Consider the following 113,123-nt stretch of genomic DNA (forward strand, 5'->3'; position numbering starts at 1 on the left):
GGGGAGACCGTGCGTGCCAGGGTCCGCCCGATCGTCATCATCACGTCCAACAACGAAAAAGAGCTCCCGGACGCCTTCCTGCGCCGCTGCTTCTTCCACTACATCAAGTTTCCCGATCCGGAGACGATGGCGCAGATCGTCAACGTGCACTTTCCGAAGTTGAAGGACCGTCTGGTTTCGGAAGCGATGCGCGTCTTCTACGACTTGCGCGACATGCCGGGCCTCAAGAAGAAGCCCTCGACGTCGGAGCTGCTTGACTGGCTCAAGCTGCTGCTCAACGAGGATATCGATCCCGCGGTGCTGCGGGAAACCGACAGCAGAAAAATCATCCCGCCCCTCGCCGGCGCGCTGATCAAGAACGAGCAGGACATCCACCTGTTCGAGCGGCTGGCTTTCATGAGCCGCCGGAAGGGCGATTAACAGTTGCTCAACCCTAACTTTAGGCATTTGGCCGGACGCCTGACATCTTAAGAGATGTGACAGGGCACGTATGCAAGGCTGACCAATGTTGCATTCGTCAGTGAGGATACGCGCCATGCCCCAGATCACCGCCAAGCGCATTTTTGCGGTCGCGTTGGTGCCGCTCCTGCTTCTGGGTTCGCTCCGTCCCTCCGCTGAAGCGGAAGTTGGCGCTCGTGCCGCGAACGCCGAAACGTCGCATCTTCAGCTGGCGTCGCTCAAGGCTGAAGCGCGTTCGCTCGCCGTTCATATCGACGGCCCCTGATCCGCACGCCTTCCCGAGAGTTCCCACAAATTTGAAAGGCCGGAGCGGATCGCCGCTCCGGCCTTTTCCGTTCTTAGGCGGGGTTAGCAGCGATCAGGCCGCAGCCACTCCCGAGAGGAAGCTTTCAATTCGGGCGCTCAGCGCTTTCGTCCGGGCGCTGACGCGGGCGCTTGTCTCGAGCACTTGCCGGGCCGAGTTGAACGTCGCCGTCGCGGCCTCGGTGACCCCGGCTATCGTCTCGCTGACGTGACGCGTGTCGCCTGCCGCGTGATGAACGCTCGCATTGATTTCCGACGTTGCCGCGCCCTGCTCCGTTACGGCGGCGGCAATCTGGGTCGTGATCCCGTTGACGTGACCCATGCGTTCGGCGATGTCGCCGATGGCGCGCACGGCCTGATCGGTCGCGGCTTGAATGGAGCTCACTTGCTCGGAGATGCTTTCGGTTGCCTGAGCGGTGCGTGTTGCCAGCGTCTTGACCTCCGTCGCAACCACGGCGAAGCCCCGGCCGGCCTCACCGGCGCGCGCCGCTTCGATGGTGGCGTTCAGTGCAAGAAGATTGGTCTGGCCTGCGATTTCGCGGATGAGTGTCACCACCTCTCCAATCTGCTGCGCCGATGCCAACAGCTCGGACATACGCTGATTGGTCGACATCGCCACGGAGCTTGTGGAGCTGACGTTGTTCAAGGCTTCCGAGATCTGATTGCCGATTTCAGCAATCGATGCCGTCAGCTCTTCTGCTGCAGCGGCGACGGTGCCGACGTTTGCGGATGCCTGATCGGAGGCGGTTGCGACCAGCTGAGCCTTGTCATTGGTTCCAGATGCGATGCCCTGAAGCGAACCCGCGGTCTGCTCAAGATCTGCGGCCATGACGGCGAGTGCGGCGATCGTCTGCTCAGCGTCCGATTTGAAGCCTTCGATGAGGGCTTCCAGCGCCTTCTGACGTGCTTCCCGCCGCGCTGCTTCGCGCGTGCGCTCACTTTCGAGCTTCGTTCGTTCAAGGGTGTTGTCGCGGAAGATTGCCACGGCGCGCGCCATCTCACCGATTTCGTTGGCTTGGTCGGTGTAGGGGATCGCACCGTCCGCATCATTGCGCGCCAGCCGGGCCATTACTTCGGCGAGCACCGGAATCGGGCGTGTCAGCATGCGCGACACGATGTGACCGGCGATGGCCATGACGAGGAGAAGTGCGGCTGATGCTAAGAGAATTTTCTTCTCCAATGCCGCCGCCAACTCGAACACAACCGACTGCTTCGTACCAGCGAACAAAATTCCGATTACATTCGATGAACGATCAACGATGGGAAAATAGATGGTGAAGTAAGGCGTGCCGAGAATGTCAGCCGCACCGTTGTAAGGTTCGCTCTTTTTAATTGCGGCGTAGGCCGGGCTATTTTTTCCGAGCCAGGTGCCGACGGCGCGGGTTCCATCGGCCGACTTTACCGTCGTCGAAACACGCTGGAAATCTTCTGCGGCGGCATCATAACGAAAGAGAGTGAAAGGCTCTCCCGTCATACGGGTCATGGAATCGACCAGCTCATAACCCTTGTCTTCGGGGAGGGCGTCGATAACGATTTTCTCGACCGCGTTGTCCGGCGACCTTACGATTTGGCTCTCCGGATGTACGACGCTCAAAAGCTCGGCGCCGATGCGCAGCGAGAGCTGCTGGTTCTCGATTGCCTTGCGCTCGGCATCTGCCGTGAGCTGCAAGTGCATGACGAGCATCAGACAAGCGGTCGACACGACAACGGCCGCGATTGTGAGTAGAGAAATGAGTTTCTCGAGCTTGACGCGCCCAGCGAGCGTTTCAAAAAGTTTCATGTGCGACCTTAATGCCCGTAAATACTCTCACGCTTTTCCGGCAATAGAATAAATTTATTGCATGAACGAAGCGTTTAATCCTATCTGGTTCGTTTTTGTTTACTCGCGATTAATTTGTGTTTCTGCGCTTTTACGTTTCACGCCGCACTGTTATATTTTTTGAAAACTTTCTGCCTCATTCTTCCCATTGTTCATTTTAAGCCGGCGATTGTTTCCCATGAGCCTGCTCGAAAAATTCCTTGCAGCCCTCGGCGCTGCTGCAAAGCGCCGGAATGAACGATCCGAGCCTGTCGAAGGCGAGGCGTCCAAGCGCGCGCTCACGCGAAAAAAACAGCGCCTTCACGACGGTTTCATCGTGTCCGAAGGGATGCTGCAACCGCGCGCCTGTACACTCAGGGATATGACGGCCCTCGGGGGTTGCGTCGACATCTGGGACACCAGCGTCAAGGCAGCTCTCCTGCGAGGGCCTGTCACACTCTATATTCCCGGCGACCGCAAAGAGGTCGATTGCGCTGTAGTATGGCGGCGGGAAAACTCGCTCGGCTTGAAATTTACGTCGTCATTCCGGTCGCCAACCCGCTCGTACGGATAGGCCCGAGCCGCGCGTAGCCTCACGCTATTGGCATCGCTAGCTACTCGCAGTAGCCAGGCCCGCGCCGTCCGATGAGATCGAGATGGAAATGGTTGCGGTGGGGATCGTTGGCCTCAGGCCCGAGCACCGTTCCGAACTCGCGGCAGGCACCATTGTGAATGTCACGCAGGAACTGCGCATCACGGGCAGACTTGGCCGGAGCTGCGCCCTTGGCGCCTGGCAGTCCCACCTGAACTGCCTTTTTGTCGGACGATGAAACCTTGGGCGCGGGGATCATCGACGCCTGCTTGAGTTGCCCCGCCACCTTGGCGTTTTCGGCCGTCTTTGTTGCCGGCGTGTCGCCGTCTTGCTTACGGCCGGCCTTCTTGGCCGCGGCCTGTGCTTTGGCTTGCGCGATGAGATCGCGCTCCGTCGGCCCCCACCCCTTGAGCACGCCGACGGTTTTGCCGTTGGCGAGAACGAATCCGCCGATGTCGATGGCGTTGGCCAGCGCATGCTGGCTCAAGCGTGCGTTCGGAAGGTTGTAGATGTTCCGGCAGGAGTAGCCCGACGCGCCAATAACGGTCACTACGGAAGACTTGAAATGATCGCGCGCTTCCGGCTGGAGCGTCGACTTCGCCCATTTTCCGAGGGCGGATGCCATCCGGCAATTGACGTCGACGGGCGGATCGAAAACGATTTTCGAGGTCGATCCCACACTTTTCAGGCGTATGGGTGCTGGAAGTCCGCATTCCCCTTTCTTGATGGGCTCCAGAATCTCGAAATCCATGGGCTGCGCCGAGAGCAGATGCATGCATTGCTCCCTTGCGCGTACCACATCCTCTTGCGGCCACTCGTCCTTCACCTCCGAGACCGCCGATTGGTCGCCGGACGGAGCTTCTTGCTCAACCACAGTCGAACTTGCAGGGGCAGCCTTGGCCTTGCCAAGGGCAGCCTGCTTCGAACTTTGCACTGTGGGGCTAAGCTGTGATTGGCGCGCAGGCCCAAGCGGATACGCGGCGAGGAGAATTACGCCGGTCATCACGAGATGGGACAAGCCAGTGGACAGGCCCGAGATTGGTTCTTCTCTTCGTTTCATGGCCTTCCATTGCCATAGCCGAAAAGATTGCCGCCGCTTGGGCGCCCCGCACAACCGAACTATACGCGAAAAGGATCTAATGATCTCTTAGATCATGCGAAAAAAGTCATAGGTATGTCGCCCCGCTCCGGCTGCTTATGCTCACCCAGTACTCTTGGATGAGCCTATGTGCGGCCTGTGGGTCCGGATGCCGATGCGTTGCGGATGTGAGACGGGCGAAGGGAATATTCCGTCAACAGCGCCAGCGGAGGCTGCTCAGCCGTAAAGCTGCCTCAGTGCTGGGTTGCGGTGCACGCGGCCCCAAGCTTTCGGGGGTCATCCTCGCGGGAGGGGACACCTGCGAGCAAATTTCGTGCGGGTTTCATGTCGGGGTTTCAATCAGCGCCGTCGAACGACGGCTCAGATCAGAACGTTGCCGAGATCGGCGGACGGGGCGGCCGCATCGCATCTGTGCTGTCGGCGCTTGCACTCGCCTTCTCGGGCCTCTCGTTCTACGAGAGCGTGCTCAAGACGGCGGCGCTTGAGGTGTATGTTCCGCCGGTCATTCACTACGCGCGCGATCAGGGCGGCGACGTCGAACTGTTCGCGATCCCGATCACAATCGTCAACTCGGGCGCTCGGACGGGAACCGCGCTCACCATGGAGCTAACGGTTGAGAACCTGCGCGCGGATGCACCGGTAAAGACGAAACGCTACTACAGCGCTTTTATTGGCGAGCATTCGCCCAAGGACGACGAGGTCAACAGGGCCTTCGCGCCTCTCAGCCTTGCAGGGCGGGCGACGTTCTCGGACACGGTGCGTTTCTACCCAGAAGGCAATCCGCTGCCCGTGCTCGTCGACGATGCTGGCGACTACCGCTTCACCTTGAAACTCACGACGGCCGTTCCGGCCTACCCGGGGATTCTTGACGGTCTTCTGAGACGCGAGATTCCTCCGATCGCTTTCGAACGGACGCTTCCGTGGATCTCGGAGCAACAGCTCGGGATGCGGCGGGCGACCATCCCAATGCACGACAAGAACTGGCAGCCGACGACGACGCCGGCAACCGCCGAGGCTGCGCGCTAAGCGGGCCCAATGGCGAAGCGGCCCTTACCGAGGGCGCGCCCAAGATGAACGGCAGATGAAGACGAGCTTCAGCGCAGGTTCATTGGCTGAACCGTAAGTATTTACGCGTACCCTGCGGGTGTTCGTCCCGTGCGGGGACGATGGAGTAGAGAATGTCTGAATTCCTGAGAAGCGCGGCGATCGTGCTCATGGGATTGACCGTAATCGGGGCGGGCGTGATCGTCGTCTTTTACGGTTAGAGCTAGCACGACCACTGCCTTGCACCCTGCCCTGGCGGCCCCTAATTAGGGAGACCTAACGAGGTTTCCCTTGCGCGCCAGCGACCTTTCCCTGACCGTGACCGACACGTTTACCCAGGCCGGACAGCGCATCGCCGGCCTGTTTACCCCTTCCCTGCGCCTCGGGGTGACGGGCCTCGCCCGCTCGGGCAAGACGGTTTTCATCACCGCACTCATCCGCAACATCACGCAGGGCGGACGTTTGCCGTTCTTCACACCGTATGCCGAAGGGCGGCTGATCTCTGCCGATCTCGAGCCGCAGCCGGACGACGACATTCCGCGCTTCGACTACGAACGTCACGTGCAGGCGCTTGCCGGCGATCCGCCGGAATGGCCGGAAAGCACTCGTCGCGTTTCGGAAGTGCGGGTTGCCCTCTCTTTCACATCCGAGCATCCCTTGCGCCAATTGCTCGGCGTGCGGCGCTTGAACCTGGATATTGTCGACTATCCAGGAGAATGGATCCTCGATCTCGCCATGCTGGGGGAAAGCTATGCCTCCTGGTCGCGCGAAGCGCTCGATCAGGCGCGACGTCCCTCGCGGAACGGCACCGCTGCGCACTGGCTCCAGTTCATCTCGGAGCTCGATCCCTTTGCGGCTGAAGACGAGCGGATCGCCCTCGAAGGCGCGCGCCGCTATACAGATTATCTCCGCGCGACACGCGACAGCTCCGCCGTGGCGACACTAGGCCCCGGCCGCTTTCTCATGCCCGGCGATCTAGAGGGCTCGCCCCTGCTGACATTCTTCCCGCTCGACATCGATCCTGACAAAGCGCCGGTGCGGGGCAGCCTCGCCGCCATGATGGCGCGTCGCTACGACAGCTATGTTCAGCACGTCGTGCGCCCCTTTTTTCGCGATCATTTCAGCCGGCTCGACAGGCAAATCGTGCTCGTCGACGTTCTGGGGGCTCTCAACGGCGGCGCGGAGACAATCGGCGAACTCGAGCGCGCGCTGACGGCCGTGTTGAAGGCTTTTCGGCCCGGTGCGGCGAGCTGGCTTGAAAGCCTGATCGGCGGGCGGCGGATCGACCGACTGCTGTTTGCCGCCACCAAGGCCGATCACATCCACCATACGAGTCACGACCGGCTGGAAGCGATCCTGCGCCTTCTCACGCAGCGGGCCGCAGAGCGCGCGGGCGATGCCGGCGCTGAAACACACGTCATGGCGCTGGCCGCACTACGCGCAACACGAGAGGCGCAAGTCCGTGACGGCGGCGCGATGCTGCCCTGCATCGTCGGCGTTCCGCTGCCCGGAGAAAAGGTCGGGCACGAGCGCTTCGACGGCAAGCGCGAGGCTGCGATCTTTCCAGGAGATCTCGCGGACGATGCAGCCGCGGTGTTGTCCGGCGCTGTGCCTTTTACGGCGACATTCCCGCGCTTCCGGCCGCCGAGACTGATGCCCGTGCTTCCATCCGGCGAGGTTCCTTCGCCCCCACATATCCGCCTCGACCGCGCGCTCGACTTTCTGATCGGGGACTGGCTCTCATGACCGAACCCAACGTTCCGCGCGGCCCCCGCGTGTTTTCTGCCGACGACCCCAAGATCATCGCCGAAACGTCATCGGCCGACGAAAACTTCAGCGTGTCTGATGGCGTGCCCGAGCCTGCACCAACAAAGGGTGCGAGCATCGGCGGGATCTTCCTTTCTGCGGTGACGGCACTCGCGGGCCTGGCTCTGACCGTGAGCTTTGCGAACTTCGTGTCGTCGGCCCTCGCCCGCGACGACTGGGTCGGCTGGACGGCGGCGAGCCTGCTCATCGTCCTGATTGCGTCCGGGGGCATCATCATCTTGCGCGAGTTGATCGGCCTCATCCGGCTCAGACGCCTCAAGCGTCTCAAGGCCGATGCAGAAGCCGCGTTGCGCACTCAGGACGCATCGCTCGAACGCAAAGTGGTGAGCGCACTTGCGGCCACATTCCGCGGACGGCGCGAGCTTGGATGGAACCTTGCGCGGCTTCGCGATCACGTGGGCGATGTGCGCGATCCGGGAGACCTTTTGCGGCTTGCCGACCGGGAATTAATGGTGCCGCTCGACGCAGCCGCGCGCCGGCTGATCCTGCTTTCTGCAAAGCGCGTCTCGGTCGTCACGGCCATGAGCCCGATGGTGTGGGTCGCGATGCTCTACGTTGCCGTTGAGAACCTGCGTCTGTTGCGCGGTCTCGCGACGCTCTACGGCGGGCGGCCTGGCGGCCTGGGTGCGCTTCGGCTCGCGCGCATGGTGGTCACGCATATCGTGGCAACGGGCGGCGTTGCCATGACGGACGACCTGATCGGCCAATTTCTCGGTCAGGATTTGCTGAGGCGGCTATCGCGCCGGCTCGGCGAGGGCGTATTCAACGGTGCGCTGACGGCGCGGATTGGAACGGCGGCAATCGAGGTCACGCGGCCGATCCCGTTCCTTGACGCCGAGCCCATTCGCGTGCGCGATCTCATACCGGAACTCCTCCGGCGTTCGAAAACGGACACCGGTGCAGGCCGCTAGGCTGCCGTCGCCAGCTCGCGCTGCGGCTCGACAGGGGATGCCGGAGGCGAAAGCCGTTCACGCCAGTTCTGGGTATGCCGGCGTGCGCGGATCTCGATTGAGGACGGCGAGCGGTCCACCGGCGTCGACAGGATCACGGACATTGCCGGTCCTGCGTTCTGAGAAGTCAGCCAGTTGATGGGACCGGAAAGAACGAGGCCCAGGACCACGGGGGCCATCCAGACCAGAAGCCCCGGCGATGTTTCCCAGCACACGATCGTGACGATGACGCCGACGAGCATGTGCTGCCAATGGAACTGCATGGCGTCACGCAGTTCCATGCCTGCGCCGTCACGGCGCTGCGCCTTCCAGCCGGAGTCGAGACCAAGGAAAACCTGCATAACCGACGCCGTCTGGGTCATCATCATGATCGGTGCGAACAGCATCGAGTAGAACGTCTCGGTCACGACACCCGCTACAGCGCGCGGCATGCCAAAAAGCTCACGCGCCTGTTGCGCACGCTTCAACTCGAGCGCCAGACCCAGCGCCTTGGGCAAAAGCACGACAGCCATCGTCGCGAGGAACAGCCGCATGGCGGCGCCTGGATCAATCACCGGCCAGATCGGAAACAGGGTCTTGGCATCCGTGAAGTAGCTCGGCAGCAACTGCTGGCCTTGCAGCGCGAGGACGAGGCCGACGACCAGAGATGCGGCCCATATGGCCGACACGATATAAGCAAGCGCGCCCATAAAGAGATGAACGCGTCCCATCGCGGGCACACCGCGCCGTCCCATCAAGCCGAGATGCTGAAGGTTGCCTTGTGACCACCGGCGGTCGCGAACGATGAGATCGGTGAGCGCCGGCGGCATGCTTTCGTAAGAGCCTTCGATGGAGGGCGCCATGTGGACGCCCCAACCGACACGCTGCAAAAGCATCGCCTCGACGAAATCGTGGCTGAGAATGTGGCCACCGAACGGTGGCGGCCCGGGAAGATGTGGGAGCCCCGCAGCGCTCGCGAAGGCGTGCGTGCGAATGATCGCGTTATGGCCCCAGTAATTGCCCTGGTCCTTGCTCCAGAACGCCATGCCGGCGGCTGCCGCCGGCCCGTACACGTTGGCAGCAAACTGCATGAGCTTCTGCAGCAACGTCCTGCCGCCGATCAGCTTGGGCACCGTCTGGATGAGACCCGCCGACGGGTCCGCTTCCATGGCGCGCGCCAAGCGAACCAGCGCCACGCCTGACATGACGCTGTCGCCATCGAGAATGACGAAGGTTTCGTATGCGCCGCCGAAGCGCTCGACCCAATCCTTGATGTTGCCCGCCTTGCGGCCCGTGTTCTCTATCCGGCGACGATAGTAGATCTTGCAAAGGCTCACCTGGGCCTTGGCGAGCTCCGCGTAGGCAGCCTCTTCGGCGATGCCCGCTTCTGCTCCACGCGTGTCTGACAGAATATAGATGTCGAAGCTGTCGGCCTTGCCGAGCGAGACGAGCTCCTCGACTATCGCGGAGATCGTGCCGGAGATGGACGCAGGATCCTCGTGATAGACTGGAAAGAGAAGAGCCGTGCGCCCTTCAAGCGGCCCGTCAGCGTCCGGGATTGCGATGGTGTCGGCATTCTCTCCGGCGAAGAGCGGAAGAAAGCCGAGCGCCGCCGACAGTGTGCCGACCGAAATCCAGGCGAACGTCAGGGTCGAAAGCACGAGAAAGAGGAACTGGATCGGCGTCATCTGCACGAATGCCAGCACGCCATAAAGCTCGTGTGCGAATGCGGCCGTCATCAACGCGGCGCCGAGAAATACGGCCGTGCGCGGAATGCTCGAGCCGCGGCGCTTGGCCCATTCCCGCGCGGGACGCGCGGAAAAGTCCTGGTCCGGCATTTCGAGGGAAGAGCTTTCGGGAAGGAGCGTGGGATTGCTCGCGTCGAGATACGGCCGCGGCGAACGAGGCGCAGCAGGCGATCCACTCGCCCCGGCCGCACCGGTCACGATGTCGTCGGCGATCATGCTCTTGTCCATCGATAGAGCCAGTTCTCGGAGATCAACTGGCCAGCCAGCTTCAGGCCTAAACGCAGTTCGATCAGCTCAGTTCCCGCCGTATTCAGTGCAAACTTCACGCGAATCCCCGGCAGCGTGGGATGCTGCTGCACGGTGAGATTCGATGTCGCGCCAGCACTCGCCATAAGATCGGCGACCGGCAACTCGCGGGCATCGCGCGCTGCCGGGCCAGCGAAGTCGACGACGAACTGCACTGTATCGGGATTGTTGCCCGCGCCGATCTGGGTCTTGGCGACCCAGGCGCCAGACCAAACGACCGGAATGTCCTCACCCCACGTCATGCGATAGGCGTAGCGGAAGCGTTTGCCTTGCTCGAGCGGTTTTGCCGGCTTCCAATAGGCTACGATGTTGTCGTGGATCTCTTCAGCGACGGGGATCTCGATCAGCTCGACGTAACCGTCACCCCAGTTGCCTATGGGCTCGATCCAGGCCGACGGGCGGCGGTCGAAGCGTGCCTCAAGATCCTCGAATGCGCCGAACGAGCGATCACGCTGAAGCAGACCGAAGCCCAAAAGGTTCTTGTCCACAAACGCGCTGGTCTGCAGCGTCTTCGGATTGGTAAGCGGACGCCACAAGCGTTCGCCATGGCCGTTCACGACTGCCAGGCCTTCGCTGTTATGGACGGCTGGCCGGAAGTCGCCGACGAAGCGGCGCTGTCCCGGGCCGTAGAAGTACATGCTTGTCAACGGCCCCAAACCGACATGTGTCAACTCGCGACGCGGAAAGAGCTCGGCCACGACGGTCATCTCGGTTTCGCGGCCCGGACGGATCGTAAAACGGTACGCACCCGTCACGCTCACGCTATCAAGCAGAGCCTGGACGACGATTTCCGGTGCTGCCGGATCTGGCTTTTCGATCCAGAACGCCCGAAAGAGCGGAAACTCTTCGCCGCCGGGACGTGCCGTGTTGATCGCGAGACCGCGCGCTGCAAGACCGTACTGCTGGTTGCGGCCGACAGATTTGAAGTAGCTTGCACCTTGGAACTGAACGACGTCGTCCAAGGCATCAGCGCGATTGAGCGTGCTTGCGACGCGGAACCCGGAAAAGCCGAAGGGAGCAGCTTCCGGCGCTTTCTCAATCGATCGTCCGATGGAAAAGCTCGCCGTGTCTGCGCGCAGGCTGCGAGCCTGGCCGCCCTCGACAATCCAGATTTCGACGGGCGCGTCGTAGAGCCAGCCCATCGGCAAGAGCTGGACTTCGTAACCGAGATTCTGTCCGCGCCAGATCGCGGCTTCAGGCCGGAAGCGAATGTCGCGATACTGCTCAGCGGAGAGCGCGTTGAACGGCTCAGGTGTCTCCATGCGTGGCTTCACGAACTCGCTCTTCGCAAGTTCCTCAGCCAGCTTCTTTACATGATCTGCCGCGAAAGTTTCACCCGGCGGCGGCGACGGCTCCGCAGTGCCACCTGCGATGGCTTCGGATAGCAGGATCGCGTTTTCGGCGAGTGCAGCGATTGCCGCAAACGCTCCAGCGCCCATAAGAACCCGACGGCGATTTGGGCCAGTGCCCATGCCAGGATCATCACTCATCTTCAATGACACGTTTCCGGAGAATTCCCGCACCGACTTGCCGCGCTCTCGCCGTCCAATCAGGTTGGAGCGCCGGCTCCAACACCGATCTTCCGGCGGATGCTCCCCACGGGACAAACCGGACCAAAGTGGCTCGGACTCGATGGTCCCAAACCACTCCATGCTGATAACCGCCGATTGTGGCAACAATTACTGGCAAACCACGCCTCCGCGAGACGTCTCGATTGCCACGCGCACTGGACGGTCGAATAACGTTTTTGCGTTGCAATAATGTATCCGAGCGGACGACTCGTCGCAAGGCACCGTGAATCATATTTCTAAATACTCTGCGCACGCTGAAGAAGGCGTCAGCTATTAATAGAGTGTGCAGTTAACGGGGCGTGCGCGAGAGGGGCTTGCGGACGGACTCGGAAGCGCCAATTTTCGAACGCCGAGCTAGAGGGGATTTTTCCCGACCTGCAGCTGCAGGACCTGTGGGTGAGCCCGGCGGAGGAAAAGGCAGCACACGGACACGTTGAACGCGAAACATATTCTGCGGTTCAAATTTTGCGCGCGTTCTCAGTATGTTATGGCCGCCACAGGGCTCGTTGCAATCCCGCCACATGCGCCTTGGAATCCTCTGGAAAGAGCATCTTCGTCATTCCCTGAGCGAGGGAGATCTGCGTACTATCCTGGCCTGAGCGGTGATTCGGATGATCGTGCTGCCGCTGGTCGAGTTTGTTGAGCGCGTGGCGTTTTGAGTAGCGTCAAGCGCCCGTTTCGAAGTTAGTAGACGGGAGAAGGTAAATGAAAAAGCAAAGCCTAAGCGCCCTGGCAGCGGCCGGCCTCCTTGCAGGTGGCATGTCCGTTACCAGTGCGTCCGCAGCCGACCTTGGGGGGAACTGCTGCGCCGACCTCGAGGAGCGCATCGCCGAACTCGAGGCAACGACTGCCCGCAAGGGCAACCGCAAGGTATCGCTCACGGTTTCTGGCTGGGTTGGCCAGCAGATCATGGCGTGGGATGACGGCTTCGAGAGCAACACCTACGTTGGCGATCTCGGCACCACGCTCGCTTCGCACGTGAAGTTCACCGGTCAGGCGACGATCGTCCCCGGCTGGACCGCTGGCTACGTGCTCCACCTCGAAATGTCGAACAACGACAGCCTCGCCCTGAACCAGAACTATCAGGAAGCTGGTCTGGTTGGCGGCTGGACGAAGGTGACGCCGCTCCAGTCTTACTGGTTCATCAAGAGCGAAAGCCTCGGCAAGATCGGCGTCGGCCGTCAGTCGCAGGCTTCGGACAACACCGCCATCCTCGTTGACGGTTCGGGCTCGCTCGTTCCCGCCAACTGGGTCGCGTTCGACGTCGCATCGTTCCAGATGCGTGAGGCCGGTACGGGCCTGAACGCTGGCTCTTGGGGTGCTGTCGGTCTCTGCACCGGTGGCGGCGCCTGGGGCGACTGCAACGGCAACACGCAGAACGTTGTCCGTTACGACACTCCGACCTTCGCCGGCTTCTCGGCCAGCGCTTCTTGGGGTGAAGACGATATGTGGGACGTCGCTCTGCGTTACGCAGGCGAATTCTCTGGCTTCAAGTTCGCTGCTGCTGCTGCCTATAACGAGATCACCGGCGGCGGCTTCCCGAACTGGCACGGCGCTGGCGCTGCTGTCGCACCTCAGACGCAGTACTTCCAGGTCGGCGCTTACTTGCAGCACGTTCCGACCGGCCTGTTCGTCTACGGCGCCTACGGCAACAACCAGCTCGACTTCGGTCCGGATACGGCCGTTCCTGGCGCCAGCTACGAAGCTGACCAGTACTACATCAAGGCTGGTGTCCGTCAGCGTTGGACCCCGCTCGGCCACACCGTGCTGTACGGCGAGTACAACAACGTCCAGGGCGACGGTGGCACGGCTGTCAGCGCTCCGACGGGAGTCAACGACCTGAACACCGCCGTGTCGGTCGGTGCTGGTCTCAGCGACGAGCTCGAAGTTTGGGGCGTGGGTGTTGTCCAGGAGATCGACAATGCAGCGATGTCGCTGTGGCTCTCCTATCGCCACCTCTCGTATGACCACAACAACGCCGCTGTCGGTCAGATCGAAGACTTCGACTACATCAAGGCTGGCGCTCTCATCAACTTCTAATCGAAGTCGAAAGAGCTGAGCTAAACAGGAAGCCGCCCTTCGGGGCGGCTTCTTTGTTTTTGGGCTTGATGTTTGCGGCAAAACTCAATGAGCGAACCGCTGCTGAGCGTATCGGCGCAGCTTTCGCAATTGAGCTCTCTTAATGAGAACGTCTGGTTCTCTGCAGGTTGCCGTGCAAGGGCACCTCATGCACATCGGTTTATTGTTGAAGACAACGCTTCCCGACATATGCCCGTCGCCGAATCGGGACACCAAATCGACCGCGCGCGATCATGCGATTGCGCAGCGCAACCTGGTTATCCCCACGCTGTCCCCTGCTTCCCACACTCGGGACAAGTCTTGAAACCCCAACAAATTGCCCGAAAATCCGCACCCTGCATAAAGTTTCGTGGCTCATGCGCAACAGTTGCAGACCAGTCGGGGTGGAAATGTGATTGCTCGATTGTTGCGCAAGGGAGAATCGCAGAGTTTCTGGCCTAGCGGCGGTTCCGAGGGAATCTTCGCGCCGTCACAATATCGCAGAGCGCGGCCTAGTAGGCGTTTTGAATTCTGAGTAACGGGCGTCCGCCATCTCGATTACCAACGCAGATTGGGAGAAGGTCTATGAATAAATATAGCCTAGGCGCCCTGGCGGCGGCCGGCCTGCTCGCAGGTGGTCTCGCTACGAGCGCAAATGCAGCTGACCTTGGGGGCAATTGCTGCGCCGACCTCGAGGAGCGCGTCGCCGAGCTCGAGGCAACGACTGCCCGCAAGGGCAACCGCAAGGTTTCGCTCACGGTTTCTGGCTGGGTTGGCCAGCAGATCATGGCGTGGGACGATGGATTCGAGAGCAACCAGTACGTTGGCGATTTGGGCACGACGCTCGCTTCGCACGTGAAGTTCACCGGTCAGGCGACGATCGTCCCCGGCTGGACCGCTGGCTACGTTCTGCATCTCGAAATGTCGAACAACGACAGCCTCGCCCTGAACCAGAACTATCAGCAGGCTGGCCTCGTCGGTTCGTGGACGAAGGTAACGCCGCTCCAGTCCTACTGGTTCATCAAGAGCGACAGCTACGGCAAGATCGGCGTTGGCCGTCAGTCGCAGGCTTCGGACAACACCGCTATCCTCGTCGACGGTTCGGGCTCGCTCGTTCCTGCCAACTGGGTCGCATTCGACGTCGCATCGTTCCAGATGCGTGAGTCGGGCACGGGCCTGAACGCTGGCTCTTGGGGTGCTGTCGGTCTCTGCACCGGTGGCGGCGCCTGGGGTGACTGCAACGGCAACACGCAGAACGTTGTCCGTTACGACTCGCCCACGTTCGCCGGCTTCTCGGCCAGCGCTTCTTGGGGTGAAGACGATATGTGGGACGTCGCTCTGCGTTACGCAGGCGAGCACCACGGCTTCAAGTTCGCTGCAGCAGCTGCCTATAACGAGATCACCGGTGGTGGTTTCCCGAACTGGCACGGCGGCGGCGTTCTGGCACCTGAGACGCAGTACTTCCAGGTCGGCGCTTACTTGCAGCACGTTCGTACGGGCCTCTTCCTGTACGGTGCCTACGGTCATAACGAACTCGACTTCACGGATCGCTCTGTCGCTCCGGGCAACGAATTCGAAGCTGACCAGTACTACATCAAGGCTGGTATCCGCGGTAAGTGGCACCCGCTCGGCGCTACCGTTCTCTACGGCGAATACAACAACGTCCAGGGTGATGGTGGTACGGCTGTGAGCTCGCCGGTTGGCGTGAACGACCTCAACACCACGGTGTCGGTCGGCGCAGGCCTCAGCGATGAGCTCGAAGTTTGGGGTCTGGGCGTTGTCCAGGAAATCGACGCAGCCGCTATGTCGCTGTGGATCTCCTACCGCCACCTCTCGTATGACCACAACAACGCTGCTGTCGGTCAGATCGAAGACTTCGACTACGTCAAGGCTGGCGCTCTCATCAACTTCTAATCGAAGTCGAAAGAGCTGAGCTAAACAGGAAGCCGCCCCTCGGGGCGGCTTCTTTGTTTTGCGTATTGTGACATCAACGCCGCGCTCCCAGGCATATCTCCACCAGCGGCATAAGACGGATTGTTCCAGTGCTGAGAATCGCGGACCTCTAGAGGACTGTCGTATTCAGAAGAAGCCTCGCTCCATCAAATATTTGTTCCGAACTAACGCACCCTTCGAGGTCTTCGTTCATTTGGCGCGAGGCGGATTGGGAGGAATGCATGAATAAACATACTTTGAGCGCGCTGGCGGTGGCCGGCCTATTCGCGGGTGGTCTCGCTACGAGCGCTAATGCAGCCGACCTTGGTGGCAATTGCTGCGCCGACCTGGAGGAGCGCATTGCCGAACTCGAGGCAACGACTGCCCGCAAGGGCAACCGCAAGGTTTCGCTCACGGTTTCTGGCTGGGTTGGCCAACAGATCATGGCGTGGGATGACGGCTTCGAGAGCAACACCTACGTGGGTGATCTCGGCACCACGCTCGCTTCGCACGTGAAGTTCACCGGTCAGGCGACGATCGCCCCGGGCTGGACCGCTGGTTATGTGCTGCATCTTGAAATGTCGAACAATGACAGCCTCGCCCTGAACCAGAACTATCAGCAGCCTGGCCTCGTTGGCGCTTGGACGAAGGTAACGCCGCTGCAGTCCTACTGGTTCATCAAGAGCGACAGCTACGGCAAGATCGGCGTCGGCCGTCAGTCGCAGGCTTCAGACAACACCGCTATCCTCGTCGACGGTTCGGGCTCGCTCGTTCCCGCCAACTGGGTGGCCTTCGATGTCGCATCGTTCCAGATGCGCGAAAAAGGCACGGGTGATTTCCTCGGCCCATGGGGTGCTGTCGGTCTCTGCACCGGTGGCGGCGCCTGGGGTGACTGCAACGGCAACACGCAGAACGTTGTCCGTTACGACACTCCGACCTTCGCCGGCTTCTCGGCCAGCGCTTCTTGGGGTGAAGACGATATGTGGGACGTCGCTCTGCGTTACGCAGGCGAGCACCACGGCTTCAAGTTCGCTGCTGCTGCTGCCTATAACGAGATCACCGGCGGCGGCTTCCCGAACTGGCACGGCGGCGGCGTTCTCGCACCTGAGACGCAGTACTTCCAGGCCGGCGCTTACTTGCAACACATCGCAACAGGTCTCTTCCTGTACGGTGCCTACGGCCACAACGAGCTCGACTTTAACGATCGTTCTTTCCTGCCCGGCGTCAACTTCGAAGCTGACCAGTACTACGTGAAGGCGGGCGTGCGCGGCAAATGGAACCCGCTTGGCGCAACTGTTCTCTACGGCGAGTACAACAACGTTGAGAGCGAAGCTACATTGGCAGGTCTTCCGACGTCGCGTACGGAACTGGACGTCTGGGGCGTCGGTGTCGTTCAGGAAATCGATGCGGCAGCAATGTCTCTGTGGCTCTCCTACCGCAACTTGTCTGCTGACACTAACGCGGCGGGTTTCGCAGTTGAGGACTTCAACTATGTAAAGGCTGGCGCTCTCATCAACTTCTAATCGAAATCGAAAGAGCTGAGCTAAAACAAGAAGCTGCCCCTCGGGGCGGCTTCTTTGTTTTGACGCATCCTGCCCCGCGCGCTATTCGCTTGAGGCATCACAGCTGAGTTGCGTGGGCTTCATGTTTGCGACCTTCTTCAAAGAGCTGCGGGATGCAAAGGTCCCAGTCACGCTCAAGGAGTATTTGACCCTGCTCGAAGCGCTCGAGGCGAATGTCGCCGGGCAGCGGGTCGAGGATTTTTACTATCTCTCCCGAGCCGCGCTCGTGAAGGACGAGCGCTTCGTCGATCGTTTCGACCAGGTCTTCGGGCATGTCTTCAAAGGCCTCGACCTCATGAGCGAGGCCACCACTGCCGAAATCCCCGAAGAATGGTTGCGCGCCGTTTCGGCGCTCTATCTCACCGACGAAGAGAAAGCCAAGATCGAGGAGCTTGGCGGGTGGGAGAAGATCATGGAGACGCTTCGCCAGCGTCTCGCCGAGCAGAAGGAGCGGCATCAGGGCGGCAACAAATGGATCGGCACTGGCGGCACCTCGCCTTTCGGCGCTTATGGCTACAATCCAGCAGGTGTGCGCATCGGTCAGAAGGAAAGCCGGCATCGGCGCGCGATCAAGGTGTGGGATAAGCGCGAGTTCCAGGATCTCGCGGGCGACGTGGAGCTGGGCGTTCGTAACATCAAGCTGGCGTTGCGGCGTCTCAGGCGCTTTGCTCGCGAAGGCGCTGCGGAAGAGCTCGATCTCGACCAGACGGTCCGCGGCACCGCGCGCAAAGGCTATCTCGATCTCACCCTGCGGCCGGTTCGCCGCAACACGGTCAAGGTGCTGATGTTCTTCGACGTCGGCGGCTCAATGGACTGGCATGTGCAAACGGCCGAGGAGTTGTTTTCCGCCGCGCGCAGCGAGTTCAAGCATCTCGAATACTATTACTTCCACAACTGCCTCTATGAGAGCGTCTGGCGCAACAACGCGCGACGCTGGAGCGAAACGATCCCGACATGGCAGATGCTGCACACGTACCCTGCCGACTACAAGGTTATCTTTGTCGGCGATGCTTCGATGAGCCCCTATGAGATCACGCACATCGGCGGGGCCGTCGAGCACATGAACGAAGAAGCGGGCGCGACGTGGCTGCAACGCGTCATGGATATCTATCCGCATGCGGTTTGGCTCAACCCGGTGCCGGAGGCGCATTGGAACTACACGCCCTCCATCGGGCTCGTCCGCCGCCTGATGGCCGGGCGGATGTATCCCATGACCCTTTCCGGGCTCGACTCGGCCGTGCGCGAATTGATGCGGTAGCCAGGGTTTGCGACCGGGTGTCACCAAGAATTGCGCATCAGCGCCTAAGTATAGCAACTTGCTCACAGAGTTGCCGGTCCCTCGCATTGACCTCACCTCAAAAAGGGCGCAAATCTGCGTTGAATTTGGGCAGCTTGAGGGTTCGCCATGCACCGTCCCGTCCTTGCCGTCATGATGCTTGCTGCTGCCGGGCTCGCCGGCTGCTCGTCCAATGGCGTTTCGACGGCATCGATCTTGGGGACGGCCCCCACGCCTCCGCCGGTTGCGGGCGCAGCGCCTGCGGCCGGTCAGCCTGGCGTTACACCGGTGGCGGCTCCCGTCCCGCAGTCCTCACCGACGGATCGCGCGTTTCAGGTCGGCACGGTTTCTGCCCGGGCCGTGAAGTGCGGTTACAATTTCGATGCGGCGAAAGTCAAAACTGCCTTTTTGGCGCAGGAAACTCAGCGTGGAACACCGCCCGATCAGCTCGTAAACGTCGAGAAGGTTTATGCGGTGGCCTACGGCGGCGTGACAAAGGCAGCTGCGGCAGACGACAACTATTGCTCCGATCGCAAGACCGAAACGATCAAAGCCGATCTTGCACGCCTGCTAGCCGGTGACTTCGAGCCTCCGCAGAAGGCAATCGTCGCTCAAAAGAAGGACGATGATGACGGCTTCTTCGGCGGGCTGTTCGATGGCAGCTCCAGCGAAAGCGGCCCCGGCTTCGGTTCCGGCGACTGGTGGGAAAAGCAGGCAGAGAAAGCCGGCAACTAACCATGCGTGCGCTCGATGCTCGTTCGCGGCCTTTCTTCAGATTGACGTGATCGCTCCGTGCATCAACTCCTCTGGTTCGAAACACTCCTCAAGCTCGTAAGCGGCCTTGCATTGCTGCTGGCCCCTCTAAGTGTCATTAGGCTCTTCGGATTACCGGCTGCTGACTCCGGCTTCTGGCCCCGGGTGCTCGGCGCGGTTTTGATTGGCCTTGCGGGCGCAACGTTCATCGAAGGCGCATGGAGCGGGTCACGCGGCCTTGGCCTCGCCGGGTTGATCGTCATCAACCTCGCGAGCGCGGCGGTCATTGCTATCGTCACCCTGTTTGGCGGCGGAGCGCAGACGCGGCGCGGCTCGCTCCTGCTTTGGGTTGCCGTGACAGTGCTTTTCGTTCTTTCGCTGATCGAAATCGCGCACGCTTAGGCCCTCGCTCCGGCCCGATTATCCAAAGCGTTATCCTTTCTGTGGCATCGTCGTTGCGAATAAGTCCCGGAATCCCAATTCGGGACGTCGATCAGTTATGCGTAAAGGACCGTCCATGTCAGCATCAGCGCTTCCGCTCGCGCGCGAATGCACGGACCAGCCACAGGCCTGGGGCACGCTTCATGTCCTGCCCGGTGCGTCTCTCTCAGGTGCGCATGCGGCGCTCGACCTCGTGACAACGCGTGACGAATTCAACGCGCTTGAGAGATCCTGGAATGCGCTGTTCGAGCGCGCGAGCCGTGATACGCAGCTTTTCCAATCCTTCAATTGGCTTTGGCACTGGGCCAATCATTTCCTGCCGAAGCAAGGCTCGTCCGGCCCGCAGCTCGCGATCGTAACCGCGCACATCGACGACCGCCTCGTCATGGTTTGGCCGCTCGTCTCGGAGCGGGTCGGGCCAGTGACAAAGCTCACATGGATGGGCGACCCCGTCAGCCAATATGGCGACGTCTTGATTGACGATCTGCCCGATGCTTCCGATCTTCTGCGTGAAGCCTGGACATTCGTTACGCGGCGCACAGGGGCCAACGTCGTTCAGCTTCGGAAGGTCCGCGAAGACTCGGTCATCGCCCCTCTGCTGCCGGCGCTAGGAGCCCGAATTACCACTGAGCTCAAGGCGCCCTATCTGGATCTGACATCTGCACCGGACTTTGCCGAGTACGAAAAGCGCTACTCGAGCGGCGCCCGGCGGAACCGTAAGCGTCAGCGCCGCCGCCTCGAAGAGCGCGGCACAATCGCTCTCGAATGGCATACGAACGGTGCAAGGGCCGAGGCGCTCACTGCCAATGCATTCACATTCAAGCACGCGTGGCTTCGTCAGCGTGGTATCGTCTCTCCTGCGTTGGCAGATCCCCGAACAGTGCGCTTCTTCGGCGACGTGACCCGCTCCGACACGCGGCCCGCCGGTTGCCACGTTTTTGCGCTCACATGCGACGGCCGCCCAGTCGCGCTCGAGATCGGCCTGCGCTGCAAGGGCCGCACGGCCATCCACATCATCACCTACGATCTCGACTATGAGAAGACCGCCGCCGGCTCACTGCTGATGGAAGACAGCATCCACCGCGCGAAAGATGACGGGATTGCCGTTTTCGACCTCTTGGCGCCGGGCGACGGCTACAAGCTCGAGTGGGCGGACGATGCCATCGTGGTGCGCGACTGGGCCGTGCCGACCTCGCTCCTCGGTCGCGCCTATGCCGTCGTTTATCTGGGTCTCGCGAAGACTGCCGTGAAGCGGACGCTGGATGCGATGCCGGTCGGTGCTCGCCGCAAGCTTACCGAGGCCCTCAACAGGATGAGCAAATCCAAGGGTTGATCTTCGTTCAACCGGTTGAGCGCGACAAACGCAGCGTAGCCAGCCCAAACGCGATCTCATGGCCCGTATCGGACAGCGTGACTGTACGCTTGCCGATGTCCTCACCATCGAGACGCGTGCCGTTCATGGAGCCCATGTCCCGCAACATCAGGGGCTCACCGGGATTGTACATGAGCTGAGCGTGGAGCGACGACACGCTGCCGTCTTCGATGACAAAGTTGGCGCGTATGGGGTCACGTCCGAACGTCCAGGTTGCCGGAAGCGCACGGTCGGAAGTCGGATCGGTGACCGGACGCAACTCAATTTGAAGCGCACGCCCGGAGGGGTCGAAACCGGAGAGCATCCAGCCGCTGTTGGCGCTCATTCGTTCCGCCTTTGCGGAGTGGCTCTCGCGTACAACGGCGTATTCCACCGTGCCAAACCGAAGCAACGCACCAGGAGACGCGGCAGCTTCAGCGATGCGCGCGCCGTTCAGGTACGTGCCGTTCGATGAGTTGAGATCTGTGATGCGAACGCGGTCGGACGTGCGATCGTAGGCCAATCGGGCGTGAACTTTCGATACCGTGTCGGCCGTCACGACAATGTCCGCACCCGGCCCTCGCCCAATCGTGCGCGCCTTGCCGCTTTCGTCGAGGCGAACAATCGCGCCGCCATCGACGGCGCGCAGGCCGAGGATGCCCGAAGCGTCCGGAGAGGGACGCAGCAGATTGCGCAGCCCCTTATTCTTGTCCGATCCCTTCGGAGACGTCAGGCGCGCGAGGGCCTTCGGAAGAGCGTCTACCAGTTCGGGCATGCGGCGGGTCCGCAGAGCGAAAGCAAAGGCCGCCAGCGCGAGAGTCGCCCCTAGCCCGATGATCAGCGGAATGAGGCCGCTTCCGAGCCCGGTCGAACAGGGCCGTGTCGTTGATGAAAACGGAATTTGTCCTTCGCGCAGGAAGCGGCCGACCTCGTTGGCGTGGATCGAAAAGAAGAGCCCCTGCGAGTTGAGCCCCTGCAGCGTGTTCACGCCGACGACAAGACCGCACGCGTCGAACAAGGGGCCGCCGCTGTTACCGGGATTGATCGCCGAATTGTGCTGAACCGTTCGTGCGCTCAGGACCTGCGTGTCACTGACTTTGAGGTTCGTGAAAGTCATGCGCGACACGGTGCCAGTGGTGACGGTTGAATCGAGATCCGTCAGGGGCACGCCGCGCGCGTCTGGGCCCGGTACCAACTCCTTGTTGAGGTTGGCCGCACCTGGAAATCCAATCGCCACCACCTCGGCCAGTTTCTCGGGTTCGTATTCGCCGAGCCGCAGCGGCTCTCCGGGCAGGTCCTCGCGCGTTTCGAGAAGCGCCAAGTCGACGTTCGGACGGGTGTTCGCGCGCCTGGCTTCAACGAGTTTGGCTTCGCGTCCGTCGCGGTATGCGACGAAAAACTGCGTGCCGCCTTCGACAACGTGAAAATTGGTCACCACATGGCGATGACCCGAGACCAGGAAACCCGATCCCGATGAGATCGTGTACTGGTTGTTCTTGTCGGGGATGAATGTGTAGATCTTGTAGACGCTCGGCTCGACGCGCCGCGTGTCAAAGGCCCGGGATGCCGGAGGCGCGAGGCTCGCCGCCACCAGTATTCCGGCCAATAGGACAAGGGAGCGCCAGAACCCGCCGGACGTCCCTCTTTTCTGAAACGGCATTAGTGCCCCAGTGACACTGTCCCACTTCGCGTAACTCCTAGCGCAACCTCCCCCGCCCATCCACCTGATATTCCTTCCCATGCACGGCTTGGCGATGGGTGCGCACGGCGGTCCTGAGCCTGGAAACCCGTGCCCCGTAAACCGCGATCGGAACTTCTGCGGGTTTCCACTCCCTGAATAGGCGTAGTTCGGATATTCTCCGCCGGCTCCTTAGGCTCTTTCGCCATAAGCTGGCCTGTTCGTGGAGCTACATTTTTCAAAACCTCCTTCCGGGAGACACCATATGTTCGCGCGCCTGCTTTGCGTCTTTCTCGCGGCTTCCGTCGCTGTTACGAGCCTCCCTCCTCCTGCCGACGCTCAGTTCGGAATCCGTCGCACCTTCAAGAACGTGGTTAGGGCTCCTGCCCGCATCCTGCCCCGCGCCGCCATTCCACTTGCGGGAGGAGTCATCCTGTTCGGCGGGCCGTTTCGCACAGCGTTCGGCGTGGTGGCCGCTGTCGCAGTCGGTGCGGTGATCTTCGAGGCACTGACGAGAAACGAGCGGCGCGAGGTGGCGCGACGCGCGAAAGTCGTAGTCGCCAAGGATCCCGAGCAGCGCGTCTCCGACACCTACACGTCGAAGGACGGCAAGAAGCAGGTGACCATCGTCGCCGAGCCGATGCAGAAGGCGTCTGATCTGAAGAATGATCCGGCGATCCTGGTGGCTGCAGACAAAGTGGTTGCACCCGGCGGAAACGGCACGGCGACACCTGGCTCCGGCGATACCAATCTCGCGTCTGATACGTCAAAGGCGACCGATGCCGCTCCTGCTCCAGTTTCTCCGACGTCGGATCAGAAGACCGCACAGCCCGCTAAGCCCGTCGTCGACGAGGAGGTCGTCAAGATCGCCGAAATCCCGCCGGACACCCAGTGCCGCAAGGTGACCACCGAGCTCCAGCTGAGGAAGAAGAAGGGCCAGGAGGCCGCCGACGAGACAAATTCGAACACGGCGATTTTCTGCCAGACGGCGCCAGGCCAATGGAAGCCGGCGGCGGCCTGACACTCGTCACGCAGTCTGGCTCTGAGTTGTATGCCCCAGCGCCAGAAATGCCCGCTCCTCAAGGATCCGTCGGTGATGTTTGTGCTCGGGCCCCGTGTTGCCCCGTGTAATGGCCAGCGCTAAAATTGCTGCCATTCTATTCTTACGGGGCTAGCCGATGAGACGAACCACCGTCCGGGTGCTTGCGGCGGCAGCCCTCTGGCTGGCTCCGGCTCCGTTTTTCGACGTTCTCTTCGCCGCAGAAGACGACGATCGCGACATCATCCGTCTTCTGCCGCCCGGAACCGGCAGTGCGCCCTACGCGCCGCCGTCAACGCCTGACTTTCCGTTTCCGTCCGCTGGCGGGAGTGTACCGGGCCAAGGCTTGAAACTGTCAGGCCACTCGATCCAAGTGCCGATCACCTTTCAGCCGTGGCCGGGACGGGAAAACATTGCCTACGCGGGCGTCAATCTCGACGGGGTGAACGATCCGGCGCTGGCCGCTGCCCTCGGTCTCAACCAGGAGGCCGGTGTGTTCGTCGTCGGCACGACACCCGGCGCACCCGCAGCACAAGCGGGTCTGCGCTTTGGCGACTTCGTCATGGCGATCGATGGAACGCCGGTGCTCGAGACAAACGCGTTCGTCGAGCAGATCAAGGCACGGACTCCGGGATCGACCGGCATGCTCACCGTGTGGCGCGTCGCTGACGACGGCCCAGGCTATTTGCAGGCCCTCCGCCAACTGGCCGATCGCGGGAGCACCCCGGCGATGATGTTTCTGGCGCGTCTTTATACGAACGGGACCGGTGTTGCGGCCGATGCGGCCGAGGCCGTTTCCTGGTTCAAGAAGGCGGCACTCGCGGGCAGCACAAACGGCATGCTTCTTTACGGCGACGCGCTCGCAACCGGCCGCGGCACGATCAAGGACACGGCCGAAGCTCAGCGCTGGATCCGCAAATCGGCGGATGCGGGCAATGTTGCAGCGCTGTTCCGTCTTGGGCGCATGTATCGCGATGGCGAAGGCGTATCGCGCGATCCGCTCGAAGCCGTCAACATGTTCAAGAAGGCCGCCGAGACCAACTACTCGCCGGCAATGGTTGCCGTCGGGCTCTTGTTCGAAGGCGGCGGCGGGCTCGAAGCCGACAACTTCCAGGCCGTGCAGTGGTACAAGCGCGCCGCGGATGCAGGAGACGCGGACGGCATGGCCGCGCTCGGAACGATGTATTCGACTGGGCGTGGCGTCGAGAAGAACTACGCCACAGCGGCTACCTGGTACGGAGAGGCCGCCAAGCGCGGGCAGCTGCTGGCGATTCACAACCTTGCCTACCAGTATGACAAAGGGCTCGGCGTCAATCGCGACGCTCAGTTGGCCGCAGCCTACGTCTACAACGCGCTCGAACGGCGGTATCAGTTCACGTACCAGCAGATGATGCAAAACAACCGCGCGTGGAGCCGGGAGTTTCGCAAGGCCCTCCAGCAGCGCCTCGCGGACGGGGGCTACTATACCGGCTCGTTCGACGGCAGCTTCGGACGTACGACCACCGACGCCATTACAATGATGGTGCAGGCCAAATAGCCGCCGCAGTCGCACCCGCAAAGGCCTGGAATATCAGGCCATGAACCTTGTATAGACGCGCAATCGATGTGCGCTCGGCGCGCGCTTTCTTGTTCCGGATCCCTTATGGCCCCTCCCCTTATCCAACTCACCGATATCGCACTCACGTTCGGCGGCGCGAGCCTGCTCGATGGGGTCGATCTGGCGGTCGGCGCGGGCGAGCGCATCTGCCTCGTTGGGCGCAACGGGTCGGGCAAGTCGACACTTCTGCGGATCGCTGCCGGTCTTATCGAGCCTGATCGCGGAAGCATCTTTGTGCAGCCGGGCGCGCTGGTCCGCTATCTGCCGCAGGAGCCGGATCTGTCGCGTTACGCCACGACGCTCGACTATGTGGAAGCCGGATTGGCCGCAAGCGATGACCCGCATCAGGCGCGCTATCTCCTCGAACAGCTTGGCCTCAACGGCAGCGAGGATCCGGCTCATCTTTCCGGCGGCGAAGCACGGCGCGCCGCGCTCGCGCACGTGCTCGCGTCCGATCCGCAAATCTTGTTGCTCGACGAACCGACCAACCATCTCGATCTTCCGACCATCGAATGGCTCGAAGGACGGTTGCAGCAATCCAGCGCAGCCATCGTCATCATCAGCCATGACCGGCGTTTCCTCGAAAAGCTATCGCGCACGACCGTATGGCTCGACCGCGGGCGAGCACGGCGCGTGGAGTTGCCGTTCAGTGGGTTCGAAGACTGGCGCGATCAGCAGCTCGCCGACGAAGAGATGCAGCAGCACAAGATCGATCGCAAGATCGTGGCAGAGAACCATTGGGTGCATGGCGGCGTGACCGGCCGCCGCAAACGCAACGTCCGGCGTATGGCGGAGCTTGCCAAGCTTCGGCAATCGCGCCGGGACTATCGCGCGGTGCAGGGCAAGGCGACGCTCTCAGTCGCGGAAGCGGAAACGTCCAGCAGCCTCGTGATCGAAGCCAAGGGTCTTTCGAAGTCGTTCGGCGACACCGCCATCGTGCGTGACCTGTCGCTGCGTCTCATGCGCGGCGACAGGCTTGGCATTGTCGGACCGAACGGTGCCGGCAAGACCACGCTCGTCTCGCTGCTCACGGGGGCGCTTCCGCCCGATTCCGGCGAGGTGCGTCTTGGGGTGAGCCTCGAAATAGCGACACTCGATCAAGGGCGCGAGAGCCTCGACCCGACTTGGACGCTTTCGGAAGCGCTCACACGCGGGCGCGGAGACGTCGTGACCATCGGCGGCGAGAAAAAGCACGTCATCGCCTACATGAAGGACTTCCTGTTCGCGCCCGAGCAGCGGCGCACTCCGATCAGCGCTCTGTCGGGCGGCGAGCGCGGACGGCTGATGCTGGCGCGTGCGTTGGCCAAGCCGTCCAATCTTCTGGTACTCGACGAGCCCACGAACGATCTCGACCTCGAGACGTTGGACGTGCTGGAGGAGGTCCTCGCCCAGTACAAGGGGACCGTTCTCTTGATCAGTCACGACCGCGATTTTCTCGACCGAGCGGTGACGAGCGTCATCGTGCCTGAAGGGGATGGGCGATGGACGGAATACGCGGGTGGCTACCAAGACATGCTCACCCAGCGCGGAACGGATCTGAAACGTCGCGAGACGCGTGCGAAGGAGGCCGTGTCCGCTCCGGTTGCGGCCGAGACAAAGCCGTCGGACGCTCCGCAGCCGTCTGCCAAGCGTCGTTTGTCTTTCAAGGATAAGCACGCCCTCGAGACGCTGCCGGGCGAGATCGCGGCGCTGGAGAGCAAACAGGCGCAACTCGCGCGCAAGCTTGAGGAGCCGGATCTTTACACGCGCGACCGAAAGACATTCGAGGACGCCTCGCAGGCCTTGTCTGACGTTCAAAGCAAGCTCGCGGCCGCTGAAGAACGGTGGCTGGAACTGGAACTTTTGCGCAGCGAGATCGAGGGTTGAACGGCGACAGGCGTCAGGTGCTGGGGCGTTCTGCAAGGTATGCGAGTGCGCCGTGTGCCGCCGCACGGCCTGTCGCGAAGCAAGCTTGCAGCAGGTAACCGCCAGTCGGAGCTTCCCAGTCGATCATCTCACCGGCGACGAACGTGCCTGGCCGCGCGCGCAGCATGAACGTCTCGTCGAGATTGTCGAACATCACGCCGCCGGCCGTGGAGATCGCGCGATCGATCGGCGCCGTCGCAGTTGCGCGTAGCGGGATTGCTTTCGTCAGCCGAGCGATCTCATCGGCGCTCCTGCTGTTCAAGGGTCTGCCCTCGGCGTGTGCGGCCTCCTGCAACAGACCGATTGCGGGCGGATCGAGATTCAGCGCCTTACGCAGGAACGTCGCGAGCGATTGCTTTCCACGTGGCTTTTCGAGGCGTTTGGCGAGATCTTCGAGCCCCTCGTCCGGGCGGAGATCGATCCTGAGCTTTGCTTCACCCTCAACGGTAAGCTCATTCCGGATGGGAGCCGACAAGGCATAGACCGCCCCGCCTTCGAGGCCATCCGCGGTGATCATCGCCTCGCCACGTGCGATGTCGCTGCCGACTGTGAGAGCAATGCGCTTCAAAGGCGCCCCTGCGAAACGCGTGCGGAAGACCTCCGACCAGGCGATGCGGATTCCGCTGTTGGCAGCTTCGAGCGGGGCGACCCGCACATCTCCCTGCAAGGGCTGGACCCAGCTCCCGTCGGATCCCAAATGCGGCCAGCTCGCGCCGCCCAGCGCGAGTATCGTTCCATCCGCGTCGGCACGCACCTGCCCGTCGGGCGTTTCAAACAGCAGGCCGCCGTCGCTGTCCCAACCAATCCACCGATGGCGGAGCTTGAACTCGACGCCGAGTGCGTCGAGGCGTTGCAGCCATGCGCGCAGGAGCGGCGAAGTTTTCATGACGCGCGGAAAAACGCGGCCGCTCGTGCCGACAAACGTCTCCTGTCCGAGGTCTTCGCACCATGCGCGCAGCGCCGATGGTGGAAATGCCTCGATGGCCGCGCGCAGGTTGGGCTCTGCCTCGCGGTAGCGTGAAAGAAAGCTTTCAAGCGGTTCGCTATGCGTGAGGTTGAGGCCGCCCCTGCCCGCCAAGAGAAGCTTCCGCCCCACACGCGGCATGCGCTCGTACACCGTTACTTGCACGCCCGCGCGCGCCAGCGTTTCGGCGGCCATGAGGCCTGCGGGTCCGCCCCCGATTACGGCCGCGCCATGTTGTGACTGTTCCACGAATTCCTGACGCTCATTGTTCGAACTGTCTCGGCGCATTTGCCCGATTATCACCCGAATCTAAGGCGAACAATCGGGCGTTAATTGCTCCGCATGCGATCTAATCAACCCGCGGAGCCATGACTTCTACTGCCGGCTCGCTGCGTGACACCACGTGGCATTTTCCGAGCCGGACAATCAAGGGAGACGATGATGACTAAGCTATTCGCCGCACTCGCTGGCGCAATTTGCATCGGGCTCATGGCCCCCGTGGCTCAGGCCGCCCCGCTCGCTGGCGCCGCTAGTGCCTCCTCCTCGACGGGAACGAGCGAAATCATCCGCGTCCATGGCCTTCACTCGTCGTGCAAGCTGGACCGGGGCGGCTGGCACCGGTCCCATATTTGGGGCCGCGAGCGCTGTGCTCCTCCGCGCTGGCACAAGCATCACCACCACCATCATCACGGCAAGAAGCACTGGAAGAAGCACTGAGCGCTGAACTCTCCCCGTTCACGCGTCATACTTTTCGGGTCCGGCCCTTCATGGGCTGGACCTTTTTCGTTTGGCTGGCAGCAACGTGCCGCATTGGGCGATAAAGACCGGGGACTCCGAATATTCAATCCCGATACCGGCCGGGCGCTGTTGCGCCGACGGGTGATCGGTTATTGCTCATGGGCTGACCTAAGGGGGCTCCTATGCGCATTCTCCGTTTTCTGCTGCCGCTCGCCGCGTGTTTGTCTCTAAGCGCGTCCGCTCTTGCCGACGATCCTATCGACTGTACCGATCCCAGCACGACCTACGAGATGAATTTCTGCTCGGACAAATCTTTCAATGAGGCCGACGCTAAGCTCAACGCCACCTACAAGAAGGTGCTGGCGCACATCGCCGCGAGCGACCTCGAGCCGCCGTACGATCCTGCGAGTTGGGAAAAGGCCATGCGCGAGAGCCAGCGAGCCTGGGTCGCATTCCGCGATGCGGACTGCAAAGGCGCTGTACCCATGGAATGGTCAGGCGGAACCGGCACCGGCTCGGCCGTCGCCGGCTGTATGACGGAAAAGACAAACGCTCGGATCAAGGAGCTGGAAGAGCGGTACGGGGAAAAGTGAGATACGGTGTCGACCTGCCGAAGCGCCTTAGCTGGGAAGCCCTGTTCCTCAAAAAGCTGGGAGTTCGGATGTACAGGTATTCTAGGCGGGCTCTATCCTTGTTATCCTCTACCGATCCTTACGGTTACGGCTGGAACTGACCTGCCGTCTGACTTTCGACACGGTTCTCCCGTTACTCGCCGGGAGATGCCCATGAAAGAGCTGAAGCTATATCTGATCATGCTCACGGCGCCGCTGGTGCTGCTGTTCGCTCTGGCGCAGCTCCGGGCCGACTACGCGCTCTATCGGCAAGTTCGCGACTATGGCCTTCCGGCTACCGCGATCGTGCGGAGCATCGACCTCGCATCCTACATCGGCCGCACCGAGGGCGGCCGCAAGGTCAACTACGTGCTCGACCTTCCGGGACCTGCCATGGTCAACGGCTCGGCGCACATGTCGAAACGAGCGGCGGATCGCTACAGCCCCGGGCAGGAAATCGAGATCGTCTACGCCGAGACAAATCCCAGCCTGAATGCGCTTTCGGTCGCGCACGCCTGGGGCGCGCTCGTGAGCGATGCAATCGTCATTTTTGCTTATGGCGCGGTTCTTGCGCTCGTCATTGCGCTGATCCGGACCGCACCCCGCAGGGCGTGGCGCGGACGGACGCTCTCGATAAAATAAACGCCCGTTCAGCTACATTTTCCCAAACTCTTTGTAGTCCGAGAGTACGGCGGCGGCAGCTCTAACGGTTTTGGCCGAAAGCCAGCCCGGATCGCGTCCCTTCAGGTCCTTTTCGATGGCGTTGCGGGCGTCGTCTATTCCGAGATGGATGTTCGCGAGTTCGAAGCCCATCGCCCACAACATGCGCTGCCCGTGAAGGCGTCCGGAAATCGTGTTCGACTCGATCTTGCGATTGTTCGGCGAGAGCCGGCGGACGACGAGGCCGTTCGCGATCCGGTACCAGGGATCTGGCGAGCGGTAGCGTCCCGCCGCGATCTTTGCCATTTCTATCGGCGCATTCGGCTGGCCGTGTACGAAATTCCAAGCGGAGGGCAGGACAGCCTTCGCCTCTCTCACAATCGGCGCGCCCCGCCATTCGGCGACAGCGATCCAGCGCGGCCGACCGAGGCTGCCTGTGCCCGCAACCCGTCGCGCCGTATCGAACTCCACCTCAGGATCCGGCATTGCGTCGCGCAGGGCTTGGCGGAACCGCGGCGGCGCTGTCTCCGTTTGGCGTGCCCTGACCTTCTTCCAGAATTTCTGCCGCACATCTTCCGGCACGATCACACGATCGCGCAACCACGACCAATCGCGGTCGAGAACAACCGGGCTCGGATCAGCAAGCCCGTTGCGATAGCCACTCAGGATCGCATCGCATAGCTCCGGAATCTCAGAACTACGCGCGTTCGCCCCGAGCGCCGCGCTGGCACCGAGGCGAACCAGATCCAGCGCATACGGCATCCGGGCCGCTTCGTCGAAATCGTTGACGCCCCAAACGAGACGCCCATCCACGTCGCGCCAGGTGCCGAAATTCTCGAGATGGATATCGCCTACGGCGAGCACGACAGGCGCATTCGCGAGATCCGGAAACAGTTCCAGAGACTGCTCGGCCCATCGCCAATATGTGCCGCGTAGGAAAACGAACGCGCTCTGCTTCATCACGCGGTTCTTTTCGGCGAGGTCCCCCGGAACAAAGTCCTTGCCCAATTGCTCGCGCATCCAGGTTTCGTAGTGCTTCTTGGATTGTGCGAATGGGACCAGAGATTGAGTGAGTGGCATCATGGGGCGCCTCTCTTCCGGTAACTCAAATGATCAGCGTTGCCGATGACCGACCGCTCATGAGTTAGGTGTGCGGCGTGGCGCCATCAATCTCGACGCCCCTGTACCTACGTAATTGTAAGGTAGCAGCTGAAATTCCATGTCACTTTTGTGGCAGCTTCTTGTGACGGTGGGCCGCTCCTTGGCTGTCAGGCAGCTTTCAGGATTTGACGACAGGGTGACTCCGCGGTGCGCCTTATGCACCGCGCAGCGTCGGTGATGCGTACCCATGATCCTGGTGCCGATTCTGACCAGCCCCTCGTGTTCCGCATGTGCGAACGGGCTCTGGACGCTTGGAAAAAGCGGCTATGGCATAGCCATAGCCTTTAACACGCTTGTCGCGTTCGTCCTCTATCTATGCGGAGTTTGACGTCGGCATCCGCCGGTCGTGGCATCAACTGGTAGGCAACCTATGCAGTCTCCGGAAATCGTCTTGGCAGCGCTGGTGGTCATGCTCGTTGGCGCAGCCGTGCTCTATTACCAGTACACGGGAACACGGAAGTTCGAGTCCGTGATCGCGTTCTGCGGCGTAGCGCTTGTCGCCGGTGGATTTGCCATGGCGCAGGATGGGGTGTTGGGCACGAGAAAGTTTCTTTGGATGCTGCCGAGCGCATCGTCGTCCATCCTAGCTCAGCCTCTCGGCAACAGCGTTGTTGCCAACTCGCCGCCGGCTACGGTCGCCATTTCGGATTGATCCCGCACCAAACAAGAACCCCTCCGCATCGAAACCGACGCGAAGGGGTTGAGCGCAATCGTGCTCGGTGCGACCAGCCCGGGCCGACTACATGCAGGCGTAGTAGCGGTCGAGGTAGTAGGGATTTCCGGTGCGCTTGTAGCGGTACTTCCACTTCTTGCAGTCTTGCTTGACGACGGCCACGACGGCGGTTGCAGCAGCGGCGCCATAGAGGAAGTTGCGCGCATCCCGTTTCTTCACATGCGCATTGGCTGCGGTGAAGCTCGCGCCGAGCGTGGTTGCGGCGACAAGGGTTGCGACAAGGGCGGTTTTCGCGAACGTCATACTGGCGTCTCCTGGACTCGCGATCGAGATCGGCTCGATCTATTTTTTTTGAAGCGCAGGCACAGCTGGCCTCTGTCGGGAACCATGGCAGACGCGACTTAAGATCGACGTTACAGGGTACGGATAATTTGACACGAATCCGGCGCGTCGGTCCATCCGCCCACGTTCTTTTGAGCTACCAGCGGACGCGGTTGAGCCCGAAGTAATAGCCGAAGATCTTGCGCATCACGCTTGTCGGCACCTTGCCGCGCGCGACGTGCAGCATGCGCGCCGTCGGACCGATTGCCGTGCGAAAGCGTGGCTTGGTGGCTTCGAGCGCGTTGGCGATGACTTTGGCAACGTCTTCCGGCTCGCGCGCGGTTTTCGCCACGTGCATGTCGACGGCGGCATCGAGGTGCCGCAGCAGTGGCCGATATGGGCTGTCCTGCGGAATGATGCGCGGTGAGGCCTCCCAGATGTTCGTTTTTACGGCACCCGGCTCGACGAGCACGACCTGGACGTTGAACGGTTCGACCTCATGGGCAAGCGATTCCGCCCATCCTTCGACGGCCCATTTCGACGCCGTGTAGGCCGAGATGGTCGGATTTCCCGCAAACGCCGCTTCGCTCGAAACGATGAGGATGCGGCCACGCCGTTGCGCGCGGAACTTGGGCAGGAGACGTCGCGTCAACGCGAGGACGCCGAAGAAGTTTACTTCCATCACTCGGCGAACCTGCGCGTCGCTCAGATCCTCGAACGCGCCCCCGATGGCGATACCGGCATTGTTGACGACCGCATCGAGCGGGCGGTGGGCGAGATCGAGTGTCGCAATCGCCGTGTCGATGGAGGCCTCGTCTGTGACGTCCAGCCGTTCTATCCGCACGAGGTCCGTAACGCCCGCCGCCCGCAACGCCTGTTCGAGCGCTCCGCGCTTTTCGCGATCGCGCATCGTCGCGACAACATTCCAGCCGCGCTTGGCCAACTCGACCGATGTCGCGAGACCGATGCCGGAGTTCGCACCTGTGACAAGAACGGTGGGCATAACAGAGGGCTCCTGGTGAACACGCCGTTCGCATCTATGTGGCGTAACATCCAGCAACCCTCAAGGCGCAACACCCTCAAGCGAAAGGGCTGGCGAGGAAACGCCGCGCCTGGGCTTCGCCAGGCCGAAAGCAGGCTTCCCGCGCGCCGAACCAGTCAATACGATTGCGCTGCACCCAGTCGTAGATCCTGTCGCCTATCAAGCTCGGCACGATGCGGCCGATCTGGCCGAGCCAGCGCCACGGCGCGGGCATCGTGCGCGCGGCTGCAAGCGCGCCGGCCCATCGCGTGTAGGGGACACCGTTCCATAGCACCATGAACGTGTCGAACGTCTCCGGGTCGAGGCCGTAGTGGCGATAGACCGCCTGCGGGACCGGATCCTGAATGACGGCGAAGCGGCTCGTGCCATTCGGATCGCGCGTGAGCATCCATTCGATGCCCGACGCACAGAGCATGCAGTGCCCGTCGAAAATGATCAGCGGCGCGCTGTCGTCGAAGTTGGGGACGGACGGGTCGGAGCGGTAGGACCGAGGCGTGTAGTTCAACTTCATCCCCCATCGACGGGCGCAAGCATCTGCGTCCCTTCAGGACGTGGTATATCGGCAGCTCAACAACAAGACATAGGCGGCCCATCTTGCCTCGGTTGCCATGGCCCAAAGACAACGATCATCTTCGCAAGCGGACAGGAGTGTTGAGCTGTGCGACAGCTTTTTTCCGGGAGCTTTGCTTTCATCTTGCTCCTCATAACCTATCCCGTTTTTGCAGCGGAGCGGTCCGTGAACGAAACCATGCTGCACAGGGCGGCTTCTGACGACGATGTTGCGACCATCCGGGATCTGCTGTCCAAGGGTGTCGATGTTGACGCCAGGGACGGAGACAGGCGTACGGCGCTCTTGCTCGCGACGCAAGGCAACAAGATCAAGGCGGCTACGGCGTTGATCGATGCCGGGGCTGACGTCAACGCCAAGGACGCGATCAACGATAGTCCCTATCTCTACGCCGGGGCTCGCGGTCATATCGAAATTCTCCGGATGACACTCGCGCACGGCGCCGATCTCAAGAGCACCAATCGATATGGGGGCACCGCGCTTATTCCGGCGGCGGAGCGGGGGCATGTCGAAACGGTGCGTACGCTCATTGCGGCCGGTGTCGACGTCGACCACGTCAACAACCTCGGGTGGACCGCACTGATCGAGGCCATCATTCTCGGCGATGGCGGCGAGCGGCATCAGCAGATCGTCCGGGCTTTGGTCGATGCGAAGGTCAATGTGAACTTGCAGATCGCGATGGTGCATCGCCGCTTCAGCTCGCCCGCGACCGCGGGTACAAGGAGATCGAGCACATCCTCGTGAAGGCCGGCGCCAAGTAAGGGAGCAGCGATATGGGCGATGACCAGAGTTTCCTTCGCGAAGCGCTCGAGCTTGCGCGTGCCAATATCGAGACAGGCGGTCGGCCATTCGGTGCGGTCGTTGTGAGAGACGGCGAGATTGTCGGCAGGGGCGTCAATGAAATTCTTGCGACCCATGACCCGACCGCCCATGCCGAGTTGATGGCCATTCGTGACTCCAGCCGAAAGTTGGGAACGGCCAATCTCTCGGGGTGCGCGGTCTACGCCAGCGGCCACCCCTGCCCGATGTGCCTGGCTGCGATGCGCCTCGCGGGCGTGAGAGAGGTCACCTACGCCTATACCAACGAAGATGGCGCGCCATTCGGTTTGTCGACCGCCGAAGTGTATGCGGATCTTGCCAAGCCATTTTCAGAGCAGTCGATGAAGATCCGGCACGTGCCAATCCGCTTGGATTCGGCTCCGGATCTTTATGGTGTGTGGAAGCGCGGTCAGCTCCCCAGCACGTGATCGACGGTAGTGAAAGACGGCAACCTGCGTAGCGGCCCGTTCCTTGCGGCCGTTCCTGAGGCCCGCCCGATACTCATCCCGATTGACGCGGCGGCCTTACCCTTTCGAAGCGACGTAGGCTCCGACGAGCTTGTCGTGCAGGGCCTGCTTTCGCTTCGTCCAGCCGGCCATCATGAAGCCGATCAGCGCGGGCATCGCCGAGAGGATCTTCAGAAGATTGCGTCCCGCGGCGTCGGCGAGCATCAGGCGTTCGCCCTGGCCATCGACTACGCTCAGGCCGAGCACGCGCTTGCCAAGGCTGCCCCGATAGCGGCTGGCATCGGCCAAAATCCAATAGAGCATCAGGACGACAAGCGCGATGCTGTCGACGTTCGTTGTCTCGATCTCCTGCCCAGTCGCGGGATCGAGCTGCTGTGACCCGTAGGTGCGGAGCTTGGCGGAGTAGTAGTCGTTGTCAGTTTCGCGGCCCGTCCCAACGATGTGATAGCGGTACACCCAGCGATCGAGCACGGTGCGCTCGATGAGCTTGTCGGTCGTCGTATGCTTGGTTCCGTCCGCGGCGGGCGTCTCGGTACTCTTGTCTTCGATCGTCCGTTCGACGGTGCCGATTCCGAATGGCGTATCCAGCGTGATCACTTTGCCGAGTCCGGGGATTGCCAGTGCGAGCCCCAGAAACACGAGCGAAACGACGGTGTTGATGAGGCACACGTCGATCAGCAGCGCCAGCGCACGTTTCCAGAAGCCGGCGTAGATCGTCGTCGTGCTGTCGGCCGGGGCTTCAATCGTTGCCATGCTGTCCACTCGGGCTGTCGCGTTTCGGGGCACATATTTCCTGCCGCAGTGTGGGCCATTTCGCGTGTTGCCCATGTTCCCCAAGGGACAGGCCGGCGCGCACGCCCGCTGCGCTATCGACGCCGTTCCCTTTTAAAGCGCCGACAAACGCGCGCCGCGTGGATGCACTTGGTTAATTCGTTTTACGAGTAACGGGACTCGCGTGCACCTTGTAGAAAGTGGGAGAAAGTGCAACTTTTCTTGTCGTCTACAACTTGATTTGAGGTGCCACGCGAGAAAATAGAACGGTAGGAGACGTCCATGAAAACAACTTTGATAGTTGCCTTTCTTATTGCAAGCGCGACGCTTGCTGCCGCCGCTCCATTGAGCGAAGCCGATTGCCAAGCCGTGTGGAAGCTGGCCGATGTCGACAAAAAGGGATCGATAGACGCTGTACAGGCGAAGGCCTATATCGCGAATTTCGCGCAGGCCGACGTGGACAAGAACGGCGCGATCGACGCAGGCGAGTTCAAGGCGGCCTGCAAGGCTGGCTTGGTGAAGAAGTAGCACCGTCAGAAAAGCGGCCGAAACGAGCCGAACGCTATCCGGATCTATTTCGACCGCTTGATTTTTTTCATTTCAATTATTTGGCCTTCGCCATTCTTGGCTACTTGGCCCTTGCCCCGGTCCAATTCTCGACCATTGTTCCTCTCATGACTGCGTCTGCGCAGGCGAACGTGGCGTTTGCCGCTTCAATGGCTCGCAATCGTGGGCCTAGCTGAGGTTGAGCAAGCTTGCCAAAGTCACAAGGCGTGTCGCGCAATCGGGAGACGGAAAAATGCTTGAGCTCAGGCCCACGTGCGAGAACTGCAACACGGCGTTGTCACCCGACGCGACGGAGGCGCGTATCTGCTCGTACGAGTGCACCTTCTGTGCGGACTGCGTCGACGGTGTGCTCGGCAACGTGTGCCCGAACTGCGGCGGCGGCTTCACGCAGCGGCCGATCCGTCCGGTGACGAACTGGAAGGGCGACAACTATCTTGGCAAGGATCCCGCGAGCACGACCGTACGGCATCGTCCGCTCGATGCGGCAGCTCATGCGGTATTCGCGGAGAAGATCCGGAAGATCGCGCCGGAGCGACGGTGAATGCGACGATGCTTGTTCTGCCCGATGTGCCGGCCGCGATGTGGCTCGCTGGCGTGAGAGAAGTCACCTAGTAGCACCGTCCGAAAAAGGCGGCCGAATCGGGCCGAGTGCTGTTCGGACCGCTTTCGGCCGCTTGATTTTGCTCATTTCATTTTTCGGGCTCTGCCATTTTTCGCTCCTTGGGCTTCGCTCCGGTCCAGTTCCCGGCCCGGATTTGGCTGCATGAGGATCGCATCCATGACGGTGCTGCCGGCCGGAACGCTGGCTATTTGTCCCGCCAACAATCGGTGGACCGCTTTTGCCAACCACTCTTCCGCGTATCGCCAGTTCAAGCTAATTCTGTGGACGCTAGAGGGAGGTCCTGCAGCATGGCGAAGCTGGTCTTCGGAATGAACCAATCCCTGGACGGCTACGTCGACCACGACGCGTTTGCGCCCCCCGATGCCGTGCTCTTCCGTCACTTCATCGACCAAGTGGGAGGCGTAACGGGCGCTGTGTACGGCCGCCGAATCTACGAGCTGATGCGCTATTGGGACGAAGACGATCCCACGTGGACGCCGGAGCGTCGCGAGTTCGCGGAGGCGTGGCGGCAACAAGCAAAGTGGGTCGCGTCGCGCTCGCTGAAGTCGGTCGGCCCCAATGCCACGCTTATCGCGGATGATGTCGAGACGGCCGTGCGTAAGCTCAAGTCCGATCTCGATGGGGAGATCCGCGTTTGCGGAACGGAGCTAGCGGGAAGCCTCACTCAGGCCGGTCTTATCGACGCGTATCAACTCTACTTGCACCCGGTCGTGCTGGGTCGCGGAAAGCCCTTCTTCGCTGGTCCCCGGCCGCCGCTGCGCCTTGTGGCCAGCGAATTGATTGGCGGGGACGCGATCCGGTTGACGTACGTTCCCGCCTAGTCGCGCAGCATAAGTCCAGCTGCCGCAAAGGACGCGCATGACAAAGCACCGGATCTATACGACGAGCTTCGCAAGCGTCTATCCGCACTACGTCGCGAAAGCCGAGAAGAAGGGGCGCACCAAGGCCGAGGTCGATGAGATCATCGCCTGGTTGACGGGCTATGGTGAGAACGCCCTCGCAGCACACCTGGCCAAGAAGACGGACTTCGAAACCTTTTTCGCCAAGGCCAAGCTCAATCCTTCGCGCAGCTTGATCAAAGGCGTGGTCTGCGGTGTCCGCGTAGAGGACATCGAGGAGCCATTGATGCAGGAAATTCGCTACCTGGATAAGCTCATCGATGAATTGGCCAAGGGCAAAGCGATCGACAAGATTTTGCGAAAGGCGTGACCGCCGTTACTGAGCCCCGGTAGCGCTGCCTGCCGACGAGACGGGCGGACACTCCAATCCACTCTGACCTTCGGCACAGCTCTTTTCTTGTGCCGCCTGCTCAGCTGCCGGCCCCTCGACCAGAACGATGTAGAGAGACATCGCCGCCATGGACGCGAAAAGGGCGACGCCCAGTCCGGCGAAAACCTTGGCGGCGCGCGGCCATTGGCCCGGGGCGTAGATGCCGAAGAGGCTCGCGATACAAACGAGCGGCCAAATGAGAAGGAGATCGACGCGGATGTTGCAGTTCGCGTCGCACAGAGTGCCGTTCGCAATGAAGTGCTCGTAGACCGCGTACAAGAGCCACGCGGCGGCCGCTACGAACACGCCCAGACGAGGTTGCCGCCATGCCGCAACCGCGAAGTACAAAGCCGCAGCGGCGGCCACGAACACGAAAAAGTACATCGTCCCTCCAATCGGGCCGGGAGAGCTAGTCGCCGGCCGCGATGATCTTCAGTCAAGCACCCGACGACCTTGCAGGCCTCCAGCAACTCCGTGTTGCCCTCATTATCATTGTCGAGCGATGCGACTCGTTCAATGCCGGTTTTGGGCGGAAGCGGATGTAGAAAAGGCCGTTAGTGCGATGCGCTTCGAGAGAACGCATTAACCTTTTCGCCTCTGGGACGGTTGAGCTTCACGACTGTGAAGCAAAAGTCTACGATCTATCGCTTCTGGGTAATGGCATCCACGGAGGATCCTATGAAGTCGCTTAGCTTCATCCTTCCCTCGAATGTGCATCGCAAGGTTGCGACCATCGCCATGGTGGCGGTCGCGCTAGTTTCTCCCGTGCTCGCTGCAGACCGTGTTGTGAACGTCTATAACTGGTCCGACTACATCGACAAGTCGATACTCGAGGATTTCACCCAGGAGACGGGTATCAAGGTCGTTTACGACGTATTCGACAGTAACGAAGTACTCGAGACCAAGCTCCTCGCCGGAAAAACTGGCTACGATGTCGTTGTGCCGACGGGCCCGTTCCTCGCGCGCCAGATCGATGCCAGCGTTTTCCAGAAGCTTGACAAGTCGAAGCTCCCCAACCTCGCGAACATGTGGCCCGAGATCGAGAAACGCGTTGCAGCTTATGATCCTGGCAACAGCTATTCGATCAACTACATGTGGGGGACAACGGCGATAGGCTTCAACGAAGCGAAGATCAAGAAGCGGATGCCCGACGCTCCCGTGGACTCCTGGGATCTGGTGTTCAAGCCGGAGATCATTTCGAAGTTTAAGGATTGCGGGATTCATTTCCTGGATGCAGCGGACGATGTCATTCCTGCCGCGCTCAATTATCTCGGTCTCGATCCCAATAGCGCCTCCGCCGAGGACATCGCAAAGGCGTCGGCGCTCCTAGAGAAGGTGCGCCCCTACGTCCAGAAATTCCATTCGTCCGAGTACATCAACGCCCTCGCCAATGGCGACATCTGCCTAGCGATCGGATACTCGGGCGACATCTTGCAAGCCCGCAGCCGAGCTGAGGAAGTCAAGAACGGCCACAACATCGTGCTCTCGTTGCCCAAAGAAGGGGCGCAGATGTGGTTTGACCAGATGGCAATTCCGGCCGACGCCAAGAACGTCGAAGAGGCACATGCCTTCCTCAACTACATCATGAAGCCTGAAGTGATCGCGAAAGCATCGAACTATCTCAGCTACGCGAACGGCAACCTCGCCTCCCAGTCGCTGTTGGATGATACGGTCAAGGACGACAAGTCGATCTATCCCGACGCCGAGACGATGGCGCACCTCTACGTCAAGACGCCTTATGACGCTAAGAGCCAGCGCGCCATTACTCGGGCGTGGACGAAAGTCGTCACCGGCCAATAACGTCCGCTCCGGGTCATCGCACCCGACTTCCCTGTTGCGTGGGAGCCGATGGTGAAGGCTTGGCCTCATGGGGATTTCGCAGTGTTCGCCGCCGGCTCTTTGCAGAGCTGACTGCGAATGGCCTCGACGGACCTTTGTCTCGACAGCATTCAATCGTAGAAGCTGGCGCGGACGGACGCCATCGATAGCCGAACCTCGGCTATCGACGAAGCGTCCCTCAAGCGGATCGGAGCTCGTCCGATACCGCGCTATTCTTCAATCGACGCGGCGAGTCAGAAGCACAACCAAGCGCCCAGGCAGGCTTTAGGCTCCGATACTTTGCACGCCATCTGAGAGGCGCGGCACGTCGTTGTGCCTGAGCTGTCTTGGCACTTCAGGCTGACGGGGCCTTTGCCCTCGCGGCCCTGCCCGTAGATAATGTTTTTGAGGCCGTTGGTCGCAAAGAGCGCGGCGACATCGTGGCTCGCGAACTCGCCGACCGATCCGACTTTGACGCAGTCGGCGTGAGCCGTCGCCGAAAGTGCGAAGATCACCGCCGTGGCAGCCAAGCCGAGTTTCAAAGATCGCATTCGCCCCTCCGAAAAGGATCCACCTCGGTAGCGATACTTAGTTGATGGCATCACTCTCGACAACAGAAACGGCCTGTTGCAAGCGCGGATAACTCGCAAGGAACCGGAAGGCGTGCTGCTTTTGCCACGCATCGTGCGCCCCGTGGCGACCGGCAAGGGGTGAAGCCGAGCTCGGAACAGCCGACATTATCCGGCGAGAAAGCGCTTAACCTACTGCGCATCGGGCCTGAAGCAGTCGTGGAGTAGCGACCGCTCTCACCCCGTTGCCGTATTTGCTCCACTGTCATCCTAGGGCTCGTCCCTAGGATCCACCGCACTACTGGCGCACGCCCTCGCGCTGGAGTTGGATCCTCGGCATAAAGCCGAGGATGACACTGGGGCGGTCGCACTCTCGAAGCGCAGAAGCTTGCGTTGATGGCTGCATCTGCGGCCATGACGTTTTTGGTTGGTGCAGGAGAACCCGCGGTGCCCGTCATAGATGATCAGTGGTTCGCTGTCGTCGAACGTCGGGACAGATGGGTCGGAGCGATAGGAGGTCGGAGCGATAGGAGTGTGAACCATCTCTCTCTTTTTTGTCGCGATGTGACCCAGCGTTGCCGAGTTCGGCGAGCGTTGTTAGGCTAGACTATGATCGCTAACGCGCTATCCCTAAGAGCACTGCGAAAGAACCACCGGCATGGCCGTTCAATACCTGTTCAACTCGTCCGGCGGCTGGATAGCCTTTCGAAAAGGCAAGTATGTATTTTCGCCAAGAGGAAAATGGATCGGATGGCTTCCTTGGGATGAGACAGATGTTGTAACGCCCAATGGCGAATATTTGGGCACGATATATAGATCAAATCGTTTTTATAAGTTTAGTTCACGCCGATATCGCGGATATCCCGGATATCCCGGATATCCTGGTTATCCCGGCTATCCGGGTTATCCCGGTTACGCTGGCTTCGCTCATCGCCCACTCGGCGCCGAAGACATCGAGGGTTTAGATGAGCAATAACAGGATAAAGTTGCGTCGTTCACCACTTGAACCGCAGCATGAGGCTTGCCTTCCCGGCTACCGAGTACTGCTATCCGCCCACAATACGTGTGATTCATTCATTCAACTGTTCGACGCTGCGAGGAGCACAAGGCGTCGATCGACAGATCGCGACCAAGATCTGTTGAGGGCGATGCTGGTGTTCGCATCGTCAGGACTTGATGCCACTATCAAGGAGCTCATTGCCAATGCACTTCCAGTTGTAATCAACGCAAAGGAAGGAAACAATGGTGCAGCATTGAACTTCGCCACGTATGTCGAGAGGTACTTGTTGCGCGATCCAAAGCTTGCGGCGCAGATCATATCGCGGAGCTTAACGTCTCCTATCTCGCGACAGTTCGTGATCTCTTGGTTCCAAGAGCAACTATCGAAGGATAGCCTGCAATCAAAAGAGCAAATCTTCCAGGTCGCGTCTTACTTTGACATCCCATCGCGAGAGCTATGTACCGACTCTGACTCTCTCCACAGCGCTTTCAAGATACGGAACAAAATAATCCACGAAATGGACGTGGATTTCAATCATAGCAGCCGCAGCCGAAACCCGCGTAACCGAGATGACATCGTCAACGCTGCCAATCTGATTTTGGACACGTCGGAGAAATTTCTCCGCGAGGTCGACAAACGCTGCGGGTGACTCGCTACCTCAAATCAGGCGGCGTGGCCTCGGCCTTGAGTGACGCAAGCGCTTCGTCCAGCGTCACCACCGTCTGATCCTGAGACCCCAGGCGGCGGATGGAGACTTTGCGTTCTTCGGCTTCGCGCTTGCCGACGACGAGGATGACCGGGACCTTGGCGAGTGAGTGCTCGCGGACCTTGAGGTTGATCTTCTCGTTGCGGAGGTCGCTCTCGACGCGCAGGCCTGCGGCGCGCGCCAGCTCCACCACCTCAAGCGCGTAGTCGTTCGCATCCGAGACGATGGGCGCGACGACAACCTGCAGCGGCGCGAGCCAGAGCGGGAAGTGTCCGGCGTAGTTCTCGATCAGGATGCCCGTGAAGCGCTCCAGCGAGCCGAACATGGCGCGGTGGATCATCACCGGCGTCTTCTTCTGCGAGTGCTCGTCGATGTAGAAGGCGCCGAGGCGGCCCGCGAGGTTGAAGTCGACCTGCGTCGTGCCGCACTGCCATTCGCGGCCGATGGCGTCCTTCAGCACGTATTCGAGCTTCGGTCCGTAGAACGCGCCTTCGCCCGGCTGCAGCGCGGTCCTGACGCGGCCGTTCGAACGCTTCGTCACCTCATCGAGCACATCGCCCAGCGCCTTCTCGGCCTTGTCCCATAGCTCGTCAGCGCCGACGCGCTTCTCGGGGCGCGTGGAGAGCTTGATGAAAATGTCCTCGAAGCCGAAGTCGTGATAGATCGACAGCATCAGATCGTTGATCTTGAGGCATTCCTCCATGATCTGATCTTCGGTGATGAAGATGTGCGCGTCGTCCTGCGTGAAGTGGCGCACGCGCAGCATGCCGTGCAGCGCGCCCGAGGGCTCGTAGCGATGCACCTTGCCGAATTCGGCGATCTTGAGCGGCAGGTCGCGGTAGCTCTTCAAGCCGTGCTTGTAGATCTGCACGTGGCCGGGGCAGTTCATGGGCTTGCAGCAGAACACGCGCTCGTCCGGAAGGACGGTCGTGAACATGTTCTCGCCGTAGTTCTCCCAGTGGCCGGATAGCTCCCAGAAGTGCTTCTCCATCATGTCGGGAGAGTTCACTTCCTGGTAGCCCTCGCGGTCGAGGCGGCGGCGCATGTAGCCGATCAGCGTCTGGAACAGCGTCCAGCCCTTCGGATGCCAGAAGACGGAGCCCGGCGCTTCCTCCTGGAAATGGAACAGGTCCATTTCGCGGCCGAGCTTCCGATGATCGCGCTTCTCGGCTTCCTCGAGCTGCGTGAGGTAGGCCTTGAGCTCGTCCTCGCTCGCGAACGCCGTGCCGTAGATGCGCTGGAGCTGCGGGTTGTTGCTGTCGCCGCGCCAATAGGCGCCCGCGAACTTCATCAGCTTGAACGCCTTGCCGATCTGGCCCGTGGACGTCATGTGCGGGCCGCGGCAGAGATCGAACCAGTCGCCCTGCTTGTAGATCTTCAGATCTTCACCGGCGGGAATGGCATCGACCAGCTCGATCTTGAACGTCTCGCCCTTGTCGCGGAAGACCTGCTTCGCCTTTTCGCGCGTCCAGAACTCCTTCGTAAAGGGCGCGTTCTTGGCGATGATCTCGCCCATCTTCTTTTCGATTTTCGCAATGTCGTCGGGATGGAACGGCTCCGCCTTAGCGAAATCGTAGAAGAAGCCGTTCTCGATCACCGGGCCGATCGTCACCTGCGTGCCGGGCCAGAGCGATTGCACGGCTTCGGCCATGACGTGCGCGGCGTCGTGCCGGATCAGCTCAAGGGCTTCCGGATCCGTGCGCGCGACGAACTTGATCTCGGCGTCTTTGGTGATGGGGTCGGCAAGGTCGGACAGCGCCCCGTTGAGGGTCATCGCTACCGTGCGTTTGGCGAGGGATGGGGAGATCGACTTGGCGATCTCTAGACCCGAGGTTCCCGAGGCGACCTTGCGGCTCTTGCCATCAGGGAACGTGATCGTGACTTCGGAAGCGTCCGACATGTGCAGCTCCTCTCACTCGCGGCATACCGATCCGCGTAAGACTGGGAGGCCCTAAATCGGGGGAGTTGCAGGTAATGTCAAGCACAAGACGGTTGAGGATCGGCCACAGCGGCCCGGAGAATCACCGTCGCCGGGTTGACTCAATGCCGACTCTTCAATTTTCTGAATGCAGAGGATTCATGGGCATTATCGGCAGCCATCTTCAGCCTTTCGTTGCTCGCGCCAGGGGGAAATTTGTCCTTACCGCTGCGGCCGCGATGCTGTGTGTCCCGGCGGTCGCTGTCGCCCAGACCGCATCCGTCTCGCCGGGCTTTTACGTCGAGGCCGAAGGGCAAAGAGTATTCGGCGCTTCGGATTTCGAGGCCGGCTTCGTCCCGACGTCGTTGATGGGGCTTACCGGTCCGCAGGCCAAGCTCGACGAAGGCGATGGCTGGGGTGGCGCGGCCGCCCTGGGATACACCTGGAGCAGTGGATGGAGTGCGGCGGTGCGCTATCGCCGGCTCGAGGCCGACGATAGAGGTGGCCCGTACGATCCCGGCATCATGGCGTTTGCGCCGAGCATCCCATTCGTTCCGGGCGGCATTCCCTTCGGCGTCTTGGATGCGACGACGGAGGTCGACTCCCAAGCCTTATTCGTTGACGTCGAAGTCGGCAAAGACCTGTCGGTGTCGGGCGGTCGTCTCCAGCTCTTCGGCGGTGTCAGCTACGCGTCGATCGAGCGAGATGTCGCGATCAAAAGTGACGACTGTGGGTGCATCCCGTTCGCGCTGCGGATGGGGAACGATTTTCACGGAGTCGGGCCCAAGATCGGATTCCGCGGTGGCCTCCCTCTGAACGGCACGATCAGCGTCGTGGGCGGCGGATCCGTTGCGGCGTTGTTCGGGACTTCCAAGTTCACAAGCCGTCTCGATGACCCGCTGTTTCCGCCGAATTCGTTCAAGGATTCTAACGATCGTACCGTTGCAGCGCTCGATGCACACGCGGGCCTCGCCATCGGCGTCGGCTTCGGAACATTGACGCTCGGATATCGCATCGATGCGGTGATCGGTGCGCTCGACACTGACCAGCGCGTCTCCGCTTTGGTGGCCAGCACGGGCTATCCTCAAATCGGCGACCGGCACGACGATTTCGTCGAGCACGGACCTTTCGCGCGCTTCACGTTGCCGATTGCGTCCGGGAACGACTAGCGGCGGTGTGCGCCTAACTTCAGTCGAAAATCGACGAAAAGAAATCGGCGATAGCGCCGATGATGCCGAGCACGATGTTCGCAATCGTGTCGAATATGCTCTCTAACACATCAGAGACCGAAGCGCCTGCGAGCAGCACGACCGTTCCGCCGGATGCGACCAGTGCGGCGGTGACGGCATTGAAAACTGTGTACCAGAGCAGGCCGAAAGCCAGCACGCCGATGACAAAGCCTGCGGCTATGCGGCGGAGGATACCGCCCTTGGGTGCGGGCGGCGGGGCGATGCGGGGCTCAGTCATTGCAAACCTCGGTTATCCGGAAGGCGATGCGACCAAGTTTATCGAGCGGCGCCCTCGCCAAATGTTCCGTCCGGAACAGGTTACCCCAAGCCGACCGCTTCAGTGGCCGTGCCCGGCGCAATCGGTGCGCCAGCGTCCGTAGCGCCAGGGCGCAAGCGGATGGCGCTCGTGGCGGATATCCGGTGGCGGATCATAACCAGCACTTCCCCAGGGATGGCACCGGGACAGGCGCGCGAGCGTCAGCCAAAACCCACGCCAGGCTCCATTGGTCTCGATGGCATCCAACGCGTATTCCGAACACGTCGGAAGGTGGCGGCATTCCAACCCCATCAGGGGCTTCAGCGTCCACCGGTAGGCGTGAACCGGAGCTTTGACGATTGCCTTCGTCCACGTCATCCCGCGACGCCCTCGTTACACGCCAGCTGCCGCGCTCGCCTTCGGACTTGCAAGCGCCTGATCAAGCGCGCGCTCGATGGCGTCGAACACGAGCAAGGTCGAGGCGTGGCGGTGTGGATAGTCCTTCACGGGCTGCAAGAGGCCCAGGTCTGCCCAGCGCCCCTCGGGTCGCGGACCGCCCTCCTTCAACATGCGGCGCATGGTGGCGGCGACGTCTCGGAATTCATCGGCAGGGGTGCCGACGACCTCCCGTCCGACAATGGCAGCTGACGCCTGGCCGAGCAGGCAGGCCTTCACTTTCTGCGCGAAGTCCGAAATCCGATCGCCGTCGAGTTTCAACTCGACCTCGATGGTCGACCCGCAGAGTTTGGAGTGGGCACTTGCCGTGGCATCGGGATGCTCAAGGTGTCCGGCATGCGGAATGGCCGCTGCCAGCTCGAAAATCCTTTGGTTGTAGATGTCGTCGAGATCCGCCATGGGCCTCCATCAACCCCTTCTCCGGCATCCGATCCTTCCGGCTTGCCGTATTCGCTTTTATATAGGGCGTTCGCTTATATAGGTCGTTTGGGGCGCCCGTTCGAGTTGTGCAACCACCGTGCCGCAGCCCCTCGCCCATGCCCCTGGTGTCATCATGAGCAATACGTCGTCCCCCACTCTTGGATCGCCGGCCGACATCGAGCAAGGAACTTTGTTTCAGCCCAAGCTCGATGCCGACGGGCTCATCGGCGCGATTGTGACCGACGAAGCCGGCACCCCGTTGATGTTTGCTTGGATGAACGAAGAGGCCCTTAGGCTCTCTTTCGAGACCGGTATCGCCCATTTTTGGAGCCGCTCCCGCAAACGCCTTTGGCGGAAGGGTGAGGAAAGCGGAAATACCCTGGCCATTCGAGAAGCCCGGGTCGACTGCGATCAGGATGCGATCTGGCTCAAGGTTGCTGTCAATGGCGCGGGCGTCGCTTGCCACACAGGGGCCCGCTCCTGCTTCTACCGGATCGTCGAGGGCGGGGCCGGCAAGCCCCTCCGTCTCGAGCGCTCCGACCTTTAGCGGCAGTTCTGCTCGGCGCGGGGTTTACGTAACTGTAGTGTCCTGATCGCGTGCGCTGGAAACCTTTGTTACGCTTCGCGAGTTGGAGACCCGCCCAGGCCGCAGTGCAGCAACGATTCATCGTGTTGCATCACATCCTTGGTAGTGGGGCTTTAATCGGAATCTGATAGCCTCCAATTAAGGATTGAGGGGGATCCGACTGCTCCGCGTTCGGTTCCACTCGATATAGGGCCGGCATCTAGTTCCTTCCAAAGGGAACGCCGGAAGAGTGGAGACCGTCATGCTCAATGCCGGCGCTAGCAAGATCAAGATTGGTCTGGCTCTTGGAGGAGGGGCTGCGCGTGGATGGGCGCACATCGGCGTCCTCAGAGCCCTTCGCCAAGCAGGAATTCAGCCGGACATCATTGCGGGCACCTCGATCGGTGCCGTCGTAGGCGCGTGCGAAGTGGCCGGCCATCTCGACTCTCTCGAGGATTTCGCGCGTGAACTGACCCGGCGGCGCGTGCTTGGCTATCTCGATTTCAATCTGTCCGGAACCGGCCTGATCACGGGCCATCGCCTCGGCGATCGTCTCGCCAAGCATCTGGGCGATACCAAGATCGAAGACCTACAGCGCCGCTTCACTGCGGTGGCGACTGAAATCGGCACGGGTCATGAAGTTTGGCTCTCCCGCGGACGCCTAGTCGACGCTGTGCGTGCCTCTTATGCGCTGCCCGGCGTTTTTCGGCCGGTCAAGGTCGACGGGCGGTGGCTGTTCGATGGGGCGCTCGTCAATCCCATTCCGGTGTCGGTGTGCCGTGCCCTCGGGGCGCGCTACGTCATTGCCGTGAACCTCAACATCGACATCTCGAACCGCGGCACGATCTCAAATATCAATTCCATGCCGGGCTCCGATAGCGACCTGGAGGAAGCGCCGCCCGTGACCGGCAACAACGGCGTCGGCATGCGCCGTCTGCTGCAACGCCAGATCCTCGGCAAAGGTGATGACATGCCGGGCATCACCACAGTGATGGTCGACGCCTTCAACATCGTGCAGGATCGCATCGCGCGCGCGCGGCTGGCCGGCGACCCGCCCGATTCCATGATCAGCCCGCGTCTGCACGGGATTGGTTTGTTCGATTTCCACCGCGCTGAAGAACTCATTCAGCGTGGCGAAGCTGCAGCGAAGCGCGAGATCGAGGATCTTTCGCGCGAACTCACGTCGCGGCACGTCGTGAAGGAAAACCCGCAGCTCCCGCGCTTATAGTCGCGCATTCCTTCTCCCCAAACCAATACGGCGCACCCGATGGATGCGCCGTTTCGATTTGTGGTCTCAAGGGTGCTATCAACCGGTCGCGAGATAGCTGCGCATGGCCGAGACCTCCATCTCGACTTCGGCGACGTGGTATTTCACTACGTCGCCAATCGAAATGATGCCGACAAGCGCGTCGTCCTCGATGACGGGCAAATGACGGAAGCGGCCTTTCGTCATCGTTTCCATGAGTTCGTCGAGCTCACTCGTCTCCTGGCACGACACCACGTTGCGGGTCATGACTTCGGAAACCATCAGGCTCAGCGCCGGTGCACCACGTTCCGAGATGGCACGAATGATATCGCGCTCGGAAATGATACCCACCACATGGCCGTTCTCGCCCACGACAACGATTGCACCAATCTTCTTGGTACCAAGCTTTTTCGTAACGTCGAGCAGAGTGGCGTTCGGCCGTACAGTCGAAACCGCCCTTCCCTTCGACTTCAGTATCGATGCGACGTTCATGAACGTATCCTCCCGCTCGCCGCCGACCGTATACACATTCGACAGGTTGCTTCCTCCTGCCGCTTGGTACTGCGCCGACCCGAAGCGAGCGTCCGTTGTGTGTTCGGGTCTTTGTCTTGGTCGAGCCTCCACTGAAACCCGACACGTCAAGAGTGATGCAAACTCTCTTCTCGCGCAAGAGTTTCAATCATCAATTGCTTGCAGTTCTTCTTTAGCAGCGGAAACGTTATCGAAAAGACCATAAGTAAAAAGCCCTAGTGCATAGCCTCCCAAATGGGCTTCCCAAGCAATTCCGGCTGAGTTTTGTGCAGCGCCAAAACCGATAATGGTTAGCGCATTCAAGACAACCAGAATTGCACTTGTGACGAGGATGCGACGGTCCGTCAAAGCTTCCTGAAGCGACATCAAACGTATGGAGCGCGGCGCTTCACGCAGACGTCGAAAACCGCCAGAATCCAAGGCGGGAAATAGAAATCTCAAGGTGCCGCCCATGAGCCCGGAGATAGCCCCCGAGGCGCCGATCATGGGCTGCATGAGATCCATATTCGCGAGATAGAAGGCGAATGCGCCCGCCAGTCCGCAAACCAGAAAAAAGAGCAGGAAGCGCAGCGTTCCGGTGCGCTCCGCTACCGCACCGCCGAAGGCGAGCAGCCATGCCGAGTTGAGCGACAGATGCATCCAGTCGCCATGCACAAGCATGTGCGTAACTGGGGATGTGAACAGTGCAGTTTCGCCGCCGGGCAGTTCGAATCCCATCGGTCCGTAGCGCGCGGGAATAAATGCCGTCGCGAGGACAAACCACAGATCTTCTTCTTCGGGGAGCAGCTCCCGCCCAATCTGAACGAGCACCAGTACCGCCAGAACGGCGACGACACATCTCGGAACGTTGAAAATCGGGTCATGAGACGGGGCCGTCGGGATCACGCAGGTCTCCAGGGTTGAACGGCCAGATCCGGCCTGGCTGCCGTCTTAACGCTACCGAGGCCCGCTCGTCCCAAGTCCGGCGGCTCGCCTACCGTGCATATGGCACGGAAGCTGCTTTTGTCGACAGCAAGGCTCGTTTCCGACCCCTTTTGAGACCCGCAAAGAGCCTGAATTTTCGAGAGCCCCGCTCTTGAACCCGGCGCCGCAGAGCCCTGCAGCGCCGCAGGACCAACTCGTGCCGCGCAGGACCCGCTATGCAACATCAGGCCACCCAGTCTCTCTATGCTTACTGGAACGAAGTGAGACGCGGCCGACTTGCCCCCCGCCGTCTCGAAATCCAGCCTGCTCGCATCGGCGGCTTCCTTATCGACACTTTCATTCTGGAACGCGCGGATCGGGTCTCCTTCCGCTTTCGGCTCGCCGGTACGCGCGTATCGTCCCGTTTCGGAATGGACCTGAGGGCACAGGACTTTCTTTCCTGCTGGAGCGAAGCTGACCGGTCGCTACTGGAGCATCATCTGGCTGCGATCACGGAACTCGGCCGCGTCGGCCTCTTCACAGGCGAAGCGCTGTCGACGACGAACAAAAGCGGAGAGCGCGACCTTCAATCGGTCCCGTTCGAGTTGCTCATACTGCCCCTAATGCATACTGGACATTCGATCGACCGCCTCCTTTGCATGCTCGTGCCGCTGGAGGAGTCCTTGCCGGCGACGGCTCCGATCGGTGGCCTCAAGCTCCTCGCGGCGGAAGCGATCTGGCCGAACGGTGCGCCGAAGGACCCGCTTCTCTTTTCTGACCGGCAGAGCCCGCTGACCCCTCACGTCCGCATGGCTCGCATCGTACGCCAGGGGCGGCGTCAGTTCCGCGTCTATGAAGGCGGACTTGTTGAAGCTGCACACGACAAGGCAGACAGGATCTAGCTTCCTTCCGTCCTTCGCGCCGTGCGTTGGCCCCAACTGGAAACCCAGTGGGGCCTGACGCGTTTCATCGTGCAGACGGGATCAACTGCTTTGCCTCCCAAGATCGCTCTCGTGATGTCGCCCGCCGTGCGGGTTTGGGGCAGCGGTTAGTCATTCGTTAAGTGTGCTGTTCCATTATGGGACTCCGAATACCGCAAGCGGGTTACTGCAGCTTGTGGATGGTGGCTCTGTTGCTTCGATTTCGCTCGGAAGTTGTCCATGTCGCCCAGTCCAGCCACAAGCCTAAGGCCTTCAATCCGGCTTGACGCCCGGATCGTGCCTGATCGGCGGCGCCACAAGCGTTACTCGCTTGCGCTGCTTGGACGGTTCATGCGCGCGAACAAGCAAGAGTTTCCTTGCAGGCTCAACGATATTTCCGTGGGCGGCGCATCTTTCATGGCGCCGGTCGAGGTCGAGATCGGCGAACGCATCATTGCGTATCTCGATGAGATCGGCGGCATCGAAGGCGAAGTCGTACGCATCTTCGATGGCGGCTTCGCGATCCGGCTCAAGGTCAGCCAGCACAAGCGCGAGAAACTCGCAGCTCAGATCACTTGGCTGGTCAACAAGGCGGAGTTGGGCGGCGCGGCAGGGCGGCGCCATCAACGTCTTTCTGTGGTCAATAAAACGTCAACGTTGCGGCTTCCTGACGGCAATTCTGTGGACTGCCGGGTGCTCGACGTTTCGCTTTCCGGCGCCTCTATCGGCACTGACGCCCGTCCGCCTATCGGCGACATCGTCATGTTCGGAAAACTCCGTTGCAAAGTGATGCGTTACCACGACCGCGGGATCGGTGTGCAGTTCCTCGACATTCCCGATCCCGAGGCTCTGCGTCGCTATTTCGGCTGAACGAGGGCCCAGCGACATGTCTCGTGGGGAACTACAGTTTAGCTCAAATTTTGCTCGATTTCTGGGTGCGTACTTCAGAGGACCACGACACTTCTCGATTACTTTGGTCTGTGTGAGAGGGATTGTAGGGGTAGTGAGTATGAGGCGTTTCGTAGTTTGCATAGCCGGCGTACTGGCAGCTATCGCAGGACCGTCGGGTGCATTTGCGGACTCGGTTGCTCCCGCGTTTCTGTCAGGCAAGTCGCCCTTCATGAGGGTGTACGGCCCCTCGCAGCCCCCCTACGGCTACGTCCGCTTCTGTGAAAGCCATCCAACCGATTGCGCACCTCAGCGCATCGAAGACGTTCGCTTTCAGCCGACGCCAGAGCGCCTGTCGGAACTCGACGAGGTGAACCGCTGGGCGAACCATGCGATCGCGCCGGCAACCGATCAAGAAATCTACAACGTCAGCGAATACTGGACCTATCCCGTCGATCGCGGCGATTGCGAAGACTATGCGCTGCTCAAGCAGAAGGTTCTGCTCGAACGCGGCTGGCCCAAGAGCTCACTTCTTCTCACTGTCGTTCGCGACGAGAAGGGCGAAGGTCACGCAGTGCTGACGGCTCGTACGGCCCAGGGCGATTTCGTCCTCGACAACAAGGTCGACGACGTGCGGCTCTGGAACAACTCCGGCTACTACTTCATCATGCGCCAGTCGTATCTCGATCCGCGCGTGTGGGTATCGCTGGATCCGAATGACCGCGCTGTGCCCGATGCGATCGCCGGTGTGCGCGAAGGCCAATAGCGGTTCACGCTTGCACCGGAACGCCCCTTACTTCCCTACTGTTTGACTCGAGCCTGGGACTCCCTGCCCTGCCCCCAAACCGGGCTCGAACCTTGAGCCGGACACGTTCCCCCCGTGTCCGGCTCCAATTTTTTTAATGGGATGGGATCAAGCCATCGGCCGGAAACCGGCCTTGAAGCGCTTCCAGTTCGCAACGTAGCGGCCCGCGCCTTTGCCGAAGCGGCGAACGTCATCATCCGTCAATTCGCGCACAATCTTTCCCGGTGATCCAAGCACCATCGAACGCGGCGGGATCACCTTGCCCTCGGGGATCAGCGTGTTGGCGCCGATGAGGCATTCCTCGCCGATCTTGGCGCCGTTCAGGATGATCGATCCGATGCCGATCAGGCTGCCGCGACCGATCGTGCAGCCGTGCAGCATGACCATGTGACCGATCGTGCAGTCCTCGCCGATGTCGAGCGGGTAGCCGGGGTCGGTATGCAGGACGCAACCGTCCTGCACGTTCGAGCGCGCGCCGACGCGGATCAGCTCATTGTCTCCGCGGAGAACGGCCCCGAACCACACACTGGCGTCGGTTTCGATGGCCACCTTGCCCACGACTATGGCGTTGGGCGCGACCCAAAAGTTGCCGTCCTCCGGCGTGGTGACGCGCACGCCGTCCAGTTCGTAGAGAGCCATGCTCACGCGCCCTCAAGATCCATATCGAGGATGGCCATCTGGAACTGATAGGAGACTTCGCCCTCGTCTTCCTCGCGGTACAGCGTGGCGACGAATTCCCCGTTGATAAAGACCTCAGCCATGTCTTCCTTCTTGGGCTGAGGGCGGACCTCCAGCTTCGAGGCGCCGAACGTCTTTTTGAGATAGGCCTGCAGTTTGGCCAGCTCGTCCTTCTTCACCGGGTATTCCTCTCTTTTCAGTCTTCGATCTAGAGCATTGCGTAGTCGTCGGGACCCTGCATCGTATCGGCAGGGACGAACGTCTGATCCATCGTGCGGCCCGGCTCGGCCGCTCCGGCTGGTCCGACGACACGCGCGGGGACGCCGGCAACCGTGACATGGGGCGGGACGTCCTGAAGCACGACGCTGCCGGCAGCAATACGCGAGCTGTTGCCGACGTGAATGTTGCCGAGAACCTTTGCACCTGCGCCGATGAGCACGCAGGAGCCGATCTTGGGATGACGGTCTCCGGTCTGCTTGCCGCTGCCGCCGAGCGTCACGGCGTGGAGCAGCGAGCAGTTGTCGCCGACAGCGGCCGTTTCGCCAATCACGACACCGGTTGCGTGGTCCATCATCAGTCCTTTGCCGAGACGTGCGGCCGGATGGATGTCGACGGCGAACATGCGCGAGGCCTGGCTTTGCAGGTAAAGCGCAAAGTCCTTGCGGCCCTGCCGCCAAAGCTCGTGAGCAAAGCGATAGGTGACGAGTGCGTGAAAGCCCTTGAAGTAGAGGAACGGCTCGAGATAGCGCGTGGTCGCGGGATCGCGCTCGATAACGGCCCCCAGATCCGCGCGGAAGGCGCGGCCGAGCTCCGGCTGGGAGCCGAGCACGTCGTGGAACGTCTGAACAATCAGCCCAGCATCGACATCGGCATGGCCGAGACGCTGGGCTATGCGGTGGCAGATCGCGTCTTCGAGCTGATCGTGGCTCGATATTGTCGCGTAGATGAAGCCGGTCAACGCGGGCTCGGCGGCCATCGCCGCTTCCGCCTCATTGCGCAGCGTTTGCCAGATGGGATCGTCCGAGGCGCGATGAGAGGCCGCGCGCCGCTCGGTCTTGCCCGCTGACGAGGAGTGTTTGACGCCACTCATGTCCGTTGTCCTTCGCCGGTGCGCCCCGCGCCCGCCTCGTACTGGGCTGCGGGGGTGAACGCCTACCAGGCCGGCTCAGCGCGAGGGCTCTGGTCGCACTATACGATCTCTTCGGCTCGGCCGTCCGATAGATCGTATCAGGTCTCAATCGACCTAGGGCCTATCGGGGCTGGGAGGTCGCGTCAATCTAAACATCCCGACCGGCCCGCTTCCGGGGCCGCCGCGGGGTCGAGTTGCACAGGGCTCCCCTTGAGGCTTGGCGCCGCGTTGTGCTGTGCCCTACCGGGCCGCAAGATGCCCCTCTCCAGAGAGGATCCCCATATGACCGATACGTCCGCCGCCGCCACGCCAGATCTGCTGCTCGAGGTCGAAGGGGCCATCGCCTGGATCGTGGCAAGCAACCCGGAGCGGATGAACGCTTTCACCGCGGGGATGTGGGCCAAGATACCGCAGCACGTTCGCGCTGCCGAGGACAACCCCGCTGTTCGCGTGATCGTGCTGCGCGGCGACGGCATGCGCGCTTTTTCGGCAGGTGCGGACATCTCCGAGTTCGAGAGTGCGCGAACCGGCGCGAGCGCGGCCGACTATGACAGGCTCAACCACGAAGCCTTCGCCGCGCTCCTCTCTGCGACGAAGCCCGTTATTGCGATGATCCATGGCTTTTGCCTTGGAGGCGGTCTCGGCATTGCCGCGTGCGCAGACCTCAGGATCGCCGACCACAAGGCCCAGTTCGCGATCCCGGCCGCCAAGCTCGGCCTTGGCTACAATCCGCGTTGGGTGCCGCCGCTCTTGGTGTTGGCCGCGCCGGCGTTCATCAAGGAGATGCTGTTCACGGGGCGCCGGTTCTCGTCGTCGGAGGCAGAGCGCATCGGCCTCGTCAATCGCGTGACCGATCCGGACACACTCGAAGAGGCGGTCCGCACGCTGGCCAGCGACATCGCCGCCAATGCTCCGCTTTCAGTGCGCGCCGCCAAGCTCACCATCGATGAAATGGTGCGCCATCCCGAAACCCCCGAAACCTCGAAGCTGGACGCGGCCGTCGCTGCCTGCTTCGACAGCGCCGACTATGCCGAGGGACGCCGGGCGTTTCTCGAGAAACGCAAGCCGGCGTTCCAGGGCCGCTAGTGGCTTTCCTATTCCCCAGCCGTCCAAAAAGATTCTTTCGGGCGCAGCTTGCGATGCAGCACGCTTGGTGCTGGCCTTGTATTAACGGAAAAAATATTGCTGGCACTGACCCAATCCGTAAGGTTCGTGGTGCGCTGCAAGATCTTTTTCGCTTGGCAGGGAACATTTTCGCTCAGTAGTCTTTAAGACACGGTGGGCTCCCTGGCCCGCCCAAACGCTCGGGATCTTCGAAGCGTAGCTTTGCAGATCGGGCGTTTCACACTCCTGTTGATGTAATGCGTGACGAACGAGCAGTCCCCCCAAAAGCCGGGTTCGCCCGGCAGGAGAGGCAACGATGGAACTTTCGATGCGACTGAATGTGCTCGCCGCACTGATGTCATTCGGCTTCATCGCTGCAATCGTAGTCGGCATGGTCTGAGCGTCTGCATTCGCTCCCTTGCCGGACCAAACACGGTTCAGCTCTTCCGCTCCCCCGGAGCGGCACGCAAAAAAGAGGCGCGAGACCTAAAGGTCTCGCGCCTTTGATTTTCGAGGCGTCCCAGCGAGCGGACTATTTTCTCAAGTGGTAACCGAGAATGGCGCCGGCGAGCACCGCGTATGTCGTCGGAACGCGGCTCCACGGAATCTCGGAAAGAAGGGGCAGCGTTGGGCCAAATTGCCAGAGCAGCGCGGCAATGACAGCAAAGGCCAGCGACCATGTCAGCGTGCGGCTGCCCGGTGTCCAGACGCCCTGCAGCACCTGCGCCGCGATGATGCCGACTAAGAACACGACGATCGCCGCAACGATCGCAAATACGTAGATCTCAAACGCGCCGGGTACACTGCCTCCCAGGGCGTTCATGATGGCGTTGGTGCCAAACCAGCCGATAACGATCTGCAGAAGCAGAAGTACGAGACGTCCGAGCATAGTGCGATCTCCCCCAAGGTTCTCGCCGGCGGTTCCCCGCCTTGCCGGCGCGACAGCTCTAAAGCCTAGAGCAAGAACTGCGGGCCCGACTCACGATCTGGCACGCGATTCCTGCTCTACCATGACGATCAGTATTGTGAAACAAGGCGCTAAGCGCAGAAGCTCAGGCTGTGGATCGCTTCGCCGTGTAGAAATACCCGGCAATGGCTGCGGCGACGGGCGCAAACGTGAAGAGGTGCGCCGCGACTTCCGTTTGGGTCGCTGCGGCTGCGAGAAAGTGGGCGGCGAGACCGGCGGCGATAATTGCAAACGATACCGATGCGACCAGGGACAAAGCCGTAGGGCGTGCGATCGTGTTGGTGATGCGCGAGCCGATGAAGGCTCCGACGAGCACGATGACAGCGCCGACCGCAGCGACGATGTAGTAGTAGGCCGGGCCCTGTTCGAGGACCATGCTGACAAGGTTCGGGGCGGCAATCCACGCGGCGGCGGCCTGTGCCACGGCCAGGTTCACGAACGGCATATCCCCCTCCCCGTTTTATCCCTGCCGCAGCGGTCCTTGTGCTGCCGCGGCACCGATCATGCCACGTTTCTGGCAGCCGAGACAGCGTCGTAGTTGAGCACGGGCGCCAGCCAGCGCTCGGCTTCTTCCACGCGCCACCCCTTGCGGCGCGCGTAGTCCTCGACCTGATCGCGTTCCACCTTGCCGACGCCGAAGTAGTGGCTCTTGGGGTGCGAGAAATATAGGCCGGAGACCGCCGCGCCGGGCCACATGGCGTAGCTTTCGGTGAGCTGGATGCCCGTCTCGGCTTCGACGTTCATCAACTCCCACAGGATCGCTTTTTCCGTGTGGTCGGGCTGTGCGGGGTACCCGGGTGCAGGGCGGATACCCTGGTATTTCTCGAGGATGAGATCGTCGTTGGTGAGCTTTTCGTCCTTGGCGTAGCCCCACAATTCGCGGCGCACCTTTGCATGCAACGCCTCCGCGAAGGCCTCCGCGAGGCGGTCGGCCAGCGCCTTGGCGATGATACGGCTGTAGTCGTCGGTCGCCTTGATGTGAGCCTTGATCGCTTCTTCCTCTCCGAGGCCCGAGGTAACAGCGAAGCCGCCCACATAATCGGCGAGCCCTGTCTCCTTCGGAGCCACGAAGTCGGCGAGCGCCGTGTGGGCGCGGTCGCGGCCCGGATCACGGGCGATCTGCTGGCGCAGGGTGAAGAGCGTGGCGCGCTCCTTCGCGCGCGTGTCGTCGGCATAGAGCGCAATGTCGTCGCCGACGCTGTTGGCCGGCCAGAAGCCCACAACGGCATTGGCTGTGAACCACTTCTCGGCAACGATGCGGTCCAGAAGTGCGCGCGCGTCGGCGAAAAGCTTGCGGGCTTCGCTGCCCACCTTGTTGTCGTCGAGGATCTGCGGATAGCGGCCGGTCAGCTCCCAGGTCTGGAAGAACGGCGTCCAGTCGATGTAGGGGACGAGATCGGCGAGCGGGAAATTTTTGAGCGTGCGCGTGCCGAGGAAGCTGGGCTTCGGCGGCGTGTAGCTGGCCCAATCGATGGCGTACTTGTTGGCGCGAGCGGCAGCGATGGTGATGCGCTGCTTCTTCGCCTCGTTGGCAAGATGCGCCTCGCGTACCTTCACGTACTCGGCCTTGATGTTTTCAACATAGGGCTTGCTCTCGGTCTCGGAGAGCAGGTTCGACACAACGCCTACGGCTCGGCTGGCATCGAGCACATAGATGGTCTGTCCCTTGTTGTAGTTGGGACTGATTTTGACGGCGGTGTGCACACGGCTGGTCGTTGCGCCACCGATCAGGAGCGGTACCGCGAAGCCTTCGCGCTCCATCTCGGCCGCGACGAAGCACATCTCGTCGAGTGACGGCGTTATGAGGCCCGAGAGGCCGATGATGTCGGCCTTTTCGCGCTTGGCCGTCTCCAGGATCTTGGCGGCCGGCACCATGACGCCGAGGTCGATCACCTCGTAGTTGTTGCACTGAAGTACGACGCCGACGATGTTCTTGCCGATGTCGTGCACGTCGCCCTTCACTGTGGCCATGACGACCTTGCCTGCGGCGGGCATCTGGTCGACACCCGACAGGCGCTTTTCTTCCTCAAGGAACGGCTGCAGATAGGCCACCGCCTGCTTCATCACGCGGGCGCTCTTCACAACTTGCGGCAGAAACATCTTGCCCGCGCCGAACAGATCGCCGACGACGTTCATGCCAGCCATCAGCGGACCTTCGATGACGTGCAGCGGCTTTTCCGCCTGCTGACGCGCCTCTTCGGTATCGGCTTCGATGAAATCGGTGATGCCGTGCACGAGCGAATGCGTCAGGCGCTCCTGCACGCTGCCCTCGCGCCAGGAGAGATCCTTCTCCTTTGCCTTGGCGCCGCTGCCATCGCCCTTGAAGCGCGGCGCTGCCTCGAGCAGCCGGTCGGTAGCGTCGGGGCGACGGTTGAGGATCACGTCCTCGGACAGCTCACGCAGCTCGGAGGGGATGTCGTCGTAAAGGGCGAGCTGGCCCGCATTGACGATGCCCATGTCCATGCCGGCTTGAATGGCGTGATAGAGGAAGACGGAGTGCATGGCTTCGCGCACGGGCTCGTTGCCGCGGAAGGCGAACGACAGGTTCGAGACGCCGCCGGAGATGTGCGTCAGCGGCATCTTTTCCTTGATCTGGCGTGCAGCCTCGATGAAGGCGATGCCGTAGGCGTTGTGCTCCTCGATGCCGGTCGCGACCGCGAAAATGTTTGGATCGAAGATGATGTCTTCGGGTGGGAAGCCGACCTGCTCGGTGAGAATTTTGTACGCGCGCTCGCAGATCGCGACCTTGCGCTCGATGGTGTCGGCCTGGCCTTCTTCGTCGAAAGCCATGACCACCACGGCGGCGCCGTAACGCAGCACCTTTCGGGCATGGTCGACGAACTGCTCCTCGCCTTCCTTCATCGAAATCGAATTGACGATGGCCTTGCCCTGCACGCACTTGAGGCCTGCTTCGATGACGCTCCATTTGGAGCTGTCGATCATGATCGGCACGCGCGCGATGTCGGGCTCGGAGGCAATGAGGTTCAGGAACGTCGCCATCGCCTTCTCGGAGTCGAGTAGGCCCTCGTCCATATTGACGTCGAGGATCATGGCGCCGGCTTCGACCTGCTGACGCGCAACAGCGAGTGCGGCGGGATAGTCGTTCGCCTCGATGAGCTTGCGGAACTTGGCCGAGCCCGTGACGTTCGTCCGCTCGCCAACGTTGATGAAGGATTGCGCTGCGCTGCCCGTCGTCATTCGTTTTCTTTCTCAGTCATGTGAGCGCCGCTTCTTGTCTTCGGGAAGGGCGGTATTTGCAAAATTCAATGCTCAGGTGCCCGTGCAGGCAAGCCTCACCCGTGCACGAAGGGTTCGAGGCCGGAGAGGCGCATCTTGGGCGCGATCTCTGGGATCTGGCGCGGCTTGTAGGCCTTCACATGCTGAGCAATGTGCTCGATGTGATCGGGTGTCGACCCGCAGCATCCGCCTATGACGTTGATCAGGCCGTCCGCGGCCCACGGCTCGGTTTTGCAGGCCATGTCGTCGGGCGTCTCGTCATACTCGCCCATGGCGTTGGGAAGGCCGGCGTTCGGGTAGGCCGAGATACGCACGTCGGCGACGTGGGCGAGCTCGGCCAGATAAGGACGCATCAGCTCGGCGCCCAGCGCGCAGTTGAGGCCGATCGAGAACGGCCGCAGGTGCCGCATCGAGTACCAGAAGGCTTCGGCGGTTTGACCCGACAGCGTGCGGCCCGATCGGTCGGTGATGGTGCCGGAGATCATGATCGGCAGCGTAATGCCCATCTCGTCGAACGCTTCGAGCGTGGCGAGACCAGCAGCCTTCGCGTTCAGCGTGTCGAAGATGGTCTCGATGAGGATGATGTCCGAGCCGCCCTCGATCAACGCCTTGACCTGCTCCTTGTAGGCCTCGCGCAGCTCATCGAAAGAGACGTTGCGGAAGCCCGGGTTGTTGACGTCCGGCGAAATCGAGGCCGTACGGTTGGTCGGGCCGACGGCACCCGCAACGAAGCGCTGCTTGTCCGGCGTCAGCTTGTTGTACTTGTCCGCCGCAGCGCGGGCGAGCTTCGCCGCCGCGACGTTGATCTCGTACGACAGATCCTCCATGCCGTAGTCGGCCATGGAGATGCGCTGCGCGTTGAACGTGTTCGTTTCGATGATGTCGGCGCCCGCGGCGAGATACTGCTCGTGGATGTCCTGAATGATCTTCGGCTGTGTCAGCACCAGGAGATCATTGTTGCCCTTGATGTCGCGATGCCAATCCTTGAAGCGCGCGCCGCGATAGCCGGCTTCATCCAGCTTGTGGCGCTGAATCATGGTGCCCATGGCGCCGTCGATGATCAGGATACGATCGGCTGCGGCCTTTTCGAGGGCCTTGCTGCTTTCAATCTTCTTCATTTGTACGTCTCGAATTCTTCCGGTTCAGCCTGCCGCCTTGCGCTGCTCCAAGGGCGCGACCTTAAGCGGACGCAGGCCCAACAGGTGGCAGATCGCATAGACGAGATCGGCGCGGTTCAGCGTGTAGAAGTGGAATGACTTGATGCCTTGATCCACGAGATCGAGAGCCTGTTCTGTCGCGACAGCGGCCGCGACGAGATGCGTCGTCGCTGGATCGTCGTCCAGTCCTTCGAAGCGGCGGGCGAGCCAGGCCGGAACACCGGCACCTGCCCGGACGGCGAAGCCCGCGACCTGACGGAAGTTGTGGATCGGAACCAGACCCGGTGTGATCGGGACCCAGATGCCGGCCGCACGCGCCCGTTCAAGAAAGCGCAGGTAGTGAGTGTTGTCGAACCCGAACTGGGTGATGATGCGATCCGCACCCGCGTCGACCTTGGCCTTGAGATTATCGATGTCGGCCTGAAGCGAAGGGCTCTCCGGATGCTTCTCGGGATAGCCGCCGACAGAGATCTCGAAATTGCCGATCTTCTTCAACCCGGCGACGAGATCGGCCGCGTTGGCATATCCGCCGGGGGTCGGCGTGTAGTGATTGCCGACGCCGCCTGCCGGATCTCCGCGCAGGGCCACAATGTGGCGTACGCCAGCGTCCCAATAGGCGCGTGCAACGGCGTCGACCTCTTCTTTCGTCGCGTCAACGCACGTGAGATGGGCGGCGGGGCGCAGCGCCGTCTCCTTGATGATGCGCGAGACTGTCGTGTGCGTGCGCTCGCGCGTCGAGCCGCCCGCACCGTAGGTGACCGACACAAACTCGGGGCACAGCGGCGCCAGCCGATTGATGGCGCTCCAGAGTGCCTCTTCCATCTTTTCCGTCTTCGGCGGGAAGAACTCGAACGAGACGTCGATCTCGCCCGCACCAAGAAGACGGCTTTTTCTTTCGTTGGCTGGAGGTGTCATGAGCCGATCCGTTCAAGTGAGTGAGGTTGCGGCGCGCTCGTTACGCTCGCGGGTTTGTGCGCCAGCCAGAGCGTGACCGTGAGCTGCTGACGGCCGTCGCTCTTTTCAGGCGCAAGTGTGCGGATATCGATGCCGTTCAGCCCGGCTTCCGTCAGCCACTGGCTCACATGCTCGGCCTCGAAGCCGAGGCGCTCGTGGGCATGCTCGTCCCGTAGGCTCTCGACGTCATGCGGCGCGAAATCGACGATCAAGAGGCGCCCGCCCGGCGCAAGAATGCGGACGGCCTCGCGGATCGCATGGGCGGGCTCGGACAGATAGTGCAATACCTGATGGACTACGATGCCGTCAGCCACGCCATCTGGGAGCGCCAAGTTGTAGATGTCTCCGTGGCGAACTTCGGCGCGGGCGAGCCCGGACCTGTCGAGATTGCTACGCGCGTAGGCGAGCATCGATTGGTTCACGTCGAAACCGAGGCCGCGCTCGTAGCGGTCGGCGAGCATCTCCAGCATGCGACCGGTTCCGGTGCCGAGATCGACGAACAGCTTGAACGCGGGGCCAGCGAGCGCGGACGCGATCGCGGCTTCGACGGCGGCATCCGAGACGTAGAGCGCGCGGATGCGGTCCCAATCGGCTGCGTGCTCCTTGAAGTAGGTTTGAGCGACGGATTCGCGGTCGCGCTTCAGCGCGTCGGCGCGCTCGCCATCGCGGCGGAGTACTGGATCGCGTGCGTCGACGGTGGTCAGGAGGCGACGGACCAGACGGCCACCTTCCGAGCGATCCGAAACGTGGAAATAGACCCAGCTTCCCTCGCGGAAGCGCTCGATCAGGCCGGCTTCCGCCAAAAGCTTGAGGTGGCGGCTCACGCGCGGCTGGCTCTGGCCCAGGATCTGCGTGAGGTCTTTGACATTCAGCTCGCTGGCGGCCAGCAGCACAAGAATGCGCAGACGCGTGCTCTCGGCCGCAGCCTTGAGGGCGGTCACCAACTCATTCGTGTCGAGCGTTCCGGACATCGGCTGAATCCAATCTGTCCGGATAACATATAAAGATATGTTTATGTGTCAAGCGCAGTCGTTCAATTGCCGCTGAACACCCAGTCGAACAGCTCCCTGTTCGCCGCAATCATCGTCCGCACGCCCCGATCGGAGATGTGGTTCGTATCGTTGAACCAGACGTCTAACCCCTTGTAGGGGCGGCAGAATGCGTCGTCGCAAAGGGCTGGCCTGGGATCGAGAAATTTGACCTCAGGCCGGCCTTCGGTGGCTGCCGACAAGCGTTGCCAAGCCCGGTGTACATTCTTGTCTGCCTCGGCCCGCGGGACCGCACAGTTTTTGTCGACGTCCAGGCCGTAATGCAGAGAGCGGCTGACGCAGACGGGTGCGGACCTTGGGAACAGTGGTGTAGGTCCAATAATAAGGACGCGCTTCACCCCTTTGGTCTGGAGGTAATCCAGCGTTTCTCTAAAAGACCGGACAAAGACTGCGTCCTGATCGGTGTCGGCAACGTCTGCCCCGATCTCAGCGAGCCAATATTTCTCTCTGTCAGCACCGTAGAGCGCCCACCGCGAATACAGGATCGCGTAGTCGAACTTCAGATCCGTGCTTTGCAAAGCAGAGAGCATCTGAACTTTTAGCTTTTTGCATTTCGCCCCGTTTTTCGTGGTTGTGTCGGACGTGATGCTGATCATCGAGGGGCAAGCGGCCGAACCAAAGCCCGCGAGCCGGACGCCGTGACTTTGGGCTTCCTCCTGAAGCTCTTTGAGTGCCGCCGCAGCCTGGGAGTCGCCAAAAGCGAGCCCGATCCTCGCGCCGTTCAATCCGGCCTTGCACTTGTCCAGGTTGCTTGCGACGCGAAAGTCGCACTGTCCGAGGTTCATTGTCTCGGTCGCGAATAGCGTGTTTGGCGTTCTGTCTTTGGCTTCCTCGGCGACAGCCTCCATGGACGCGGTTCCGCCCGTCGCGACGAGCAGGCAGGCCGAAGCACCGATGAGCGCTGGCGACCAAGGGAGGACTTGGAAGCGCCGGCGGCGCCACTCCAGGATCGGCTGCTCAAGCGCATACCGCGTCGCGAACGCCGCAGCGAGGGAAAGGCCGACCATGAGCCCATCCCACGCCAAGTGGTGATCTCCAAAATTGTAGATGCGGCCGAAGGTGAGGAACGGCCAATGCCAGAGATACCAGGAATAAGAGACGAGCCCGATCAGGACCATCGGCGACCAGGACAACAGCCTAGCGACGAAAATCCGAGGTGAGGCAACCACGGCAAAAATGACCGCAGCAGCGCCAAATACGGGTAGCGCCGCCAGATATGATGGAAACGGCATCGACTTCTTGAACATGACCACTGCAACCAGGATTGCGAGTAGGCCAACGGCGCCGATTGCCTCCAGCGTCAGACGGTTCAGACGCGCGGCGTACGGCAGCGCGAGCACGATGGCGCCGCCCGCGATGAACTCCCACGCCCTCAGCGGCATCAGATAGAAGGCAACGTTCTTCTCTTCGACTGTGAAGTAGATGCAGGCAGCCAGTGAGGCCGTGAAGAGAAGCGAAGCCACAATGCATGCCGCGGCGCGCGGCAACTTCCACAGCGCATACAGAACGAGCGGAGCCGCAATGTAGAACTGCTCCTCGACCGCGAGGCTCCAGAGGTGAAGGAGGGGCTTGGTGTCCGCCAGGGCGTTGAAATAACCCTCCTGGCTCAGGAAGAGATGATTGATGGCGAAAATGGCCGACCAGCCGACCTCTTGCGCGAACGCCCTGTACTCGTCGGGCAGAACCAGGACATGGGGCGCGACCGCGAGGCAAACGACAATGACGAGCAGGTAGGGTGGCAAGATGCGGAGAGCACGCCGCGACCAGAAATCACCGAACCGGAATCTTCCCTGCTTCAGCCCATCCAGGATTTGGCCGATGATCAGAAAGCCTGAGATGACAAAAAACACGTCGACCCCGACGAACCCGCCAGGAAGCACACGCGCCTTCCAGTGGAAGATCACCACCGACAGAACGGCAACGGCTCTCAGTCCGTCGACAGGAGCGAAGTAGCTCCCCAAGACGGAACGATCCCGGTCGCCGAGGTTGGCTTTCTGCATCTCCCCTCCCAATGCTCACCCGGCGGATCGGGCCTCGCTGCGCTGCAAACCGCAACCCTTTCGTCGTCCTTTCGTCCGAGATTGGTGTGGACAGCGCAACCCGTAATTACTCGCACCGAGCATAACGCCAAGGTAACCTTGGGGAAACCGAGCCGCAGTAGGATTACTTCCTTGCGGGTCGTTTCCCTGGGGGCGGGATTTTCATGCACGTCGTAGCTGCAGAGTGCGCTCAGCGCACTGGTGAAGGATGCTCTTTGCCTATCCCGGATCCAGCCCATCAGACCCAATCGCCCTTTCCGCTCTTGATCGAACAGGCTCCCGAAGGCTCGGGACGGTTCATCATGCTGACCCTATTAGCCCCCCTCGTCGTGGCGCTTCTGGTGCCATTTTGGCTCCTCGTCACGCATCTCATGACCGACCCCGCCGCCAGGGCGGTACTGACCGCCCGGCCCCTTGTCGGGTTGCAGCTCGGATTGGGCTTGCTCGTTCTCCTATGGATTTTCGGCTGGCCCCTAGCCCACTTGGCCCGCAATGCGATCGCCCGCCGCCGCATCAAGATCGATGGCAGCCATGTCCGGTCCAGCGAGTCCCGGTCCTTCGGACGGCGCGGCTGGACAGAGCCTCTTTCGGCCTATGCCGGGGTCACGCACCGGGTCCGTACCACCCATTCGGGCGTCCGCCATGAGCTCGTTCTCGTTCACCGGAGGCCCTCGAGATCCGTGATTTTGCTGTCCTCGCAGCATATTTCGACCGAAACTGTAGAGGCTGCCGCTCGACTCTTGGCTCTTGCCGAAATTCCGTCGCGGGAGGCCGCTAGCTTCGCCCCCCTGCACGGGTTCTTTCATCTAGCGGAGCCTAAGCCCCAGCTCGCAACCGCCTAGCTCTGGCGCCATCGGGGGGCTTTGACTAGACAACGCGCGCGTGCTGAATGAGGGGTGTCGTCGGCCTCGCCTTATAGGCGTGGCCATGCGCGAAACAGCGGAGCTTATTTGATGACGATGGTTTGCCAGCGTGTATCCCAGGGGGGACGCGCAAACGGGTTCAAGGCGGCAGCTTTCTCGCTCCTCATCCTAGTAGCCGGTTCCTTCGCAGCAGCGGCTGAGACGCCCGCAGCGTACATGCAGCGCGTCGCGAACGAACTCATCGCGGCCCAGCGCTCCGGCTCGGAAAACGATTACGCGACGGTGCTTCGCAGCCACGCAGACGTGCCAACGATCGCGCTCACGGCGCTCGGGTCCTATGCCCAAGGCCTCGCGAAGTCCGACCGGCCCGCCTACTACGCCGGCATGATCAACTTCATTGCGCGCTACGCCGGCAAGGAAGGCCCGAAGTATCCGGTCGCCAAGGCAATCATGGTGGGGCAGACGAAGGAAACTGCTGCGGGCATCTACGTCGACAGCCGCGTCACGTTGCGCACCGGCGAGACTTATGACGTCCGCTGGCGGCTCGTCCGCCGCGGCGGCGTGTTCAAGGTCCGGGAAGCCGAGATTATCGGCTTCGAGATGACGACCTTCCTGAATACCCTGTTCCAGAACTATATCTCTGAGAACGGCGGCAACCCGCGCACGCTCGTCATTGCGCTCAATCGCTAACGCTGCGCGACGCTCTCTCTTGGCATGAGCGTACGAAGTCGGGCTAAGGTTCGGGATCAGATACCGATTCCGCCGTTTTCGGCGGAGCGGTGAGATTGCATCCGCCCTCGCCCGACGGGAGACGCCATGAAGCCCGATACACCCCGTCCGCGCCGCCTCAAGGACTATCGCCCGCCGGCGTATCTGGTCGACCATGTCGATCTCGATTTTTCGCTCGATCCCGAGCGGACGGAAGTTCGCGCGCATCTGCGCATGCGCCGGAACCCCTTGGCTGATGCCGCGGGCAAGCCTCTCGTGCTCGATGGCGAGCAACTCGAGCTCAAGTCCATTGCCGTCGACGGCACGCCGCTCTCTGCCGACAGCTACACGATCGACGAAACTTCGCTCACCATTTCGAAAGTCCCTGCGCGCCCTTTCACGCTGGAAATCCAGACGGTCATCAATCCGGAGGCCAACAAGGCCCTGCAAGGCCTCTACCGGTCGCGCGGCGTCTTCTGCACGCAATGCGAGGCCGAGGGCTTCAGGCGGATCACGTTCTTCCCTGACCGACCAGACGTGCTTGCGACTTACACCTGCCGGATCGAGGCGGACGTCAGTCTCGCCCCCATTCTTCTCGCCAACGGCAACCCGGTCGAACGCGGGCGCCTCGCCAAGGGACGCCATTTCGCGGTCTGGCACGATCCCCACCCCAAACCCAGCTATCTCTTCGCTCTCGTCGGCGGCGATCTCGGACACATTTCGTCGACCTTCAAGACGATGTCCGGACGCAAAGTCGATCTCAAGATCTACGTCGAGCACGGCAAGGAGGCGCGCGCCGAATGGGCGATGGATTCGCTCAAGCGCTCTATGAAGTGGGACGAGACCCGCTTCGGACGCGAATACGATCTCGACGTGTTCAACATCGTCGCCGTGTCCGACTTCAACATGGGCGCGATGGAGAACAAGGGGCTCAACATCTTCAATGACCGGCTGGTGCTCGCCTCGCCCGAGACGGCAACGGACGCAAACTTCGAATCCATCGAAAGCGTCGTGGCCCATGAGTACTTCCACAACTGGACCGGAAATCGCATCACGTGCCGCGACTGGTTCCAGCTGTGCCTCAAGGAAGGACTCACGGTTTTTCGCGATCAGGAGTTCTCGGCGGACGAGCGCTCCGCGACCGTGCAGCGGATCATGGACGTACGCCTACTGCGCGCGGCGCAGTTCATAGAAGACGCCGGACCGCTGGCACATCCTGTTCGGCCGGAGTCGTATATCGAGATCAACAACTTCTACACGGCGACCGTCTACGAGAAGGGCGCCGAGCTCGTCCGCATGATCGAGACGATCCTGGGGCCGAAAGATTTCCGCCGTGGCATGGATCTCTATTTCGCTCGTCACGACGGACAGGCGGCGACGATCGAAGATTTCCTCAAGTGCTTCGAAGATGCATCGAAGCGCGATCTCTCGCACTTCAAGCTCTGGTACTCCCAGGCCGGCACACCCGAGCTTGTCTGCGCAATGTCCTACGACAAGGCCAAGAAGCAGGCGCAGATCAAAATCGAGCAAGTGCTGCCGCCGACCCCGGGCGAAATCAAGAAAAAGCCGCTGCATATTCCAGTGAAGATCGGTCTGATCGGAGGCAACGGCCAGGAGATTGCGCTCAAACGCGACACGGGCGAAACAATCGAAGACGGCATCGTGCATGTGACAAAGCGGACGCAGACGTTCCGCTTCGACGATGTGCCTTCAGCGCCGGTGCCGTCCATCCTGCGCGGTTTCTCGGCGCCGGTGAACGTGACGCTCAACCTCTCGGATCGCGACCTCGAATTCCTGATGGCGCACGATCAGGATCTGTTCAACCGCTGGCAGGCAGCGAACACGTATGCGACGCGTACGCTCGTCGACATGGTGAAGAGCCTGCGCAAGGGCGAACGGCCGGCCGCTCGCGCCGCGAGCTTCGTCAAGGCGCTCGGGGCCGCGGTCAGCGCGGGAGATCTCGAACCCGCCTACCGAGCGGAACTGCTCAAGCTTCCGAGCCAGGCCGACATCGCACGTATCATCGGACGCAACGTCGATCCCGGACTTATCTTCCGCGCGCATCGCCTGCTCGCGAAAGAGACCGGAACAGGGCTCGGCTCGCTTCTGGAAGACCTCTACGCCGAGATGCGCGCCAAGGGCGCGTTCTCGCCCGACGCGCAAAGTGCCGGTCGCCGTGCGCTGCGCAACGCCTCTCTGACCCTCCTGACGGCCCGCGGCTCTGCAGGCGATGAAGCGCGTCTCGAGGAACACTTCTTCAAAGCCAGCAACATGACCGACGAGCAGCATGCACTGATGCTGATCGCGGCGCGGTCGGGACCTTTGCGCGAAAAGGCGCTTCAGCGCTTCTTCGACCGCTGGAAGGGCGACCACCTCGTCATCGACGCCTGGTTTGCCGCGCAAGCGCAGTTCCCGCTCCGGTCGGCGCTCAGCCACATCCGAGCGCTCACCCGCCATCCGTTGTTCAGCATTACGGCGCCGAACAAGGTCCGCGCGCTGATCGGAACATTCGCGATGCAGAACCCCGTGCAGTTCCACAGGCCGGATGGTGCAGGCTACGATTTCCTCGCCAAGCAGGTCCTTGCGATCGACCGCTTCAACCCGTCGATTGCCGCCCGGATGCTGGCCGCATTCCGGACCTGGAACAGCCTCGAAACAGGCCGACGGGCAGCGGCCAAACGCGCGTTGCAGGGCGTCCTCAAAGCCCCCGAACTCTCCCGCGACGCTTTCGAGATCGCATCCAAGATGATCGATCAGTAACACCCCAGAAAACTCTGATTGCGCTCATTTAATCTCCCTCGACAGGAAGAGCTCGAATCGGTGAACTAAGCTGGTGATTCGCCGGCGTACCGGCACGCGTAATCCCCGTTGAAAACTCGAAAATTTGCAACTGGAGACTAGGATGGCTGGGACTCTATCCGCCTGTCCACGGGACGGGTCTGTCCTCGGAAACGAGGCGCAGACACGCAAGGCGGTCTCCGCAATCCTTTCGACTATCGGCCCTATCCGGCTGCTCCAAGTTGCAGCTGCCGTCTATGCTTGTGCGCTTGCCTACACTGTCGCGTTTCACGCTTTCTCATTGCCGTCCGTCGCCATCGTCGTTTCCGGCCTGGTCCTGACGTTGCTTGCGCTTCGCCTATCGCAACTCAACGCCCGGCCCAGCTCCGACTCCTCCTCAACAACGGCCGATCTCTCCCCGGCCAAAACTCTCTCCCTAGAGCAACAGGGCAGCGGGGCTTCGCCCTCCCCGCTGCCCTTCATAGGGGAACGGATCGCCATCAATCGCGACGCTGTTCAACTGACGGGCCTCGCCCGCGCCGCAGCCCGGCTCAGCCACCTTTCCTCCGTGCGTGCTCATCCCTGGGGCGACCTCATTGCCCGGGTCAGCCACGAGCTTCGCACGCCCCTCAACGCCGTCATCGGATTTTCCGATGTCATGCAGTCCGAACTGCTCGGCCCCGTCGGTCACCCGCGCTACCGCGAATACGCCCGCCATATCCGCGACTGTGGCCGCGATCTTTTGAAGTCCGCCGAGGACACGCTGGCCATCACCTGCCTCCTGGATCACGATCCGAATTCCGTCGGCGAAACCGGCGTCGATTTCCGGCAGATCGTCGAACAGGCTTGGTCATTCCATAGTGATCGCTCCGAGAGCCGGTTGTCTCTCGTCGCCGATATTCCGGAAGGCCTGGAAGTGCTGGTCGACAGCCGCCCGCTCCGGCAAATCCTGATCAATCTCTTTGCCGAGGCGGTGCGCCGCTCGGATGCCGGAGGAATACTGGGCCTCGTGGCGACACTCGACGGCGACCTCGCTCAGATCGAGATCTTCCTGCGCGGGCAGCCTGGAGAAGCGAGCGTCGGCCAAGCCTCCCTGCCCATTTGCCTCGCGCGTGCGTTGCTCGAACTGCATGGCGCCACGCTTGTCGAGGTCGACGATCCCTATTCGACCTGGCGCGCTGTTACGGTTCTGCGCTGCGCAGCCCAGAACGACTTTTTCGGCCGCGCGGAGACTTTCGTTCCGAGCCAGCCGGCGCTCTGCTGAAGAAGTCCCAGAGGCGATCAGTTGTCGCCAGGTGCGTCCTTGGCTGCCTCCTGCTTATCTTTCTTGGAGGCGCGCGGCTTGGGTGGTTCGCTCTTTTTGCGCCACCAGTCGGCCAATGTCCGCCGCTCGGCCGGAGTCAGCTGTTCGGCGTGTCCCAGGAACGACGTGACCGCAGCCTGACGAAACGCCCGCTCTTTTTCCGCAACGTTTGTAATGGCGCTCTCCAGCGCGGCACGATCAAAGGGATCGGCGGCGAGACGCTCGGCCGCAGCGCGGCGCGCCGTGCGGATCTCCTCCATCAACGGCTTCAGCTTGGCGCGGTCCTCGCGTAGCAGCTTGCGGAACTCCTTCCGCCGCTCCTCGGGAAGCTCCCGCGACAGGCCCATCAAGCCGAAATCCTCGCCGCGCATATGGCCAGGCCGTGGCGGGCCATACTTGGTGAAGCCGTACATCGTACCGGCTACCGCGCCCAAGATGAGCAGATTGAGCGCGAGTGACGCGATCAACGCATACTTCAGGCGCCGTGATCCGGGAGGGCGAGGTTCTGCGCCCGGATTGGAGACGTCGGTCACAGAAGCTCCTCCTCAAACATGGAGATCGAGTTGCTGTCGAATGCGATCTGCGCCGGATCCATGTCGTTATCCGAAGATGTGCTGCTGGCCACCAGGGGATCTACGGCCCTGTCGAACGTGCCAGACAGGCCGGCAAACGCACCGAGGACGAGTGAGGCTGCCAGCAGCGCAGCGGCCGGCCACTGCGCCTCGCCGACACGCGGGTTTTTGCGCTCGAATTTGGCCCACGCCACGCGGGCCTTCGGCGGCGAAGCGGCGGGGCTCTCTTTTTCGGCAGCGGCCAAAATCTTGTCGGCGAGAGCGCGGGTCTCGACTGCCGGCCGCGGCGCGAGGTCGAGCAGCCGGTCGAGCGCTTCCGCCTCGCGCAGGCGCTTCTGGGCCTCCGCGTCACCGGCCAGAAGACCAGCGAAGTCCCGGCGCACCGGCGCAGGCCAGCGCGTGCGGTCACTCCCGAAACGCTCGAGGACTTGTTCGAGCCCCTCAAGGCCCCGTCCGCCTGTCGTGTGTCTTTCAGTCATGGCCGTCGTCCCGGGCTTCCAATTCAACTGTCTTTCTCAAGCAGGCTTTTCCAGTCCTTCTCGAGGCTGGCGCGGAGCGCTCGCCGCGCGCGGGCGAGAAGCGATTCAACCGCCTCGTCCGATACGCCTAGAACCTCCGCCACCTCGGCCTGGCTCAGGCCTTCGTGGTGAAAGAGCGTCAGCGCGCGCCGCTGCCGCTCGGGAAGTGCATTCATCGCCTCGCCCACGCGCCGGGCGAGGTCCTGTTGCTCGAGGCCTGCCTCTTGGGTTGGTTCCTCGGCCATCTCGGGAACCTCGTCCGTCACGACGGTGCGCCGTGTCGATCTGATCCTGTCGAGACACAGATTCGAGGTCACCCGGCGCAGCCAGGGCCGCAGTCCGTGTGGCCCAAGTTCCAGGGTCTCGCCGGCTCGCCAAAGGCGGAGAAGCGCTTCCTGGGCGATGTCGTCCGCCTCGGCCTCATCCTTCAACATGCGCCGCGCGAGCGTAACGATTGAGGTAAGGTGGCGATCGACGAGGATGCGGAAGGCCTGACGGTCCTGGCGACCGACGCGCGTCACCAGCACGCGGTCCTCGGGCGCATCTGGCCAAGGTCCCGTTCGCACGTTGGCTTCCGGCGTCGTCGTCCCCATCGGTCCGCTTGGCTCCGCCCCTACCGTCGCACCGCTGTATTTCGTCCGTCCGCCGGGCAGCATTACGACCCTGCTCCGCAGATGTTCCTATCCGCGAAAACGGGGCTGCCCGCCGGAATCCGTCGCACTTTACCTTACAAGTTCAGAGAACTGCAGCTCGACTGCCGCCAGGGTCTCGCGGACTTGCCCCTCAAGGGACGCGAAATCTGGGGCGTCACCAGCGCGGGCCAAAAGGGCTTTGAGACCGCTCGATGCCGTTGCAGGGTCAAAAGGCTCTTCAAGACAAAGCCTTAGGATCTGGGTCAGATTGTGGATCAGCCTGGTGGCTTGTGTGAGGCTATCGGCGGCAGCCGCGGGGATCACGCCTGCCGCCGCCAGTTTGCGGTAGGCAGCCAGCGTATTCTGGTCAATCACCTCGGGGTGCTGCGCGGCGTGCACGAGTTGCAGGTGCTGGGCGATGAATTCCAAATCCACCAGCCCGCCCCGCACTTGCTTCAGATCCCAAATGTTGTCGGTGCCCTTTTCTGCTGCGATGCGGCTGCGCATATCGAGCACGTCTTTGGCGATGACTGCCGGGTCACGGCGGCGCACGAGGGTATCCCGGATGGCAGTCTCGACCTTGGAGCGGAGATCCTCCGGGCCAGTGATGACGCGCGCGCGGGTGAGCGCGAGGTGCTCCCAGGTCCAGGCTTCGGTCGCCTGATATTCTCGGAATGTGGAGAGCTGAGCGGCGACTGGCCCCTTCTGGCCGGAGGGACGCAACCGCATGTCGACCTCATAGAGCGTCCCTTCCGCTGTCGGCGCGGAGAGATGCGAAATCAGACGTTGCGTGAAGCGCGCGTAGTACTGGCTGGGCGCCAAGGGCTTCGGACCATCCGACTGGATTGCAGCGCTGTCGTAGTCGTAGACGACGATGAGATCGAGATCCGACGAGGCGGTCATTTCGTGACCGCCGAGTTTGCCCATGGCAAGAACCACCGCACCGCCTCCGGGGACTCGCCCGTGAGCGCGTTCCATCTCCTTTTCGACGTCCGCGGCGAGGGCCGCAATCAACCTCTCTGCCAGAAGCGCATAGGCGGTCCCTGCCTCACTCGCGTTGATAGTCCCCGTGAGAACTTTCACGCCGACGAGAAAGGCCTGCTCGCTGCCGACCACCCGCGCGCGATCCAGCACATCTTGCGGATCGACAGCATTTCCCAGCTCGCCCCCGATCACCGCGTCAAGCTCGTGCGACGAAGGCAACGCCGCAAACGCGCGCGGATCGATGACGGCATCGAGCAAACGCCGCCTGCGCGAGAGGATGCGCGCAAGGCGCGGGGCGGTTCCCATGATCAGCGCGATCAGGCGCATCAGTGCCGGATTGGCCTTGAGTAGCGAGAAGAGCTGAACACCCGCCGGCAATTCGGCCAGAAAGCGATCGAACGCTGCGAAGGCGCGGTCCGGATCGGCGGCGCCTGCGAAAGCTTTGACCAGATGCGGCTGGACCTCGGTGAGAAGCTCGCGGGAGCGCGGCGAGCGCACCGATGGATAACGGCCGTGATGCCAGCCGCGAACAGCGGACAGTACGTCGCTGGGGCGCGTGTACCCTATGCGCGAGAGCGCCGCGACAGTCCCGGGGTCATCGGTTTCTCCGGCGAAGACGAGATTCTCTCCTTCCGCGGTCAGCTCGGGCATGCCTTCAAACAGCCGTGCATAGTGGCCTTGCACGCGTTCGAGCACGGACAGGATCGCAGCGGAGAAGTCTGCGAGGCTGTCGTAGCCCGCAAACCTCGCGAAACGCTCGAGACTTTCCTGGTCTTTCGGAAGCTCCTGGGTTTGCTCGTCGGCGACCATCTGAATGCGGTGCTCGATCCAGCGCAGGTAAATGTACGCCTCAGCGAGTTCATCGGCGATGGGCTCCTCGATCCAGCCGTACTCGACGAGCACTCGGAGCGCTTCCAGTGTGCGCCGCGTCCGCAAATTACGCTGACGGCCGCCCGCAATGAGCTGCTGGGTTTGCACGAAGAACTCGATCTCTCGAATTCCCCCAGGGCCGAGCTTGATGTTGTGGCCTGCGACGCCGATGTCCCCGAAGCCACGGAAGGCGTGTATCTGGCGCTTCATAGCATGAATGTCGGCGATGGCTGCGAAGTCGAGATTGCGACGCCAGATGAAAGGGGCAAGCTCGGCGAGGAACAGTTCGCCGGCTTCAACATCACCGGCGACAGCGCGCGCCTTGATGAGTGCGGCGCGTTCCCAATTCTGGCCGAAGCTTTCGTAGTAGAGGGCTGCGGCGTCCGTCGAAAGCGCGATCTGGGTCGCGCCGGCATCCGGCCGCAAGCGTAGATCCGTACGGAAAACATAGCCCGCTGCGGTCCGCTCATCGATGAGCCGGACGAGATCGCGCGTCAGCCGCACGAAAAATGTCGGGGGCTCCAGGCCGGGTTTCAGGCGCGCGCGTTGCAGCTCGTAGAAGACGATGAGATCGATGTCGCTCGAATAGTTGAGCTCGAAGGCCCCGTACTTTCCGACGCCGAGAACCATGTAGCCAGACGAGGCCGCGGGATCCGGATCACCGTCAGCGATCCAATCCCCTTTCGCCACGGCCTGACGAAAGAGAAAGCGCACAGCGCCCTTGAGAGCCGCGTCGGCCGTCTCCGACAGGGCACGCGTCACGTCGTTGACGGTCCAAACGCCGCCAAGATCACAGAGGGCGATGAGGAGTGCGACCTCGGATTTGTAGACGCGGAGCGCCGTCATCGCATCGGCGAGAGTTTCCACTTCGGTGAGGCGATGAGCCAGACGATCCGACAACTCCGCAAAGCGGCGCTCGGGTGCCGAGCGCAGGATTTCTTCGAACCGCTTGGGATTTCGGGTGATCTCGCTCCGGAGGTAGGACGACCCCGCGACAATGCCCGAGATCAGTGCGCGAACCCGGTTTTTCTCGACCAGCGCGACCAGTCCGCCAAGACTGCTGTCGCGGCGCCAGTCTTCCAGCATGGGGTCGAGACTTGCGCCTCCAAGTGGATCCTGGGGCCAACGCTTTGACCCATCCATGCGCTCAAGCAACGTACCCTGGGCTGGATGTTCACCCGCCATGACGTCTCCCCTCGTTGTCTCACGGCGGTTCTGCCGGCCTGCTCGTTACTGGACAGCCATTTCTAATTGGTTTGGGCCGCCAAGGGGAGAGTTACCACGACCCGCAAACCCGGATCATTGTCTTCGAGCCGCACGGCGCCATGATGCAGCCGGGCCACGGCAGCCACGAGGCTGAGACCGAGCCCCGTTCCCGGCTGGGTGCGGCTCTTCTCCAGGCGCACGAAGCGCCTAAGGGCGCGGTCGCGGTCCTTCGCGTCGATGCCCGGCCCGCGGTCCGCGACTGAGAACTGCGCCGATGCGCCATTCCTGCCCGCCTTCACCGAGACGACCGCGGGGGCCGGACCGCGTGCGGTCTGGGCCGAATACTTGATCGCGTTGTCGGCAAGGTTCGCAACGGCCTGCCCCACAAGCTGCCGGTTGGCCCGGATGCGAATGCCGTCCTCGGCTTCAATGGTCAGCGCGAGCCCTGCTTCCTCGGCGACCGGCTCATAAAGCTCGGCCACGTCACAAACGAGACGTCCAAGGTCGAACTCCTCGGCACTCTCCTCGACGACACCCGCTTCGAGACGGGCAATGAGCAACAGGGCGTTGAACGTCTTGATCAGGTCGTCGGCCTTCTCGATCGTGGCCTCCAGGCCCTCGCGATAAGCCTCTTCGCCGCGCGAATCGCGTAGTGCCGCCTCGGCGCTGTTGCGCAGGCGATTGAGCGGGGTCTTCAAATCATGCGCGATGTTGTCGGACACCTCGCGCAATCCATTCATGAGCTGCTCGATGCGGTCGAGCATACCGTTCAAACTCTGCGCCAGCTCGTCGAGCTCATCGTTGCTACCCTTGACCGGAATGCGCCGTGACAGATCGCCGGCCATGATCGAGCGCGTGGTCGCATTGATCGTTTCAATCCGATGCAAGACCGAACGTCCTACGGCAATGCCAGCGATCACCGCAGCGAAGGCAAGCGCGCCGAAGCCCCACAGGAACGTGCGCTTGATCCGCGCCGCAAGGGCAAGCTGCTCCTCGATATCGCGACCGATGAACAGGCGCTGGCTGGAGCCTACCGTGACCGGAATGGCGACACCCGTGCGTTCGATGCCCAGCGGATCGCCATCGCGCTCAAAGCGGATCACACCGCCTGTGCGGCTGTCGGCGATTTCGGGCGGAACACTGCGCAGGTTGCCTGCGAGTTTCTTGCCCGCAGAATCCGAAAGGAAATAGAGGCTCGAACCGGTGGTGAGACTGCGAAGACGGATCCGTTCGGCAAAGGCCACCGGATCCGAGCCTGTCGCCTCCCGCGCGAGTTCGGCCGCCTCGCCGCGCAGCTCGTCAACGACATGGTCCGTGAGAAGCGTGTTCGTCTGCCAGAAGAGGGTGCCGACGATCAATGCGGAAACGACAAGAAATGCAGCCGCACTCGCCGCCGCCAGACGGAACGCCTGCGTCGCCATAGTTTTGAAAACGAGATCAGACAGCGCCGTCACGGACCATATATCCCGCTCCGCGCACAGTGTGCAGCAAAGGCCGGTCGAAGCCCTTGTCGATCTTCGACCGCAGGCGCGAGACGTGCACGTCGATGACATTCGTCTGGGGATCGAAGTGATAGTCCCACACGTTCTCGAGCAGCATGGTGCGCGTTACCACCTGACCGGCATTCTTCATCAAGTATTCGAGCAGGCGATACTCGCGCGGCTGGAGCTGAATGGGTTCTCCAGCACGCGTGACGCGATGAGACAGGCGATCAAGAACGAGATCGCCCACGGCGTAGCGCGTCTCCTGCTCCTCTGGAACCGCCCGGCGCGCGAGGGCCTCGATGCGCGCCAGCAGCTCGGTATAGGCGTAGGGCTTCGTGAGGTAGTCGTCGCCGCCGGCACGCAAGCCCTTCACGCGGTCATCGACATCGCCCAGCGCCGAAAGAATAAGGACGGGCGTGCGATCGCCCTCCGTGCGGAGTGTCTTAACCACGGTGAGGCCATCGAGACGGGGGAGCATCCGGTCGATGATGAGGATATCGTAGGTGTTGCTCTGGGCCATTTCGAGCCCGGTCTCGCCATCACCGGCGACGTCTGCCGAGTGACCACTTTCCTTGAGCGATTTCTGTAGGAAATGCGCGGTCTCACGGTCGTCTTCGATCACCAGGACGCGCATCGTTCGCCTTGCCTCCAAGACATCTGCCAGCACCATAGCGGCACCCGCCTCGTCCCAGTTGAAATACATCGAGGCGGCCCAGCCCCTCAAGAGCCGCGCCGCCTCTGCCTTAACGTTTAGCTCAGCGGATCAGCCCTTCTTGAGCTGGATCGGCACGATGCGCCGCTGGTCCGCCGACTTGATGTAAAGCATCACAGCTTTGCGACCCAGCTCCTTGGCCTTCTTCACGCCGTCAGCCACATCGCCAGGGCCCGCAACCGAGTTGCCACCGACCTCAAGGATGATGTCGCCAGCCTTGATGCCCTTTTCGGCTGCATCCGACTCGGGGTCGACTTCGGTCACCGCGACACCTTCGCCGCCGGTCCGGGATGCCCCCAAAGTCATGCCGAGCTGCTCGAGTTCCGTGCCATGATGATCGTCGGCCGGCTTGCCCTGCTCGAGCTTGGCGATCTCGTCCGCGGAGCCCGGGAACTTGCCGAGGCGGATCTTGACCGTCTCCTCCTTGTTCCCGCGCCAGACCTTCACGTCGACGGTGGTGTCGGGAGCATAGTCGGCGATCTTGCGAGCCAGATCACGGCTATCCGAGATCTTGTCGTTGTTGACCTGGATGATCGCATCCTGAACCTTGAGGCCGGAACCGGCAGCCGGACCGTTCGGCGTGACTTCGCTGACGAGCGCGCCCTTGGGTTCGGTGAGGCCGATTGCCGATGCCGTATCTTCGTCCACGTTCTGGATCTTCACGCCAAGCCAACCGCGGCTCACGGTGCCGCTCTTCTTGAGCTGGTCGATCACATCGAGTGCCGTGCGGGCCGGGACCGCAAATGCGATGCCGACGTTGCCGCCCGACGGGCTGAAGATTGCCGTATTCACGCCGATAACTTCACCGTTCAGGTTGAAGGTGGGGCCGCCGGAGTTGCCCTTGTTGACGGCTGCGTCGATCTGGATGAAGTCATAAGGACCCGAGCCGATATCGCGGCCAAGAGCCGAGACGATGCCCGCCGTTACCGTACCGCCAAGGCCGAACGGATTGCCGACGGCCAAAGCCCAGTCACCAACGCGGCCTGGCTTGTCAGCGAACTTGACGAACGGGAAGTTCTTCGACGACTTGATCTTCAGGAGCGCGACGTCGGTGCGCGGGTCCGTGCCGACCAGATCGGCTTCCATCTTCTCCTGATCGTCAAAGCTGACCTGGATCTTGGTCGCCCCTTCGACGACGTGGTTGTTGGTGACGACGTAGCCGTCAGCCGAGATGACGAAGCCCGAGCCCTGCGCCTGAGTGGGGCGCTGCTGCTGGGGCATATTGCGGAACTCTTTCGGCAGGTTCTTGAAGAACTCGTAGAAGGGGCTGTCCTCGGGGATGTCGGGGAAGCCTTCGGGCAGACCGTTCTTGCCGGCCTTTTCACCCTTGCCGCCGGCAACCACCGAGATCGATACGACGGACGGTTTCACCTTTTCGATGATATCCGCAAACGAGAGAGGGGCACGGCCAAACGGCGTCTCGACGCTCGGGGCGTTGGGGGCGAGCTGGGCGAACGCGGGCTTCATCGCGAAGCCGCCCGCCAGGACACCGGCGGACGCCAGCGCGGCCACCGTTGCGTATGCCATCCGGCGTCCGGTGGCTCCATTCGACCTTGGCCCGGTCTTTGCTCCGGACGTCACATCACCGGAAGTAAGCATTCAAGTCCTCCGCTTAAGAGCGCTGAAAACGACTGTCATCGGCAGAGTTAGTCCCTTCGGCCTTACGGTTGCCTTTCGGTCACGTTAAGAGTTGGTAATGCGGCAGACGAGCGCCAAATTCGGGATTCAGAAGGCCTTTCGTGAGGGAAGTCTCGCCCGCGCGCAGGCCCCTATCCGCCGCGCCTTTGCCGGCGGTCTGACCGGCCTGGCCCTGACCTTCGCGACCTTGCCGGCGCTCTCAGGCCCCCTCCAGCTCACCCAACAAAGTCCTCCTGTTATGCGGCTTGCACAGCCGGTCGCAGTGTTCGGCCCCGACGACCGGGTGCTTCTTCCAGCAGATCGCTCCGCACTCAGCGCTTCGATCGGACTGCTCTATGAAAGCCGCTCTCATTCCGTATGCACTGCATTCTGCATCGGGGACGACGTGATCGCGACAGCGGGGCACTGTCTATTTCGCACGGCCGGAGAGAGCGCACCCCGGCTGCAGGGCTTCCAGTTTCGGTTACAGCCCAAAAGCGGTCGAAGCGCAAACTCGCGGATCGCTGGCGCGGAACAGAACGCCGAAGCTCAGCACATCGCATCGGGATCGCAGAAACTGCGCGTCAATCCTCCTATCGACGCGGCCCACGATTGGGCGCTGGTGCGCCTGCGCACTCCCATCTGCAAAGGCCGCGCACTTCCGCTCAGCCGGCAGCCTGAGAGCGAGCTGATCAAGCTGTCGGCTGCGCAACGCGTCTATCAGGTTGCCTACCATCGCGACTTCGGGAATTGGGAACTCGCGCTCGGCGCGCCGTGTGCGATCCGCCGTTCGTTCAACGGAGCGGATTGGAAAGCGATCTCGAAAGACTTCGTCGAAGCGAGCCATGTCATCCTCCACACGTGCGACACGGGAGGCGCCTCGTCCGGATCGCCCATGCTGATCGACGGTCCAGGTGGACCGGAGGTGATCGGCATCAATGTCGGCACGTACCTGCAGGCCAAAGTTCTAACGCAGGGAGGCGAGGTTCTTCACCGCTACAAGTCCGAGACGGTGGCCAACACGGCAGTCGCGACATCTGCGTTCCGCCCAGCGTTCGACGCCTTGCTTCGCGCCGAGGTTCTCGCCGACCGGCGCGATCTCAAAGAGCTGCAACGGCTGCTTGCTACGGAAGGCTACTACAGTGGATCGCGCGATGGGATCTACGGCGCCAAGCTCAACGAAGCGATCCGCGCGTTCGAACGCACGGAAGGACGCAGCGAGACTGGGCTCGCGACGACTGCACTGCTGAAACGGCTCGGCGCGCTCGACGCCGAGCGTCGCGGAAAGAAGCCCAATCTCAACCGTCCGCCGTCGATCGAGACCGGCAGCGTCGGCTCCCACAAGCTCAGCCGCGACAAGGCCTGGCTGCCGTAGCGCGTCGCTAACCCCACACCCGAGCCGACCGCGGAGTGAACAACTGATAGTCGGTGGCGTGCTTCGTGAAGAAGGTCTCGCCGAGGCGCCGGGCGGCGGCGAGCGGCGCGGCCGGGTCTCGCGCGACCTCGCCCCTCGCATTGGCCTGGCCCTGGACGACGCCGACGAACGTGGAGTGAGTATAGCGGCAGTACTCCTGGATCTGATGGACAATGCCGGCGCCGACGTCGGGAAAGTTCTCCTCAGCGTTGAGGACGAGACCGATCCTCTTGCCTTTGAGGCCGGCCTTGATCCGCTCCGAGTCCGGGAACGACGCCGCGACATAGCAGAACATGCGATCGAAGAACGCCTTGGCCTGCGCCGACATGCCGTACCAGTAGATGGGCGTGGAAAGGATGAACCCTTCAGCGGGAACGAAGTCGTTGAGGAAGACGTCGCGGAAGGCGTCGTCGATCGTGCACCGTCCTTGCGCGTCGCGGCATGTCCGGCAATCCCTGAGCATGTGGCGGACGACATCATCGGCGTGCACCGTCGTGGTCTCGTGCCCACCCTCGCGCAGGCCTTCGGCCACAGCGTCAGCCAACAGTGCAGTGTTCCCGTCGCGGCGCGGGCTGGCATGAATGATCAGGGCTTTCATCGGGTTCTCTGGATTGGTGTTGCTCGACCGTCCAGAATAGATATTCTCATCTAATCGGCATGAATAATGAAACATCGCCGATATAGATGAGAATATCTCATGAATGATACTCGCCGGGGACTTCCGTCGTTGTCCGGTCTTCAGGCCTTCGAAGCCGTGGCGCGCCGGCTCAGCTTTGCGCAGGCCGCCGAGGAGCTGTCCCTGACGCCGACGGCAATCAGCCATCGCATCCGCACCCTCGAAGCGGAGCTCGGGACCGTGCTGTTCCGGAGAAACAACCGCTTCGTGGCGTTGACCGAGGATGGCGAGCGGATCGCGGCGGGCGTGCGACGCGCGTTCGATCAGCTTCGGGCCACGATGGTCAAAACCCGCGACGACGGGGCGACGACGCTCTGCATCGCAGCCGAGCCCGCCTTCATCACATTCTGGCTGATCCCGCACCTGCCGACCTTCCGGCAGCGTTTTCCAGAGATCACCGTCAACGTGTCCCCTGCCGCCACCGACGCGCCGTTCGATCCCTCGCGATCCGATCTCACGATCGCGTTCGGTGCGGCGTTCGACCCGAACCTCAAGTACGAATGCCTGTCCGAAAGCGTGCTCGTCCCCGTCTCAAGCGCGCGCTATCCGCTGTGTAACGACTTGGCAGCCGGTGGCGAGTCGTGGCGGACCGCTACACTCTTGCACATGAACGACTCGCGGCTGGGTCCGCCGTTCCCCGAGTGGCGAGACTGGCTGGATGCGGCGGGCCTCTCACGGGCCGATCCCGACGCCGGACCGCAATTCGGCGAGTGCGGGCTGCTTCTCGAGGCGTGCCGCCGCGGGCAAGGCGTCGCGCTCGGCCTCAGCGTCCTCGTCGGCAGCGCCATCGAGGCGGGCGAACTGGTGGCGCTCTCGGATGTCACGCTCCCGGTCTCCCACTCCTACGCGCTCGTCTATCCGGCCGAGCATGCGAGCCGTCCGGCCGTACGCGCGTTCCGCTCGTGGATCATGGGGGAGATGCGCGCGCGATCCGGCCGCGCGACGGCTACGGCTTAAGTGCTCTTCTCGTCGTCTGTCTTGAGGAGCGCATCGAGGGCCGCTTGTTCGTCCGCGGTCAGTGCGTTTGCTTGGACCGTTTTTGCAGCTGTCTCGGTTTGCTCGCGAGAGGATCGGAAGCTGTTCCAGAGAATGAACCCCGCGGCCGCCAGTGCGAGGACCGGCATGAACCACAACAGCAGTGTCTCGGCTGAAAACGGGGGCTTCAGCAGCACGAACTCGCCGTAGCGCGCGACGATGAACTCGCGCACCTGATCGTTCGTGTCGCCTGCGGTCAGGCGCTCACGCACGAGAATGCGCAAGTCATGTGCGAGCGGCGCGTCCGAGTCGTCGATCGATTGGTTCTGGCAGACGAGGCACCTGAGCTCGGCAGAAATATCGCGAGCGCGTTTCTCGAGCGCCTTGTCGGGGAGCACCTCCTGCGGCGTCACGGCAAGCACCGTCCCGAGCGGGGCACTGGCGAACGCCAGCGCAATCGCAAGCACGACGGCCGACAGGCGATGGAAGCGGAGACGCATGAGCAGCTGCCTCATTCAGCTGGGACACCGGCAGGCGCCGGCGTTCGGGAGGCACGGCGCGGCGCGCCAACACGCAGGCGCCGATCCGAGAGCGAAATAGCACCGCCAATGAACATGATCACGGCGCCGATCCAGATGAAGCGGACCAGCGGGTGGAAATAGAGACGAACCGCAAAGCCACCATCCGGCTGTTGATCGCCCATTACGGCATAGAGATCGCCGCGCCAGGACGCATGAATTCCGGCCTCGGATGTCGGCTGGGGTGGCGCGTCGTAGAGGCGCTTGGACGGCTCGAGGCGCGTGACCGCAGACCCGCCTCTCGTCACGTCGAACACACCGAGGACTTCCGTGTAGTTCGGCCCCTTCGAAGGTGCGGCGCCGCGGAACGTTAGCTCGTAGCCAGCGATCTCGGTCTTTCCTCCTGGGCGCATCAAAAGGATGGACTCACTCTTGTAGGCGCTGGTTCCGACGATGCCGCATACCATCAACCCTACACCGAAATGAGCCAGCGTGGTTCCAACGGCCGCGCGCGGCAGGTTCGTGAGCCTGCGCAGCGACTCGGCCATTGGCGCCTGACCGAGCTTGATACGGAATGCCGTTTCGGAGAGTGCGCCCGCCATCACCCACACACCGATCGCGAAGCCGAACGGCGCGAGCCAGGGGCCACGGTCCGTCAGCGCGAATGCGGCGACCAAAACAATGATCGAGAGCACGCCCGCCACGATCAGGCGCTCCATCGCGGCCGCGAGATCGGCTCGCTTCCAGGCCAGCAAAGGGCCCAGCGGGAGCGCGAGCAACAGGGGAAGCATCAGCGGAATGAACGTCGCGTTGAAGTAGGGCGGGCCAACGGAGATCTTGTCACCGGTCAGCGACTCGAGCGCGAGCGGATAGAGCGTTCCAACGAGCACGGTGACGCACGCGGCCGTCAACAGCACGTTATTCAAAACGAGACTGCCTTCGCGGGAGATGGGCGAGAAGATGCCGCCCTGAGCCAGATCGCGGGCACGTATGGCGAAGAGCGCCAAGCCGCCGCCCGTGAACAGCGCCATGATGGTCAGAACGAAGACGCCGCGCTCGGGATCGACGGCGAAAGAGTGGACCGAGGACAGCACGCCGGAGCGAACCAGGAACGTGCCCATCAGCGACAGCGAAAACGTCAGGATGGCGAGCAGGATCGTCCAGACCTTAAGCGCTTCGCGCTTTTCCATCACGAGCGCCGAATGGAGCAGCGCGGTGCCGGCCAGCCACGGCATGAAGGACGCGTTCTCGACCGGATCCCAGAACCACCAGCCGCCCCAACCCAACTCGTAGTAGGCCCACCAGGAACCCATCGCGATGCCGATGGTGAGGCACATCCACGCGAGCAGCGTCCAGGGACGGACCCAGCGCGCCCAGGCCGCGTCCGTGCGTCCTTCGATCAACGCTGCGATGGCGAAGGAGAACGCGAGCGAGAAGCCGACGTAGCCCATGTAGAGAAACGGCGGATGAAACGCGAGCGCAGGGTCTTGAAGAATGGGATTGAGGCCGCGTCCGTCGGCGGGCATCGGATCAAGCCGCTCGAACGGATTGGACGTGAGCAAAATGAAAAGGAGGAATGCGAGCGCAATCGAGCTCTGCACGGACAGCACGTTGGCGCGGAGCGTTGCTGGTAGGTTGTTGCCGAATACCGCTACGGCCGCGCCGAAGATCGCGAGGATCAACACCCACAGCAGCATAGAACCTTCATGGTTCCCCCACACGCCCGAGATGCGATAGATCAGCGGTTTCGACGAATGCGAGTTCTCGGCAACGTTGAGGACTGAGAAGTCCGACGTCACGTAGGCATGCATGAGGGCCAGGAACGCGATCAGAATAAGAATGACCTGGCTGACAGCCGCCGGCTCGCCGAACGCCATCAGGCGAACGTCGCGCTTCTGGGCGCCCCAGGCTGGAATGACCGTCTGTGCCGCCGCCACCAACAGCGCCAGGATCAGGGCGAAATGTCCAATCTCGATGATCACGCGATCCTCGCTGTCTGCTCGCGGTGTCTTCGTTACTTGGTGGCGCTTTCGGGGTGCGCGGTCTCACCAAGTTTAACGCCTTTTTCTTCGAGCGCCTTTGCAACTTCGGGCGGCATATAGTTTTCGTCGTGCTTGGCGAGCACGCTGTCGGCAACAAATTGTCCGTCGGGCGCCAAGATGCCTTCCGCGACAACGCCTTGGCCTTCACGGAAGAGGTCGGGCAGGATGCCTTCGTAGCTAACCGGAACGGTCTGCAGAGTGTCGGTAACGGAGAACGACACCTTGGTCCCATCGCCGCGCACGACGGAACCAGCTTTCACCAATCCGCCAAGCCGAAACCTGGCACCCGGTGCAACTTTATGTTCGGCGACATCGCTCGGCGTGTGGAAGAAGACGATCGACTGACGGAATGCGAAGAGCATCAGGATGGCGGCAATCGACAGCACGCCTACTCCCAGACCGATCAGTAGCCCTCGTCTTTGCTTGCGCGTCATTGCGGGTTCGTTTGCTCCGTTGGGGCGAGTGTGTCCTGCTCGAATTTGCCGATTTCTTCGAGCGATGCGGCATCGCCTGCGAAATTCGTCCGGGCGCTTTCGAGTGCGGCCCGGGCGTCCTGATCGCGTCCCAGCACCTTATAGGCGCGCGCCAGCCTGAGCCATCCGGCGAGATCCTTACCGTTGTCCTTCAGACGCACTGCAAGCCGGTCGACCATGGACTGGATAAAGGCGTCACGCTCGGCGGGTGACATTGCGGCGAGATCGGGCGCTTGTTCGCCGCCAGCTGCGGACGGCGAAGATGCCTCGGGAGCCTTGTCCTCGACAACGGGCTCGCCTTTGAGCTTCTTGGTCACGAGGTCGAGGCGATCGGCGATGGCCTTGCGCCAAGGCGCATCTGTTGGCGCCTCCGCGAGCAGAGCGCGATAGTCGTCGGCTGCGCCAGCGAGGTCGCCGTCCTGCTCCTTCGCGAGGATCAGCCACGCCTTGACCTCGATACGCTTCGGCTCGAGTTCAAGAACGCGCTGCGCGGCTTTGCGTACGGGCTCAGTGACGATGCCGTTGCCTGCGAGCAGTGTCGCTTCGGCGAAGCCCAAGAGACGGCGGACAGATTCTCCTTCGAGGCGGTTTGCCTCGGCGAAGGCATGCGCCGCATCGCCGTAGCGTCCGAGGCGGAGGTAGATCGGCGCAATGACTTCCCAGCCCTTGCCGTCTTCCGGATGCTCCCTCAAACGCTCCTCGACGCGCGCAATGAGATCGACCACGGAGGCCTGCGCGACATCCGCCGATTGCCTCTCGGCGAAGGGCCGTCCCGGGAGCTGTGGCGATCCGGTGAACAAATAAAGCGCAATGCCGGTCATCGGGAGCAGCGCCGCAATCACCATGTAGACTTTGCGGGCGCGCCCGACGCTCGCTGTGTCTTCTGCCGGAAGTTCTGGGCGGGCGGCATCGCCACTGCCGCGTTTGATCAAACGCCGGGCCACCTCGGCGCGCGCGCTCTCGATCTCGCTATCGACAAGCAGACCGCGGTCGCGTTCGGCGTCGAGTTCGCGGAGCTGATCCCGATAGACGGCGACGTCAGCGGCTGCGGGCTCGACCGATCGGCTCGGCTCGCGGCGCAACGGCATCAGCAGCAGAGCGACAACGCCCGCTGTCAGTAAAGCGAAGCAAACCCAAAGGAGCATTAGAAGCCTTCTAACTCATCGTCCCGGTTCAATAGGGGCGGGGGTCAGGGCTGACAAGAGGTGGTTTGCAGTTTGGGCGGCTTTTGAAGTCGCAGGTCACATTAACATTGCGACAGATACGGTACGGTCAGGGATTCTACCGCAGCGCAAAAGCTTACGGCGGCCCCTTCATTTCAAGGTAGCAACCGAACGCTTCTGACGCGGGCGCGCTTTTGGCTAGCCCACGTTGCTCCACGTGCCATCCGGATTGCGGCAAGCCGTGCCACGCATCGCCTGCGGCTTTCCGTCGACGTAAATCTTGTGCGTGTAGTCGCGGCAATCGACGGCGCCGCGCTTATATGGCCGGCTCGGCACAACTTCACCGTAGCGGCCGTTGTCCGGGTTGCGCCACTGACGCGAGACGCCAGATTGTCCGCGCTCCAGCGCCTCAAACTCTGCTTCCTGCGCGAGACGGCGGTCCTGCGCGTCCATGGAGCGGCCGATTTCGCTGCCGACGATGCCACCTACCACGGCGCCAATGGCCGTCGCAGCGATATTGCCGCCGCCCTTGCCGACCTGATTTCCGAGGATGCCACCTGCGACAGCGCCTACGACCATGCCGGTATCGGCCTTGCTCGGACCGTCCGGACCGCAGCCGGCCAGTCCAATCGACACCATCAGAAGCGCGGAAGCGCAAAGTGTGCGCATGAAGATCCCCGTTTTGCCCGAGAGTCCGGTTCGCCCGGTGCCCGTCGGCATGCGGGCATGCCCCTCATGCCCAAACAATGCCCAGAATGTGACTCGTCTTCAAGCACATCCAATCTTCCGTTTCTACGGGGATTCAGGCGAAAGTTCGGCGTTTATCACCGGAATTTGCAGCCCGATCAGGCGGCCGGCAGATCGAGTTGCACGCGAAGCCCACCCAAGTCCGATTTCGCGAGATCGAGACGGCCCCTGTAGGACTGGACGAGGTCCGTAACGATGGACAGGCCAAGACCGGAGCCGGGCTTGGTCTCGTCCAGCCGGACACCGCGCTTGCCGATGCGCGCCCGTTGGTCGTCGGACAGTCCCGGACCGTCATCATCGATCAGAATGGCGAGCCGTCCGGGAGGCCTGCGGCTTGTGCTCGCCGAGACTGTAATACTGACATTCTCCTTTGCCCACTTGCAGGCGTTGTCACAGATGTTCCCAAGGATCTCCTCAAGATCCTGGCGCTCGCCAGCAAACCGGATATCGGCGGGGCAATCGACGGTGATCGAGATGTTTCGTTCGCGATGGATGCGCTCGAGCGCCCTCTTGAGTGGCTCGAGGACCGGCTTCACCGGCGTAGAGCGCCCGATCACACCGGCGCCTGCCGCTACGCGCGCACGGTCGAGATAGTGATTGACCTGGTCGCGCATGATTTCGGCCTGCTCGGCGACCTTCGTGCCGAGCGCGCTCCTGTCTTCACGCGCTTCGTTGGTGATCACAGCGAGCGGTGTCTTGAGCGCGTGAGCCAGGTTGCCGACCTGGGTTCGGGCCCGGTCTATGATTTCCTGGTTCGATGCCAGCAGCGCGTTGAGTTCGACTTGCAGCGGCTCGATTTCGGCGGGGAGTTCGCCATCGAGCTTCACCGCGCGGCCCGAGCGGATGTCCGAAAGGGCTTGTTCGATACGGCGCAGCGGCAGGAGACCGAAGCGGACCTGGAACAGCGTCACGGTCACGAGGCCGACGCCCGTAAGAAAGAGTGCAATGGCTAGCCGCGTGAGGAAGTTCGCGAGGCGGCTCTCGAGCCAATCGATCGGGCCGGCGACGATGATCGAGTAGCGCTGTCCCTGCCCCATCGGCAGCGGACTATCGATGACCTCGACCATGCGAATGCCTTCGCCGGCAGGGCCGGTGGAGTTCATCCACCGGGCGCCGTTGCCGTCCGGCTTGATGTCGTGCTTGATCGGAAGCTCGATGGACGTGTCACCGAGCGAGACCGAGCGCAGCGTCGGTGCGCTATCGCCTTCCACGGGTTTGATCTGCCAATACCAACCGGAGCTGGGATCCTCGAACAGCGGCTCGTAGCGGTTTTTAGGCGCGATCGGGTCGCTACCGCTCCCCATGCTGTCGACGGCAATGGAATTGACGAGCTTTTCAAGCCGCGCGTCGAACGACGTCTGCAGATCGTCGCGATAGAGCTGATAAATAATGATGCCGGCGATCGGCAGCACGAGCAGCACCCACGCCGCCGACGTCGCAAACAGCCGGAACGCGAGCGACTTAAGCTTCATCGGCGCCGCGGCTCATGCGGTAGCCCAGACCGCGTACCGTCTCGATCACGTCGCCCGGTATTTTCTTGCGCAGGCGGCCGATGAACACCTCGATGGTGTTGCTGTCGCGGTCGAAGTCCTGCTCGTAGAGGTGCTCGACCAGCTCGGTGCGGGAGACGACGCGTCCGCTGTGATGCATGAGATAAGCGAGCAGCCGGTACTCATGGGAGGTGAGTTTTACCTGCTGGCCGTCGCAGGTGACGCGCGCCGTCTTGGTGTCGAGACGGACCGGGCCGCATTCGATCTCGCTCTTGGCATGACCGGAAGCGCGGCGCACCTGGGCACGGACGCGCGCGAGCAACTCCTCCATATGGAACGGTTTGGCGAGATAGTCGTCGGCGCCGGCGTCCATGCCGGAGACCTTGTCGCTCCAGCGATCGCGCGCGGTGAGGATAATCACCGGCATGTTGCGATTGGCGCGGCGCCATTGCTCGAGGATCGAAATGCCGTCCATTTTCGGCAGGCCGAGGTCGAGGATCACGACGTCATAGGGCTCGGTGTCGCCGAGGAAATAGCCCTCCTCGCCGTCGAAGGCGGCATCGACGGCATAGCCAGCGCCGGTCAGCGCGGTATTGAGTTGGCGGTTGAGGTCCTTGTCGTCTTCTACGACGAGTATGCGCACGGGGTCTCTCGGTGTTGGTTAAGGGTAGCTTCTCCTCGGGACTATAGTTGGGGACGACAGCCGAGCCTAGAGGTGGCTGGAAGTGTATGTCGGATCAAAGGCAAAGCGGGACTTCGCCCCGCCTTGCCGGCTTGCTAGCGGACCTTGAAGAGACCGAGCGCTATGGGCTTCGTGGCCCGCAGGCGGCCATAGATCGTCATCAGGGTTCCGATCAATGTGCCGACGGTCTGCACCGTATCGACGACCTGCTCTCCTGCGTTCTGGACAAGGTCGCCGCTGACATCGATGCCGGTCACCGGTGCCAGTGCTGGAACGACCGTCGAGAGAATTGTGACGATGGTGCCCCAGATGGTCACCGAGTGGCCCCACCACTTTGGGTTGGATTGGATTGCGGTCATATCAGTGTCTCCTTCGGTTGGAAGCGGTGTTTGAGGGACGGTCTCCGTCAAGAGCACGCGGGCGCGCTCGAGCGTCGTCTCGACGCGCCGCAGCCAGCCGCGGCCGAAGCGCCAGAAGTGCGGGAGCGCCCGGTAGCGGCGCTTTCGGATCGATGCGTAATTTGCGAGGGCGGTGTTGAGCGGCGTTCTGGCGACAGCGGCGCGAGTCTCCGGACCGATCTCGCCGTCGGCGTCCGCGCCGACGGCTTCTTGCAGGCAGCGGATCGCCGTTCCGAAGCCGTGGTTAACCGCCGCATCGAAGTGCATGAACGCGAGAGCGGGGGGCAGCTCCGCGCAATGGCCCGTGTTCCAATAGCGCTTGCGATAGATCTCGCGGACGGTCGCGGGATCGATCTCTTTGAGGTCGCGGATCAGGGCGGCACGGTTCGCATCGCTTAGCTTCAGGCGCTTCCAGGCGGCGAACACCGCAAGCGTAATGCCCCGATTGGTGGGGCCGCCGGGATCGTGCGGGTCATCGGTGTAGCCGCCTTCCATTTCGAGGACGTGCGCAAGAGCACGCTCGAAGGCAGCATTCCCGGATTGCACGGAGGGCTGCACCGCTGTCTGCGCGGCAGCGGGCCACCGCACGGCAAGCAGGCGACTCTTGGGATAGAGTGCGACAGAGACGGCGTTACTCTGATTGCCGCCGAGCACGACAATCGCTTCGTCCGTTTCACCGAGCCAAAAACCGACATGCCCCTGTGACGGATCGCTGCCGCGCGAGAACACTGCGATTGCGCCGATGCACGGTTTCGGAAGCGCATCTCCCCATTTGAGATATGAGCGAGCCAGCAGCGAGCGGGTGGATCTCAGTCCCGCGCGTTCGAGGCAGGCCCCGACGAAGGCCGCGCACCACGCGACCTCATCGCGCGTCACATCCGGGCGACCGGCGTCGCGGAACATCGCCATGATACGCGGATTGCTGGACGCGCCCGCGCGCTCAGCCTCGCCGAACTCGCGCCAGGCCTGCTCCAGCCAGCGAGCGTCGTCCATGTGCACCTCGAATTTTGAATAGGTCAGACCGTTGCGGTCTTGGGTGTGCCGCGGCCGTAGGCGGCGCTCATCTGGTAGACGGCGACAGACAATGTGCTTTGCGCGCTTCCGAAGTCTGCAGTCTGATCGACGCCGGTGTACACACACGACGGTGTGGCGCTCGAAATCGTACGAAGCACGTGCTCGCCGTCCAAAATATCGACCTCATAGCGCTCGCTATCCTCGGCGAGCGGCACCTCGGCGGCGTCCCAGTTGTCGCCTCCCGAGCGCGTGCGCCGCATCCAAGTGATCGTGAGGTCGCCGCCGCTACCGCGCGCACCACGTAGATGCGCGGGCGACAACGGTTTCACGCCGCGGCCGGTGAAAGCATGTGTCGACGCGGCGAAGGATCGGTCGGCGATATCTCGATTGGCCGGACCGAAGCGCCAGCGCAGCGGCAGCCCGACTTCGCCTGATGTCAGCGCGACGCGTGCCACTTCGGAACCGAGCAGCACGAACGGCGCACCGGCCGGGAGTGGAGCGCGCATCTCATCTTCCGTACCGGCCTGGCCGCGCAGGAGGTTCGACAGCTCGTAGGTTGCATCGCCGACGAGTGTGGCAGTTTCGAATTGGATGACTTCCCATCCGCCCGCCTCGTTCTTAATCGCCGCCGCATTGCGGCCGGCTAGAAACTGCAGGCGCGTAACGGATTCCAACTCACCGCCGCTCAACTTGACGCGCACCCGTGCGCCGCGATCAACAACGGCTATCGCGCCGCTCGGCAACGGATCAAGCGTCGTGCCGATGACGGCCGGCGCCGTTGCGCTCGCACGCATCACATAGCCTGCGTCTTCGGGCGATCCGTAGACCGCGACGCGTCCGGGCCACGGGATCTGGAATGCTGCCACGTAACCAGCATCCGGCGGTTCATCGCCACGCAGGAGCGGGAGATCCAGAAATTCAAGGTGCGGCGTGCCATCGAAGACGATGGCATCGTCGGTCGTGTCACGCGGACGCGGTATGGCGCCGCCGTAAACCTCCGGTTCGATGCTGCGGCCTTCGATCTCGCGCAGGCCGCGTTCGCCGATCTCGGTGACGCGAATGACAGTGACCGTGCCGTCCTTCTCGACCGTGACGACGTCGCCCGGCTCGATCGCCAGCGCGCTCGGCGGCAGCTTGAAGAGTGCACGTTCGCGCGCGGCCCAGGTTTCGAACAGCCAAGCGTCTGCGATTTGGGACGCGCTGTCATTCTCGATCACGATGGGCAGCTCGGCGCGTGCAACACGCCCGCTCGCCCCCGTCAGCCTGCGTGCTTCTGCGACGGCCTGGCGGTAGTCTCCGGCCGACGCGATGTGCGTGACCTTCGCAGAAGCGGGCAGGTCGGTTTCCTGTGAGCGCGTGAGTGTCAGAAGGGCGTCGCCTGCGCGCTCCTCGACCAAATCGTCCTCGCCCAGCGCAAGCACGGGCGGTTCGAGGCCGCGGTGGCGGAATGCAATCTGCCCTTCCGTCTCGATGCTATCGAAGAAGTAGGCTAGCTCCAGCGGCTGCAGCGCATCGCGCGGCGACATCAGGCGGTCGATGACATATCCTTGTACGAGGCCCGCAAGACGGCTCGCATTGTGGCCGGCAATACCGTAGTCGGCGAGAAGCTGGTCGACGAGCGCAGCCAACGGTGCAACCGAGAAGCGGCCATTCAGCCAATGGCCGAGGTGCCAATTCTCGCCGTCACTCCATACATCCAAGTTGTAGGGAAAGGCCGGGAACGGACGCGCGTCCCAACAATAGACGTGGATGCGCGAGAGATCGACCATGCGCTGACCGGAGACGGACGACACGGGATTTGTCCCGCTCACGTATCCTTCGCTCGCCGGATCGAAGGTCTCGATCATGGCCTTCAGGTAACGCCGCTGCATGAGATCGTCGCGCACGCCGCGCGAAAAGTACGGATAGGCGGACTCCGCGCTTTTCGGATCGACGAATACGTTCGGCTGGTTGGCGCCCTTGTCGAGCGCGGGGCAGCCGATTTCCATCAACCAGAACGGCTTGGACTGCGGCACCCATGCGGTCGGCGTTCCGCTCGGCGTGCCGCCGGGCCGATTGAAATGCTGATTGAGCCACCAGGACTTGATGTCCTTGTAGCGGAACACCCAGGGACTGCCGTGGCCATCGGTGATCGGGGAGCGGATCTGCGCGGCGCGATTGGCATCGCTCGCGTAGTACCAATCAAAGCCCTCGCCGCCTTGCACGTTCGAGCGGAGATACGGTTCGTCGTAGATAGCGCGCGTACCGGCGAGATAGTCGAGGTGGCTCGTTCCGTCGCGCCAATCGGCGAGCGGCCAATAGCAGTCGATGCCGATGGCGTCGATCGACGACGAGGCCCAAAGCGGATCGAGATGGAAGTAGACATCGCCGCTGCCATCGCCCGGCTGATGACCGAAATATTCGGACCAGTCGGCAGCGTACAAAACTTTCGTACCCGCGCCGAGGATGGACTTTACGTCGGCCGCGAGCGCAATGAGTGCGGTGACAAACGGATAAGTCGAGGCGGCGCTGCGCACCCATGTCAGCCCGCGCAGCTCAGTGCCGATCAGGAACGCATCGACACCGCCCGCGGCCTTCGCGAGCCAGGCGTTGTGCAGCACCATGCGCCGGAAGGACCACTCATCGGGTCCGGAATAGACGACGCGACCGCCTGAGATCGCAAAATCTCCGGCACTGGCCGTGCCCACGAACGCTGCAATCTCAGCGGCGGCCGCCGACGACTTGTCCGGCGAACCTGGCTGGCCCGGGGCTGGGTCGCAGGTTATGCGTCCGCGCCAGGGATAGGGCGGCTGCGAGCTTGCAGCGGTGTAAGGGTCGGCGAGCGAATTTCCTGACGGCACATCCATCAGGATGAACGGCGTCAGCACCACGCTCAGGCCACGTGCCTTAAGATCCTGGATGGCCTGGATCACCGACACATCCGACGGCGTACCTCCATAAGCTGGGCGGCCGTCTTTTGTGCTGACGAGATGCGCATCGTCGCGCGCAAGACCTGCGACGCTCCACGTCTGCGGTGTGGTCGATTTGGCCGCCAGCTCCACGCCCGGCTTCAACGTGCATTGTCCTGCACGCAGATCGGTTCCGAACCAACTCACGACCAGCGAGATCGAGTTCGCATTCGGCAATGTCGCCTGAAGCTGGTCGAGCGAGACGTCCCAGTCGGTCGCGCCCTGCAGGGTGTGAACGTTCTCGGCCTCCGCTGCGCCTATCCCGCGCGTCTTGCTCACGGGCGCGGTCGCATAGACGAACTCGCCCGAGCCGGGGATCATGACGACACCCTTGATCTCCTCGCCGAAGGGCTCGACCGCGCGGTGGACCTCAAAAGACAATTGGGGAATGCGATTGCCATACGGAGCGAGCGGCATATCCTCGAAGACGATGTAGGCGACGCCACGGTATGCAGGCGCGCGCCCTGCTCCCTTGTCGGCCACGATGGCGCTGTCGGGAAGCTGCGTTTCCGTTCCGCGATAGAGGCGATGCGTTACGCGCGACAGGTTGATCTCGGCGCCGTCGGCCCAGACGCGGCCGATACCGCTGATGCGCCCCTCCGCGAGGGCCACGGCGAAGCTTGCCGAATATTGGTACTCGGTCGTTTCCGCGTCTTGCGCGCTCGCGCTGCCGCCGCCCTTGGCACTGCCGCCCGCGCGTGACGTCACGATGCGCTCGCGGATTTCGTCCGCCCAGATGATCTGACCGCCGAGACGTGCCCGTCCGTAAAGGCGCGGAATGGGGGCGCCCTCGGTCGACGCGGTGACGTGCAAATTCGTGAGACGCGGCCCCTGAACGGAGCGCGGCTGACCGGACGCACCGAACAGCGCGTTATCGATGAACGAGCCGGCCAGGGCGCCGACCTGGCTGCCGATAGCCGCGCCCGAGAGCGTCAACCCCAGCATGGAGACGCCAGTCGGCAGCAGCGCGCTGCCTGCGGCCGCGCCGACCGCGGCGAGAGCAAGCGTGGCCATCAGCGTGCGATCCCGGGGAATGTGAATACGGCGGCGAGCCGGCGGCGCCACCAGGTGTTGAACGGGACTTCGGAGGTCAGCCGGTCCTCCATGGCGTGGATCATGGTCGAAGGCGTTGCGAGCAAGGCCGCGTGTTTCGCAATCGCTCCGGGGCGCATCCGGAAGATGAGCAGGTCGCCCGGCTCCGGTATGACGAAGTCTTTTCGCGGGATCATGTGCCGCAAGGCAGCATCGACCAGCGTTTCCTTGCCACTCACCTCGCCCCAGTCGCGCGAATAGCCGGGCGCCTGCTCCGCCTCGACGCCGTAGAGATCACGCCACACACCCCGGATGAGCCCGAGGCAATCGGTGCCAACACCCTTGAGGCTCGCTTGGTGATGATAGGGTGTGCCAATCCACACGCGCGCGGCCTTGACGACCGCGCCGCCGTCATGGCGCCGGACAGTTTGCGACTGGTGCATGATTTACTTCTCAGCGTGATGCGGAACCGGGACGGCTGACGACCGTCAGTAAGTCGTTGCCCGGCATGTGGGGGAAGCCACGGAAGTTGACGACGTTGGCGAACTTCGTCCGGCACGTGCCGACGCGCTTGTCGCATCCGGCTGTCACCGTGAACGTCTGATCCGGCTCGAGCGGCAGCCGCGCGCGACTCCACAGTTCGATACTGACGAGGCCGCCAGCCTTCGTATGCTTCTTGATCTCCACTGCCTGCCCTTCGGCAGCGCCGGACGTGAATGACAAGAGGCCATGCGTGAACCATCCGCTCTCGAAGGCGTCGAGACCGCTGACCGTGAAACGGCGCGGGCTCGTGACTTCGACCAGCGCCCCCTCGCCGCGAAGGAGCGGATTGTCGAGATTGATCGTGCAGCGCTGATCGCCGAGGTCCGCGTCGCAGGCGTATTGGAAGAGACGACCTTTCGTTTCGCCCAGCGCATGGGCTAGGCCGCGTACTTCGGCCGCGAAGGCTGAGCCGCTGCGCTTCACCTCGCCGAGGTTGCCGCTGCGCATCAACACGCGCTGCTCCGGCGCGACCCAGTTCACACGGTAGATCTCGACGGACGCATTGTCGTAGAGGCCGGCGGCGAGATCGGCTTCGGACAGCCGCTCCGATGTCATGGCACTGGTCACTTCGAGATTGTCGACGCTCAACCCAACTGTGTCGCGGATCTCGCTCGCCGTCATACCGGCCGCCGCTTCGAACATGGTGTCGTTGAACTCGATATCCCGGTCGTGATCGGTAAAGCCCTGGCGCGCCCCGTCCCGGCGGATGAGCAGCCAGCACCAGCACAGCGTGGTGGCTCCCGAAGCGACGTGTGCCGCGAGCCCGTTCGAGAGTTGCTTCATAGGCGGATCTCGACGATCGGGATGTTGGGAATGGCGCCGCTCTGAAAGCCGGAGAGATTGACTTCGAGCTTGTCGGTGTCGAAACGCACGGGCACGTCGAATTCGAATCCGGCCGTGACCACGGCAGATGCTGCTGGCGGTTCGGCAAACGTGAGCACGCCGGTCGCAGGATCGACTGTGAAGTCGGCGCCTTCCGCTTGCGTTGCGCCGGCCACGGCGATCTTCACCGTAGCCGCAACCGGCTTCTTGATCTCCCGCACGAACGGAGCGTGGGCGGACCCGTAGGTCTTCTTGAGAAGAAACGTAAGCGTTGCCCCGTTTCCGAGCCCTATGACCTGATCGAGCGCGCTGGTTGCGGCGCCCGGCAGGCTGGATTTCCAATCAGCGTGATCGCGCCAGCGAAAGCCGTGAAATCGACCACGCCGCTCCTCGAAAAATGCGATCACTTCGTGCAGCGCATCGATAGACGCGACGCCATATCCCGCGTTGTAGCTCCGGCGCGACGCGGCCCAACGGCTGTTGCGCTCTTCGAAACCGGAGCCCAGAACGACGACATCGGTGCGCCGCTCGGGTCCACCTTGCGCGCCGCGCGAGATGGCCGTCGGAAAGCGGATTTCGTGGAAGGACATCACGCCTCACAGGTTGCGTTGACCGAGCGACACGGCGCGCGCCAGCATCGCAGCGATCTGCGCTTCGGATCTCACGAAGCTCTGCGCGTCTTGCGCCGTCACATTGAAGGTGACCGACACGCCCGCGCCGCCTCGCGCGGCCACGCCGAGGCGGCCATCGGGGCCACGCGAGAGCGGCATGATCGCTTCCGCGCCGCGTTCACCGGCGATACCGAGGCGCCCGCCCGCGAGCGGAAACGCGATCGGGCTCTGGATCACCCCACCCGAGGCGAACGGCACCGGCAGGCCTTGCTGGATCACGCCGCCCTTCGCGAAAGCCATACCACCGGAGAGAAGCCCGCCGAGCAAATTGCCGAAGCCCTGCTCGAGCGGTTTCATCGCCGCCTTGAGCACGATCTCGGACAGACGCAGCGCGAGATTGCGGAGCACGTCGCCGACGTTCTTGCCCTTGATGGCGATGCTGTCGAATGCGCCCACAAGCGCATTCGAGAACTGGCGACCCAGGCGCGCGGCCTGCCGCAGCTCGTTCGCCAGCGCGGACGTGTCGGCGTCGATGGCAACCGTCCAAGTTTCGACGGGCGTGTTATAATCCATGTCAGACCCTCAAATGTCCGGGTAGCGTTCGGCGAGCGCATTCACCTCACGGCGTGTTGGCGGGCGGTCGAAACGCGAGGCGCCGAAGCGGCCGCGCACGGCGGCGTCGAGCTCGGCCAGCGTCAGGCTCCAGAAGGCGCGCGGCTCCAAGCCGAGGAGCCCGAAGCCGATGGCCATCACCTCGTCCCAGGGAAAGGGCCGGTGGCCTCACCCTCCTTCGAAGTCTCTCCGCTTTCTCCAGGCTTGGCCGCGAAGGTTGCCGACAGAAGGCGCGCCACGATGTCGACGTATCCGGCGGCCCCGGCCTCCACACGCATGGAAGCTACTGCCAGATCGCTCATGTCGTAGCCCGCGCCGCGCAGACCCGCGCCGATGATGCGCTGGCAATCGCGCGCTGAAATGCGGCCCGTCTCGAAGCGCGTCGCCAGCGCCAGCATGTCCTCGTCACCGAACGCCGACTCGAGGTCGGCCAGCGCTCCGAGCGTCAGGCACAGCCGGTACGGCTTGCCGTCCAGAATGGCGTCGATCTCTCCGCGATGCCGGTTGGCCATGGTGCTCCCTTTCTTGATCATGCGGCCGTGAAGGCGAGTTCGCCGGCTGATTCCAGCGCGAGTTCGAAGGCAACTTCGCCGTCGTGGCGTCCGGTCAGCTCGAAGGACGTGATCTGAAACGGACCTTCGACGATGCCGAAGTCGGGCACGACCACCTGCCAATCGCGGATGGTCCCAGCGAAGACGTAGCTCCTGATCAACTCGTCGGAGGCAGCGTCCTTGAAGATGCCCTGCCCCGTGAGGCGCGCGTTGCGCACACCTCCGCCTGCCAGCAGCTCGCGCCACTGCCCTGCGCTTTCCTGGTGCGTGATGTCGACAGTCTCGGCGTTGAACGCGATGGCGCGAGACCGCAGCCCCGCGACGGTCGTGAAGCTGCCCGCGCCGTTGCTATCGACCTTCAAGAGAAGGTCCTTGCCTTTCTGTGCCGCCATATTTTTCCTCGCTCAGGTTTGCGGTTCGGTCAGCGCGCGGAAGCGCGCGACGCCTTGATACGTTTCGCCGTCGGACTCTCGCGTTGCTTCGCTCAGCTCGTGTCGCAGGCTCACCAGGCGATGGCCCCCCGGCGCCAGTGCCGCCTCGTGCAACGCGGTGCGGATTGCCTCGAGGATAAGATGCACTTCCTTCTCTCCGCCGGTTTTGGACCAGGCGCGCAGCGTGATGACGTGCTCACTCCCGGTTTCCGTCCCGGTGCTCCAGTCGCGCGTGGTGCACGGCCCGAACGTCACGTAGGGAAACGCTGCCCCGCGCGGCACGTGATCGTAGATGCGTGCACCGCCAAGCAGCGCGGTGAGATCGGCGTCGCCGGACAGCGCAACATAGGCCGCCTTCTGCAGCTCCCAGGCTGGACTCGACATGACTTACCTCTCGCCGGGTGTTTTCGTTTGCGCGGGCGGCCTGCTCCTATCCGCGAGCCGCGCGGCAACTGCTTCGCGTGCGCGGCGACGCAGATCGCTGGCCAGCGCCTCGGCGCGGACCATGGTTCCGCCAAGCAGGCGAACGGCAACCTTCATGCGATCCGCTCCTCTACCAAGCAGCGCAGGAACCTGTGCCGCTCGCCGGTGTCAATCGCGGCCCGAATTTCAAAGACACGCGTCCCCAACACAAACCGCATCTTGGGCTCGATGCCCGTGCGATACCGGATCCAAACCTCGTGGCTGACACGACCTCTCAGGCCATCGGCTTCGAATGTCTCGCTACCTGAAATGGGATGCAGCGCCGCCCAGACTTCGGCGACGAGTGACCAGGCCGTCGTCACGCCACCGCCTCCGTCGGCGCTCGTGAGCGGCGCCTGCAGCGCGAGGCGGATTCTCAGGTCTCCGATGCTCACTGTCACAGCCGCACCTCGCGATAGGGCATCAGGAGATCCGAGACTGCAGCCGGAATGGCCGCGGCGGCTGAGCCGATCTCAAGCGGATCGCGGTGCTCATACCAATGGGTGACCAGCATCAGGATAGCGTGGCGGATCGGCTGCGGAATTTCGTCGGCCTCGTCGCCGATGCCCGCCAAGAATTCGATCTCGATCCCGTTGGCTGCCAGGCCCGGCGCGGGCCAGCGTCCGTCACGGGCGATCAAGCGCGGCTTCAGAGCCTGGCCATCGAGCAGATAGCTCTCGCTCGTTATCGTAGTTGGCGTTCCATCCGCCGCGCGCACCTTGACCGACGCGATGCTCTGGATCGGCCGCAACGGAAACCGCAGATCTCCTTCCGACCAGCGGTCGAGCGTCAGGCGCCAGCCTTGCGTGATGAGCGCCAGGCCGAGTGCCGCCTCGACGTGAAGCCGCGAGGTGACGATCAGGCTTGCGATGAGGATGTCTTCCGCAGTTCCGTCGATACGCAGATGGGCCTTCGCTTCGGCGACCGTCACCGGCTCCTCGGCGGGCCCGCTCGTCAAGACGAGGGCCATGGATCTCTCGCGTTTGAAATTTCGGCGCCTTAACGAGCGAAGCCGCCGGAGGGGGACCCGGCGGCTTCGCTCTGGCCCGGGCAGGAGGGAGGAGACCTGCCGGGTATGGGTATTCACATTCACGCGCAGCTGCTTCACAGCGGCGCGTTCACATTCAGTCGGCGAATTTCAGGAGCTTGATGGCATTGAAGTCCTGCACGCCGCCGCCGACGCGCTTCGTCGTGTAGAAAAGCACGTAGGGTTTCGAAGAATAGGGATCACGCAGCACGCGGATGCCGACGCGGTCGACGATAAGATAACCGCGTCGGAAGTCGCCGAAGGCCACCGAGTAGCTGTCGGCGGCAATGGCGGGCATGTCCTCGGACTCGACCACCGGATAGCCCATCAGCAGCGACGGCTCACCCGCACTCGGCGCCGGTTGCCAGACGTAGTGGCCGTCACCGTCCTTCATTTTGCGGATCGCCGCCTGGGTGCTGCGATTGAAAACGAAGGTGCCATTGGTGCGGTAGCCCGACTTCACCGTGTAGATGAGATCGATCAGCTTGTCGGCCGGATCGCTGGCTGGAAACGCGCCGTCGACGCCGGTGGGGATGAAGCCGATGCTCTCCCAAGCCCAGGAGCCGTTGGCGACTTTGGTGTAATCGAGGAATCCCTTCGGCTTGTCCGTGCCGTTTCCGGACACGAACGCCGTGCCCTCCTGCTGGGCGAAGGTGTCACGCACCTCCTCTGCGATCCACTCGTCGATGTTGACGGCGCTGTCGTCGAGCAGTGTCGCCGTCGCGGCCGGCATGGCGTAGAGTTCCATGGTCGGGAAGGAGAGTTCGTCCAGTGTCGGAGAGGTGGTCTGAGACCGCGTGGCCGTCTCGGCGACCCAGCCGGTTGCGGCACCTGTGATGGCGAACGGCTTCTTGTAGACGGAGCCAGACACCTGCCGCACCGAGGCGATGGAGCGGATCGGCGAAATGTCCTTCAGCGCTGAGATCACCGCGCGCTCGGTCTCGGGCGGCACCAGATAGCCGCCGTCCGCGCCGCTATTGGTGCCGACCGCGAGGGCCTTGGCTTCGAGGCGCGAGAGGTTCGCGGTCTCGCCCTTGCGAACGTAGTCGTCGAAAGCGCGGCGATGCTCGCGGAGTGCTGCCGTTTCGACACCGCCGCCGGCGAGGTGCGGCCGCTGGGCCTTCACCGCCAGGCGATCGGCAACGCGCTTCGTCTCGTCGAGCGCGCGATCGAGGCGGGCGAGCTTGTCGTCGATCAGTGGATCGGAAGCAGAGCGACGCTCCAATTCCGAGAGCCGCTCGTCGTTCGTATCCTTGTAGGACTCGAACGCGCGCATGAATTCCTCGAAGGCCGCGCCAACGCTGCCACCGGCCTTGGTTTCGAGATCGGTGTGATCTGTCATGGGTCTGTTCCTTGGAAAGGTGTCAGGAAAGAAGAGCGCGCGCCGCGGCCCGCATGCGGATCGCCAGTTGCGCCTCTTCCGTTGCGCCCCGGCCCGCGTCCCGCAGAGCCTTGAGGCCGGAGAGACCCGAGCGCATCAGCGCGCGGGCCTCGCTTCGCGTCAGCCCAGCATCCCGCGTGAGCCAACGTTCGAATTCGCGTTCGCTCGGCGGAGCCTCCGCGAACGGCTTCGTCTTGGTCGACGCAATCCGCGCTTCGGGCAGCAGCGGAAAGGTCACGATCGAAATTTCCCAAAGGTCGATCTTCTCCAGGCGGCGCACACCCGTTGCGCGGTCACGCCGTGCCTTCACGGTCTTGAAGCCGATGGAGAGGCCGTCGAGGGCGCCGGCGCGCATCAACGCCATCACCTCGCGCGCGCGGCCGACCTCACGCATGAGGCGGCCCTGCGCATAAAGCCCGCGGCTGTCCTCCTCCAGCGTGGTCCAGATGCCGATCGGCTGGTTGGCGTCGTGCTGAAAGAGCAGCTTGATGCCGCGCGCTCCCCGGCTTGCCAGGCTCTCGCGGAATGCTCCGGGCAGCACGACGTCACGGCCGAGGTCCTCGCGATTGAACAGGCTAGCGTAGCCTTCGAACGTGCCGTCAGCATCGGCCTGCTTGAAGTCGAGAGATGTGAACTTCACCTCGGGTACGGCCATGAGTTGCGTCGGCGGCGCAAAGCGGTTCCGTTCCCATGCGCGAAATGCCATGAGGCGTGATCTCCTGGTTGTCGTTTGTGGTGTCGGTGCTTGCGCTGCGCGCGCCAAAAATGAAAAATACCGAGCGGAGACTCGGCCAGTCGTGAGGGTCACCACCCTGCTCTATTTTTGCTTCCGCAGTGTTGGAGCCGGCCTAGCACACGCGTTTCTGGGCGCCTGCCTAATCAATAAGTTCGGATCCCGATGGACCTATTTTCTTCACGACGCAAAATCGACGATGAAGGCATTGCAGGACGCGTTGATCAATCGCTATCCCTTCTGCTGGTGTGAGGTATTGCGCGTCCTAACAAAACGGTCCGTGAACCGTGACCTCGCAAACGTCGTCGAGATGCTGCCAGCCGTCAATGATGATGCGTGAAGACTGGCCACGCGCATTCAAATCGTGCTCGACATCGCGCGCGTCACCAGAGGCAGCACTGTGGACCGCCAGAAGGCGATTTCATTTGAGGAGGTTTAGCTTTCGCGACTTCTTTCTGGTGCGAGCCGCACTTTCATGAGTGCAAGCAGTTTACGCACATGCTCCCCGTCTCGGAAATAAACGTCAGAAGGAGACCTTCGCCACAGCGCCTTGAGTTCGCCCCCTGAATAATTTCCTGCCAGGACATGGTCAAGGAATGCGCTTAGTTCACTGCGTTTCTCCTCATTCAAACCGCCAACGGCAAAATCAGCCATCGCCTCGATAGTGGGACATTGCTTATCGATGTCCTGATGGAAGCGGCGACAGATGCGGGTGAATACTTCTGGCGCATCGATTGCCATGATCTACTCCGGGTTGCGAGGGTATGACGATATAATCGTATATCCGTCCTTGCTTGTCGGATCGTGGACTATGAAAGCACCCACGCCGTAAGTGTCACGCAGGTAAGGTTCTGCGTATTCTGAAGGAGCGAATGCCTCTCGCCCGGTTTTAGTATCAAACTCAAGAGTAAGAAAATAGTCTTCCTCTTCTCCCTTGGCTACCCGCGCAACTATCTCTCTGTTGCTCAGCACTTCACCGGGCTGGATCTTGCTACTCGAAAGTGTCGCGCTAACCAGCTTGTTAGCGGCTTCGAGACTTGGAAACGATCCAGCTCGCTTTCGGACAAGTACAGGTCCTCTTTCACCCCTTGTTCGCGCCAGCAGGTACGCGTCATCTTTACCCACATGCTCGGCTATCGCGTGAGCGCCGCTCCTCCCTTCATGTTCGCGCAGATCGATGCGATAGCTTGGCGAGTCTTCCGCCTGCGCGACACGAACATTCTCATCCCTTGACCTTTCGTCGCTGGCCAGAGCGCCTCTCCCGCTCGCGACGCTGCCCTCTTCGAGTGGGGCGTATCCCACCGCGGCGCGCTTCTCGTTCAAGGTCAGGAAGCTCACCTTCTCGATGCGGGCCCACAGCGCCTCGCGCTCGCTGGTCAGCGCTTCGATCTGGTCGAGGTCCGGGCGCAATTCGAAACTGGAGTGCCACGCCGGGGCCAACCACGAGGCCAGCGCCTTCGCTGTGCGCGTCACCAGCGGCAAAACGGTAGATCTCCAGAAGGCGCGTTGCGCCTCCTGATAGTTCGAGAACGTATTGTCGCCCGGAATGCCGAGCAGCATCGGGGGAACGCCGAAGGCCAGCGCGATCTCGCGTGCGGCTCCGTTGCGCGCCGCGATGAAGTCCATATCCTTCGGCGAGAGACTGAGCGGCTTCCAGTCGAGACCACCTTCCAAGAGCAGCGGACGCCCGGCGCGGCGCGGGCCCTGGAAGCCATCTTCCAGCTCCGCTTTCAGGCGTTCGAACTGCTCCGGAGTCATGCGCCCGTCGGCGCCGCCGTAGACGAGTGCGCCCGAAGGCCGCGCGGAATTGTCGAGCAGCGCTTTGTTCCAGCGTCCCGCCGTGTTGTGGATGTCGATCGCCTGTGCTGCCGCCTCGACGGGGCTCATGCCGTAGTGATCGTTGGCCGGGTGGAACAGGCGCACGTGCAGGATCGGCCGCACGCCTGGGACCGGTTCCTCCTCGAAGCGCGCCGTTCTGCCCGCGCAGGTGTACTCGTGAGCCTCAGGCCAACCTTCGGCGCCGGGCACCACCTTCATGCGGTCGGGCCGAAGCGCGTGTAGCTCACGCAGGCGGCCATCGACGGCGACGGCCTCGACGTAAGCGTTGCCAGCGACGAGGAGATAGCCGTACCAGGCTTCGAGGAAGTCGGCTCCGGTTTGATCGAAGCTCGGCCGGGCGATGAGATCCAGAAGCGGATGGCTGTCGTGCTCCTCGTCGCCTTCGAACAGCATCAACGGCACGGAGGCGGCCGCCTCCGCAATCATGCGCACGGCGCGGTAGACGATGGCGTTCTGCATGAAGCCTTCGCGGGCGAAGGCCTCGTAGTCGCGCGGCGTCCACACGGGGCGACCCAACGTTTCGAGCACGATCAAGGGGCCGGTGGCGCTGGCTTTCGCCTCCGCGGCGGAAGACACAGCAGGGGGTGTCGCCGGGCGAGAGAGAAGTCCCGCCAGCGTCTCAAGGATGCGCGGCATACGGTTTCCTTGTTCGTGCTCAGAGCTGCCGGATAGCTGGCGCCGCCGGGCGGTCGATCATCAAATCGGTAATGGCCCAGACCAGTGCGTCGACGCGATCGGGGCTTCTCCCACGCGCGAGGCCGTCAGCGCCGAACGCAAGCATCTGTTCCTCGAGCGCCGCATGCACGCCGACGTGCGCTACGCGCCCTTCGGCGTAGAGGGCGGCGACCGGCTCGGCGCGCAGCCACTTGCCGCGCGTCGCGCGCACGGTTCGCACTGCGACCGCCTCATCGATCTGGCGCAGGATGGCGACAACGAGATCGCCGCCTTGATTGGTCTCGGCTACGACGCGGTCGGCCATGAACTCATGATAGGCGCTCACCGCGGCACGCGCCCAGACTTGCGGCTCACGCCCCTGCAGCGTGCGATCCTCGGCGATGTAGGCGCGGCCGTCGGCCCCCAATCCGGCGATGATGATGCCGCAAGCGTCCGAGTTGGCGGTCGCGGTCACCGGCGGATCGACGGCGACGACGATGCTGCGCAGCTCCGGACATTCGGGGACGCGCTGACTTTCGATCCAGTCGCGGCGCCAGAGGCTTCCCGACTGCTCGTCGACGATCTCACCCAACAATTCCTGCCGCCCCAGCGCGGTGCCGGAATAGCGCCTCTCCATCTCCGCAATGAAAGCGGGCGCCAGATGCGCGGCGTTCGCCGACGTGGTGGCGCGCGTGATGGCGGTGGCCGGATCGCTCATGATGCTCTTCAACAGCGGCAGCGGACGCGGAGTGGTGGTCACCGCAATCGATGGCGAGGCACCGAGGCGCAGGCCGAACTGCAGCATGTCCCACGTCTCCTCGGGCCGGCGCCATTTCGCCAGCTCGTCACACCAGGCCGCGTCGAACTGCGGTCCGCGCAAACTGTCCGGGTCTTCGGCCGAAAACATCTGCGCGATGGTGCCGTTCGGCCAAACGAGTTGCGACTTCGAAACTTCGAGTTCTGGGCGTTCGTCCGCCGCGTGGATCGCGAGCAGACCGGACACGCCTTCGATCATCACACGACGCACATCGGCGAGCGTCTCGCCGACGAGCGCGATACGTGTTGCGCGCTCACTTCCGAGCGGCGGAATACCAAGGGCCTTGGCACGTACCCACTCCGCACCAGCACGCGTCTTGCCCGCGCCACGCCCTCCGAGGATCAGCCACACACGCCAGTCGCCGCCGCTCGCAGTCGCCTGCGGCGGAAGCTGATCGTCGCGCGCCCAGACCTGCCAGTCGGACAGAATGAAATCGAGGATCTCAGGATCGAGGCTTGCGAGCTCGGCCCGGAGCCGGCCCGTCGCCGCCGAGGCGCTCAAGACGGTCCGCAATCTCGCGGCGCATGCGCTCCGCATCGGTGCTGGCGCGACGGCCAGTGCGTTGAGTGTCTCTGTCCTTGCCGAGTTCAGCGACGGCCTCCGTGACCTTCTCGAAATTGTTGATCAGCGTGGCGAGTGCACGGCTTTCGCGCTCCTCGTCCTGGGCCGAACGGGCTTTACCGCTCGCCATTCTCTTCTCCATGTGCTCGAGCTTCAGACTGATGGCGCGGTACAGGCGTCCAATGAGCGCGCGCTGTGCGCCCCGCGTCGGCAGTGGTGCGCGCGTCGCTGCCTTAGGCGTTTGCCGCGACACTTCCTCTTTCTGTTGTGTAGAGGCCGCCTGCGTGACTGCCCGGACCCAAGCCTCCTTCTTCGCCCTGGCGGCGATGCGCTGGCGGGTCAGGCCGGCCGATCTGGCAATCTCACCAATCGGTGCCGCGCTCTGCTCATAGGCACGGCGAACCTCGGCCCACGTATCATCGTCGACCTGCATGCTGCAGCCGTGCCGTTCATTTTGTTTTGGGGTGACGGCGCCGCATAGAGCTGGGCGCCTAAAGGCATCAATCAGGACCAGAGAGCAGTCCTCGCACAACATTGCGCGCCTCGGACACTTTCTCGATCATGACGAAATACTACGTTATGACCGACGCGGTGTCAATCTCAATTCTGATTTGTATTTTGAATGACTGAGAGTTTTTTTATAATTACTTCGTTTCATCAAAATTTCCGACATTACACCAAGTATCAACGCCGGGGATAACTTGACGACCCTTCCCTATCGTCCTCGTTGATTTCTCTCCAATATGTATGCCCACAACGCTCGCGCTGACTTCCGGCTGGCGCTGAAATAACCATAATGCCGTGGTGATTTGAGTCCGCGACCGCGGGCCGGGTTCGTATGCCTATTTGTGTGCGCCCGAGCAGCCGCGTTCCCATGCGCAATCAGGCGAGATTGTCACGTTGAGCGACTGGTTCTTCAAACGCGGGCGGCGCGAGGGCATCGACTGGATGAGCCTCGACTCGAAGCTCGACTCGTCAGTCTCGGAACTGTGGTCGCGCTGCAAAGACGTCTGGAATGCAGGCTCGAGCTTTTTTGCGCGATTCAAGCTGACGGGCTGGCGCCGCCTGTTGAACGAAGGTGCCTCGGAGGGCTTTTCGCTTGCGACCGGCGGCCTCCTCGTCCTCTATGCGCTCGCCCTCCCCGCCTTCATCGACTTCGACGAAGGCCGCTTTCTGACGGGCCGCTACAGCGTCAAGTTCCTCGATACCGCCGGAAACGAAATCGGCCAGCGCGGTATCCTGCACAACGACGCCGTGCCGCTCGAGGAGATTCCCGACGCCGTGATCAAGGCGACGCTCGCGACCGAGGACCGCCGCTTCTTCGAACATTTCGGTATCGACATTCTCGGCACGGCGCGCGCGCTGGTTGAAAATATGCGCGCGAACGACGTGGTGCAGGGCGGTTCCTCGCTCACGCAGCAGCTTGCAAAAAACCTCTTCCTTTCGTCCGAACGCTCCATCGACCGCAAGATCAAGGAAGCGTTCCTCGCGCTCCTGCTCGAGGCACGCTTCACGAAGAAGGAAATCCTGAAGCTCTATCTCGACCGTGCCTACCTCGGTGGTGGCGCCTTCGGCGTCGAGGCCGCAGCCCAATTCTACTTCGGCAAGTCGGTGCGCGAAGTGAACCTCGCCGAAGCCGCGATGATGGCGGGCCTCTATAAGGCGCCGACCAAGTACGCGCCGCACGTCAACCTGCCCGCTTCGCGCGCGCGCACAAACGAAGTGCTGCATAACCTTGTCGAGGCCGGCTTCTATACGCCTGCACAGGTGCATGAAGCGCGCATGCACCCGGCTCAGATCGTGGAGACCAGGTCAACCACGAGCCCCGACTGGTTCCTGGATTACGCATTCGAAGAAGTGCAGCGGCTGGCGGAAGGCAAGAACCAATACGTCCTCACGGCCCGCACCACCGTCGACCTCACGATGCAGAAGCAGGCAGACGAGGCGCTCGTCACGTTCCTCAAACAGCAGGGTCGTGGGCTGCGCATCAATTCCGGCGCCATCGTCGCCATGGAGACCGACGGCGCGGTGCGCGCGCTGGTGGGCGGCCCGGACTACGGCGAAAGCCAGTTCAACCGCGCCACGCACGCGCGACGCCAGCCCGGCTCGTCGTTCAAGATCTACGTTTACGCGGCCGCGCTGGAGAACGGCTACAAGCCGAACACCATCGTGCGCGACTCGTCCCGCTCCTGCGGCCGCTGGCATCCCCAGAACTATGGCGGCAGCCACGGAGGCGGCGGGCGGATGCCGCTCTGGATGGCACTCGCGAAATCCTTGAATACGGTTGCCGCCGAGCTCTCGTTCGCGGTCGGGCGCGAAAAGGTCATCGAGCTCACGCAGCGTCTCGGCATCACCGGCATTCGCAAGACCTGCTCTATGGCGCTCGGCGACTACGGCATCACGCCGCTCGAGCACGTGGGCGGCATGGCCACGTTTGCCAACGGCGGAAAGAGTTCGCGCCCTTATGCCATTCTCGACATGACCAATTCGCGTGGAGAGCTGATCTACAGCCGGGAACGCGATGAGCCAGAACCCACACAGATCGTGCCGCGCGCTGTCGCCGAAGGCATGAACCAGATGATGCAGAAAGTTGTGACGGACGGCACCGCCCAAAAAGCTGCTCTCGATTTCACGAACGTGGTCGGCAAGACCGGTACGAGTACCGGCCCCAAGGACGTCTGGTTTGTCGGCGCGACAGGAAAGTACGTCGGGGGCGTATGGCTTGGTAACGACGACAACCGCCCGATGGCGGGGGGCAACACGGGCGGCCAGCTTGCGGCGCCACTCTGGCATTCGTTCATGTCGATCGCCCATCGCGACATGAACATTCCGACCTTGCCAGGATTAGAGCCGCATCCAGTTCAAGTCGCGGAAATGCAGCGCATCGCCGAGCTCAAGAAAACCAACCCTGCTGCTGCAGCGGCTGAGCTTGGGGCAGCCAAAGCGGCAACGCCTTCGATGACGGCTCCTGCGCGCGACGCCCTCAAACGCCTTACCGCAGCTCTGCGTAAAGCCGCCGGTGTAGCCGAGCCCCCACCCGCAACACCTCCCGCCGGCGGGCCGTCGCCAACGCCAATCGACGACCGGCCGGCAGAGCCCGGCAATGTAAACCCGCGCGGCAATCGCGCGGACGGCTCCGATGGGTCAGGTGCTTCGACTCAGGCTAATGCTGATTTCGCCGCGCCAAACGGGCGTGGACCTGCTTCTCCTGCCGTTCCTTGATCCATGACAGCATCCAGCGCCCTACGCTCGCTCACATCGCTGAACTTCATGAGCTTCACGCTTCACAGGCTCAAAAAGCGCATTGCGGCGTTCGTGGCCTACACGACCGATTGGGCGCTCTTCATCGGCGTTGTTCTGATCCTCGGGCTCGGATCAAGCTGGTATATGATCGAACGAGGCTCCTCACTCACGACCATCGAGGCTGGCCCCTGGACGTCCTGGGTCTCGGCGGGCCGACCTGACGCAGATCCTTATACGCGCGCGCATCAGGCCCGCCTCGGACTACTCCCCCTCAGCACGGAAAACGCGCAGACTTTCATTGCGCGCGCCGACAGCGACGGACGGACGCTGCACTCCTCTTGCGACTATGCGATCGAAGGCCGCGAGATCCCCAATTTCTGGTGGAGCCTTACCGTGTTCGATGCGGATGGCCGCCTCATCCCGAACGTGCTCGGCCGTTCGGTATTTACGAGCGATACCGTCGCCGTGAAGCCGGACGGCAGTTTCGTCATTACGCTCTCCCGCGATGCGAACCCCGGAAACTGGCTGCCGATCGGCGGTGCTGGCCGGCTCGCGCTTGCGTTCACGGCCGTCGATCTCGGAACGCGCGCCGTCGCGCAGGAGGCCGAGATCGAGGATGCCGCTCCAACCATCACGCGGTCAGGGTGCTAACGCGATGAAAGGGACGAGCCGTCACGCTTCACCTCGGCAGTGCTTCGGCGTAATCGACGTCGCGGGAGGTGTTACTCCATGCTGAAGCGCCTCTGGGCACGCATCACGTCGATCAACGTTCCGCTGGTGGCGGCGGCACTTTTTGCGAGCGCGATCCTACATATTCTGGCGACACTTGCGACACCCGCGCTGACGCCGAGTACGGGCTATAGCCTGCTTGCGCGCGGCCTGCCGCCCAACACCATGCGGATCCTGCCGCCGGTGACACCGGCTGAGCAGCCGGTCCCCTTCCTCTCGCCGGATGCCCATTACGCCGTTTGCCGTTTCGACACGCGGACTGGAACAGTGAACCTATCCGCTGTGCTGCCTGACCCCGGCTGGCTACTCGCGCTCTACTCGCCGGATGGCTCGAACTTCTTTACCTCCGTCGCGGCTCCCAATCGCCGGCCTAACGTCTCGATCCTGCTTGTACCGGGTGACGAGACTTGGCGCACAGCAGGCGCGGCAACGCCGAACGTCGCCGTCACGGGCGAGGCAACGCTGACCATTCCAGCAAACAAAGGGATCGCCGTGATACGCGCACCGGATCGCGGTGAGGCCTATCGAGCAAAAACGCTCGCCGAGTTGAAGCGCGCGAACTGCCAATTCCAAAAAAGCCGCGCGCTCTAGTGTCCCTGCTCCGAAGTTCGCCAGAGTTCGCTGCTAGGTATCGAGCGAACTTCGGTGTCAAAGGGATACTAGCAAGCATATGCTTTGCTAGTGTGATTCAGATCGAGAAATTCGCTCGGCGCCTCGCCACTCATGATGGCGAATTTCTCGATCATCACACTAGCTAAATTTCAGTCTTCAAAATCGAGATGATCCCTGCGGCGCGCGCGCCGCTGGCGTGCTTTCGCTGGTGTGTCCTCGGCGCGTTCGTAACGAACACCGGGAAAAAGAACAATATCGGCCGACCCGTTTGCTGTCCGTGACCCAGTCAGCGCCCTGACCTGGACAGCCGACCTCCTGAATTCAAAAATGCTAGCCATAGCTTCGGCTCCCTCACGCCGTGCATCCCTCTATTTTTTTCCCCCTTACCGGCCAGCGGCCGGCGCACGCCAACTTATGGCGAGTCCCCTAAGTTCGCTGCTGCTTTGGTTAATGAAAAGTTAACGCATTCGCGTTCGGCGCGAACCGTGGCGCCAAGAGCACGTTGAAGCGATCCGCTTGTCAGACGTCGGCGAGCCAACCTTCCAAGCCGTGTTCGCCATCGCGCGCCTCCACCTCGACGATCCAAAGATCAGGATCGGTGCGGAATTCCCGTTCAAGATAGAGATCGACCTCTGAGTCGGGACGTGGCGCGCCTTTGAAGAAGGCGATCCATCGCCGGTCGGTCTCCAGGCCTGAAAGACTTGCGGGCGCCGGACCGAACAAGGTGGACGTCCCGTCGAGATGGTTGATCCGGATGTAGATAGCGCCCGCATCGTCATCGCCATGGCGCACGACGTAGGCTTGCCGCCCGCCCATTGACGAGCGGCGCACGTACGCTTTGACCCAGATATCGGATTTGAGCCGCATTACTCCGGCCTGACTCCAACGTGTGCGAAAAACGCTCGGCGCACTATTGCTGTGCGGTGCGCAGGGCATCGCCGGCAGCGCTCGCCAGCTTCGCGAGCAATTCGCCCGAGATGCGCCCCGTCTCTTTGAGCTTTCGGTCCAATTCGAACTTCCGGATCGCACGTAAGGTCGCGTCGTTCAAGCGTCCATCGGGCAAGGTGGACATGTAGCCGAGCTGGCGGAAGGCGCGCTGAACCGCTCGGATGACCGCTTCGGCTTCTGGTCCGGGAGGGGTCCGGCCGCCTTCGTCGGCGCCGTGGCTTTGAGCCGACCCAAGCACGAGGTGCTGCAACAGCGCCTGGCGCGGCTCTCCGGTCAGCGGCAATCCGGCGTCGCTTTCGTAAGCCATTATAGCGCCGCGAGTGACGAGACCCAGAACGCCATCGACCGCGCCCGTTTCGTAGCCCTTGGCCTTGAGTTCGCGTTGGATCGCCCGCGTCAGATCAGAACGGTCGGCTGTCTCGGGCAGTGGTTTCACAGCACCCGTCTCGAGCGGCGGAACGGTGGCGCCGGGATCGAGGATTGCTCCGCTCGGCGTGGGTTGCCCGCTGGACCATCCGGCCTCGCCGCCGATCGATGTCCCCGTGCGCGCGGTATCGAGCCCCGCCATCTGTCGGCCGGGCGGTTGCAGGACGAAAATGTTGGTGGCCATCGCGCCTGTGAGCACCGCAAACACAAGGAACGCGAATCTCGATGCGAACGGCGTCATCGTCGAGCGGCCCCGTTTCCTCTGTGTCACGCGGTTTTGTCTAATATTGCGATGCGGCTGTTAAGATGCCGTTAATGATCTGCGCGCTGAGGCCGGTTGCTCGTGACCCTGATCTTCCGAGGCTCCCGTCTTTAGTCCGCGGGCGGCAGGCCGCCGCCCGCTCCTCCCGGAAATCACTCCGCGGCCTTCATGTACGCCTCCATCGGCGGGCAGGCGCAGACGAGGTTGCGGTCGCCGTAGACATTGTCGACGCGGTTGACGGGGGGCCAGTATTTGTCGACGCGGAAGGCGCCGGCCGGGAAGCACGCCGCCTCGCGTGAGTACGGCCGGTTCCACTCGCCGATGAGATCCTCCACCGTATGCGGCGCGTTCTTCAGCGCGTTGTTCGTCTTGTCCGCGCGACCCTCCGCAATGGCGCGCGCTTCCTCATGGATCGCCAGCATGGCGTCGCAGAAGCGGTCGAGCTCGGCCTTGGTCTCCGACTCCGTCGGCTCGATCATGAGCGTTCCGGCAACAGGCCAGCTCATGGTCGGGGGATGAAAGCCGCAATCGATGAGCCGCTTGGCGATATCGTCGACGGTCACGCCGGCGCTCTCGAGAAGCGGGCGCGTATCGATGATACATTCGTGCGCGACCCTCCCCCTGGCGCCGGTATAGAGCACGCCATAAGCGCCCGCGAGGCGCTTGGCGACGTAGTTCGCGTTGAGAATTGCGACGCGCGTCGCCTGCGTGAGGCCGGCGCCGCCCATCATCAGGCAATAGCTCCACGAGATCGGCAGGATTGATCCGGACCCATAAGGCGCCGCCGAAACCGTCATGGCGTTGCCACCCGTCTCCGGATGTCCGGGCAGGAAGGGCGCTAGATGCATCTTGACGCCAATCGGTCCCATTCCGGGACCACCGCCGCCATGCGGGATGCAGAAGGTTTTGTGCAGGTTGATGTGGCCGACATCGGCGCCAACGTCACCGGGGCGTGCGAGGCCGACGAGTGCGTTG

108 protein-coding genes and 2 pseudogenes (2 of these 110 running past the window's edge) are annotated in these 113,123 nt (G+C 62.3%); 45 read left to right on the forward strand and 65 right to left on the reverse strand.

Translation table 11 applies throughout. The features are described 5' to 3' along the window. Both VHO05_RS18245 and VHO05_RS18250 read left to right on the forward strand, forming a co-directional pair. Positions 1-420, forward strand: partial view of a MoxR family ATPase gene (locus VHO05_RS18245; RefSeq protein ID WP_329648038.1) — the 3' end only. Its footprint begins 444 nt before the window's first position; the window shows 420 of its 864 coding nt (coding positions 445-864); its start codon lies off the left edge, out of view; its stop codon occupies positions 418-420. A 115-nt stretch (positions 421-535) separates the two neighbouring features. After that, entirely contained in the window at positions 536-724 is a 189-nt protein-coding gene (locus VHO05_RS18250) for a hypothetical protein (protein WP_329648039.1), read from the forward strand. 93 nt (positions 725-817) lie between these two features. Here the strand turns inward: VHO05_RS18250 and VHO05_RS18255 are convergent, their stop codons facing one another. Then, positions 818-2,542: a methyl-accepting chemotaxis protein gene (locus VHO05_RS18255; protein WP_329648040.1), complete on the reverse strand. Its 1,725-nt coding sequence runs from the start codon at positions 2,540-2,542 to the stop codon at positions 818-820. 217 nt (positions 2,543-2,759) lie between these two features. Between VHO05_RS18255 and VHO05_RS18260 the strand changes: the two genes are divergently transcribed. Beyond that, positions 2,760-3,134, forward strand: a complete 375-nt coding sequence (locus VHO05_RS18260) for a hypothetical protein (protein WP_329648041.1) — start codon at positions 2,760-2,762, stop codon at positions 3,132-3,134. Positions 3,135-3,174: 40 nt separating this feature from the next. On the opposite strand, the gene VHO05_RS18265 is transcribed toward VHO05_RS18260, so the two are convergent. Further along, entirely contained in the window at positions 3,175-4,212 is a 1,038-nt protein-coding gene (locus VHO05_RS18265; RefSeq protein WP_329648042.1) for an extensin family protein, read from the reverse strand. Positions 4,213-4,575: 363 nt separating this feature from the next. Here VHO05_RS18265 and VHO05_RS18270 point away from each other — a divergent pair, with 363 nt between their 5' ends. From VHO05_RS18270 to VHO05_RS18280, 3 genes are all read left to right on the forward strand, one after another. Continuing rightward, positions 4,576-5,277: a hypothetical protein gene (locus VHO05_RS18270; RefSeq protein ID WP_329648043.1), complete on the forward strand. Its 702-nt coding sequence runs from the start codon at positions 4,576-4,578 to the stop codon at positions 5,275-5,277. 309 nt (positions 5,278-5,586) lie between these two features. After that, positions 5,587-7,041 carry a YcjX family protein gene (locus VHO05_RS18275; RefSeq protein ID WP_329648044.1) on the forward strand — a complete coding sequence of 485 codons (1,455 nt, stop codon included), beginning with the start codon at positions 5,587-5,589 and terminating at the stop codon, positions 7,039-7,041. Further along, positions 7,038-8,033 carry a TIGR01620 family protein gene (locus tag VHO05_RS18280; RefSeq protein WP_329648045.1) on the forward strand — a complete coding sequence of 332 codons (996 nt, stop codon included), beginning with the start codon at positions 7,038-7,040 and terminating at the stop codon, positions 8,031-8,033. The genes VHO05_RS18275 and VHO05_RS18280 overlap by 4 nt, the downstream gene beginning before the upstream one ends. Here VHO05_RS18280 and mdoH read toward each other — a convergent pair. Together mdoH and VHO05_RS18290 are read right to left on the reverse strand one after the other, a co-directional pair. Next, positions 8,030-10,015, reverse strand: coding sequence for a glucans biosynthesis glucosyltransferase MdoH (gene mdoH, locus VHO05_RS18285; protein WP_329648046.1), 1,986 nt, complete (start codon positions 10,013-10,015; stop codon positions 8,030-8,032). The two genes, VHO05_RS18280 and mdoH, sit on opposite strands and share 4 nt — an antisense overlap. Then, the gene (locus VHO05_RS18290; RefSeq protein WP_329648047.1) at positions 10,012-11,577 is read right to left on the reverse strand and encodes a glucan biosynthesis protein; all 1,566 of its coding nucleotides are present in this window, start codon (positions 11,575-11,577) and stop codon (positions 10,012-10,014) included. Before VHO05_RS18290 ends, mdoH begins: the two co-directional genes overlap by 4 nt. Positions 11,578-12,381: 804 nt before the next feature. Between VHO05_RS18290 and VHO05_RS18295 the strand changes: the two genes are divergently transcribed. The 7 genes from VHO05_RS18295 (at position 12,382) to VHO05_RS18325 (ending at position 21,031) form a co-directional block, all read left to right on the forward strand. Beyond that, positions 12,382-13,716 (forward strand): porin, encoded by a 1,335-nt coding sequence (locus VHO05_RS18295; protein ID WP_329648048.1) that lies wholly within the window; start codon positions 12,382-12,384, stop codon positions 13,714-13,716. Between the two features lie 603 nt (positions 13,717-14,319). Next, entirely contained in the window at positions 14,320-15,648 is a 1,329-nt protein-coding gene (locus tag VHO05_RS18300) for a porin (RefSeq protein ID WP_329648049.1), read from the forward strand. A gap of 260 nt (positions 15,649-15,908) precedes the next feature. Further along, positions 15,909-17,189, forward strand: coding sequence for a porin (locus VHO05_RS18305; RefSeq protein WP_329648050.1), 1,281 nt, complete (start codon positions 15,909-15,911; stop codon positions 17,187-17,189). A 121-nt stretch (positions 17,190-17,310) separates the two neighbouring features. Then, the gene (locus VHO05_RS18310) at positions 17,311-18,486 is read left to right on the forward strand and encodes a vWA domain-containing protein (RefSeq protein WP_329648051.1); all 1,176 of its coding nucleotides are present in this window, start codon (positions 17,311-17,313) and stop codon (positions 18,484-18,486) included. A gap of 147 nt (positions 18,487-18,633) precedes the next feature. Next, complete coding sequence (locus VHO05_RS18315) at positions 18,634-19,239, forward strand: hypothetical protein (RefSeq protein ID WP_329648052.1); 606 nt, start codon at positions 18,634-18,636, stop codon at positions 19,237-19,239. 57 nt (positions 19,240-19,296) lie between these two features. Further along, positions 19,297-19,659: an ABC transporter permease gene (locus tag VHO05_RS18320; RefSeq protein WP_329648053.1), complete on the forward strand. Its 363-nt coding sequence runs from the start codon at positions 19,297-19,299 to the stop codon at positions 19,657-19,659. A 115-nt stretch (positions 19,660-19,774) separates the two neighbouring features. After that, positions 19,775-21,031, forward strand: a complete 1,257-nt coding sequence (locus tag VHO05_RS18325) for a GNAT family N-acetyltransferase (protein ID WP_329648054.1) — start codon at positions 19,775-19,777, stop codon at positions 21,029-21,031. A gap of 7 nt (positions 21,032-21,038) precedes the next feature. Here the strand turns inward: VHO05_RS18325 and VHO05_RS18330 are convergent, their stop codons facing one another. Further along, entirely contained in the window at positions 21,039-22,709 is a 1,671-nt protein-coding gene (locus tag VHO05_RS18330; protein ID WP_329648055.1) for an FHA domain-containing protein, read from the reverse strand. 283 nt (positions 22,710-22,992) lie between these two features. Between VHO05_RS18330 and VHO05_RS18335 the strand changes: the two genes are divergently transcribed. The 3 genes from VHO05_RS18335 to VHO05_RS18345 all read left to right on the forward strand — a co-directional run bounded on the left by VHO05_RS18335 (position 22,993) and on the right by VHO05_RS18345 (position 27,229). Next, positions 22,993-23,748, forward strand: a complete 756-nt coding sequence (locus VHO05_RS18335) for a hypothetical protein (protein ID WP_329648056.1) — start codon at positions 22,993-22,995, stop codon at positions 23,746-23,748. Between the two features lie 157 nt (positions 23,749-23,905). After that, positions 23,906-25,303 (forward strand): PDZ domain-containing protein, encoded by a 1,398-nt coding sequence (locus tag VHO05_RS18340; RefSeq protein ID WP_329648057.1) that lies wholly within the window; start codon positions 23,906-23,908, stop codon positions 25,301-25,303. 105 nt (positions 25,304-25,408) lie between these two features. After that, complete coding sequence (locus VHO05_RS18345; RefSeq protein ID WP_329648058.1) at positions 25,409-27,229, forward strand: ABC-F family ATP-binding cassette domain-containing protein; 1,821 nt, start codon at positions 25,409-25,411, stop codon at positions 27,227-27,229. 13 nt (positions 27,230-27,242) lie between these two features. Here VHO05_RS18345 and VHO05_RS18350 read toward each other — a convergent pair whose 3' ends face one another. Then, positions 27,243-28,481, reverse strand: coding sequence for a TIGR03862 family flavoprotein (locus VHO05_RS18350; protein ID WP_329648059.1), 1,239 nt, complete (start codon positions 28,479-28,481; stop codon positions 27,243-27,245). A gap of 192 nt (positions 28,482-28,673) precedes the next feature. On the opposite strand from VHO05_RS18350, the gene VHO05_RS18355 reads away from it, so the two are divergent. From VHO05_RS18355 to VHO05_RS18365, 3 genes are all read left to right on the forward strand, one after another. Then, positions 28,674-28,949, forward strand: a complete 276-nt coding sequence (locus tag VHO05_RS18355; protein ID WP_329648060.1) for a hypothetical protein — start codon at positions 28,674-28,676, stop codon at positions 28,947-28,949. A gap of 203 nt (positions 28,950-29,152) precedes the next feature. Continuing rightward, a complete protein-coding gene (locus VHO05_RS18360; protein WP_329648061.1) occupies positions 29,153-29,563 on the forward strand; it encodes a lysozyme inhibitor LprI family protein in 411 nt (136 codons plus the stop codon). 192 nt (positions 29,564-29,755) lie between these two features. Beyond that, positions 29,756-30,223: a hypothetical protein gene (locus VHO05_RS18365; RefSeq protein WP_329648062.1), complete on the forward strand. Its 468-nt coding sequence runs from the start codon at positions 29,756-29,758 to the stop codon at positions 30,221-30,223. Positions 30,224-30,235: 12 nt separating this feature from the next. Here the strand turns inward: VHO05_RS18365 and VHO05_RS18370 are convergent, their stop codons facing one another. Continuing rightward, on the reverse strand, positions 30,236-31,324 hold the full coding sequence (locus VHO05_RS18370) for a DUF2252 family protein (RefSeq protein ID WP_329648063.1): 1,089 nt from the start codon (positions 31,322-31,324) through the stop codon (positions 30,236-30,238). Between the two features lie 448 nt (positions 31,325-31,772). On the opposite strand from VHO05_RS18370, the gene VHO05_RS18375 reads away from it, so the two are divergent. Next, positions 31,773-32,054 (forward strand): hypothetical protein, encoded by a 282-nt coding sequence (locus tag VHO05_RS18375; protein WP_329648064.1) that lies wholly within the window; start codon positions 31,773-31,775, stop codon positions 32,052-32,054. A gap of 87 nt (positions 32,055-32,141) precedes the next feature. On the opposite strand, the gene VHO05_RS18380 is transcribed toward VHO05_RS18375, so the two are convergent. From VHO05_RS18380 to VHO05_RS18390, 3 genes are all read right to left on the reverse strand, one after another. Beyond that, positions 32,142-32,378 carry a hypothetical protein gene (locus VHO05_RS18380; protein WP_329648065.1) on the reverse strand — a complete coding sequence of 79 codons (237 nt, stop codon included), beginning with the start codon at positions 32,376-32,378 and terminating at the stop codon, positions 32,142-32,144. 175 nt (positions 32,379-32,553) lie between these two features. Beyond that, positions 32,554-33,399, reverse strand: a complete 846-nt coding sequence (locus VHO05_RS18385; protein ID WP_329648066.1) for an SDR family oxidoreductase — start codon at positions 33,397-33,399, stop codon at positions 32,554-32,556. A 76-nt stretch (positions 33,400-33,475) separates the two neighbouring features. Continuing rightward, positions 33,476-33,943, reverse strand: coding sequence for a thiol-disulfide oxidoreductase DCC family protein (locus tag VHO05_RS18390; protein ID WP_329648067.1), 468 nt, complete (start codon positions 33,941-33,943; stop codon positions 33,476-33,478). Positions 33,944-34,186: 243 nt separating this feature from the next. Between VHO05_RS18390 and VHO05_RS18395 the strand changes: the two are divergent. Further along, a pseudogene (locus VHO05_RS18395) lies at positions 34,187-34,767 on the forward strand (ankyrin repeat domain-containing protein). Between the two features lie 12 nt (positions 34,768-34,779). After that, positions 34,780-35,253 carry a nucleoside deaminase gene (locus VHO05_RS18400; RefSeq protein WP_329648068.1) on the forward strand — a complete coding sequence of 158 codons (474 nt, stop codon included), beginning with the start codon at positions 34,780-34,782 and terminating at the stop codon, positions 35,251-35,253. Between the two features lie 96 nt (positions 35,254-35,349). On the opposite strand, the gene VHO05_RS18405 is transcribed toward VHO05_RS18400, so the two are convergent. Beyond that, positions 35,350-36,045, reverse strand: a complete 696-nt coding sequence (locus VHO05_RS18405; protein WP_329648069.1) for an RDD family protein — start codon at positions 36,043-36,045, stop codon at positions 35,350-35,352. Positions 36,046-36,345: 300 nt separating this feature from the next. Here VHO05_RS18405 and VHO05_RS18410 point away from each other — a divergent pair, with 300 nt between their 5' ends. The 4 genes from VHO05_RS18410 (at position 36,346) to VHO05_RS18425 (ending at position 38,461) form a co-directional block, all read left to right on the forward strand. Further along, positions 36,346-36,591 (forward strand): hypothetical protein, encoded by a 246-nt coding sequence (locus VHO05_RS18410; protein ID WP_329648070.1) that lies wholly within the window; start codon positions 36,346-36,348, stop codon positions 36,589-36,591. Positions 36,592-36,862: 271 nt separating this feature from the next. After that, positions 36,863-37,171: a DUF1272 domain-containing protein gene (locus VHO05_RS18415; protein WP_329648071.1), complete on the forward strand. Its 309-nt coding sequence runs from the start codon at positions 36,863-36,865 to the stop codon at positions 37,169-37,171. Positions 37,172-37,539: 368 nt separating this feature from the next. Next, the gene (locus tag VHO05_RS18420) at positions 37,540-38,073 is read left to right on the forward strand and encodes a dihydrofolate reductase family protein (RefSeq protein ID WP_329648072.1); all 534 of its coding nucleotides are present in this window, start codon (positions 37,540-37,542) and stop codon (positions 38,071-38,073) included. Between the two features lie 37 nt (positions 38,074-38,110). Then, positions 38,111-38,461, forward strand: coding sequence for a DUF2200 domain-containing protein (locus VHO05_RS18425; protein ID WP_329648073.1), 351 nt, complete (start codon positions 38,111-38,113; stop codon positions 38,459-38,461). A 6-nt stretch (positions 38,462-38,467) separates the two neighbouring features. Here the strand turns inward: VHO05_RS18425 and VHO05_RS18430 are convergent, their stop codons facing one another. Beyond that, positions 38,468-38,905, reverse strand: a complete 438-nt coding sequence (locus tag VHO05_RS18430) for a hypothetical protein (protein WP_329648074.1) — start codon at positions 38,903-38,905, stop codon at positions 38,468-38,470. 354 nt (positions 38,906-39,259) lie between these two features. Between VHO05_RS18430 and VHO05_RS18435 the strand changes: the two genes are divergently transcribed. Continuing rightward, positions 39,260-40,321 (forward strand): polyamine ABC transporter substrate-binding protein, encoded by a 1,062-nt coding sequence (locus VHO05_RS18435; protein WP_329648201.1) that lies wholly within the window; start codon positions 39,260-39,262, stop codon positions 40,319-40,321. A gap of 272 nt (positions 40,322-40,593) precedes the next feature. On the opposite strand, the gene VHO05_RS18440 is transcribed toward VHO05_RS18435, so the two are convergent. Continuing rightward, positions 40,594-40,890: a hypothetical protein gene (locus VHO05_RS18440; protein WP_329648075.1), complete on the reverse strand. Its 297-nt coding sequence runs from the start codon at positions 40,888-40,890 to the stop codon at positions 40,594-40,596. 676 nt (positions 40,891-41,566) lie between these two features. Between VHO05_RS18440 and VHO05_RS18445 the strand changes: the two genes are divergently transcribed. Together VHO05_RS18445 and VHO05_RS18450 are read left to right on the forward strand one after the other, a co-directional pair. After that, positions 41,567-41,884, forward strand: a complete 318-nt coding sequence (locus VHO05_RS18445) for a hypothetical protein (protein WP_329648076.1) — start codon at positions 41,567-41,569, stop codon at positions 41,882-41,884. Continuing rightward, positions 41,874-42,557, forward strand: coding sequence for a HEPN domain-containing protein (locus VHO05_RS18450; protein WP_329648077.1), 684 nt, complete (start codon positions 41,874-41,876; stop codon positions 42,555-42,557). Before VHO05_RS18445 ends, VHO05_RS18450 begins: the two co-directional genes overlap by 11 nt. A gap of 4 nt (positions 42,558-42,561) precedes the next feature. Here the strand turns inward: VHO05_RS18450 and thrS are convergent, their stop codons facing one another. After that, a complete protein-coding gene (thrS, locus tag VHO05_RS18455) occupies positions 42,562-44,514 on the reverse strand; it encodes a threonine--tRNA ligase (protein WP_329648078.1) in 1,953 nt (650 codons plus the stop codon). A gap of 179 nt (positions 44,515-44,693) precedes the next feature. Between thrS and VHO05_RS18460 the strand changes: the two genes are divergently transcribed. Further along, positions 44,694-45,701 (forward strand): Lpg1974 family pore-forming outer membrane protein, encoded by a 1,008-nt coding sequence (locus VHO05_RS18460; protein ID WP_329648079.1) that lies wholly within the window; start codon positions 44,694-44,696, stop codon positions 45,699-45,701. 19 nt (positions 45,702-45,720) lie between these two features. Here the strand turns inward: VHO05_RS18460 and VHO05_RS18465 are convergent, their stop codons facing one another. From VHO05_RS18465 to VHO05_RS18475, 3 genes are all read right to left on the reverse strand, one after another. Further along, complete coding sequence (locus VHO05_RS18465; RefSeq protein WP_329648080.1) at positions 45,721-45,999, reverse strand: hypothetical protein; 279 nt, start codon at positions 45,997-45,999, stop codon at positions 45,721-45,723. A 99-nt stretch (positions 46,000-46,098) separates the two neighbouring features. Next, on the reverse strand, positions 46,099-46,395 hold the full coding sequence (gene yidD, locus VHO05_RS18470; protein WP_329648081.1) for a membrane protein insertion efficiency factor YidD: 297 nt from the start codon (positions 46,393-46,395) through the stop codon (positions 46,099-46,101). Positions 46,396-46,410: 15 nt separating this feature from the next. Then, a complete protein-coding gene (locus VHO05_RS18475; RefSeq protein WP_329648082.1) occupies positions 46,411-46,872 on the reverse strand; it encodes an iron-sulfur cluster assembly scaffold protein in 462 nt (153 codons plus the stop codon). 154 nt (positions 46,873-47,026) lie between these two features. Between VHO05_RS18475 and hisI the strand changes: the two genes are divergently transcribed. Both hisI and VHO05_RS18485 read left to right on the forward strand, forming a co-directional pair. Beyond that, complete coding sequence (hisI, locus tag VHO05_RS18480; RefSeq protein WP_329648083.1) at positions 47,027-47,440, forward strand: phosphoribosyl-AMP cyclohydrolase; 414 nt, start codon at positions 47,027-47,029, stop codon at positions 47,438-47,440. 280 nt (positions 47,441-47,720) lie between these two features. Next, positions 47,721-48,686: a patatin-like phospholipase family protein gene (locus tag VHO05_RS18485; RefSeq protein WP_329648084.1), complete on the forward strand. Its 966-nt coding sequence runs from the start codon at positions 47,721-47,723 to the stop codon at positions 48,684-48,686. A 78-nt stretch (positions 48,687-48,764) separates the two neighbouring features. Here the strand turns inward: VHO05_RS18485 and VHO05_RS18490 are convergent, their stop codons facing one another. Both VHO05_RS18490 and VHO05_RS18495 read right to left on the reverse strand, forming a co-directional pair. Then, positions 48,765-49,196 carry a CBS domain-containing protein gene (locus tag VHO05_RS18490; RefSeq protein WP_329648085.1) on the reverse strand — a complete coding sequence of 144 codons (432 nt, stop codon included), beginning with the start codon at positions 49,194-49,196 and terminating at the stop codon, positions 48,765-48,767. A 183-nt stretch (positions 49,197-49,379) separates the two neighbouring features. Beyond that, complete coding sequence (locus tag VHO05_RS18495; RefSeq protein ID WP_329648086.1) at positions 49,380-50,120, reverse strand: rhomboid family intramembrane serine protease; 741 nt, start codon at positions 50,118-50,120, stop codon at positions 49,380-49,382. Positions 50,121-50,374: 254 nt separating this feature from the next. Here VHO05_RS18495 and VHO05_RS18500 point away from each other — a divergent pair, with 254 nt between their 5' ends. The 3 genes from VHO05_RS18500 to VHO05_RS18510 all read left to right on the forward strand — a co-directional run bounded on the left by VHO05_RS18500 (position 50,375) and on the right by VHO05_RS18510 (position 52,712). Beyond that, entirely contained in the window at positions 50,375-51,040 is a 666-nt protein-coding gene (locus VHO05_RS18500) for a PAS domain-containing protein (protein ID WP_329648087.1), read from the forward strand. Positions 51,041-51,298: 258 nt separating this feature from the next. Continuing rightward, positions 51,299-51,928, forward strand: coding sequence for a PilZ domain-containing protein (locus VHO05_RS18505; RefSeq protein ID WP_329648088.1), 630 nt, complete (start codon positions 51,299-51,301; stop codon positions 51,926-51,928). 139 nt (positions 51,929-52,067) lie between these two features. Further along, positions 52,068-52,712 carry a transglutaminase-like cysteine peptidase gene (locus tag VHO05_RS18510; RefSeq protein WP_329648089.1) on the forward strand — a complete coding sequence of 215 codons (645 nt, stop codon included), beginning with the start codon at positions 52,068-52,070 and terminating at the stop codon, positions 52,710-52,712. Positions 52,713-52,859: 147 nt separating this feature from the next. Here VHO05_RS18510 and VHO05_RS18515 read toward each other — a convergent pair whose 3' ends face one another. The 3 genes from VHO05_RS18515 to cysE are packed head-to-tail and all read right to left on the reverse strand — an operon-like array spanning position 52,860 to position 54,519. Further along, entirely contained in the window at positions 52,860-53,390 is a 531-nt protein-coding gene (locus VHO05_RS18515; protein ID WP_329648090.1) for a gamma carbonic anhydrase family protein, read from the reverse strand. A gap of 2 nt (positions 53,391-53,392) precedes the next feature. Further along, entirely contained in the window at positions 53,393-53,608 is a 216-nt protein-coding gene (locus VHO05_RS18520) for a DUF3126 family protein (RefSeq protein ID WP_329648091.1), read from the reverse strand. Between the two features lie 29 nt (positions 53,609-53,637). Then, a complete protein-coding gene (cysE, locus tag VHO05_RS18525) occupies positions 53,638-54,519 on the reverse strand; it encodes a serine O-acetyltransferase (protein ID WP_329648092.1) in 882 nt (293 codons plus the stop codon). A 321-nt stretch (positions 54,520-54,840) separates the two neighbouring features. Here cysE and VHO05_RS18530 point away from each other — a divergent pair, with 321 nt between their 5' ends. Then, positions 54,841-55,644, forward strand: coding sequence for an enoyl-CoA hydratase (locus VHO05_RS18530; RefSeq protein ID WP_329648093.1), 804 nt, complete (start codon positions 54,841-54,843; stop codon positions 55,642-55,644). Positions 55,645-56,194: 550 nt separating this feature from the next. Here the strand turns inward: VHO05_RS18530 and VHO05_RS18535 are convergent. From VHO05_RS18535 to VHO05_RS18565, 6 genes and pseudogenes are all read right to left on the reverse strand, one after another. Then, complete coding sequence (locus VHO05_RS18535) at positions 56,195-56,551, reverse strand: hypothetical protein (RefSeq protein WP_329648094.1); 357 nt, start codon at positions 56,549-56,551, stop codon at positions 56,195-56,197. A 163-nt stretch (positions 56,552-56,714) separates the two neighbouring features. Beyond that, on the reverse strand, positions 56,715-57,074 hold the full coding sequence (locus VHO05_RS18540) for a hypothetical protein (RefSeq protein WP_329648095.1): 360 nt from the start codon (positions 57,072-57,074) through the stop codon (positions 56,715-56,717). A gap of 56 nt (positions 57,075-57,130) precedes the next feature. Continuing rightward, a pseudogene (gene metH, locus VHO05_RS18545) lies at positions 57,131-60,984 on the reverse strand (methionine synthase). Positions 60,985-61,008: 24 nt separating this feature from the next. Beyond that, positions 61,009-61,938: a methylenetetrahydrofolate reductase [NAD(P)H] gene (gene metF, locus VHO05_RS18555; protein ID WP_329648098.1), complete on the reverse strand. Its 930-nt coding sequence runs from the start codon at positions 61,936-61,938 to the stop codon at positions 61,009-61,011. Beyond that, positions 61,935-62,948, reverse strand: coding sequence for a metalloregulator ArsR/SmtB family transcription factor (locus VHO05_RS18560; protein ID WP_329648099.1), 1,014 nt, complete (start codon positions 62,946-62,948; stop codon positions 61,935-61,937). Before VHO05_RS18560 ends, metF begins: the two co-directional genes overlap by 4 nt. Positions 62,949-63,010: 62 nt before the next feature. Next, positions 63,011-65,026: an acyltransferase family protein gene (locus VHO05_RS18565; RefSeq protein WP_329648100.1), complete on the reverse strand. Its 2,016-nt coding sequence runs from the start codon at positions 65,024-65,026 to the stop codon at positions 63,011-63,013. Between the two features lie 341 nt (positions 65,027-65,367). Here VHO05_RS18565 and VHO05_RS18570 point away from each other — a divergent pair, with 341 nt between their 5' ends. The 4 genes from VHO05_RS18570 to VHO05_RS18585 all read left to right on the forward strand — a co-directional run bounded on the left by VHO05_RS18570 (position 65,368) and on the right by VHO05_RS18585 (position 70,678). After that, positions 65,368-65,907, forward strand: a complete 540-nt coding sequence (locus tag VHO05_RS18570) for a hypothetical protein (RefSeq protein WP_329648101.1) — start codon at positions 65,368-65,370, stop codon at positions 65,905-65,907. A 111-nt stretch (positions 65,908-66,018) separates the two neighbouring features. Beyond that, positions 66,019-66,618, forward strand: coding sequence for an ABC transporter substrate-binding protein (locus tag VHO05_RS18575; RefSeq protein WP_329648102.1), 600 nt, complete (start codon positions 66,019-66,021; stop codon positions 66,616-66,618). A 126-nt stretch (positions 66,619-66,744) separates the two neighbouring features. Beyond that, positions 66,745-69,396, forward strand: coding sequence for an aminopeptidase N (gene pepN / locus VHO05_RS18580; protein WP_329648103.1), 2,652 nt, complete (start codon positions 66,745-66,747; stop codon positions 69,394-69,396). 142 nt (positions 69,397-69,538) lie between these two features. Then, positions 69,539-70,678 carry a HAMP domain-containing sensor histidine kinase gene (locus VHO05_RS18585; protein ID WP_329648104.1) on the forward strand — a complete coding sequence of 380 codons (1,140 nt, stop codon included), beginning with the start codon at positions 69,539-69,541 and terminating at the stop codon, positions 70,676-70,678. 17 nt (positions 70,679-70,695) lie between these two features. On the opposite strand, the gene VHO05_RS18590 is transcribed toward VHO05_RS18585, so the two are convergent. From VHO05_RS18590 to VHO05_RS18620, 7 genes are all read right to left on the reverse strand, one after another. Then, positions 70,696-71,250, reverse strand: coding sequence for a periplasmic heavy metal sensor (locus tag VHO05_RS18590; protein ID WP_329648105.1), 555 nt, complete (start codon positions 71,248-71,250; stop codon positions 70,696-70,698). Continuing rightward, positions 71,247-71,768, reverse strand: coding sequence for a hypothetical protein (locus tag VHO05_RS18595; RefSeq protein ID WP_329648106.1), 522 nt, complete (start codon positions 71,766-71,768; stop codon positions 71,247-71,249). The genes VHO05_RS18590 and VHO05_RS18595 overlap by 4 nt, the downstream gene beginning before the upstream one ends. A 23-nt stretch (positions 71,769-71,791) precedes the next feature. After that, positions 71,792-72,400, reverse strand: a complete 609-nt coding sequence (locus VHO05_RS18600) for a sigma-70 family RNA polymerase sigma factor (RefSeq protein WP_329648107.1) — start codon at positions 72,398-72,400, stop codon at positions 71,792-71,794. 129 nt (positions 72,401-72,529) lie between these two features. Next, complete coding sequence (locus tag VHO05_RS18605; RefSeq protein ID WP_329648108.1) at positions 72,530-75,478, reverse strand: bifunctional [glutamine synthetase] adenylyltransferase/[glutamine synthetase]-adenylyl-L-tyrosine phosphorylase; 2,949 nt, start codon at positions 75,476-75,478, stop codon at positions 72,530-72,532. Positions 75,479-75,540: 62 nt separating this feature from the next. Continuing rightward, a complete protein-coding gene (locus VHO05_RS18610; RefSeq protein ID WP_329648109.1) occupies positions 75,541-76,953 on the reverse strand; it encodes a sensor histidine kinase in 1,413 nt (470 codons plus the stop codon). Beyond that, entirely contained in the window at positions 76,937-77,617 is a 681-nt protein-coding gene (locus VHO05_RS18615) for a response regulator transcription factor (RefSeq protein ID WP_329648202.1), read from the reverse strand. Before VHO05_RS18615 ends, VHO05_RS18610 begins: the two co-directional genes overlap by 17 nt. Before the next feature lie 129 nt (positions 77,618-77,746). Continuing rightward, the gene (locus tag VHO05_RS18620) at positions 77,747-79,222 is read right to left on the reverse strand and encodes a Do family serine endopeptidase (RefSeq protein WP_329648110.1); all 1,476 of its coding nucleotides are present in this window, start codon (positions 79,220-79,222) and stop codon (positions 77,747-77,749) included. A gap of 169 nt (positions 79,223-79,391) precedes the next feature. Here VHO05_RS18620 and VHO05_RS18625 point away from each other — a divergent pair, with 169 nt between their 5' ends. Further along, complete coding sequence (locus VHO05_RS18625; RefSeq protein WP_329648111.1) at positions 79,392-80,687, forward strand: peptidoglycan-binding protein; 1,296 nt, start codon at positions 79,392-79,394, stop codon at positions 80,685-80,687. 7 nt (positions 80,688-80,694) lie between these two features. Here the strand turns inward: VHO05_RS18625 and VHO05_RS18630 are convergent, their stop codons facing one another. Beyond that, positions 80,695-81,324 carry a flavodoxin family protein gene (locus tag VHO05_RS18630; protein WP_329648112.1) on the reverse strand — a complete coding sequence of 210 codons (630 nt, stop codon included), beginning with the start codon at positions 81,322-81,324 and terminating at the stop codon, positions 80,695-80,697. 99 nt (positions 81,325-81,423) lie between these two features. On the opposite strand from VHO05_RS18630, the gene VHO05_RS18635 reads away from it, so the two are divergent. Beyond that, positions 81,424-82,359 carry a LysR substrate-binding domain-containing protein gene (locus tag VHO05_RS18635; protein WP_329648113.1) on the forward strand — a complete coding sequence of 312 codons (936 nt, stop codon included), beginning with the start codon at positions 81,424-81,426 and terminating at the stop codon, positions 82,357-82,359. On the opposite strand, the gene VHO05_RS18640 is transcribed toward VHO05_RS18635, so the two are convergent. The 26 genes from VHO05_RS18640 to VHO05_RS18765 form a co-directional block, all read right to left on the reverse strand. Continuing rightward, positions 82,356-82,892, reverse strand: a complete 537-nt coding sequence (locus tag VHO05_RS18640; RefSeq protein WP_329648114.1) for a cytochrome c-type biogenesis protein — start codon at positions 82,890-82,892, stop codon at positions 82,356-82,358. The two genes, VHO05_RS18635 and VHO05_RS18640, sit on opposite strands and share 4 nt — an antisense overlap. Further along, entirely contained in the window at positions 82,889-84,877 is a 1,989-nt protein-coding gene (locus VHO05_RS18645; protein ID WP_329648115.1) for a heme lyase CcmF/NrfE family subunit, read from the reverse strand. Before VHO05_RS18645 ends, VHO05_RS18640 begins: the two co-directional genes overlap by 4 nt. Before the next feature lie 32 nt (positions 84,878-84,909). Continuing rightward, positions 84,910-85,371, reverse strand: a complete 462-nt coding sequence (gene ccmE, locus VHO05_RS18650; RefSeq protein ID WP_329648116.1) for a cytochrome c maturation protein CcmE — start codon at positions 85,369-85,371, stop codon at positions 84,910-84,912. Further along, positions 85,368-86,555, reverse strand: a complete 1,188-nt coding sequence (ccmI, locus tag VHO05_RS18655) for a c-type cytochrome biogenesis protein CcmI (protein ID WP_329648117.1) — start codon at positions 86,553-86,555, stop codon at positions 85,368-85,370. The genes ccmE and ccmI overlap by 4 nt, the downstream gene beginning before the upstream one ends. A gap of 216 nt (positions 86,556-86,771) precedes the next feature. Beyond that, positions 86,772-87,293, reverse strand: coding sequence for an RT0821/Lpp0805 family surface protein (locus VHO05_RS18660; protein ID WP_329648118.1), 522 nt, complete (start codon positions 87,291-87,293; stop codon positions 86,772-86,774). Positions 87,294-87,418: 125 nt separating this feature from the next. Then, positions 87,419-88,792 carry an ATP-binding protein gene (locus tag VHO05_RS18665; protein ID WP_329648119.1) on the reverse strand — a complete coding sequence of 458 codons (1,374 nt, stop codon included), beginning with the start codon at positions 88,790-88,792 and terminating at the stop codon, positions 87,419-87,421. Then, complete coding sequence (locus VHO05_RS18670; RefSeq protein WP_329648120.1) at positions 88,782-89,453, reverse strand: response regulator transcription factor; 672 nt, start codon at positions 89,451-89,453, stop codon at positions 88,782-88,784. Before VHO05_RS18670 ends, VHO05_RS18665 begins: the two co-directional genes overlap by 11 nt. A 134-nt stretch (positions 89,454-89,587) precedes the next feature. Further along, complete coding sequence (locus VHO05_RS18675; RefSeq protein ID WP_329648121.1) at positions 89,588-90,883, reverse strand: TIGR02594 family protein; 1,296 nt, start codon at positions 90,881-90,883, stop codon at positions 89,588-89,590. A 23-nt stretch (positions 90,884-90,906) separates the two neighbouring features. Then, positions 90,907-94,866: a baseplate multidomain protein megatron gene (locus VHO05_RS18680; RefSeq protein WP_329648122.1), complete on the reverse strand. Its 3,960-nt coding sequence runs from the start codon at positions 94,864-94,866 to the stop codon at positions 90,907-90,909. Then, positions 94,866-95,327, reverse strand: coding sequence for an NlpC/P60 family protein (locus tag VHO05_RS18685; protein WP_329648123.1), 462 nt, complete (start codon positions 95,325-95,327; stop codon positions 94,866-94,868). The genes VHO05_RS18680 and VHO05_RS18685 overlap by 1 nt, the downstream gene beginning before the upstream one ends. Positions 95,328-95,337: 10 nt before the next feature. Beyond that, complete coding sequence (locus VHO05_RS18690) at positions 95,338-96,210, reverse strand: DUF2163 domain-containing protein (RefSeq protein WP_329648124.1); 873 nt, start codon at positions 96,208-96,210, stop codon at positions 95,338-95,340. After that, positions 96,207-96,839, reverse strand: a complete 633-nt coding sequence (locus tag VHO05_RS18695; protein ID WP_329648125.1) for a DUF2460 domain-containing protein — start codon at positions 96,837-96,839, stop codon at positions 96,207-96,209. The genes VHO05_RS18690 and VHO05_RS18695 overlap by 4 nt, the downstream gene beginning before the upstream one ends. Before the next feature lie 6 nt (positions 96,840-96,845). Next, positions 96,846-97,433: a phage tail tape measure protein gene (locus VHO05_RS18700; protein WP_329648126.1), complete on the reverse strand. Its 588-nt coding sequence runs from the start codon at positions 97,431-97,433 to the stop codon at positions 96,846-96,848. A gap of 9 nt (positions 97,434-97,442) precedes the next feature. Beyond that, entirely contained in the window at positions 97,443-97,610 is a 168-nt protein-coding gene (locus tag VHO05_RS18705) for a phage tail assembly chaperone (protein ID WP_329648127.1), read from the reverse strand. After that, complete coding sequence (locus tag VHO05_RS18710; RefSeq protein WP_329648128.1) at positions 97,610-97,984, reverse strand: gene transfer agent family protein; 375 nt, start codon at positions 97,982-97,984, stop codon at positions 97,610-97,612. Before VHO05_RS18710 ends, VHO05_RS18705 begins: the two co-directional genes overlap by 1 nt. A gap of 17 nt (positions 97,985-98,001) precedes the next feature. Continuing rightward, positions 98,002-98,415 (reverse strand): phage major tail protein, TP901-1 family, encoded by a 414-nt coding sequence (locus VHO05_RS18715; protein ID WP_329648129.1) that lies wholly within the window; start codon positions 98,413-98,415, stop codon positions 98,002-98,004. A 12-nt stretch (positions 98,416-98,427) separates the two neighbouring features. After that, complete coding sequence (locus tag VHO05_RS18720; protein ID WP_329648130.1) at positions 98,428-98,838, reverse strand: DUF3168 domain-containing protein; 411 nt, start codon at positions 98,836-98,838, stop codon at positions 98,428-98,430. Positions 98,839-98,841: 3 nt separating this feature from the next. Next, positions 98,842-98,994: a hypothetical protein gene (locus VHO05_RS18725; protein ID WP_329648131.1), complete on the reverse strand. Its 153-nt coding sequence runs from the start codon at positions 98,992-98,994 to the stop codon at positions 98,842-98,844. After that, positions 98,991-99,317, reverse strand: coding sequence for a phage head closure protein (locus VHO05_RS18730; protein WP_329648132.1), 327 nt, complete (start codon positions 99,315-99,317; stop codon positions 98,991-98,993). Before VHO05_RS18730 ends, VHO05_RS18725 begins: the two co-directional genes overlap by 4 nt. Beyond that, positions 99,314-99,886 carry a head-tail connector protein gene (locus VHO05_RS18735; protein WP_329648133.1) on the reverse strand — a complete coding sequence of 191 codons (573 nt, stop codon included), beginning with the start codon at positions 99,884-99,886 and terminating at the stop codon, positions 99,314-99,316. Before VHO05_RS18735 ends, VHO05_RS18730 begins: the two co-directional genes overlap by 4 nt. A gap of 154 nt (positions 99,887-100,040) precedes the next feature. Further along, on the reverse strand, positions 100,041-101,285 hold the full coding sequence (locus VHO05_RS18740) for a phage major capsid protein (RefSeq protein ID WP_329648134.1): 1,245 nt from the start codon (positions 101,283-101,285) through the stop codon (positions 100,041-100,043). A 22-nt stretch (positions 101,286-101,307) separates the two neighbouring features. Then, entirely contained in the window at positions 101,308-101,979 is a 672-nt protein-coding gene (locus VHO05_RS18745; protein ID WP_329648203.1) for an HK97 family phage prohead protease, read from the reverse strand. A 513-nt stretch (positions 101,980-102,492) separates the two neighbouring features. Then, positions 102,493-102,798 carry a hypothetical protein gene (locus VHO05_RS18750; RefSeq protein ID WP_329648135.1) on the reverse strand — a complete coding sequence of 102 codons (306 nt, stop codon included), beginning with the start codon at positions 102,796-102,798 and terminating at the stop codon, positions 102,493-102,495. 3 nt (positions 102,799-102,801) lie between these two features. After that, positions 102,802-104,532 (reverse strand): phage portal protein, encoded by a 1,731-nt coding sequence (locus VHO05_RS18755; protein ID WP_329648136.1) that lies wholly within the window; start codon positions 104,530-104,532, stop codon positions 102,802-102,804. Positions 104,533-104,551: 19 nt separating this feature from the next. Beyond that, a complete protein-coding gene (locus tag VHO05_RS18760) occupies positions 104,552-105,904 on the reverse strand; it encodes a DNA-packaging protein (RefSeq protein ID WP_329648137.1) in 1,353 nt (450 codons plus the stop codon). Further along, positions 105,810-106,361 (reverse strand): hypothetical protein, encoded by a 552-nt coding sequence (locus VHO05_RS18765; RefSeq protein WP_329648138.1) that lies wholly within the window; start codon positions 106,359-106,361, stop codon positions 105,810-105,812. The genes VHO05_RS18760 and VHO05_RS18765 overlap by 95 nt, the downstream gene beginning before the upstream one ends. Before the next feature lie 467 nt (positions 106,362-106,828). Here VHO05_RS18765 and VHO05_RS18770 point away from each other — a divergent pair, with 467 nt between their 5' ends. The 3 genes from VHO05_RS18770 to VHO05_RS18780 all read left to right on the forward strand — a co-directional run bounded on the left by VHO05_RS18770 (position 106,829) and on the right by VHO05_RS18780 (position 110,491). Next, a complete protein-coding gene (locus VHO05_RS18770) occupies positions 106,829-109,150 on the forward strand; it encodes a PBP1A family penicillin-binding protein (protein ID WP_329648139.1) in 2,322 nt (773 codons plus the stop codon). Between the two features lie 3 nt (positions 109,151-109,153). Next, positions 109,154-109,822, forward strand: a complete 669-nt coding sequence (locus tag VHO05_RS18775) for a DUF1214 domain-containing protein (protein ID WP_329648140.1) — start codon at positions 109,154-109,156, stop codon at positions 109,820-109,822. 78 nt (positions 109,823-109,900) lie between these two features. Further along, a complete protein-coding gene (locus VHO05_RS18780) occupies positions 109,901-110,491 on the forward strand; it encodes a hypothetical protein (RefSeq protein WP_329648141.1) in 591 nt (196 codons plus the stop codon). Between the two features lie 540 nt (positions 110,492-111,031). On the opposite strand, the gene VHO05_RS18785 is transcribed toward VHO05_RS18780, so the two are convergent. From VHO05_RS18785 to gcvP, 3 genes are all read right to left on the reverse strand, one after another. After that, positions 111,032-111,379, reverse strand: a complete 348-nt coding sequence (locus VHO05_RS18785) for a DUF1491 family protein (protein WP_329648142.1) — start codon at positions 111,377-111,379, stop codon at positions 111,032-111,034. A 43-nt stretch (positions 111,380-111,422) separates the two neighbouring features. Next, positions 111,423-112,157, reverse strand: coding sequence for a peptidoglycan-binding domain-containing protein (locus VHO05_RS18790; protein ID WP_329648143.1), 735 nt, complete (start codon positions 112,155-112,157; stop codon positions 111,423-111,425). Positions 112,158-112,300: 143 nt separating this feature from the next. Continuing rightward, on the reverse strand, positions 112,301-113,123 hold the 3' end of the coding sequence (gcvP, locus tag VHO05_RS18795) for an aminomethyl-transferring glycine dehydrogenase (protein ID WP_329648144.1). It continues 2,030 nt past the right edge of the window; only the last 823 of its 2,853 coding nucleotides appear in the window; the start codon falls outside the window, past its right edge; it ends in the stop codon at positions 112,301-112,303.

Origin of the sequence: Hyphomicrobium sp., from assembly GCF_036262015.1 — a bacterium.
Lineage (GTDB): Bacteria > Pseudomonadota > Alphaproteobacteria > Rhizobiales > Hyphomicrobiaceae > Hyphomicrobium_C.

Coding starts and splice junctions, on each gene's coding strand:
- VHO05_RS18660 (WP_329648118.1), bottom strand. CDS start 87,293: ATGCCGACGGGCACCGGGCGAACCGGACTCTCGGGCAAAACGGGGATC.
- VHO05_RS18410 (WP_329648070.1), top strand. CDS start 36,346: ATGAAAACAACTTTGATAGTTGCCTTTCTTATTGCAAGCGCGACGCTT.
- VHO05_RS18565 (WP_329648100.1), bottom strand. CDS start 65,026: ATGCAGAAAGCCAACCTCGGCGACCGGGATCGTTCCGTCTTGGGGAGC.
- yidD (WP_329648081.1), bottom strand. CDS start 46,395: ATGACGTGGACGAAGGCAATCGTCAAAGCTCCGGTTCACGCCTACCGG.
- VHO05_RS18780 (WP_329648141.1), top strand. CDS start 109,901: ATGCTGAAGCGCCTCTGGGCACGCATCACGTCGATCAACGTTCCGCTG.
- VHO05_RS18415 (WP_329648071.1), top strand. CDS start 36,863: ATGCTTGAGCTCAGGCCCACGTGCGAGAACTGCAACACGGCGTTGTCA.
- VHO05_RS18435 (WP_329648201.1), top strand. CDS start 39,260: ATGGTGGCGGTCGCGCTAGTTTCTCCCGTGCTCGCTGCAGACCGTGTT.
- cysE (WP_329648092.1), bottom strand. CDS start 54,519: ATGAGTGGCGTCAAACACTCCTCGTCAGCGGGCAAGACCGAGCGGCGC.
- VHO05_RS18510 (WP_329648089.1), top strand. CDS start 52,068: ATGAGGCGTTTCGTAGTTTGCATAGCCGGCGTACTGGCAGCTATCGCA.
- VHO05_RS18585 (WP_329648104.1), top strand. CDS start 69,539: ATGGCTGGGACTCTATCCGCCTGTCCACGGGACGGGTCTGTCCTCGGA.
- VHO05_RS18535 (WP_329648094.1), bottom strand. CDS start 56,551: ATGCTCGGACGTCTCGTACTTCTGCTTCTGCAGATCGTTATCGGCTGG.
- ccmI (WP_329648117.1), bottom strand. CDS start 86,555: ATGCTCCTTTGGGTTTGCTTCGCTTTACTGACAGCGGGCGTTGTCGCT.
- VHO05_RS18745 (WP_329648203.1), bottom strand. CDS start 101,979: ATGGCCGTACCCGAGGTGAAGTTCACATCTCTCGACTTCAAGCAGGCC.
- VHO05_RS18685 (WP_329648123.1), bottom strand. CDS start 95,327: ATGCACCAGTCGCAAACTGTCCGGCGCCATGACGGCGGCGCGGTCGTC.
- VHO05_RS18430 (WP_329648074.1), bottom strand. CDS start 38,905: ATGTACTTTTTCGTGTTCGTGGCCGCCGCTGCGGCTTTGTACTTCGCG.
- VHO05_RS18755 (WP_329648136.1), bottom strand. CDS start 104,532: ATGCCGCGCATCCTTGAGACGCTGGCGGGACTTCTCTCTCGCCCGGCG.
- VHO05_RS18630 (WP_329648112.1), bottom strand. CDS start 81,324: ATGAAAGCCCTGATCATTCATGCCAGCCCGCGCCGCGACGGGAACACT.
- VHO05_RS18735 (WP_329648133.1), bottom strand. CDS start 99,886: ATGGCCCTCGTCTTGACGAGCGGGCCCGCCGAGGAGCCGGTGACGGTC.
- thrS (WP_329648078.1), bottom strand. CDS start 44,514: ATGTCGGACGCTTCCGAAGTCACGATCACGTTCCCTGATGGCAAGAGC.
- VHO05_RS18695 (WP_329648125.1), bottom strand. CDS start 96,839: ATGTCCTTCCACGAAATCCGCTTTCCGACGGCCATCTCGCGCGGCGCG.
- VHO05_RS18450 (WP_329648077.1), top strand. CDS start 41,874: ATGAGCAATAACAGGATAAAGTTGCGTCGTTCACCACTTGAACCGCAG.
- metF (WP_329648098.1), bottom strand. CDS start 61,938: ATGACACCTCCAGCCAACGAAAGAAAAAGCCGTCTTCTTGGTGCGGGC.
- VHO05_RS18725 (WP_329648131.1), bottom strand. CDS start 98,994: ATGAAGGTTGCCGTTCGCCTGCTTGGCGGAACCATGGTCCGCGCCGAG.
- hisI (WP_329648083.1), top strand. CDS start 47,027: ATGAGCAATACGTCGTCCCCCACTCTTGGATCGCCGGCCGACATCGAG.
- VHO05_RS18420 (WP_329648072.1), top strand. CDS start 37,540: ATGGCGAAGCTGGTCTTCGGAATGAACCAATCCCTGGACGGCTACGTC.
- VHO05_RS18705 (WP_329648127.1), bottom strand. CDS start 97,610: ATGGCCATCGGCTTCGGGCTCCTCGGCTTGGAGCCGCGCGCCTTCTGG.
- VHO05_RS18690 (WP_329648124.1), bottom strand. CDS start 96,210: ATGAAGCAACTCTCGAACGGGCTCGCGGCACACGTCGCTTCGGGAGCC.
- VHO05_RS18635 (WP_329648113.1), top strand. CDS start 81,424: ATGAATGATACTCGCCGGGGACTTCCGTCGTTGTCCGGTCTTCAGGCC.
- VHO05_RS18710 (WP_329648128.1), bottom strand. CDS start 97,984: ATGGCCAACCGGCATCGCGGAGAGATCGACGCCATTCTGGACGGCAAG.
- VHO05_RS18680 (WP_329648122.1), bottom strand. CDS start 94,866: ATGGCCACGCTTGCTCTCGCCGCGGTCGGCGCGGCCGCAGGCAGCGCG.
- VHO05_RS18290 (WP_329648047.1), bottom strand. CDS start 11,577: ATGGGCACTGGCCCAAATCGCCGTCGGGTTCTTATGGGCGCTGGAGCG.
- VHO05_RS18640 (WP_329648114.1), bottom strand. CDS start 82,892: ATGAGGCAGCTGCTCATGCGTCTCCGCTTCCATCGCCTGTCGGCCGTC.
- VHO05_RS18375 (WP_329648064.1), top strand. CDS start 31,773: ATGCAGTCTCCGGAAATCGTCTTGGCAGCGCTGGTGGTCATGCTCGTT.
- VHO05_RS18265 (WP_329648042.1), bottom strand. CDS start 4,212: ATGAAACGAAGAGAAGAACCAATCTCGGGCCTGTCCACTGGCTTGTCC.
- VHO05_RS18405 (WP_329648069.1), bottom strand. CDS start 36,045: ATGGCAACGATTGAAGCCCCGGCCGACAGCACGACGACGATCTACGCC.
- VHO05_RS18315 (WP_329648052.1), top strand. CDS start 18,634: ATGCACCGTCCCGTCCTTGCCGTCATGATGCTTGCTGCTGCCGGGCTC.
- ccmE (WP_329648116.1), bottom strand. CDS start 85,371: ATGACGCGCAAGCAAAGACGAGGGCTACTGATCGGTCTGGGAGTAGGC.
- VHO05_RS18325 (WP_329648054.1), top strand. CDS start 19,775: ATGTCAGCATCAGCGCTTCCGCTCGCGCGCGAATGCACGGACCAGCCA.
- VHO05_RS18675 (WP_329648121.1), bottom strand. CDS start 90,883: ATGGACGACGCTCGCTGGCTGGAGCAGGCCTGGCGCGAGTTCGGCGAG.
- VHO05_RS18665 (WP_329648119.1), bottom strand. CDS start 88,792: ATGAAGCTTAAGTCGCTCGCGTTCCGGCTGTTTGCGACGTCGGCGGCG.
- VHO05_RS18500 (WP_329648087.1), top strand. CDS start 50,375: ATGCAACATCAGGCCACCCAGTCTCTCTATGCTTACTGGAACGAAGTG.
- VHO05_RS18700 (WP_329648126.1), bottom strand. CDS start 97,433: ATGGATTATAACACGCCCGTCGAAACTTGGACGGTTGCCATCGACGCC.
- VHO05_RS18360 (WP_329648061.1), top strand. CDS start 29,153: ATGCGCATTCTCCGTTTTCTGCTGCCGCTCGCCGCGTGTTTGTCTCTA.
- VHO05_RS18620 (WP_329648110.1), bottom strand. CDS start 79,222: ATGGCATACGCAACGGTGGCCGCGCTGGCGTCCGCCGGTGTCCTGGCG.
- VHO05_RS18560 (WP_329648099.1), bottom strand. CDS start 62,948: ATGTCCGGAACGCTCGACACGAATGAGTTGGTGACCGCCCTCAAGGCT.
- VHO05_RS18370 (WP_329648063.1), bottom strand. CDS start 31,324: ATGATGCCACTCACTCAATCTCTGGTCCCATTCGCACAATCCAAGAAG.
- VHO05_RS18425 (WP_329648073.1), top strand. CDS start 38,111: ATGACAAAGCACCGGATCTATACGACGAGCTTCGCAAGCGTCTATCCG.
- VHO05_RS18280 (WP_329648045.1), top strand. CDS start 7,038: ATGACCGAACCCAACGTTCCGCGCGGCCCCCGCGTGTTTTCTGCCGAC.
- VHO05_RS18365 (WP_329648062.1), top strand. CDS start 29,756: ATGAAAGAGCTGAAGCTATATCTGATCATGCTCACGGCGCCGCTGGTG.
- VHO05_RS18305 (WP_329648050.1), top strand. CDS start 15,909: ATGAATAAACATACTTTGAGCGCGCTGGCGGTGGCCGGCCTATTCGCG.
- VHO05_RS18775 (WP_329648140.1), top strand. CDS start 109,154: ATGACAGCATCCAGCGCCCTACGCTCGCTCACATCGCTGAACTTCATG.
- VHO05_RS18355 (WP_329648060.1), top strand. CDS start 28,674: ATGACTAAGCTATTCGCCGCACTCGCTGGCGCAATTTGCATCGGGCTC.
- VHO05_RS18400 (WP_329648068.1), top strand. CDS start 34,780: ATGGGCGATGACCAGAGTTTCCTTCGCGAAGCGCTCGAGCTTGCGCGT.
- VHO05_RS18785 (WP_329648142.1), bottom strand. CDS start 111,379: ATGCGGCTCAAATCCGATATCTGGGTCAAAGCGTACGTGCGCCGCTCG.
- VHO05_RS18715 (WP_329648129.1), bottom strand. CDS start 98,415: ATGGCGGCACAGAAAGGCAAGGACCTTCTCTTGAAGGTCGATAGCAAC.
- VHO05_RS18310 (WP_329648051.1), top strand. CDS start 17,311: ATGTTTGCGACCTTCTTCAAAGAGCTGCGGGATGCAAAGGTCCCAGTC.
- VHO05_RS18255 (WP_329648040.1), bottom strand. CDS start 2,542: ATGAAACTTTTTGAAACGCTCGCTGGGCGCGTCAAGCTCGAGAAACTC.
- VHO05_RS18460 (WP_329648079.1), top strand. CDS start 44,694: ATGGGCATTATCGGCAGCCATCTTCAGCCTTTCGTTGCTCGCGCCAGG.
- VHO05_RS18540 (WP_329648095.1), bottom strand. CDS start 57,074: ATGCCGTTCGTGAACCTGGCCGTGGCACAGGCCGCCGCCGCGTGGATT.
- VHO05_RS18485 (WP_329648084.1), top strand. CDS start 47,721: ATGCTCAATGCCGGCGCTAGCAAGATCAAGATTGGTCTGGCTCTTGGA.
- VHO05_RS18340 (WP_329648057.1), top strand. CDS start 23,906: ATGAGACGAACCACCGTCCGGGTGCTTGCGGCGGCAGCCCTCTGGCTG.
- mdoH (WP_329648046.1), bottom strand. CDS start 10,015: ATGATCGCCGACGACATCGTGACCGGTGCGGCCGGGGCGAGTGGATCG.
- VHO05_RS18465 (WP_329648080.1), bottom strand. CDS start 45,999: ATGACTGAGCCCCGCATCGCCCCGCCGCCCGCACCCAAGGGCGGTATC.
- VHO05_RS18295 (WP_329648048.1), top strand. CDS start 12,382: ATGAAAAAGCAAAGCCTAAGCGCCCTGGCAGCGGCCGGCCTCCTTGCA.
- VHO05_RS18345 (WP_329648058.1), top strand. CDS start 25,409: ATGGCCCCTCCCCTTATCCAACTCACCGATATCGCACTCACGTTCGGC.
- VHO05_RS18760 (WP_329648137.1), bottom strand. CDS start 105,904: ATGCGGAGCGCATGCGCCGCGAGATTGCGGACCGTCTTGAGCGCCTCG.
- VHO05_RS18260 (WP_329648041.1), top strand. CDS start 2,760: ATGAGCCTGCTCGAAAAATTCCTTGCAGCCCTCGGCGCTGCTGCAAAG.
- VHO05_RS18740 (WP_329648134.1), bottom strand. CDS start 101,285: ATGACAGATCACACCGATCTCGAAACCAAGGCCGGTGGCAGCGTTGGC.
- VHO05_RS18605 (WP_329648108.1), bottom strand. CDS start 75,478: ATGGCGGGTGAACATCCAGCCCAGGGTACGTTGCTTGAGCGCATGGAT.
- VHO05_RS18300 (WP_329648049.1), top strand. CDS start 14,320: ATGAATAAATATAGCCTAGGCGCCCTGGCGGCGGCCGGCCTGCTCGCA.
- VHO05_RS18625 (WP_329648111.1), top strand. CDS start 79,392: ATGCGGCAGACGAGCGCCAAATTCGGGATTCAGAAGGCCTTTCGTGAG.
- VHO05_RS18330 (WP_329648055.1), bottom strand. CDS start 22,709: ATGCCGTTTCAGAAAAGAGGGACGTCCGGCGGGTTCTGGCGCTCCCTT.
- VHO05_RS18600 (WP_329648107.1), bottom strand. CDS start 72,400: ATGGGGACGACGACGCCGGAAGCCAACGTGCGAACGGGACCTTGGCCA.
- VHO05_RS18615 (WP_329648202.1), bottom strand. CDS start 77,617: ATGCGCGTCCTGGTGATCGAAGACGACCGTGAGACCGCGCATTTCCTA.
- VHO05_RS18440 (WP_329648075.1), bottom strand. CDS start 40,890: ATGCGATCTTTGAAACTCGGCTTGGCTGCCACGGCGGTGATCTTCGCA.
- VHO05_RS18595 (WP_329648106.1), bottom strand. CDS start 71,768: ATGACTGAAAGACACACGACAGGCGGACGGGGCCTTGAGGGGCTCGAA.
- VHO05_RS18385 (WP_329648066.1), bottom strand. CDS start 33,399: ATGCCCACCGTTCTTGTCACAGGTGCGAACTCCGGCATCGGTCTCGCG.
- VHO05_RS18475 (WP_329648082.1), bottom strand. CDS start 46,872: ATGGCGGATCTCGACGACATCTACAACCAAAGGATTTTCGAGCTGGCA.
- pepN (WP_329648103.1), top strand. CDS start 66,745: ATGAAGCCCGATACACCCCGTCCGCGCCGCCTCAAGGACTATCGCCCG.
- VHO05_RS18720 (WP_329648130.1), bottom strand. CDS start 98,838: ATGTCGAGTCCAGCCTGGGAGCTGCAGAAGGCGGCCTATGTTGCGCTG.
- VHO05_RS18505 (WP_329648088.1), top strand. CDS start 51,299: ATGTCGCCCAGTCCAGCCACAAGCCTAAGGCCTTCAATCCGGCTTGAC.
- VHO05_RS18445 (WP_329648076.1), top strand. CDS start 41,567: ATGGCCGTTCAATACCTGTTCAACTCGTCCGGCGGCTGGATAGCCTTT.
- VHO05_RS18530 (WP_329648093.1), top strand. CDS start 54,841: ATGACCGATACGTCCGCCGCCGCCACGCCAGATCTGCTGCTCGAGGTC.
- VHO05_RS18570 (WP_329648101.1), top strand. CDS start 65,368: ATGCTGACCCTATTAGCCCCCCTCGTCGTGGCGCTTCTGGTGCCATTT.
- VHO05_RS18765 (WP_329648138.1), bottom strand. CDS start 106,361: ATGCAGGTCGACGATGATACGTGGGCCGAGGTTCGCCGTGCCTATGAG.
- VHO05_RS18335 (WP_329648056.1), top strand. CDS start 22,993: ATGTTCGCGCGCCTGCTTTGCGTCTTTCTCGCGGCTTCCGTCGCTGTT.
- VHO05_RS18380 (WP_329648065.1), bottom strand. CDS start 32,378: ATGACGTTCGCGAAAACCGCCCTTGTCGCAACCCTTGTCGCCGCAACC.
- VHO05_RS18750 (WP_329648135.1), bottom strand. CDS start 102,798: ATGGCAATCGATGCGCCAGAAGTATTCACCCGCATCTGTCGCCGCTTC.
- VHO05_RS18575 (WP_329648102.1), top strand. CDS start 66,019: ATGACGATGGTTTGCCAGCGTGTATCCCAGGGGGGACGCGCAAACGGG.
- VHO05_RS18515 (WP_329648090.1), bottom strand. CDS start 53,390: ATGGCTCTCTACGAACTGGACGGCGTGCGCGTCACCACGCCGGAGGAC.
- VHO05_RS18250 (WP_329648039.1), top strand. CDS start 536: ATGCCCCAGATCACCGCCAAGCGCATTTTTGCGGTCGCGTTGGTGCCG.
- VHO05_RS18490 (WP_329648085.1), bottom strand. CDS start 49,196: ATGAACGTCGCATCGATACTGAAGTCGAAGGGAAGGGCGGTTTCGACT.
- VHO05_RS18270 (WP_329648043.1), top strand. CDS start 4,576: ATGTCGGGGTTTCAATCAGCGCCGTCGAACGACGGCTCAGATCAGAAC.